This is a genomic window from Kribbella kalugense (assembly GCF_004365875.1).
GTDB classification, from domain to species: Bacteria; Actinomycetota; Actinomycetes; order Propionibacteriales; family Kribbellaceae; genus Kribbella; species Kribbella kalugense.
Map to the genome: position 1 here is coordinate 338,368 of NZ_SODF01000001.1, position 112,861 is coordinate 451,228.

Below are 112,861 nucleotides of genomic sequence, written 5' to 3' on the forward strand. Positions count from 1 at the left end.
GGGTACTTCGTCCCCGGTGGCGCCGGCACCCAGTTCACCGCCGCGCAGGCGAAGTGGAGCAACGACCAGCAGGCCGTCCTCTACCCGTCGGGCTCGTGGATCGAGAACGAGATGAAGAAGGCCACCAAGTCGGGCTTCGACATGAAGGGCGTCCCGGAGCCGACCCTGACCGAGAGCCCGAAGCTGCCGTACGAGTCGCTGCGGAGCGCGGCCGGTGAGCCGTTCATCGTCCCGGCCAAGGGCAAGAACGCTGCCGGCGGCAAGGAGCTGCTGCGGGCCATGCTGTCCAAGGACGCGGCGACCAACTTCGCCAAGACCCGGCTCGCGCCGACCATCGTCAAGGGCCTGGTGCCCGCGGACGGGTTCGGCTCGACCGCGCTGCAGTCGCAGACCGCGATGCTGGACGCGGCCGGTACGAACGTCTTCGACTACCAGGTGTTCGGCCTGTACGGCATGAACACCGACCAGCTCGTGGTCTGGAACTCGTTCCTGTCCGGCCAGCTCGACGCGGCCGGTCTGACCAAGGGCCTGCAGCAGATCACGGACAAGGTGCGGAACGACAGCTCCGTCAAGAAGATCCCGGTCACCAAGTGACCATGACGCAAGATGTCGTGCCGGACGGTGGACCCCAGCGGTCCGCCGTCCGGCGGCGCCGCCGGCCGCTGACCTTCGACCGGGTCAGCTTCATGGTCGTGTTCCTCGGCCTGCCGCTGGCGGTCTTCGTGATCTTCGTGGTCTCGCCGTTCGTGCAGGCGCTGTGGTACTCGCTGACCGACTGGTCCGGGTTCACCTCGGGGATGAACTTCGTCGGCTTCGACAACTACGTCAAGCTGTTCCACGACGACATCTTCCTGAAGGCCGTCCGCAACAACGTCGAGCTCGCGATCGTCGTGCCGCTCGTGACGATCGTGCTGGCGCTGACGCTGGCCACGCTGGTGACGATCGGCGGCTCGGGCACCGGGACTGTCCGCGGACTGAAGAACTCCAGCTTCTACCGGATCGTCTCGTTCTTCCCGTACGTGATCCCCGCGATCGTGATCGGCCTGATCTGGGCCCAGGTGTTCACGCCGAGCTCGGGCATCCTGGACGCGTTGCTGTCGAAGATCGGGCTGCACCAGTTCGAGAACTACGCCTGGCTCGGTGACGCCCGGACCGCGATGCCGGCCTCGATGTTCGTGATGATCTGGGGCTTCGTCGGCTTCTACATGGTGCTGTTCATCGCCGCCATCCGGGGCATCGACCCCGAGGTGTTCGAAGCGGCCCGGATCGACGGCGCCGGCCGGTTCCGTACGGCGGTGTTCCTGACCTTGCCGCTGATCCGGGACAACGTGCAGACGGCGTACATCTATCTGGGCATCGCCGCCCTCGACGCCTTCGTCTACATGCAGGCGCTGAACCCCGGCGGCGGCCCGCAGAACTCGACCCTCGTCATGCCCCAGCAACTGTTCACCACGGCCTTCACCAAGGGGCAGTTCGGTTACTCGACCGCGATGGGCGTGATCCTGGCCCTCGTGACGATGCTGTTCGCGCTTCTGGTCTTCGTAGTGAACGCACTGACCGGCGGACGCGACCGGAAGGTGAAGGTGGCCCGATGACAACCACTGTCGAACGGGCCGAACCGGCCGCCACGTCCCGCGCGCCCGGCAAGCCGTACCGGGAGGGCAAGCGCGTTGCCACCACCGCCCACATCGCGCTGATCCTGTGGTCGCTGCTGGTGATCCTGCCGCTGGTGTGGACCGTGCTGTCCTCGTTCAAGTCGACGCAGGAGGTCCTGGGCAACCCACTGGCGCTGCCGGGCAAGCTGCGATTCAGCAACTACGCCCACGCCTGGACCACGGCCGGTATCGGTCGCTACTTCCTGAACACGGTGGTCGTCGTCGGCTCCGCGCTGGTGCTGGTGATGATCCTGGGCGCCATGTGCGCCTACGTGCTGGCCAGGTTCACGTTCCCCGGCAACCGGCTGATCTACTACGCCATGCTGGGTGGGCTGACGTTCCCGGTCTTCCTGGCGATCGTGCCGCTGTTCTTCGTGCTCAAGAACCTGTCGCTGCTCAACACCCTGCCAGGGCTGATCATCACGTACGTCGCGTTCGCGCTGCCGTTCACCGTGTTCTTCCTGCACAGCTTCTTCAAGGCGCTGCCGGGTGAGATCTACGAGGCGGCGCAGATCGACGGGGCAGGGGAGTGGCGCTCGTTCTTCTCGGTGATGTTGCCGATGGCGCGGCCGGGGATGGCGTCGGTCGCCATCTTCAACTTCCTCGGGTTGTGGAACCAGTTCCTGCTACCCGTTGCCCTGAACACCGACTCGAAGAACTACGTGCTCTCACAGGGCATGGCGTCGTTCGCGTCGCAAGCCGGCTATGCGGTCGACTTCGGTGCGTTGTTCGCGGCCGTGGTGATCACGGTGGCGCCGGTTCTGGTCGTCTACATCATCTTCCAGCGCCAGCTGCAGGTCTCCGTCACCGCCGGAGGCGTGAAGTAGCCTGGACAGGTGACCAGCAACCTGCAGTCGGTGGACGAACGGACCGCCCGGGAACTGCGTGGCCTAGCCCGCGTCCTGGTCCGGTCCGGGTACGCCGACCACGCCGCGATCAGTGCGGCTCTGACCGAAGCAGTGGACGAGGACGCACCGTCGATGGACGCGGCGTCCCTCGTCCCACTGCTGATCGGCGAGGCGATCATGGACCTCGCCGAGGAGGTGAAGGGCTGGCCCGAGACCACGGACCCGGACCGGCTGGACGCCGTACTCGCAGAGCTCGAGCGGCTCGGTCTGGTGGTCGTCAGGTACACGTCGGACCATCACGCCGCCCGGCAGACGCTGGAGGCTGCTGACAGTCCGCAGGGACTGGTGTTCTTCAGCGACACCGACGTCTGGCACGCGGTCGACTTCGGCATGCTCGAGCTGAAGCTCTGGCACCCGGACACCGCCAACGTCGCGCCGGGTGAGCCGCTGCTGGAGGACGTGCTCGCCCTGCTCCGCCAGTACGACCTGCCCGCGGTCTTCGACGAAGGCCGCATCGAGGTCACCCTCAACTGGCAGCGAAGGGTCGCACTGTGACCGTTATCGGCGTGTTCGCGCTGCAAGGGAACGTGCGCGAGCACCTCGCGATGCTGGCCGAGGTCGGCGTCGAGGCACGCGCCGTACGACGGCCGTCAGAGCTGGAGCAGGTCGACGCGATGGTGCTGCCGGGTGGTGAGTCGACCACGATGGAGAAGCTGGCGCGGTCGTTCGAGCTGTTCGAGCCGTTGCAGAAGCGGATCGCGGACGGGATGCCGGCGTTCGGCACCTGTGCCGGGATGATCATGCTCGCGAACGAGATCACCGGCGGGATCGCCGGCCAGGAGACGCTCGGCGGGCTGGACGTGACGGTACGGCGGAACGCGTTCGGGCGGCAGGTCGATTCGTTCGAGGCGGATCTGGAGTTTGCTGCCTTCGACACGCCGTACCACGCTGTGTTCATCCGGGCACCGTGGGTGGAGCGGGTCGGCCGGGACGTCGAGGTACTGTCAACGGTGAGCTCGGGCCCGGCCGCGGGTAGGATCGTCGCGGTTCGCCATGATCGGTTGCTGGCCACGTCGTTCCATCCGGAGATGACCGGGGACGCCAGGCTGCACGGCTATTTCGCCGAACTGGTCCGCGGCCTCTGAGTCAGCTGCAAGCGGTAAGAAGGGTTGGGTTCGCCATGTCAGGCCACTCCAAGTGGGCCACCACGAAGCACAAGAAGGCCGTCATCGACGCGAGGCGCGGCAAGCTCTTCGCGAAGTTGATCAAGAACATCGAGGTGGCCGCCCGGATGGGCGGTGGTGACCCTGGCGGGAACCCGACGCTGTACGACGCCATCCAGAAGGCGAAGAAGACCTCGGTCCCGAACGACAACATCGACCGCGCGGTCAAGCGTGGATCCGGTGCCGAGGCGGGTGGCGCGGAGTACCAGACGATCATGTACGAGGGCTACGGCCCGAACGGCGTGGCGATGCTGGTCGAGTGTCTGACCGACAACCGGAACCGGGCCGCCGCGGACGTCCGTACGGCGATGACCCGGAACGGCGGCTCGCTCGCCGACCCGAACTCGGTCGCGTACCTGTTCAACCGCAAGGGCGTCATCGTCGTCGCGAAGGACCAGGACGGTAAGTCGCTGTCCGAGGACGACGTCATGGAGGCCGTGCTCGAGGCCGGTGCCGACGAGATCAACGACCTCGGCGAGTCCTGGGAGGTCGTCACCGAGGCCACCGACATGGTCGCGGCCCGGACCGCGCTGCAGGACGCGGGCATCGACTACGACTCCGCCGACGTCCAGTTCGTCCCGTCGATGACGGTCGATCTCGACGCCGACGGCGCCGCCAAGATCTTCCGCCTGATCGACGCCCTCGAAGACAGCGACGACGTACAGAACGTCTACGCCAACTTCGACGTCTCGGACGAAATCATGGCCGAGGTCGGCTGACTCAGCTCACATCCCGAGGGCCTTTCCGTCGATCACCTGATCCGCCGGAGGGGCCTTCGGCGTTGTGACCCGGTTGTACTCACTGAAGCTCAACGCATCAGCCCCTGACTCGAGCCGGTTTGCGGAGCATTTTTGCCAGCTGGCGCATATTTCTTTCCGCACAGCTGAGGGCTATTTGGTCTCGCCTGGTTTGCCGGTGTGGTCTTCTGAGTAGCCGGGGCGTTGGGTGTCGTCGGGTTTGGTGGACTGAGTGGTTGCGGGCGACTTGTCGTCGTGGTTGGTGGTGGCGAAGGCTTGTACGCCGATGGCTCCGGCGACGACTGCGATGGTGGCGATTGCGAACGTGATGATCTTCTTCATGGTGTTCTCCTCGAACGTGGTGGATTACCAGGCGTAGTCCTCGTAGTGGAAGTCCCGTGTCTCGACGCCGGCGCTGCGGGCGGAACGGCGTACTGCTCTGAGCCAGGGGACCGGGCCGCAGGCGAACACGTCCCGGCTGGCGATGTCGGGCACGTAGCGCGTCAGCGCCTCGGCGTCTGTGCCGGGTACGCCGGCCGGAAGCCAGGAGCCGTCGTCGCGTCGGCGGCCCGGGAGCAGGATGAGGTCGACGCCGCGCAGCTCGGTCAAGCGGGTCAGCTCGGCCAGGAAGATGGCGTCGTCGGTGTAGCGGTAGATGAGCGTCGCCTCACCCGGCTGGTACGGCGCGTCTTCGAGGAGGGCCCGGAGTGGCGTGACGCCGACCCCGGCCGCGATCATCACCATCTTCGAGTGGCGTCGCCGAAGACCGGTCATCGTTCCGTACGGACCCTCGATCAGGACCCGGCTGCCAGGTGTGAGGACGCGCGCCCGAGTCGCGCCGTCGCCGGCGGCCTCAAGGGTCACGCGTAGTCGGTCGCTCGTGGGCGCGGCCGAGATCGAGTACGGGTTGCCGCGAGTCCAGCCGGGGCTGCCGAGGAACCGGAAGATGAAGAACTGCCCCGACCTGGTCCGGAGGCGATCGAGCCGCCGGCCGCGGAGTTCTATGGAACAGGCGCTCGGCGTCTCGGCGACCACGCGATCGACGACGAGCTGGTGGCGCCACGACAACCACAGCGGCCGGATCACCCGCCAGAACAGGACCGCGCCCAGCGAACCGAAGTACATCGTCCACCAGAAGACCTGCGTCCACGTCTCGTGGAAGTGGGTGCCGTCGAAGATCTCGTGCGGCAGTACGAACGCCATGCCGAGATACGAGTACAGGTGCAGGAGATGCCACGACTCGTACCGCAGCCGGCGCCGGGCGATCTGGATCGAGGTGATCACCACCCCGATGATCAACAGCGTCCCGATGGTTGCCCAGAGCATCCATGAGTCCCGGACGAACAGCTGCCACAGCGCGGCGGCCCACTCCGACGGCTGGCGATCGATGCGGTCGAGCGCGAACAGCACGGTGTGCACGATCGCCAGCCAGAACGACGCGTACCCGAGCCACTTGTGCCGGCGCGCAAGTACGTCATGTCCCCACGACTGCTCGACCCATGGGATGCGCGCCATCAACAGCACCATCAGGATCATCAGGACCTGCGACAGCAGACCGGTGTAGAGCGCCTGCGACTCCAGCAGATACTCGGGGTACACGAACGTCTGGACAAGTCCACCACCACGCACCCAGATCCACGTGGTCAGCACGATCGCCAGCCCGCCAACGAGATTCACCATCAGCCGCGGTGCCCGTGCAGTCAGAGTCTCGGTCATGACTTCCACGGTGTCGGTCCAGCTTGTGACCTGACTAAGAGTTCAGCGGTACGGCGAGAATCGCGCGCAATCCTGTTCCCGGAGCATCTGTCAGGGTGAGCGTTCCCCGGTGCAGCTCGGCCTGCTGCTGGACCAACGCGAGCCCGAGACCGGATCCATGACTCCGCGGATTCGGACCACGGGCGAAGCGTTCCTTCATCGCGTCACGATCGGCAGCAGGGATACCCGGACCGTCATCCGTGACCGTGATGAACGCCCACTGGTCGTCGCAGTGCAGCCTGACCTCGACCCGGCCGTTCGGGTGACCGTGCAGCGCGGCGTTGTCGAGCAGATTGTCGACCGCGATCCGCAGCCCCACCTGCCAGCCATCCACGAGCGGCAGCGGCGTCTGGTCGAAGGTGTACGCCGTTTCTGGATGCCGAGCTTTGGCGTGCCGAACTGCGTCATCGACAAGGTCTGCCAGATCGAGGTCCGCCCGGGCGGGGAGTGCGCCCGCATCGCCGCGGGCCAGTGTTTGCAGGCCTTCGAGAAGCGCAGTGATGCGCTGGTGCTCCGCCAGCGAGGCCGCGACGATCTGTTGCTGCTGATCCTTCGGGAGCGCGGGATTCCTCTGCAGTGTCTCGAGATTCACGCCGAGGCTCGTCAGTGGCGTGCGGAGTTCGTGACCGGCGTCGGCTGTGAAGCGGCGCGTCGACTGCGTGCTGGTCTGTAGCTGCTGGAGCATCGCGTTCAGCGCCGCTGACAAGTCGGCAACCTCTTGCGGTCTTTGCTCGCTCGGAAGCTGCTGGTTGCCGTCGGAGATCCGGGCCGCGCCGGCTCGCAGGCGCTGCAGCGGCTGCAGGATCAGCCGCGTGACCAGCCAAACGCCGGCGCCGGTCACGAGCATCGCGGCGATCGCGGTCACACTGACCAGCCGGATGTTGTCGGTACGTCGTTGCTCGACGGGGGAGAGGTCTTGCAGGACTTGGATGCGTTCGGCCGATCCCGCGGACAGGGGCTCGGTCAGCGATCGCCAGGTCTCGCTACCAACCCTCAGTGTCGTGTAGCCGTCCTGAGTCGCCACCGGAAGGGGCTGGGTCGGCTGGTCTCCTCGCTCCGCGACGATCTGCCCGTCGACAACCAGCCGTACCAACGACTGGCTGCCCGCGAGCAATCCGCCGTACTCGTCGTTCGGGCGGTTGCCCTGGTTCGTCAGTTTGGCGGCGTCCTGGCGGACCTTGTCGGCGCGTGAGGTCAACTGTTGATCGACGTCCGCGCGATCTCGGTGGTCGATGCGAACGACGATCACCAGCCCGGCAAGAGCCACCACGATCATGACCACCAGGGCAACGCTGGCAGTGATCTGGGCGCGCAGACTCTGCGGGACGATGCTCATGGCCGTAGGACGAAGCCGACGCCACGGATGGTGTGCAGGAGGCGAGGTTCGTCAGCGGCCTCGAGCTTGCGGCGCAGGTAGCCGATGAAGACATCGACGACGTTGGTGTCGACGTCCCAGGTGTAACCCCAGACCTGATCCAGCAACTGGGCGCGACTGAGGACCTGGCCGGGATGCCGTGCGAAGACTGCCAGCAGGTCGAACTCCCGGGTCGTCAGCTCGAGATCGCGGGCGTGCCTGCTGGCGACGCGGCGGCTTGGTTCGATCGTCAGGTCACCAAGGACTATTGGGCGTTCGTCGCTGCTCTGGTGCAGCCTGACGAGGGCGTGGAGGCGAGCAGAGAGCTCGCCGATCGAGAACGGTTTGACCACGTAGTCGTCGGCGCCGGCGGCCAGTCCGGCCACTCGATCGTCGACCTCGTCGCGCGCGGACAACATGCAGACCGGGATGGTCCGGCCGTCTGCTCGCAGTCGCCGTACCACCTCGACGCCGTTGATCCCGGGCATGACTACGTCGAGCAGGAGGACGGAGGGCAGTTGGGCCTGGATCGCACTCAACGCCTCCTCGCCGGTGGAGGCCTCGCGCACCTCGAAGCCCTCGGCCCCGAGACCGAACCGCAGCGACAGGCGAACGCCTTGGTCATCGTCTACCACCAGGACGTTCGGCGACTGGTCAGCGATGACAGCACCTCCTCGTCCTCGTCCGATAACCGGTCCGAACCGCCAGTGTCCCAGCCATTCCTCAAGGGAGATTAAGAATCCGCGCCGGTTGCCTTCGCTCGGGCAGGGAGACTAACCTGTTCATTGACCGACCGGTCGGTCAATGAGTGGAGGAATTCGCGATGCCTTTCGTCCAGACCAGAGCGGGGCAGGTGTTCTACGCCGAGCAGGGGAGCGGCCTGCCGGTCGTCCTGCTGCACGCCACCCTGCACGACCACACCGACTTCGACGCCGTCGCCGGCCCGCTCGCGGCCGCCGGCCATCGCGTACTAGCAGTGGACTGGCCAGCCCACGGCCGCTCCACGCTGCAGGCCGGATCAGGGCCGGCCGGATCAGCGCCGGACGGGCCGGGGCAGGCTGCGTCCGACGGCCCGGTGACTGCGCCGTTGCTGGCGGACGTTCTTGCCGATTTCGTGGCCGCGCTCGATCTGGCGCCGGCTGTCTTCATCGGCAATTCGGTTGGTGGGTACGCCGCGGCCAGGCTCGCGCTGGACTATCCGGACCGCGTCGCCGGGCTAGTGCTGGTCAACACCGGCGGGTTCGTCAAGGTCCCACCCCTCGCGCCGCGCCTCCTGGGCATACCGGCCGTCAGCCGCGTCGTGTTCCCCCGACTCGTTCCCCGCTACATGAAGCCGACCAACGACCAAAGCCGCGCCATCACCCGCCGAGTCCAGGACCGCGCGCGCAGCAAGGCAGGCGCTGCAGTCGCCGCCGCGCTGTGGCGGAGCTTCGCCGATCCGGCGTATGACCTGCGCGCCGACGGATCGCGGCTCGGCGTACCCGTCCTGCTGGCGTGGGGCGCACGCGACATCGTCCTGCCCAAGTCCGCCGCACGCCAGACACAGAAGGCGATACCAGGCGCGGACCTCCAGTTCCTGCAGACTGGGCACGTGGCCTTCGCCTCCGATCCGGACGGGTTCCTCGGCCTGGTGCTGCCCTTCCTTGAATCGGTGGCGATCAAGCAGTGAACACCGGCGTACGGCAGCGGCGTGCCGCCGCCACCCGCACAAAACTCATCGCCGCAGGCCTGGCTCTGGCGGAGCGGACCGGCCTCGCCGACATGAGCGTCAACCTCATCGTCGCCGAGGCGGGCGTTGCCAAGGGCACCTTCTTCCACCACTTCGGCGACCGGTCGGAGTTCCTGCTGGCGCTACACACCGAGTTCCACGACCGCGTATTCGCGGTGATCGAGCAGTCGATCGCGGGGATGGCGCCGGGTCGGGACAGGCTGCTCGCGACTGCGAACGCCTACCTCGACGAGTGTCTGCGCCATCGCGGCGTACGGGCTTTGCTGCTGGAGGCCCGGGTCGATCCCACGATCATCGGAGCGATCGCGTCCCGGAACAAGGTGGTCATCGAGCGGACCAGCCCGGACTTCGCGGCCATGGGCTGGGTGCACCCGGAGCCGAGCGCGGCCATGTGGAACAGCGCCGTCGTCGAATCGGCCCTCCTCGAGCTGGACGCCGGCGGCCACCGGCCGGAGGTCCGGGCCGCTTTGGCACAGTTCATAGCCAGCCAAGTGACTCACGGGTAACCTGCGGCTATGGCGAGTCAGGTGTTGGGGTTGTGGGAGCGGTTGCGGCCGTTGCCAGGTGGGGAGCGGGTGTTCTCCTGGGGGTTCACCTGGAAGGCGCCGTACTTTCGGTCGGTGCGTCCACGGTTCGTGCAGGTGAGTCCGAACTACGCGGCGTTGACGCTGCCCAAGCGGCGGGCGGTGCTGAACCACATCGGGACCGTGCATGCGATTGCCGTATGCAACGGTCTGGAGGCGGCGATGGGTGCGCTGGCCGAGGCGACGATCCCCTCGGGCAAGCGGTGGCTGCCGAAGGGGATGGAGGTCGCGTACCTCGCGAAGGCGACGTCCGATCTGACCTGCTCGGCCGAGACCGATCCGGATACCTGGACGGCGGGTCCCGACGTACCGGTCCGCGTGAAGGCGACCCGCGACGACGGCACGGTGGTCGTCGAGGGCACGATCCATCTCTGGGTAACTGAGAGGAAATAGCCCCGCTGTACGACGTAGGGTCGCCGGGTGACTGAGCTGCGGGTGGTGGACGTCACCGAGGACCAGCTGGACTCGGTGTGGCAGGTAAGAATCCGGTCCTTCGGTCCGGCCAATGATCGGGAGGGGTGGACCAAGCACGCCCGCACCTTCATCGAGGACGGGCGGTTCATCGGTGTCCTCGACGGGGACGACCTGGTCGCGGCGGCGCGGATGTGGCCGTTCGAGCAGTGGTGGAGCGGACGGCGGGTGCCGATGGGTGGTGTGGCCGGGGTTGTGGTCGCACCGGACTACCGCGGGCGTGGCGTCGGGAGCTTGCTGATGCGGGCCGTGCTGCAGCGGTGCGTGGACAAGGGGTATCCGCTGACGGGCCTCTATCCGGCGACGACTGTTCTCTACCGGCATCTGGGCTACGAGTTCGGCGGCAATCGGTACAAGTTCTCCTTCCAGGCCGCTGATCTGCGGACGCTGGGCGGCAAGGGTACGGCGGTGCGGAAGGCCGGGCGTGGTGATGCGGAGCTGTTCCTCGAGCTGGCAGGCAAGGCGCATGAGTCCCGGCGGTCGAGCGGTCCGCTGATCTGGCCGGTCAGTCACGTCGAGGCTTGGCTGGAGGACGAGAACAACTTCGCGTACGTCGCGGACGACGGGTTCGTCGTCTACAGCTGGTCCGACGGCAATCTGGCCGTCGACGAGCTGATCGCCGGATCCGAGGAGACCGCGCGGGCGTTGTGGGCGACCGTCGGCTCGGGTTCGTCCATCGCGACGACAGTGCACGCGTATTGCTCGCCCTTCGACCCGATCCACCTGCTCGCCGAGCACGAGGCGGCGGCCGATACGCGGATCAACCGCTGGATGCTCCGGCTCGTCGACGCCCCGGCGGCCATTGAGGCGCGCGGCTTCCCGGCTGGCGTCGTACTCGAGACCGACCTGCGGATCGACGACCCTGAGCTGCCCGCGAACACCGGCGACTGGCACCTGTCCGTCGCGGACGGATCCGGCCGGCTCACGCCCGCCGAGCCGTCGAGTGACGCGCTGCGGCTCGGCCCGCGTGGATTGGCCGCGCTGTACGCCGGTACGCCGGTTGCTGCCCTCCGCGGCGCCGGACTGATCACCGGGGGAGCGGACTCGGGGCTCGACGCTGCCTTCAGCGGACCAACGCCGTACATGCTCGACTACTTCTGAGTCGGCGCGTCGATTTCAGGAGTCGCGAGGCCGCCGACTAGGGTTGTCGAACAAACGTTCGGAGGTGTCCATGCGGGTGCTCGGCGTCGACCCGGGACTGACTCGGTGCGGCCTCGGCGTCGTCGAAGGTACGCCGGGGAAGCCGCCGGTGCTTGTCGCCGTCGGGGTGATCCGGACGCCCGCCGACCTGGACGTGTCCAAGCGACTGGTCCGGATCGAGGCCGAGCTGGAGGAGTGGATCGACCTGCACCGGCCGGACGCAGTCGCGGTCGAGCGCGTGTTCGCCCAGCACAACGTCCGTACCGTGATGGGGACGGCGCAGGCCTCCGGGGTTGCGATGGTCGTCGCGGCTCGTCGTGGGCTGCCGGTCGCGCTGCACACGCCGAGTGAGGTGAAGGCCGCGGTCACTGGATTCGGCCGGGCGGACAAGGAGCAGGTGACCACGATGGTCACCCGGATCCTCAAGCTGAGTGAGCGTCCGACGCCCGCCGACGCGGCGGACGCGCTGGCGCTGGCGATCTGCCAGGTCTGGCGCGGTGGCGTGACGAGCAAGTTGCAACAGGCTGCCACGAGCCGAGGCAACCTCGAAGCGGCTGCGCAGGCGCAGTCCCGCCTGCAGGTGGCGAGGCTGCGGGCTGCCGTGGCGGCACAGCAGGACAAGCGGTGAGCATGGAAATGAACGGGCATGGAGGTTGGCGATGATCGCCTTTGTACGTGGGCCTGTCGCGGCCATCGGGGTGGACAGTGCAGTCGTCGAGGTCGGAGGAATAGGCCTGCAGGTGTACTGCGATCCCGGCACGCTGGCCGGGTTGCGTCCGGGTCAGGAAGCCCGGATCTCGACGTCGATGGTGGTCCGCGAGGACTCGCTGACGCTGTACGGATTCGCCGACGACGACTCGAAGAATCTGTTCGAGCTGCTGCAGACCGCGTCCGGTGTAGGGCCGAGGCTGGCCCAGGCCGCGCTCGCCGTGCTGAGCCCGGACCAGTTGCGGCAGGCGGTCGCGACCGAGGATCTCGTCGTACTCGTGAAGGTGCCTGGCATCGGTAAGAAGGGCGCGCAGCGGATCGTGCTGGAGCTGAAGGACAAGATCGGTGCGCCGTCGAAGACGGTGACCGGGCGTCCGCTGCAGACGCACGAGGCGTGGCGGGAGCAGGTGCAGGCCGGTCTGGTCGGCCTGGGGTACTCCGCCCGCGACGCCGAGGACGCGGTCACGGCTGTGTCGCCGCTTGCCGCCGACATGCCGACTCCGGCTGTCCCCGACCTACTGCGTGCCGCGTTGCGCGTGCTTTCCAAGGCGTAGCCGATGGAAGACAACGTTCGGCCCTTGGTGTCCGGGGACGCGGTGGATCTCGAGGAGCGCAAGATCGAGTCCGCGCTCCGGCCGCGCACGCTGGCCGAGTTCGGCGGTCAGCGCCGGGTCAGCGAGCAGCTCGAGCTGGTGCTGCACGCGGCTCGTGGACGCAACCGCGCGCCGGATCACGTGCTGCTGTCGGGTCCGCCCGGTCTCGGCAAGACCACGCTGGCGATGATCATCGCCAGCGAGATGGCTGCACCGCTGCGGATCACCAGCGGTCCGGCGATCCAGCACGCCGGCGACCTGGCCGCGATCCTGTCCGGGCTGAGCGAGGGCGAGGTTCTGTTCCTCGACGAGATCCACCGGATGTCCCGGCCGGCCGAAGAGCTGCTGTACATGGCGATGGAGGACTTCCGGGTCGATGTGATCGTCGGCAAGGGGCCGGGCGCGACCGCGATCCCGCTCGAGATCCCGCCGTTCACGCTGGTCGGAGCGACCACCCGGGCCGGGCTGCTGCCGGGTCCGCTGCGGGACCGGTTCGGGTTCACCGGCCACCTGGAGTTCTACGAGTCGGACGAGCTGGAGAAGATCGTCAACCGGTCGGCCGCCCTGCTCGAGGTCGACATCACCGCGGAAGGCGCGGCGGAGATCGCCTCCAGATCCCGCGGTACGCCGCGGATCGCGAACCGGTTGCTCCGCCGGGTCCGTGACTTCGCGGAGGTGCGGGCGGACGGCATCATCACCATCGCGCTGGCCAAGTCGGCCCTCGAGCTGTACGAGGTGGACAAGATGGGCCTGGACCGGTTGGACCGGTCCGTTCTGGACGCCTTGTGCCGCCGTTTCGGCGGTGGACCGGTAGGTCTTTCCACGCTCGCGGTTGCGGTCGGCGAAGAACGTGAGACCGTGGAGGAAGTGGCCGAACCGTTCCTGGTCCGGTCGGGTTATCTGGCCCGTACGCCGCGTGGTCGCGTCGCCACGCCCGCGGCCTGGCGGCACATCGGGCTGAAAGTCCCGAAGAGCGCTACCTTCGCGGACACCCTGTTCGACACCGACGAAGACTAAGGAGCCTGACCCGAACTGAAGAGTGGACGTCGGGGAACGTCCACCGGTGCCGGAACGTAGACACTGTGTAGTGAGTGACTCAAACGTGACCCGGTGTCATGAGGCACTTGTTGCCGCTCAGGGTTAGACTCCCCGGTGGCCTGACCTCCAGGTCATTCCGCTGCGACCTGCACGCTTCGAGCAGAGCGTGCCGGATGCCCGCATTTCCGATCGACAAAGGATTTTGAGACCCGATGCAACTCCTCGCCGTACCGATGGCCTCCTCCGGGGGTGGCGGCATCACGCTGCTGCTGCCGCTGATCCTGATCGTCGGAATGATCTGGTTCATGAGCCGCACGCAGAAGAAGCAGCGCCAGCGCCAGGCGGACACGGTCGCCGCGCTCGCCCCGGGCAGCAAGGTGGTCACCACCAGCGGCCTGGTCGGCATCGTCGAAGAGACCGACGACGAGTACGTGACGCTGGAGATCTCCGAAGGCGTGCTGGTTCAGGTCGTCAAGGCCGCGATCGGCCGGGTGATCCCGGAAGAGACCGCCGCCGACGAGGACAGCGCTGCCGACGAGGCCACCGATGAGGCCACCGAAGACGCCGCCGACGACGCCACCAAGGTGGACGTTCCGGACACCGGCAAGGCCGACGGCAAGGTCCAGGACGCGCCGAAACTGCCGCCGACGCACACCGAGAACTGATTTCCGTCCCAACGGCCTGCGGCACGGCGTTCGGCGTCGAACTCTGACGTTGCGGCGCGCCCAGAAGTACAAAGGTTGAAACTGACGTGGCAACGACTTCGACATCCCGCCCCGGGCGGAGCCTGATCGCCTTGCTGGTGGTCGTGGTTCTGCTGTTCGGGATCATGGCGCTGACCAAGACCTGGAAGCCCAAGCTCGGCCTGGACCTGCGTGGTGGCACCACCATCACGCTGACCGCCAGCACGTTCGACGGCAAGGGCAAGGTGACCGCCGACCAGCTGAACGAGGCGAAGAACATCATCGGCCAGCGCGTCAACGGCGCCGGTGTCGCGGAGTCCGACATCACCACCTCCGGGCAGAACATCATCAACGTCGCCGTACCGGGCGCCACCAAGGAATCCCTGGTGTCGCAGGTCGGTCAGACCGCGCTGCTGTACTTCCGGATCGTGCTGGGTTCGGACTCGAACGCGCCCGCTCCGACGCCGACCCCGACGGCGAAGCCGAGCACCACGCCAAAGCCGAGTACGACGCCGACGCCCAGCAACAAGGTGACGCCGAGCGCCACGATCAAGCCGACCAGTACGCCGAAGGGCCGGGCCTGGACCAGCGCTCTCGGCGAGGCGACGCCGACCCCGACGCCGAAGGCCAGCACGACGCCGACCGCCAAGCCGAGCACGCCGGCCGCGACGCCGTCGACGCCGGCCGCCAGCACCGACCCGCTGCAGTACACGCCGGACGCGGCCACCCAGGCGGCGTTCGCGACGTTCAAGTGCGGCGACAAGGTGGTCGACGACCCGACGAAGGCGCTCTTCTCCTGCGACCAGACCGGGCAGAACAAGTTCCTGCTCGGGCCGGCAATCCTCGCGGGTACGGATCTCTCGGACGCCAGCGCGGGCATTCCGCAGAACGGCCTGCAGTGGCAGGTCAACCTGAAATTCACCGGTGCCGGCGGGGACAAGTTCCTGAAGGCCACCACGGCCATCTCGCAGCGCGGCCAGGGCCAGAACCTGTTCGCGATCGTGCTCGACGGCAAGACCATCTCCACCCCGAGCGTCGACAACCCGATCCCGGGCGGTCAGGCGCAGATCACCGGTACCTTCACCGAGGCCGAGGCCCGCGACCTGGCGAACGTGCTGAAGTACGGCTCGCTGCCGGTCAAGTTCGTCATCTCCTCGGTCGAGACGGTGTCGCCGCAGCTCGGTGGCGACCAGCTCTCGGCCGGTATCTGGGCCGGCGTCATCGGCCTCGCGCTGGTCGTGCTCTTCTGCTTCCTGTACTACCGCGGTCTCGGCTTCGTCGTGGTGCTGTCACTCGTGGCCGCCGGCCTGCTGACCGGGAGCCTGGTGATCCTGCTCGGCAAGGGGATCGGCTTCACCCTGTCGCTGGCCGGCATCGCCGGTCTGATCGTGGCCGTCGGTATCACCGCGGACTCGTTCATCATCTACTTCGAACGACTACGCGACGAAGTGCGTGAGGGGCGAAGTCTGCGCTCCTCGGTGGAGACCGGCTGGGCCCGCGCCAAGCACACGATCATCGCCGCCGACTCGATCTCGCTGCTGGCCGCGGTGGTCCTGTACGTCCTGGCGATCGGTAGCGTGAAGGGCTTCGCGTTCACGCTCGGCCTGACCACGCTGATCGACCTGGTCGTGGTCTTCCTGTTCACCAAGCCGGTGCTCACCCTGCTGGCCCGGACCGACTTCTTCGGCCACGGGCACAAGCTGTCCGGCCTGGATCCGGAGCATCTCGGCGTCGAACGGCTACCCGGGCAGACGAAACCGAACGTCCGGCCGCGGAAGACTCCGTCGACGCGCAAGCCGCTGGGAGGGGAGGTCTGATGTCGAAGCTCGGACAGATCGGTGCCAAGCTGCACCGCGGTGAGGTCTCCTACGACTTCATCGGCCACCGCAAGTTCTGGTTCAGCCTCTCGATCGCCCTCGTCGTCATCTCGCTGGGCGGCCTGTTCGTCCGCGGCCTCGCCCTCGGCGTCGAGTTCAAGGGCGGCGTCGAGTACGACGCCGCCGTGAAGGTCACCAGCAGCACGGTGGACGACTTCTCCAACGCGGTGAAGGCGACCAACGCCAAGGGTCTCGGCGACCCGGTCGTCACCACGATCAACAACACGAAGGTCCGGGTCCAGACCAAGCCGCTCAGCCAGGACGACGTCGGCCGGGTACGCGCGGCGATCGCCAAGGAGGCGGGCATCCCCGCCGAGCAGGTGACGTCGCAGCAGATCGGTGCGTCCTGGGGCCAGCAGATCGCCGACAAGGCGATCCTCGCGCTGATCGTGTTCCTGGTGCTGGTGTTCGCGGTGATCTGGCTCTACTTCCGAGAAGCCAAGGCCTCGATGGCCGCAATCATCGCTCTGATCCACGACGTCACGATCACGGTCGGCGTGTATGCCCTGGTCGGCTTCGACGTCACACCGGCGACGGTGATCGGCGTACTGACGATCCTCGGATACTCGCTGTACGACACCGTCGTGGTGTTCGACAAGGTCCGGGAGAACACCCGGGGGATCACCGGGTCGAACCGGTTCACCTACTCGGACGCGACCAACCTCGCGGTCAACCAGACCGTGGTCCGGTCGATCAACACCACGGTCACCGCACTGCTCCCGGTCGGCTCGATCCTGGTCGTCGGCACCGTCGTACTCGGGACCGGCCCGCTGAAGGACCTGTCGCTGGCGCTGTTCGTCGGTATCGCGGTCGGTGCGTACTCGTCGATCTTCATCGCTCCGTCGCTGCTCGCGGTCTTCAAGGAGCGTGAGCCGGGGATGCAGGCGCTGAACAAGCGGGTGTCGGCGAAGAAGGCCCAGACCGCCTCGGCGGCCGCGGCCCCCGTTGCTGTCGCGACCGCGGGCGCTGCCCCGCGTTCCGCAGTACCGAGCTCCGGCGTACAGGACACGACGCGGGCGGACACGTCGCGGAAGGCGGATCGGGCCACCGGCTCGGCGCCGGCTCCGTCGTCCCGCCCGATGAAGGCGACGGCGGCCGGGCGTCCGCAGCCGACGCGCAAGCCGCGGTCGAAGCGCGGTAAGTGATGCGGTCGCTGGAGCAGGTTCTCGCCGACGGCATCCGCGACATCCAGGACTACCCGCAGCCGGGGGTGGTGTTCAAGGACATCACCCCGCTGCTGGCGGACCACAACGGCTTCGCCCAGGTGGTGGAGGCGCTGGCCGCGTCCGGGACTGACGACGACGGCAACCCGGTGGTCGACAAGGTGGTCGGGATCGAGGCGCGCGGGTTCATCCTCGCCGCCCCGGTCGCGCTCGCCCTCGGCGCCGGCTTCGTGCCGGTGCGGAAGAAGGGCAAGTTGCCGGCGGCGACGTACGAGGAGTCGTACTCGCTGGAGTACGGCGAGGCGACCATCGAAGTACACCAGGACGCGTTCGCTCCCGGTGACCGGGTGCTGGTGATCGACGACGTACTCGCCACCGGCGGGACGGTCGAGGCCTGCCTGCGGCTGATCCGGCGCTGCGGCGCCGAGGTGGTCGGTACGACGGTGTTGCTGGAGCTCTCGTTCCTGCCTGGGCGTAAGCGGCTCGCCGACGAACAGTTGACGGCGCTGCTCACTGTCTGAACACAGGCTGACTCAGGTCTGAATTCGGGCAAACTCTCCGCGATCGTCAGCTGACCCGGCGTGTTGTCCACAGGCGGTTCTGCCTGGTTGGACGCGGGCCTCTAGACTGGTGGTCTGTCGGCGGAGGGACACAACGTGGGCGAAGACCCGGCGATGACATCTGCGGTGCCGGACGCCGTACCGCAGGAGCCCCCGCGCGTGCCGGCGACGGTGCGCCCGGCTCCCGTGTCGCCGACGCCTGCGACTCAACCGCCGCGGATCGCCCCCGCCCGGGTTCGTGCCCGTCTCGCCCGCCTCGGTGGCACCCGCCATCCGAACCGGGCGCCGATGCTCGAGCCGCTGTTCCGGGTGGTCCGTGCGACCCACCCCAAGGCCGACCTCGCGCTGATCGAGCGCGCCTACCGGACCGCGGAGAAGTACCACACCGGCCAGCTCCGGAAGAGCGGCGACGCGTACATCACGCACCCGCTCGCCGTCGCCACGATCCTGGCCGAGCTCGGTATGACCGCGCCGACGCTCTGCGCCGCCGTCCTGCACGACACGGTTGAGGACACGCCGTACACGGTGGACGAGCTGACCCGCGACTTCGGCGAAGAGATCGCCATGCTGGTCGACGGCGTCACCAAGCTGGACAAGGTCAAGTACGGCGAGTCCGCGCAGGCCGAGACCATCCGCAAGATGGTGGTCGCGATGTCCAAGGACATCCGGGTGCTGGTGATCAAGCTCGCCGACCGGCTGCACAACATGCGCACGCTCGGGTTCCTCCGCCAGGAGAAGCAGGAGCGGATCGCCCGCGAGACGCTGGAGATCTACGCCCCGCTGGCGCACCGGCTGGGTATGAACACGATCAAGTGGGAGCTCGAGGACCTGGCGTTCTCGACCCTGCACCCGAAGGTGTACGACGAGATCGTCCGGCTGGTCGCCGAGCGCGCGCCGTCCCGCGACGAGTATCTGGCCTCGGTCATCGACCAGGTCCACGAGGACCTGCGCGCCGCGAAGGTGAAGGCCACCGTCACCGGCCGGCCGAAGCACTACTACTCGATCTACCAGAAGATGATCGTCCGCGGCCGCGAGTTCGGCGATATCTACGACCTGGTCGGCATTCGCGTGCTGGTCGAGTCGGTCCGGGACTGCTACGCCGCGCTCGGCATACTGCACGCGCGGTGGAATCCGGTGCCCGGCCGGTTCAAGGACTACATCGCGATGCCGAAGTTCAACATGTACCAGTCGCTGCACACCACCGTGATCGGCCCGCAGGGCAAGCCGGTGGAGCTGCAGATCCGGTCGTTCTCGATGCACCGCCGTGCGGAGTACGGCATCGCCGCGCACTGGAAGTACAAGGAAGACCCGGGCTCGGTCGCGCCGGCCACGCCCACCACTGACGTCGGCGGTCCGAACGACATGCCCTGGGTGCGGCAGCTCGTCGACTGGCAGCGGGAGACCTCCGACCCGTCGGAGTTCCTCGACTCGCTGCGGTTCGAGATCAACAACTCCGAGGTCTACGTCTTCACCCCGCGCGGCGATGTGATGTCGCTGCCGACCGGCTCGTCGCCGGTCGACTTCGCGTACGCGATCCACACCGAGGTCGGGCACCGCTGCATCGGCGCCCGGGTCAACGGCCGCCTCGTGCCGCTGGAGAGCACCCTCGAGAACGGTGACGTCGTCGAGGTCTTCACCTCGAAGGCGCAGGGCGCGGGTCCGTCGCGCGACTGGCTCACGTTCGTCAAGAGCCCGCGTGCGCGCAACAAGATCAAGCACTGGTTCTCCAAGGAGCGCCGCGACGAGGCGATCGAGCACGGCAAGGACGCCATCGCGAAGCAGCTCCGCAAGGAGGGTCTGCCGCTGCAACGTCTCCTGTCACACGAGACGCTGACCGCGGTCGCCAACTCGCTGCGGTACCCCGACGTCACCGGTCTGTACGCCGCTGTGGGCGAGCAGCACGTCAGCGCGCAGGCCGTCGTACGCCGACTCATCGAGACGTATGGCGGTGAGGAGGGCGCGGCCGAGGACCTCTCCGAGGGAGTTCGGCTGCCGGCCAGTCGTGAGCGCCGGAAGCGGACGGCTCGCGGCGATGCCGGTGTCATCGTCAAGGGCACGACGGATGTGCTGTCGAAGCTGGCGCGGTGCTGTACGCCGGTTCCGGGCGACGAGATCATCGGCTGGATCACCCGCGGCGCGGGCGTCTCGGTCCACCGGGCCGACTGCGCCAACGTGGAGAACCTGAAGACCCAGCCGGAGCGCATCGTCGAGGTCGAGTGGGCGCCGACCGCCCAGTCCGTCTTCCTGGTCGCCATCCAGGTCGAGGCACTGGACCGGGCTCGCCTGCTGTCGGACATCACCCGGGTGCTGTCCGACTACCACGTGAACATCCTGTCCGCGGCCCTGACTACGACCCGCGACCGGATTGCCAAGTCCCGGTTCACCTTCGAAATGGGCGATCCGACTCACCTCGGCCATGTGTTGAAGGCAGTCCGTTCGGTCGAGGGCGTCTTCGACGTGTACCGCGTGACCCAGTAGGTGGGCGACTGGTTCCGCGGTTCGCCGGACGGGCCGGGGCTGAAGCTGTCCAACGGAGCGACCTCGGTCTTCCTGGATGTGCTTGCGCTGCCTGCGTGTGAGCTGGCGGAGACAGAGTTCGAGCGTGGGTTCGCGTTGCTCCTGTGCGACTCCCGGATCGGGCTGGGGAACGACGGGTTCGATCTGGACGAGCTGCCGTGGCCGGCTGACGGATGGGAGGCGGAGCGGGACTACTTGCTGCGCGTGGTTCGGCTGGCGCAGGAACGGTTCAGGTGGGAGTTGCTGAGCTACGAGCCGACGTACGTCGAGGTCTATCTGGCGGAGTACGAGCGGATGGTGCTGGAGTATCGGCCGCCGACGCAGCCGGTTGAGCTACCGCGGCTTTGGGATCTGGAGCCGGTGGAGGCTGCGTTCTCCCGTTGCCCGAAGCATGGGTTGTATTTCGGCGACTACACGGACTGCCGGCTGTGTTTGTGAGGGTGGGGACACTGCGGGTATGAGTCGTGTCGGGCGTCGGGTGTTTCTGGTCGCGGGTGTCGGGGCGCTGGCGGGGTGCAGTGATTCTTCGGCTCAGAAGCAGCCGGGCTCGACTCCCACGACGTCGGCCCCGTCGGCGTCTGCTCCGTCGACCTCAGCTCCGTCGTCTCCTGTTCCATCTGGGACGTCCAGTGCGCCGGCGGCTTCGGCGACACCGTCGCCTACACCCACGCCCACCGTTGCTCTGCCGTCGGTGCGCGCTTGGGTGCCGGGGGCGGGGGAGATTCAGCCGGAGGTGAAGCGGCTTGCGGTGGCGGCGGTGGTGAAGCTGTTGAAGCCGACTGACACACCGGCCGCGATCGAGGTGATCGACGCGCAGTACGGCGGGATCCTGAGCTCCTCGGCCAGCGTGCTGGTGCCGTGCCGGGTGTACTCGATCAGAGCGAACCGTCTGATCAGCGGCGGTACGACGGTCGACGTACGACTGAGCAAGTCATCGCAGGGAACCTGGCGGGTGACCGCGACCCACCCAGCTCAACCAGGAGCGCCGGTTGCGAGCCTGTCGTCCGCCGCCCGGCAGGTGCTGGCGAGCGAACAGATCACGTTGCCCCCGGCATCGGCCGCCGACATCCGCTCGGGCCAGGTGCATGACAGCGTGCTGACCACGATGCTCGAGCTCGCCAAGACCTACCGAATCGGCATCAGCGTCATCCGCTCCGGCCACCCACTCGACGTTTTCGGCACCGATCGCCCCAGCGACCACCCCCGCGGCCGAGCCTTCGACACCTGGCAAATCAACGGCCACGCAGTCGTTTCCCCAACCACCTCACGCTCCCTCATCACGTCCTACATGCACGCCGCCGAATCCGCCGGCTCCTACAACGTCGGCGGCCCCTACCAACTCTCCGGCGCGGCGTACTTCTCGGACGCAACCCACCACGACCACGTCCACGCCGGCTTCCGCACTTAGCCCCCACCCGCCCCACCCGGCGGCTACCGCTGGGTGCGCATTTGGTGGGCTGACCCATCAATTGGCGGGTTCTCCACTCTGAACCACGGTCCAGAACCCTGCAAGTCATGGGTTGACCCACCAAATTCGTCGGTCAGCCGACTCTCGTGCCGCACGGATCGGTGTCATGCCGTGGAAGGGTGGGGGATGCGGCTGGCGGGTTCTGTGACCGGTGGCGGGTTGTGTCTCTCCAGCGGTGAAACAACCCGCCAGCGGCTCGGCTCCCCACGCTCCGATGGCTGGCTGCGCACGTCCAGGCCATCACAATGTAGTGCTCGGGAGCCGGCCAGACGGGACCGTCGCTTGCCGGACGCGGTTGTGGTGGCGTGGCGGTCCGCCGCGAGGGTCCAGCGGCTCGGCGGCACCAGCGCCGGAACCCCGGTTGCGAGGCGTGCTTGCGGGCCAGCCTCCAGCGCATCCAGGAGGGCCGCGACCGACACATCGAGCATGAGAGCCGGTCAGCCCACGGGTTTGGTGGGCTGACCCATCAATTGCTGGGTTCTCCACCCTGAACCAGGGTCCAGAACCCAGCACGTGATGGGTCTACCCATCAAATTCGTGGGGCGGCCCATGAAATGTGGCGGGGGAGGGGCTAGTCCCACTCCCAGGCGATGCCGACTGTGCCGGGGTCGGCGGAGGGTTCGGTGACGTGGACTCGGGCGTCGGGGGTGAGCATTAGTTCGCGGTGGACCAGGTTGGGGCCGGAGGTGTGGCGGCGGCGCAGTTCGTAGACGCGGACCGGGAGGGCAGCGCGGTCGAACTGGACCTCCAGCACGTAGTGCATCCCGCCCCACTCGCTGAACCGCTGGTAGTCCGTCGTCGGCGATCCGCTCGGGTCCACGATCTCGTAGCGGACGACGGCCGTCTCCCCGACGGCGAGCACCCGGTCGAGCAGCAACTCCCCGAGCAGCGCCCCGGCCTCGGGGGAGCGGGCGATCCGGCCGGTCCGGCAGCCGCTCAACGCATGGAGCTCGAGCTGCTCCGCGTCGCAGCCCGACTCGCCCTGGTGCGCGATGATCAACCGGTCGACGGGCTGTACGGCGACCACACTCTGGATCACGCTCCGCAGCTGAGCGCTCCGATCGGCGCCGATCCGGACCTCCTCGAGCACGGTCACATTGCGCAGCCGGCCGTGGGCGTCCCGGCGGAGGCGATCGAGCAGCCGGCTGAGCGCCTCGGCGTAGTCGACAACGGCGTACGGCTGGGGCGAGGTGCCCGGCGCACGCGGCGGTGGGATCCGGACGGTCAACCACCCGGTCGGCACCTCCAGGAGCTCCTCGAGCGCGGTGACGACGGCCAGCGAGTCCTCGCGCGGGACCCGTCGCCCGCTCTGCCACGTGCTGAGCGTCGCCACGCCGACGTGCAGCCCGCGGTCGGCGAGGTGCGTCCGGATCCGGTTGAGGGCGAGGCCGCGGCGCGAGATCGCGTGCCGCAGGGCGTCCGCGAACGACGCCTCCGGAGTTACCGCAGGGATCGACGCTTCGACCGATTTGACCATGGGCCCACGCTCCTTTGGGGCAGTGTAAACATTCACAGCACGGTCTGACACCGGCTCATCACCCGCTGTTCACGGCGCGTTGCCGTTCACAACCCGTCGTACGGCGGGATCCGAGTGCTTGTCGCGCGGTACCGGCGTCCCGACGATGGTCTCCGCCCCATCTCCTTCGAAGGAGGACCTATGCGCAGGCTCCGTCCCAGCCGCTCCTGGTCGTTGCTGTTGGCCACGATCCTCGGGCTCGCGACGCTGGCTCCGCTCGCGCCGCCCGCCTCGGCCGCGCCCGCCAGCTATTACCTGAACGTCAGCGGTCAGGCCCAGCAGAAGTCGAACTGGTGCTGGGCCGCGAGCGGCAACAGCATCGCCACGTTCTACGGCCGCTCGTACTCGCAGAACCAGTTCTGCAACATGGCCTTCGGCAACAATGCGAACGCGACCTGTCCGAACAACCAAGCCAGCCTGGCCAACGACCAGCAGGCGTTCCGGACGATCGGGATCAGCGCCGGCAGCTACATCTCCGGCACGGTCAGCTTCAGCACGGTCGTCAGCGAGATCGCGGCCGGCCGCCCGGTGATGACGCGGATCGGCTGGACCTCGGGCGGCGGTCACATGATGGACATCATCGGGTACGACTCGTCCGACTCGACGATCGAGTACTACAACCCGTGGCCGGACGACCCGCGCTACAACTACTCGACGTACAACTGGTACCGGTCCAACTCCCAGTTCACCTGGACCCACTCCCTGTACCGGATCGGAGCCTGACATGCGCCGCCCGAAGAACATCCTGTTCCGCTGCGCCGCCGTACTCGCTGCGGGACTCGGTCTCGGACTCGCCTTCGCTGCCCCGGCCGGTGCCGCCGTACCCCAGCCTGTCGCGCCGGGTGAGTTGTCCAAGGCAACCAATGCGGCGCATTCGCCGGCCGCACTCGGCTTGCTCGGAAAGGCCGGCGGTACGGCGAAGGCCGCAGGTGCGGTGTCCGTCGCGGCGGATACGCACCCGATCTACGCGCTCAACCCGGCGTTCGTTCGCGACGCGTCGGCGCCGGTCGCGGCCTTCTGGTACGCCGCAACCACCGCAAGTAAAGGTGGTTCGGCGATGACCGTCTTCACCACGCCCGATGCCGGGGGCAACTGGCAGCCCGTCAATGTGGCCTCCGGCAACACCGAGGCGCGGATGACGACCGCGGCCAAGGGTGCGCTGGTCTTCACCGAGCCGCAGGTGGGCGCGTGGTACGCGCTCACGGCTACGCAGGTCCGGCCCTTGAACCCGTCCGCCGTCAAGTCGATCGGAGCCAAGCCCATTTCGGTCACTGCCTACCAAGAACTCGTCTCCCACCGCTACTCCGACAAGCTCCCCGGCACCACGTACAACGACCAGGGTCTGGCCGGCGGCTACGACACAGCGGCCGCTGCCGCCTCGACCGCCGCGACCTCTCGCAACAACATCATTCCGATTACCGCGGGGGCGGGTGCGGTTGCCCTCGCACTCCTGCTGATTGTGAGGCGCAAGATGTCCTACAACGACTGACCCCCGGTCGCCCCGGTTCGCCGTACCCGCCTCTCCGTGCGGCGAACCGGGCGCTTGCGATGATGGCCCAATGCCCTTTCCCGATGAGCTGGGTCCCGCCGTCAACGTCGCCGACTACAACCCCGACTGGCCGGCCGAATTCACCCACCTCGCCGCCAGATTGCAGGCGGTGTTGGGAGATCGAGCCGTAGCCATTGATCACGTCGGCTCGACCTCGGTCCCCGGGCTGGCGGCGAAGAACTGCATCGACGCTCAGGTCTGAGTGACCGCACTCTCCACCGATTTGGTCGAGCTGCTCGAGAACGCCAGCTTCCGCTGCCGCCCGGAGCCGTGGAACCGCGTCGAGATCTCAAGCGGCCAACGCTGCGACAAACTCGTGTTCGCGCCACCCGTCGGCGAACGCGCCACGAACGTGCACATTCGTCTCGCCACCGGTCCTAATGCCCGTTATGCCTTGCTCTTCCGCGACTATCTGCGAGCCGATGAGACTGCCCGCCGGGCCTGGGGCGCGTTCAAACAACGCCTGGCCCAATCCGTCCCCGACATTTTCGACTACGGCCAGATCAAGGCCCCTGCGACCGAAGTCCTCATAACAGCTGCAGAACGCTGGGCCGACCAAACCGGGTGGACCATTCCGTAGCTACCAGCGGCGAGGCAATCTCGGCTCTTGGCAGAGGAATGCGCCGACGGCGAGTTCCAATGCTGGGTACGAGCCCCACAGGTCAGTTCGTCGTACCGAAATGACGTGCCAGCTCAGCGCGTCCAGTTCCGTACGACGGGTTTCGTCTTTCAACTGTTGCTTCTTCGACGAATGCCACTGGTCGCTGTCGTACTCCAACCCAAGCCGCCGCCCGTCGACCGGGCGAGTGGGAAAGCCAAGGTCAAGGCGGTAGGTGCGGGTCGGCCCCCTGACCGGCACCTGCAGCTCTGGCCGTCCGAAGCCGCCGTCGATCAGGCGGAGTCGTAGCCACTCGCCGGGCGAGGCCGCGCGGTCGTCGGCCCAGCGGAGGATGTCCTGCGCTTGCCGGTAGCCGGGGCGGCCTTCGTACGCCGCACATGCGGCTTGGAGAGTAGCCCGGTCGGCTTTGGCTGAACGCAGGAACGCGTCGACGGAGGACAACGCGAACGGTCGCGGCAGCCGCATGGCGAGTTCGACTGCGGTGGCGGTCGGACTCGTGACACGCACGCCGAGGACGTCGACCTCGTCGCTGGGCTGCCGAGTCCAGTGAGCCTGGACCAACTCGGCGGGCCCGAGCGCGGTGGTGTCGAGCCCGTGCAACCAGGCGGCGGTCGGCCCACATGCGATTGCGTCTGGCGGTATCAGCAGGCGCGCCGAGTCGGCGCGCAATTCGGGGGAGTCAGGAACGCGTACGTCGACATACACGCCCTTCATCACTGGGCGAATGTCGCCGTGAGCGAGAAGCCACTTGAGCTTTCGCCCCACCTGATAAGGCCGAAACGGAATACCACAAAAGTAATACGGAAAGTCAGCAGGAAGCATCCCGACAGCATCCCCGAAGACACGATCCGATGCTCAAAGTTGTCCACAGGCCCACCCGGGGGCCCCGATGTCATGCGTTCCCGCCAAGAAGTTTTCCACAACCTGCAGCCAGGGGATGAGCGACCGGAGAGCGAGTCGGCACGAGCGCTCGCCTGTGGTTCGCGCGGCCCCGGCAGCACCGGTCCGTTCACCCGCCACGGTTGGGCGTGGGGCGGCTAACCCGCGGTTAGCTGAAGTCGGAGAGGGCGTTTTGGGCTTGGGTCAGCCATTCTCGGCGGGCGGCTATGGCTTCTCTCGCCTCAGTGGCCTTGCGGCTGTTGCCTTGCGACTCCGCCTTGGCAGCCTGCTTCTCCAAATCGGAGATGAGCGACTGGAGCTGCTTGACCGTGGCTTCCGCGCGAGCCCGCGCCTCCGGGTTGCTGCGGTTCCAGACCTCGTCCTCTGCGGACTTCACAGCCTGCTCAACAGCCCGCAACCGCCCGTCGACCGCGCGCATCGAGTCGCGCGGGATCTTCCCGATTTGATCCCACCGGTCCAGGTACTCACGCAACTGCTCCCGCGCCGCTTTCGCATCCGAGACCGGCAGCATGCCCTCGATCTCCACCAGCAGCGCTTCCTTGGCCGCCAGGTTGTCCACCTGCTCAGCGTTCTCCTCGGCCTGTACTGCGTCCCGCGCGCCGAAGAACAGGTCCTGCGCAGCACGGAAGCGAGCCCACAGCTTGTCGTCCACCTCACGCGGCGCCGGCCCAGCGGCCTTCCACTGCCGCATGAGATCCCGGAACCGGCCGGAAGTCGGCCCCCACTCGTTCGACGACGCCAACGTCTCCGCCTCGGCCGCGAGCCGCTCCTTCACGACCGCGGCCTCTTCACGCTTCGAGGACAGCTCAGCGAAGTGCTGCTTGCGATGCCGGGTGTACGTCGTACGCGCAGAAGAGAACCGGTGCCACAGCTCGTCGTCGCTGGACTTGTCGAGCCGGGGGAGTGCCTTCCACTCGTCGAGGAGTTCGCGCAGTCGGGTTACGCCGTGCCGCCAGTCGGTGCCGCCGGCGATGGTCTCGGCCTCGGTGGCGATCTTGGTCTTGGCGGACCGCGCCTCCTCGACCTTCGCAGCACGCTCGGCCTTGCGCCGTTCGCGTTGCTCGGCGACCAGAGGGGTGAGCGCGTCGAGCCGGGCGCGTAGGCCGTCGAGGTCGCCGACTGCCTGGGCCTCCTCGAGTGAGCCGGTGACCTTCTTGACCGCGGCTCGGGCGTCGTCCGGGGACACGGTGCCCGCCTGGACGCGCTGCTCGAGCAGCTCCACCTCGAACGCCAGAGCGTCGTACCGGCGGGTGTAGAAGGCGAGCGCCTCGTCGGGGTTCGCGTCCGGCCACTGGCCGACCGCCCGTTCGCCGTCCTTGGTGCGTACGAAGACCGTTCCGTCCTCCGCTACCCGGCCCCAGCTCTCTCCGGCCACAACTCGCCCCTTCCGGCGGTATGTACTGCGCTCATGCCCATTCTGGTCAGTCCCCGGTCCAACCGTGCGAACAAGGGCCTGGCGGGCGCGTCGAGCTGCCTTCTCGACGCTTATCCCTGAACAATCACAAACTCCCAGCTCAGGCGCAACGGTGTTGCGTCACAATCCGGCTCGAACTCAGCTCACAGTGACCGGTAGCCTTGGGTGGTCCAGCCCCTGTCCAGAACCGTTTCAGGAAGGTTTGTCGTGCTCATCGCCGGGTTCCCCGCGGGATCGTGGGGTACGAATTGCTACGTCGTCGCCACCGGCCAGGGCGCGGAGTGCATCGTCGTCGACCCCGGTCAGGACGCGACCAGCGGTATCGAGCAGGTCGTCCGGGAGAACAAGCTCAAACCCGTCGCCGTGCTGCTTACACACGGTCACATCGACCACATGTTCTCAGTCCTCCCGGTCTGCGGGACGTACGACGCGACTGCCTGGATCCACCCCGATGACCGGCACCTGCTCGCGGACCCGATGGCCGGCATCAGCCCGGAGACCGCGCGAATGCTCCTGGGCGGTAACCACGAGTTCGCCGAGCCGGACGATGTCGCGGAGCTCAAGGACGGTCTGAGCCTGGAGTTGGCCGGCCTGAAGTTCACCGTCGACCACACCCCGGGCCACACGAAGGGGTCGGTCACGTTCACGACGCCGTACGACGGGCCGGAAGAAGTACCCGCGGTTCTTTTCTCCGGTGACGTGTTGTTCGCCGGGTCGATCGGCCGGACGGATCTGCCTGGCGGCGATCATCCGGCCATGCTGCATACGTTGGCCACCAAGATCCTGCCGATGCGCGACGAGATCGTCGTCCTGCCGGGTCATGGCGGCCAGACCACGATCGGCCGGGAGAAGGCGACCAACCCCTACTTGCAGGACCTGGAGATTCCACAACTATGAGCAAGGTGACCCCTCTTAGCGGGTTCCCCGAATTCCTTCCGCAAGACCGCATTGTCGAACTGCAGTTCCTCGACACGATCCGGGAGACGTTCGAGCTGCACGGTTTCGCGTCGATCGAGACCCGTGCGGTCGAGCCGGTCGAGCGCCTGTCCAACCAGGGCGAGGACGCCGACAAGGAGATCTACGGCGTACGACGGCTTGCCGCGAACGCTGACGAAGACGCGGCGCTCGGGCTGCACTTCGACCTGACCGTGCCGTTCGCCCGCTACGTGCTCGAGCACAGCGGCAAGCTGACGTTCCCGTTCCGGCGCTACCAGATCCAGAAGGTATGGCGCGGCGAACGCCCGCAGGAGGGCCGCTACCGCGAGTTCACCCAGGCGGACATCGACATCATCGACAGCGGCGAGCTGCCGTTCCACTACGAGGTCGAGCTGCCGCTGGTGATCGCGGACGCGTTCCGCAAGCTGCCGATCCCGCCGTTCCGGATCCAGGTGAACACCCGGCAGATCCCGGAGGGCTTCTACCGCGGCCTCGGCATCGAGGACATCACCGGTGCGCTCCGGATCGTCGACAAGCTGGACAAGATCGGCCCGGACAAGGTGACCGACCTGCTGACCGCCGCCGGCCTGTCCGCGGAGACGGCCAAGCAGGTACTGCGACTTGCCGAGATCTCGAGTACTGACGCGTCGTTCGCCGACCAGGTCCGGGCGCTCGGCGTCCAGAACGAGATCCTCGACGAGGGCCTCGAGCGGCTGTCCCAGATCATGACGGCCGCGAACGAGCACGCTCCCGGCCTGCTGGTGGCCGACCTGAAGATCGCCCGCGGCCTCGACTACTACACCGGCACGGTCTACGAGACCCAGCTGATCGGCGACGAGGGCTACGGATCGATCTGCTCCGGCGGCCGGTACGACTCGCTGGCGTCCGACGGCAAGACGACGTACCCCGGGGTTGGCATCTCGATCGGGGTGTCGCGGTTGGTGCACCGGCTGATCAGCAAGGGGTTGCTGAAGGCGAGCCGGAGTACGCCGACTGCTGTGCTGATTGCCCTCAACTCCGAAGAAGACCGGACCGAGGCCATGCGGACCGCAATCCAGCTGCGCGGGCGGGGGATTCCGGTGGAGGTGGCGCCGGCGGCCGCGAAGTTCGGGAAGCAGATCCGGTTCGCGGACCGGCGGGGGATCCCGTTCGTGTTGTTCAGCACCGAGAACGGGCCCGAGCTGAAAGACATCCGTAGCGGTGAGCAGGTGCCGGTCGATCCGGCGACCTGGGCGCCGCCGGCGACCGACCTAACCCCTCAGATCGAAACGCAAGAGGAGAACTCGTGATCCGTACCCATTCCGCAGGCTCGTTGCGCGCGGAGAACGCCGGCCAAACCGTGATCCTGGCGGGCTGGGTGGCGCGGCGGCGCGATCACGGCGGCGTGGCGTTCCTGGACCTGCGCGACTCGTCCGGCACCGTCCAGGTCGTCATCCGGGACGAGGAGGCCGCGCACGGGCTGCGTTCGGAGTACTGCCTGAAGGTCGTCGGCGAGGTCTCGCCGCGCCCCGAGGGCAACGCGAACCCGAACCTGCCGACCGGCGAGATCGAGGTGATCGCGACCGAGGTCGAGGTGCTGAACGAGGCCGCGCCGCTGCCGTTCCCGGTCGAGGAGCACCACGCGACGCCGGTGAACGAGGAGATCCGGCTCAAGTACCGGTACCTCGACCTGCGCCGCCAGGGCCCTGGTACGGCGATTCGCCTGCGCAGCGAGGTCAACAAGGCCGCCCGCGAGGTCCTCGCGCAGCACGATTTTGTCGAGATCGAGACGCCGACGCTGACCAAGTCCACGCCGGAAGGCGCGCGTGACTTCCTGGTGCCGGCTCGTCTGCAGCCGGGCAGCTGGTACGCGCTGCCGCAGTCGCCGCAGCTGTTCAAGCAGCTGCTGATGGTGGCCGGGATGGAGCGGTACTACCAGATCGCGCGCTGCTACCGCGACGAGGACTTCCGCGCCGACCGGCAGCCCGAGTTCACCCAGCTCGACGTCGAGATGAGCTTCGTCGACCAGGACGACGTGATCGCGCTGTCCGAGGAGATCCTGACCGCGCTGTGGAAGCTCGTCGGGTACGACGTACAGACGCCGATCCCGCGGATGACGTACGGCGAGGCGATGGCGCGGTTCGGGTCCGACAAGCCGGACCTGCGGATGGGCCTCGAGCTGGTCGAGTGCACGGAGTACTTCAAGAACACGCCGTTCCGGGTGTTCCAGGCGCCGTACGTCGGTGCCGTGGTCATGCCGGGTGGCGCGGACCAGCCGCGGAAGCAGCTGGACGCATGGCAGGACTGGGCCAAGCAGCGCGGCGCCAAGGGTCTCGCCTATGTGCTGGTCGGTCAGGACGGCGAGCTCGGTGGGCCGGTTGCGAAGAACCTGTCCGACGAGGAGCGCGCTGGTATTGCCGACCACGTCGGTGCGAAGCCGGGTGACTGCATCTTCTTCGCTGCCGGCCCGGTCAAGTCGTCGCGGGCGCTGCTCGGTGCGGCTCGCCTGGAGATCGGCCGTCGTGGCGGGCTGATCGACGAGTCGGCGTGGTCGTTCCTGTGGGTCGTGGACGCGCCGCTGTTCGAGCCGGCCGACGAGGCGACCGCCGCCGGCGATGTCGCGGTCGGGTCCGGTGCGTGGACCGCCGTACACCACGCCTTCACGTCGCCGAAGCCAGACTCGATGGAGACGTTCGACACCGATCCGGGGTCGGCGCTGGCGTACGCGTACGACATCGTCTGCAACGGCAACGAGATCGGCGGCGGGTCGATCCGTATCCACCGCGAGGACGTGCAGAAGCGGGTCTTCAAGGTGATGGGACTGACCGACGAGGAGGCCACGGAGAAGTTCGGCTTCCTGCTCGACGCGTTCAAGTTCGGCGCGCCGCCGCACGGCGGGATCGCGTTCGGCTGGGACCGGATCACCGCGCTGCTCGCCGGGACCGAGTCGATCCGGGACGTGATCGCGTTCCCGAAGTCAGGCGGTGGGTTCGACCCGCTGACCGCCGCGCCGGCGCCGATCACGCCGGAGCAGCGCAAGGAGGCCGGCGTCGACGCCAAGCCGGAGTCCAAGGAGAAGTAGGGGTTGAGCTCTCCCGGGTTTGGGAGGAAACTGGCGGTGTCGTGAAGATGCTTAGTTAGCTTTTCACGACGCCGCCCTCTCCTACCGCCCCAGGAGTGCTCATGCGTCGTCTCCTCATTGCCCTTGTTGCCGGTCTAGGCCTCGCGTTCGCCGCAGTGGTCCCGGCATACGCGACCGTCTTCCAGACCTACGGCAGCGGCGTGAACGTCCGCGCCGACGCCTACCTGTCGTCCGCCATCGTCGGCACGCTGAGCGGCCCGACGTCCATCGATGTCGACTGCCAGAAGCAGGGCGACGTCGTCAGCAACTCCGACGGGACCAGTTCGTGGTGGGCGCATGTGCCCGCGCTCGGTGGTTACGTGACCGTCGTGTACGTCGCGATCCCCGAGGACCAGTTGCCCGGCGTACCGGTGTGTGGTGACGACAACCCACCGCCGACCGGTGACATCACGCTGGCCGACGTAGAGGCGATGTTCGGCACCCGGATCGCGAACCCGTCGATCGTCGAGACCGGCCTGCCGTCGCTCAACCAGGCGATGCGGGATGCGAATATCAACACGCCGTACCGGAAGGCCGCATTCCTGGCCACGCTGGTGCACGAGTCGCGGCTGGAGTACAACATCCGCGAGATCGGCGACACCCGGCTGTACGGCGGCCGCGGGTACATCCAGCTCACCGGCGACTTCAACTACGGCCCGGCCGGCCAGTACCTCGGCATCGACCTGCTCGGCAACCCGGACCTGGCGCTGTCGCTGCAGTGGAGCGCGCCGATCGCGCGCTGGTACTGGACCGTTGCCCGCGACATCAATCCGTACGCCGACAACCTCGACATGGGCCGCGTCAACGCCGCCATCGGCTACCCGGCCGGCGCCGAGGACCAACGCCGCTGCGACTCCTTCAAGAGCGCCCTGAACTACCTGACCGGCTCGATCCCGGCCGGCGTCATCTGCACGCGCCCAGCCAAACTCAAGGGCGACACCACCCACCTAACCCGCACCCAATTCGCCACCCTCGCCAAGAACGGCGGCGGTTTGGGCTGACCGGGCGTCGGCCGGACCCCGCTGCGGGTCCGGCCGATATGCCTAGTTGTCGTTGAAGGTCTCGGAGTAGACGACGTTGCCTGCCTTGTCGAGTGCGCGGACGTCCGCCTGCACCGGGCCGTGCTGAGACGCCGGACTGGGCAGAGCGGCCGCCACGTAGCCGGCACCATCGACGATCTTCGCGACCGACCAGGGCGTGGTCCCCCTGGCGCCACGGAGCCGTATTTCGACCTGCGCCACCGAGGGGCGGCTGGTGAGGGAGAAGAACGCCCGCAGGGTGGTCGTCGAGGCGTCTGGGAGACCGGACCACTGCAGGCTCGAGCTGTAGATCCCGTCGCTGGGGTTGCCTTGGTCGTCGCCGGCCTGCACGTAGCTCTGCCACTTGCCGTCGACGCAGAAGACCCACAAACCGTTCGCGGTGCTGAACGTCTGCACCAGCTGTCGGGTCTGACCAGGGAGCCCGAGCGCCTTGATCCAGTGCGCGGACCGAAGCTTGATGGTCTTCGGGTCGAGCGACTTCGCCGGGATCGGGTCGGTCCGGTGACCGATGGACAGGCTGGCCAGGCAGGACCGTGCGGACGCCTGGGCTTGGGTGCTGGTGGCCGCGCCGAGGTCGAGCGACTGGTCGGTCAACTCGGCCGTCGGTTGTCCGGCCGGACCCGCATGTCCGCCGGGCCGCGCGATGAGGATGCCGCAGGCAACGACGATCGCGATACCGCAGGCGGCTGCGAGTACGGGGATCCAGAAAGGAAGGTGGTGCTTCTTACGGACTCGGCGTACGAGGTGGTGGCGTAGGTCGGTGCTGAACTCGGGGTCGAGGGGCTCGACCGGCGGGGGTGTGGTGAGGTTCATCGGTTCTCCTCCAGCAAGGCCGGCAGCCGGCGACGGGCGCGGGACAGGCGGGCCTTGACGGTGCCTTCGGCGACACCGAGCACGGCGGCGGCCTCGGCGATCGAGAGTTCTGCCCAATAGACCAGCTCGATCGTTTCGCGTTCGTGCTGGGGAAGCGCAGCGAGCGCTCTCCGAACGTCGTCGAGATGCGCCTCCGAGTCGACCCTGGCCGCAACGGTCTCAGCGTGGTCGGGGTGGTGCAGGGGCGCGGGTTGCCGCAGCAGGAACTGGGTCAGCCGGCGCCGGGCGCGAGTGGTGTTGCGCAGCTCGTTACGTGCGATCGCGAGCAGCCACGGCTTCGCGGTCTCGTACTTCAGCGGGCCGGGATCCGAGCGCGCGAAGTACCGCCAGGCGGTCATGAAGGTCGCCTGGACGGCATCGTCGGCGTACGCATAGGAGCCGGTGTGCCGTACGGCGTACGCATGCACAGCGGCGGCGTACCGGCCGAAAAGCTCGCCGAGCGCCTCCGGTTCCTGCCGACGCAAGGCGTCCCACAAGTCCCCGTCGCGCACGGGCGGAGGCTTTTCCGGCCGGCTCGAAGTCATCGTCATACTTTGCAGGGTCCGTAGGTCCCTGCGAGGTTGCCGCGCTTCAGTTCAGTTGTGCGCGGACCCAGGTTTTGTCGGGGGTGAGGTAGCCGGTGCGCTGCAGACCGGCCTCGGCCAGTTGGGCGGCCAGCTGGTCCTCGGAGAGGTTCTGGGTGAGGATCCGCTGCGACCACGTCTTGCCGTCAATGGTGTAGGTGAGCGTCGCCGCCTGGCGGTTACCGGGGAGTTCCTCGACGTCGGAGATTTCCATCCGGCGCTGCTCGTTCACCATCACGGCCGGACCGCGCAGCATGCCCGGGGTCTGCTGCTGGAGGATCACGGAGCCGCCGGGGCGGACGTGGTGCGCGCAGGTTCGGAGGAGGCGCAGGCGTTCCGCGTCGTCGGCGACGTTGATCAGGTACGACATCATCAGGACGAGGTCGAACTGCCGATCCAGCCGGAGGTCGCCGATCGTCGAGCAGATCGTCTCGGTTTCGCTGACTCGGGCGATCATGTCCGGTGACTCGTCGACGGCGACCACGTGGTGCCCTCGCGCGAGGAGCGGCCGAGTGACGCGGCCGGTCCCGCAGCCGAGCTCGAGAATGTTGCTGCCCGGCTCGATCGCGGCGCTGATCAGCTCGTCCTCGCCGTGTATCTGCGTGATTTCGTAGAGTTCGACCGCGCTGCCGTCCGGTGTGAGCGGTCCCGGCCCGTTACCACCTTGTCCGACTCTCATACGTTCAGTGTTCTGCCGGGGTGGGGCGGCTGCGAGTCTTTCGGTAGCGGCCGAAAGTCTCTAGGGTCGTTGAGGTGACAGTCGTACCGGTCGAGCTGCTGCCGCACCTGCGGCGGGCACGAGATGTTGCCGACCGCAACTACGCCGACCCGCTCGACCTGACCGGTCTCGCGGCCGCGGCCGGAGTCTCGAAGTACCACTTCCTGCGGTGCTTCGCAGCGGCGTACGGCGAGACGCCGATGCAGTACGTGACCCGTCGCCGGATCGAGCGCGCGACGGACCTGCTGCGGGCGACCAACCTGACGGTCACCGAGGTCTGCGCGATGGTCGGGTACAGCAGCCTGGGGTCGTTCTCGCAGCGGTTCACCGAGCTGGTGGGGATGACGCCGACGCAGTACCAGCGGACCCAGACGGGCGCGCGGATCCCGGGGTGCTTCGTGTTCATGCTCGGGCTGAACTCCGCAATTCCGGAGAAGCCGGCGGGGGAGTCGGAGGCTTAGCGTCGTACCCACGGACTCTGAAGGAGGAACTGTGATCACCAACGTCAGCCTGGTGACGGTCTACGTGAACGACGTCGACGAATCGAAGGCGTTCTACACCGAGAAGCTCGGGTTCGAGCTGGGCGAGGACATCACCCTCAGCGAGGACTTCCGCTGGTGCACGGTGCATCAGGCCGACCATCCTGAGCTCGAGCTGGCGCTGATGCTGCCCGGGCCGCCGATGGACGAGGAGTCGGCCGGGTGGATTCGGCGGATCATGGCGAAGGGGTCGATGCACGGGGTCGGACTGGCGACCGATGACTGCCGGAAGACGTTCGTTGAGCTGACCGGTCGGGGGGTCGAGTACATCCAGGAACCGGCGGATCGGCCGTACGGCGTGGAGGCGGTACTGCGGGACAACTCCGGCAACTGGCTCGTCCTGGTCGAGCAGAAGGCCTACACCGCCGAGGACTTCACCTGACGATTGCGGCATGCTGACCGGATGGACATCACAGTCGATCCGGTCGGCATCACGCCGCCGTACGAGCAGGTGCGCTCGCAGATCGAGGCGTTGATCCGCGCCGGCGAGCTGGCTCAGGGCACTCGGCTGCCGACCGTGCGTCAGTTGGCCGGCGATCTGGGGCTGGCGGTCAACACGGTTGCCCGTGCGTACAAAGAGCTGGAAGCGGATCGCCTGGTGGAGACCCGGGGCCGCAACGGCACCTTCGTCCTCGCCTCCCGCAGCCAGGTGGACGACGAACAAACCCGAGCCGCCGCGACTGCCTTCGCCCGAACCGCCCGCCGAGCCGGCATCAGCCTCGCCGAAGCCACCGAAATCCTCCACCGCGCCTGGTGACTAGCAGCAGATGAGGTCGCCCTGGTGCGGGCCTTCCTGAGCGATGACGCGGAAGCCGGCAGTCTCCAGCTCGGCTCGCAAAGCCGCAGGTCGTAGGTGGCGGCGGTGGGGCTTGCCATCGGACTGGGAGCAGATTCCGGTGGTGGCGTCGTAGCGGAAGTTGTCTTCGTAGACGCGGTCTGGTTCATACATCGCTGTGGAGAGGATGTAGTAGCCGCTGGGCTTCAGCCGGGCGCGTACGGCGGCCAGCACGCTGACCCGGTCGGGGTCGGTAACGATCGACTGCAGGCAGTAGCTGTCCAGGATGACGTCGTACTGCTTGCTGCCGGCTCCCATCGCGCAGACGTCCTGGACGCTGAAGTTGATGTCGAGGCCGCGTTCGCGGGCGAACCGGCGGGCCAGCGTGATCGCCTCCGGGATGAGGTCGATCGCGTCGACCTGGAAGCCTCGTGCGGCGAGGAAGCACGCCGCCGGACCGGTCCCACACCCGTACTCCAGTACGTCGGCCCCAGCCGGCAACTCCAGTCGAGTCAGGGCGTCTTCGAGGAACGGGCGGTTTGGGAAGGCGTCGAACGACTCGGTCTCGCCGAAGAGGGCGCTCCATTGGGTTAGGCCCTGTTGCTTGAGCCGTTGGTACGCCGCCTCGTGTTCGGCGTGGTAGTAGCTCACGAACGCTTACTATGTCTGGCCGTAGTCCGGCTGACCACTCGAATTCGGACGACAAGCGGCGATCGAGCGAGGATGGGCAGATGGACGACCAGACGCAGCAGTCACACCGCAGGGAAGCTGAGGCGGAGGCCGAGCGCATTCAGCAGGAGGTCGAGCAGGCCACCTCGGACCCGGCGGCCCAGGAAGAGTGGATCCGGCAGTCGAACCTGATCTACGGCGGGCTGGGCGCTGCCGGCCTGGTCGTCGTACAGCCGTTCCTGTCGACCTCATCGCTCGACCTGGCGGCGACCGTGTGCGTCATCGCGTTCGCCGTCTCGATCCCGTTGCTCGCGGCGCTCCTGGTCCTCAACCGCCAGGAGGCATACCGCCAGCGGGTGACCAAGTCACGACTCGTCGCCGTCGCCAAGGCAGTCGCCCAAGGCACCGCGTTCGTCGGCCTCACCGCAGCCTTCTGGCACATCTCCATGGCCGCGGGGATCGTGTTCCTGCTGGTCGGATTCGTTGCGGTGGGAGTGCATTCCTCGGGCTACATCCACCTCGAGTACGACGGCAAGTTCCGCTCCCGCTTTCCCCGCCGCAAACCGCCGGCCGCCTGACCGCCTGTATCACCGCGCGCCGACCTGACCTCCGCTTTGGTAGGGGTGTTCGTAGGGGACACCGCTGTCTGAGGGGGAGCAATGGCTGACAGCATGACTGTGCTGCGAAAGGCAGGGCCACCTGGGGTGAAACGGAACATCGCGGTGCTGGGGGACGGGTTCACCGCGGTTGATCAGGTCGCGTTCAACAGCTGGGTGCAGACGACGCTCATCGATGGCGTCTTCGGGCACGACTACTTCAGTGAGGACGCGTCGGCGTACAACATCTACCGGGTGAATCTGGACTCCGTCGACTCCGGAGTCAGCACCCGGACGTACGACGAGCACGGCACACCGACCGACCCGTCGGACGACACCATCGCGTCGGAGACGGTCCACGACACCGCGCTCGGGATGATCTTCAGCGGGTCGTGGGCGCACTGCTGGCTCGAGTACGGGACGGACACCGAGGCCCGGATCCAGGCCGCGCTGAACAAGTGGGTGCCGGACTGGAACGAGCTGCTCGTCGTACTCAACAACCCCAACTACGGCGGCTGCGGAGGCGGCGGCCGGGCGCACGTGCCGATGGGCGTCAACTGGACCGTGATCGCGCACGAGTTCGGCCACGGGATCGGCGGTTTCGCCGACGAGTACTCCGCCGGCGGCGCGTACTCCGGTGGCGAGCAAGGCTGGATCAACCTGACCACGATCACCGACCGGGCGACCACCAAGTGGGCCAACCTGATCGCGCCGACCACACCGCTCCCGACCGGCATCGGCGCGGGCGCGAACTACAACAACGGCCCACGACCGTCCACCTGGAACAGCAACACCGACGTCGGCCTGTTCGAGGGCGGCGGTACGTCGAACACCGGCATCTACCGGCCCGTCGAGAACTGCCGGATGGACGGCAACACACCGCCGTACTGCCCGGTCTGCTACACGTCGATCAAGACCGCTCGCGACCACGAGACCGAGCACACGTTCCGCAACGCCTACGCCGGCCGCTTCTACGGCACCAGCCGCAGCGACCTGCTGCTGCACCACGGCACGTCGATCCAGCTGTTCCGCGCCGACGGTACGGCGCTCGAGCACAGCTTCAGCGCCGTCGAACGGGTCCCGGGCTCGTGGCAGTTCATGCCGAACGACCAGGTGTACGTCGGCGATTTCGACGGCGACGGCACCGACGAGGTGGCGATCTTCAACGGCGTCGACTGGGTGATGCCGTACCTCGGCCTGCTGAAGTCCGACGGCGCCGGCGGCCTCCGGCTGGTGGCGCGGTACGACGGCGACATCCCCGGCTGGGGTGGGTTCGCGGCCCACGACCGGTTCCTGGTGGCCGATCTGAACGGCGACGGGAGCGACGACCTGGTCGTGGTGAACACCGACGACTGGTCGATGCCGTACGTCGGCCTGCTGCGCTCGACCGGCACCGGGTTCTGGGTCAGCCAGCGCTACGACGGCGACATCCCCGGTTGGGGCGGACTGGCCAGGCACGACGAGTTCTTCGTCGGCGACCTGACCGGGAACGGCACCGACGACCTCGCGATCTTCAACGGCGACGACTGGTCGATGGCGTACGTCGGCCTGTTCGACGCGAGCGCCAACGGGTACTCGATGATCCAGCGGTACGACGGCGACATCCCGGGGTGGGGCGGTCTGGCGCAGCACGACCGGCTGATCCTCGGCGACTTCGACGGCGACGGCAAGAGCGACGTGTTCGTGTTCAACGGGGACGACTGGGCGATGGCTTACCTCGGCATGTTCCGGTCGACCGGGTCCGGACTGGCGTACGTCCACCGGTACGACGGCGACGTACCGGGCTGGGACGGTCTGGGGCGGCATGACGAGTTCTTCGCGGCCGACATCGACGGATCGGGTCAATGCGACCTGTGGGTGTGGAACGACCAGGACTGGTCGACGGAGTACCTCGGGCGGATGCTGAGCTCGGGGATCGAGCTGAAGGCCGACTACGTCGGTGACTGGGTCGGGGAGTGGAACCTGGGCTCGGCGGACCGGTTCGAGCCGGCCCGGATGACCGGACGCGGCGGACGGCCGCAGCTGTACGTGCACAACACCGACTGGTTCGGTGTCATCGACGGGCGTCGTGGCATCACGCTGGATCGCATCTACTACCGCTGGATCCACAACTACCGCTACGGCCGGAACTGGTAAGGAGCCCGACGATGAAGCATCCCAAAGGCACAGAGCGTTCTTCCAAGCGCGACCGTAGGCCGATGAAGGCGCCGGCCGGAGAGGTCCGCCGGCAGCATGCCGCAGTACCGCCGTACGCCGGTCCAGTGAAAGGCGACCCGGTCCGTCCGGACCCGACGAGGTCCGCGAAGGCCGCCTACGACCGGACTGCTGCGGTGCCGGCGCAACAGGTCGACAGTTGGCCGGATCAGCAGGCTGCGCAGACCGGCGGGCGTCGCGAGCAGTACGTACGTCTGCGGATGAGGGTGCGCGGCGATCGGCTCACGGTTGTCGACAGCCACCTGGTCGACGGACCGCTTGCGCAGTCGACGACGTTCCACGGCGCCGACGCCTACGAGGTCACGTACCACGACCGGCTGCTGCACGCCGGGACCGTCGCGGACCCGAACACCCAACGCTCCTTCCCGAGTCCAGAAGGCCCGGAGGAGCTGCGCGGCCACAACGTGACGCCACGCGAGATCTACGAGTTCACCGCTCGCGTTCCTGCCAGCGACGTCACCGAACAGACCCGCGGCGGCATCCACGTCCGCCTGCACCGCATCGACGAGCCGACCGCGTCCGACCACCTCGGAGCGGCACCCCTGGGAACCCAGTTCGAAGGCCGCCTGACCCAGGTCGCCGAACTAGTCGGCTTGCCCGAATCCACCCTGCCCGAGTCGATCGAGTCTCGCGGCGGCCGCACCGGCACCGGCCGCTGACCACACCCAACGGGGTCGGTGAACAAGCAATAGCTTGTTCACCGACCCCGTTGCGTGTCGCCAGTCGCGCGGAAACGATTCCAGATTTATCGGCCAACGTTGTAACGAGATCTGTACACACCGTCTCGGCGTTGTTACTGTCCGGCCAGATTTGACATCGATGTCAACCTCAGGGAGTGGTCACGATGGTTTCGAGACGAGCGTTCCTGGCGGGCAGCGGTGCGGTGACGGTGGGGGGTCTGGGGTTCATCCCGGGCTTCGCAACTACTGCACAGGCTGCAGTTTCATCGACGTCCGGCAGCCCCGCTCGGCTGCTGCCGGTGTTCAACCGCCCGAAACACCTGGATTACGGCGACGTCAGCAAAATCGGTGGGGCAGATCAGACCCTGCTGACAACGTTGCAAGGCGTCGTCAACCGTACCGAGCCCGAGTTGTACTTCATCTACGACACCGGGACCCAAAGCATCCCGGACGCCAAGTGGCTGACCGACATGCGGCTGCCGACCAAGCTCTACAAGAACCCGCTGGATCTGGTCGCGAAGTACCGCAACCGGATCCGGGGCGCGATCGTGCACGACCCCGCCGTACCGGACTCGCTGAACGTCGCCACCACGCTGGCAGGTCTCGAGAACGCGGTCGTCGCCGACGCGGATCAGGCCAAGGCGCACGGTCTGCGGATCGTGAAGGACCTGCGCGGGATGTTCGACGACGACCGGGTGAAGACCTACCGGTGGCAGCTGGACAACCTGTTCCCGCGGGTCACCAAGAAGCTGCTGGCCGGCCTGCCGCCGACCCAGGTGGTCGACGTCGAGGGTGTGGTCTGGCAGGAGATCGCCCGCGAGACCCAGCAGATCCGCGACTCGTCGAACCGCGGCACCTACAACCTCGACGTTTCGGCCAAGCTCGGCAAGGAGGCCGTGTACGTCCGGTTCGCGGACTCGTTCACCGACGACGGCTGGGGTGCGTCGGTGCGTCACGTGGTGGTGACGGCGAACGGCGCCGAGTTCGCCCGCTTCGAGCCGGGTGCCCCCGAGGAGGCGCCGTACCTGTTCGACGGCTCGCACTCGTCGATCGGTGGTGAGGCCAACCGATTCGCCGACGGCGGCAACTACTGGATCTACCGCTTCGAACCACCGGCGGGTACGACGTCCCTCGTCGTCACCGTGGAGATGTGGAACCAGTACCTGGTCAGTGCCACGGACACATCGCCCACCCGCGTCGAACCGTTCGCGTACTTCCGTGACTACGTGGTGGCCACCAAAGCCCTGGTGAGCTGGCTACCGCCGGGCGGTGCGACGGGCGACCTGCTGATCGAGCACTACGCCAAGTGGCCCACGCTCGCTCCGTACATGGGCTGGTTCGCGAACGACGTGTCTGGTGAGTGGGACGGAGTCGATCTGGCGTCCAAGGGCGGCTCGCCCGTGATCGCGGCCGACTTCTACATGAACGGCACCGTCCACGCCGGCTTCACCGCGCCGATCTCGGAGAAGCCCCGGCCTGTCCGCCGGATCAGCAAGCCGAAGAACAAGGTCTACCTGACGCTGACCTTCGGCGAGGGCGACAACATCCAGTACTGCCAGCGGCACCTGCGCGACCTGTGGGACGACCCGAAGCGTGGCGACGCGCCGGCCAACTGGACCATCAGTCCGCTGCTGCTGGAGACCGGTCCGGGATTGTTCAGTCACTACCAGCGGACTGCGACGGCCAACGACCTGCTGGTCTGCGGTCCGTCGGGTGCGGGCTACACGTACCCGGGTTCGTGGGTCCCCGACGAGTTCACGCAGTACCTGAAGCTGACCGGCTCTGTACTGCGCCGGACCGGGATGGACCTGGTCTACTCGTACAGCAGCCGCGAGAACGACAAGTGGGTGCTGCTGTCGGAGGAGATCGCCCATGGGTTCGCGACGTACACGCCGCTGAAGGGGATCATGCAGACCTGGGACGGCGATCTGCTGGCCGTCCGCCAGGGCGGTCTGCCGATCGTCGGGCAGTGGGGCGCACCCGGTAATGCCACCGAGTACAAGGCGGCGCTGGACGCCCGGGTCGCGCAGTGGGACGGTGCGAGCCCGTTGTTCATCTCCGGCGGCGTCAATGCGTGGGGTTGGACTCCGTCGGACGTCGCGGAGTTGGCCGGCCTGCTCGGCGACCCGTACGAACTGCTGCTCGGGAACACCTTCTTCGACCTGCTCAATCGCGTGCTGTAGAAGGCGCGGTCCTGATTGTAGGAAGGCGGTCGCCCGGCGGGGGAAACCGGGCGACCGCGGGGTGGGGGCTTACCAGTGGTGCGCGACGTCGATCACCAAGCGGGTGTTCGATCCCGGCCCCGCCAGCGTGTAGACCCGGAACGGAAGCCTGGCGCGGACGCCGAGCCCGATCGTCGTCTGCCCCTCGAAGGTGCCGGCGAAGGCGACCTGGCGGAACGTGCTGTACCCAGCGACACTGGTCAGCTCCCTGCCGTTCTTCGGTGAGTACGTCGCCTTGCCGGCCGAGTTGTACGCCGGCGCGCGGACGACGATCTGCAGTTTCGCGCCACCGCGGAGCGGGACGAGGTGGCCGGCGCCGTCGGTGTAGACGGCATTGACGTAACGGACGTCGTACCCGGGTGCGCGACCGCGGATGTCGACGACGAGCCGGTCGTAGCAGGCGTGCCGGCCGGTGCGGACGTTCGTGACCGGCGCCTGCGTCATCCGTTTGTTTGCCTCGGGCAATGATCCCCAACCGCTCGGGCAGGAAGCGGCGGCGACCGTAGCGGTGCGGGGGGCGGTGGACGATCCGCTCAGTGCCGGTGCGGCGAAGGCGGCCGCGGGGACAGCCATCACCGCGAGTGCGGCGAAGATCGTCTTGGGTGTGATGTGGTGGATGTTCATGAGGTGTTCCCCCCTCTGTGAGGACACTTACTTGGACGACACCAGTTGCCAACTGGTTTACTTTTTATCCCGGTGATTTCAGGTAGTCGATCGGGCACGATGTGCGGATGACCCCTGATGAGCTGCTCGAGGTGTTCCACCGCCGGATCCGGTTGCCGGACGCGGATGCCATTCCTGGTTGGAAGCAGGAACATGACGGCCTGGTGCACCGCTCGTACGTCGAGGGGCCGGAGGGAGCCGGGTTCGTCGAGACGCCGCGTGGGCTGGGCGATGACCCGGACGCGGTGATCGCGGCGGAGTTGGCGTTCTTCCGGGAGCGGGGGCTGCCGTTCGAGTGGAAGACGTACGCGTACGACGAGCCGGCGGATCTCGGTGACCGGCTGGTCCGGGCCGGGTTCACGAAGGAGGAGCGGGAGACGCTGATCCTCGGCGAGGTGGACCGGATCCTGGAGCGGCCGTCGGCGTTGCCGTCGAAGGTGCGGCTGCGGGAGGCCGACGGACCAGCAGACTTCCACCGGATCGCCGTACTGACCGACACGCTCTGGGACAGCGGGTTGGCGCGGATCGTCGAGCAGTTGCAGGGGGAGGCGCGGATGTTCCCGGACCGGTTGTCTGTGTTCCTGGTCGAGGATGCGCTGAAGGGGCCGGACGGGCCGGCGGTGTCGGCTGCCTGGATCCGGTTCCATCCGGGGACCGGGTTCGCCAGTCTCTGGGGCGGCGGGACGCTGCCGGAGTGGCGGCGGCAGGGGCTGTACAGCACGCTGCTCGTCCACCGCGCCCGGCTGGCGAAGGACCGCGGCTACGAGTTCCTCCGGGTGGACGCCTCCGAGGACTCCCGCCCGATCCTGCAGAAGCTCGGTCTCCACGCGGTCACAACCACGACACCGTACGAATGGACACCTGACCTGACGAGCGGAACGACCAGCTGAGGCTGTACGTTTCCGGATCATGGCCCTGAAAATCGCTTCCCGCTTCCGCCGGCTGCTGCAGCGCCCCGGCTCGATCGATCTCGGCCCGTACGAACGGCTCACCCAGCTGGTCGGCGAGGCGGAGGAATCTGTCCAGCCCCTGACCGACGAGGAGCTCACCGAGTCGGTCGAGGAGCTGCGCACGACCGGTGGTCTGCACGAGGACGAGCAGATCGAGTTCCTCGCGCTGGCCCGGGAAGCGGCCAACCGGGCGATCGGCGAACGGGCGTTCGACGGCCAGGTCGTCGGTGCGCTGGCGATGCTGCAGGGCCGGATCGTCGAGATGGCGACCGGTGAGGGCAAGACGCTGGCCGGTGCGATCGCCGCCGCCGGGTACGCGATCGGCGGCCGCAAGGTGCACGTGCTGGCGGTGAACGACTACCTGGCCAAGCGCGACGCCGAGTGGATGGGCCCGGTGTACGAGCTGCTCGGCGTCACCGTGTCGCACGTCGGCCAGGTGTCGACGCCCGAGGAGCGGCGGGAGGCGTACCAGGCCGAGGTCTGCTACGTCCCGGTCAACGAGATCGGTTTCGACGTACTGCGGGATCGGCTGGTGACCGACGTGGCCGACCGGGTCACGGTCGAGGCGGACGTGGCGCTGGTGGACGAGGCGGACTCGGTGCTGATCGACGAGGCCCGGGTGCCGATGGTGCTGGCCGGCGCGACCCGGACCGAGGCGCTGGACGACGACGTCGTACAGATCGTCCGCACCCTGCGGGCCGGGGTCGATTACGAGATCGACGGCGACGGGCGGACGGTCGCGCTGACGGACCGTGGTACCGACAAGGTCGAGCAGGCCCTCGGCGCCAGGGCCCAGGAGGCAGCAAGCGAGGCGGCAGCAAGCGAGGCGGCGGCGGCCGATGACCTGGAGACCGGCAGCTCGGAGACTGATGAGTCGGCGACTCAGGACGCGGTGACCGAGGACGCGACTGAGGACGCGACCGAGGACGCGGTGACCGAGGACGCGACTGAGGATGCGGCGGGCGGTGACTCGGAGACGGATTCGGTGACCGCGGACGTGGTGGCCGAGCCGGAGTTCAACCTCTACGCGGACGAGAACGTGGACCGGTTGACCCAGATCAATGTCGCCCTGCATGCCGAAGTACTGCTGCGTCGCGACGTCGACTACCTGGTCCGGGACGGCAAGGTCAGCCTGATCAACAACAACCGCGGCCGCGTCGCGAAGCTGCAGCGTTGGCCCGACGGTCTGCAGGCTGCCGTCGAGGCGAAGGAAGCCGTGCCGGTCAGCGACTCCGGTGAGGTGCTGGACAGCATCACCGTGCAGGCGCTGGTCAAGCGGTACAAGACGCTCTGCGGCATGACCGGTACGGCGGTTGTCGTCGGGGAGTCGCTGCAGGAGTTCTACGAGGTCGACGTGGCCGTCGTACCGCCGAACAAGCCGAACGTCCGCAAGGACGACCAGGACCGGCTGTACCTGACCGTCGAGCAGAAGAACGAGGCGCTGGTCAAGCACATCGGCGTCGTGCACGAGTCCGGGCGGCCGATCCTGATCGGCACCCACAGCGTCGAGGAGTCCGAACAGCTCAGCGACAAGCTCGAGGCCGCGGAGATCACCCACGTCGTACTGAACGCGAAGAACGACGCCGAGGAAGCCGCGATCATCGCCGAAGCCGGCGTACCGGGGACCGTGACGGTGTCGACGCAGATGGCCGGCCGCGGTACCGACATCCGGCTCGGCGGCCGGGACGAGTCCAAGGACAAGGAGAAGGCCATCGAGCTCGGTGGCCTCTACGTGATCGGCACCGGTCTGCACGCGTCGCGGCGGTTGGACGACCAGCTCCGTGGTCGCGCCGGACGGCAGGGCGACCCGGGCGGCACGCTCTTCTTCGCCTCGCTCGCCGACGAGCTGGTCACGCGGTACTCCGTTTCGTCCGGTCTGCGGCCGCACCCGGACGACACCGGGCGGCTGACCGACCGCAAGTCGGTCGCGATGCTCGAGCACGCGCAGCGGGTCGCCGACGGCGCGAACGCCGAGCTGCACCGGACCACCTGGCAGTACAACCGGCTGACCGGTCAGCAGCGGGCGATCTTGCTCGAGACCCGCGAGAAGGTTCTGACCGAGGACCTGGCCGCGACCGAGCTCGCCGAGCGCGCCAAGGAGCGGTACGACGAACTGGTCGACGAGATCGGCGAGGACGTCGTGAAGGACGCCGCCCGCCGGATCGCGCTCGGGCACCTGGACCGGCGGTGGACCGACCACCTCGCCTACCTGGCGGATCTGCGCGAGGGCATCCACCTGCGGTCGCTGGCCGGCGGAATCGTGCACCTGAAGCCGATCGACGAGTTCAACAAGTCCGCGATCGCGTCGTTCGACTCGCTGATCGAGGACTCCTGGAAGGACGCGGCGGAGACGTTCGGTACGGCGGAGATCACGGCCGACGGACTGGACGAGGAGGCCAGCGGGATTCCGCGGCCGACCGCGACCTGGACGTACCTGATCAACGACAACCCGTTCGGCACCGAGGCGGACCGGATCCTCGGCCGGCTGCGGAACGCGATCAAGCCGGAGTCGGTGTCCGAGCCGGAGGAGATCCTCGACGAGGAGTTCGACGAGGACGACCTCCCGGAGGAACTCCGCGACGCCGACGACTCGGATGACTCTGAAGACGCTGACGAAGCCGAAGCCGGCGATGACGACGAGAAGTCCAAGAAGAAGGACTGAGACTTTGGTCTAGGGGTGCACAGCCGTCGGCTCGATGCGGACCGGCGGCTTGGTGGGCGACGCTCTGGACATGCCCACGCACAAAGGCCCCTGGCTCCTCGTCGTCGACATCGGCCTGCCCCTCGCGCTCTTCTACGGACTGAAGGCGCTCGGTGCGAGCAACTTGACCGCTCTGCTCGCCGGCGTCGTACCCGGACTGATCAGCTCCGCGGTCTCGCTGGTGCGCGAACGTCGTACCGACCTGGTCGGCATGGCGGTCGTCCTGAGCATGGTCGGGAGCGCGGTCGTCGCGGTCCTCGGCGGTGACGCGCGGCTGCTGCTCGTCCGCAACGCCTGGATCAGCCTGCCGTTCGCCGGCATCACGCTGTGGTCGCTCCGCCATCCGCGGCCCCTCACCTACACCGTCACCCGGGCGATGTTCGCCCGCCGCGCCGCCGTGATGGACGAACTGTGGGACACCAACGAGGCCTTCCGGACGGCCTGGAAGTGGATCACGGTGTGCTGGGGGATCGCCGCGATCCTCGACGCGGTCATCCGGATCGTCCTCGCCTACACACTGCCGATCTCCGTCGTACCCGCGACCGACCCGGTCATCACAGTGCTGACCATCGTCGTACTGCAGATCCCGACGCACGTGCTGCTCCGTCGCACCGGCACATGGCACCGCGTGTTCGCCCCCGGGCGTCCTACAGTCGTTGGATGACGGACGGACACCTTTCGGCAGACGTCGTACGTGAACTGATTCGGACCGGCGAGGCGAAGCCGCTGCTCGCCGGGACCGAGGTGGGACCGACCTGGTACGCCGACCACTGGTGGTACGTGCCGGTCGGGGCCGCGGACGGCGCGGACTATCAGCCGGCCGACAGGGAACTGTCCGCGGAATTCGACCGGTTGCGGGTCCGGGCGCAGGCGATCGAGGACGTCCAGGCCGAGCTGGACGGCAGGCAATGACGCGCTGGGGTTTCGGCCGGCGCGAGCCCGTCAGCGAGCCCGGTCGGGACGAACTCGCGGCGGCACAGCAGGTGGTGGACATGTTCGCCACCGAGGCCTTACTGGCCCTCGACCGGTACGAGCAGTCCTTCCCGGCAGGGGATACCGATCGGGCTCGGCGGACCGCGGACAGGCTTATGGACTGGTGGCGCAAGCTCAAGCTGGACGACGTACGCCTGGATCCGGAGGGATCGGACGCCGAACAAATCCTGGTGACGGCGGCCGAGCTGTGCTTCGACCCCAAGAACGAGTGGGGCGTCAGCCTCGAGGAGGCCTCCGCCCAGGCGGTCAGCCGGGCCGCGTTGGAGGGCCGGACGATGCCGACGACGACCGTCGCGGACCTCCGTGAGGACTTCGAGGACGCGTACGGCGGGCGCGCGGTCCTGCCGGAGCGCGACAACGACTGGCTCGGGCAGTCCCTGACCCGGCTGGCCCGCGCGAGTCTCCTGCGGGACGTGATCGCGGAGGGTGCGCAGGTCCGGGTGAGTGCGCCGCTGCGCGAGGCGGGCGACGAGCTGGTTCGCCAGGGTCAGCGGTTGATGGACGACCGCCGCGACCTGGCCCGGAGACAGGAGGCGCCGATCAGCCGGCGCGCGGCGTTCGCGCAGCAGGTGCGGCTCACCTCGACGTACACCGCGTACAGCCTGGGCGTGGACCTCACCGGGGCACCGCACTGGGCCGACCTCGCGCTCAAGGCACCTGCCTTCGCGCTGTACATGAAGGAGACCATGGCCAACTGGCGGGACCACAGCGATACCGTCGCGTCCCGGCTCGATCCGGCCCAGGCACAGCTCCGGTCGGTCCGCAACGACCTGATCGGCACCCTTGGTACCGGCCCGCCTGTCACGCGCCGCGACAACCGCGCCCTTCGGAACGCCGCCGACCGGCGTCCGGGACCGGACCGCTAGCGCCGGCCGAGCAGGCGTCCTCGACCGGATGTCGGTGCGGCTGGTTAGGCTGCTGGGGTGAGTGACGGGTTGTTTGATCTTCCGGGTGTGCCGGCTCCGGCTCGTGGGGGCGGGAGTTTGGCGGACGCGGACCATACGGCGGCTCCGTTGGCGGTGCGGATGCGGCCTCGGAGTCTGGACGAGTTGGTGGGGCAGCAGCATCTGCTGGCGCCCGGCTCGCCGTTGCGGCGGCTGGTGGAGGGTGACCAGCCGATGTCGCTGCTGCTGTGGGGTCCTCCGGGGACCGGGAAGACGACGATCGCGGCGGTGGTGTCGCATCAGACCAACCGGAAGTTCGTCGAACTGTCGGCGGTCACGGCCGGCGTGAAGGACGTACGCCAGGTGATCGACGGGGCGCGGCGAGACCTGTCCCGCGGGACCGGCACGGTCGAGACCGTCCTCTTTATCGACGAGGTTCACCGGTTCACCAAGGCTCAGCAGGACGCGCTGCTGCCTGGTGTGGAGAACCGCTGGGTCACGTTGGTCGCAGCCACCACGGAAAACCCGTTCTTCTCGGTGATCTCTCCGCTGTTGTCGCGCAGTCTGCTGCTGACGCTCGAGTCGCTGACGGACGACGACATCGCCGTACTGCTGGACCGGGCGCTCGCCGACGAGCGAGGGCTGAACGGCGAGTTCGAGCTGGCGGAGGACGCTCGGGACCACCTGCTCCGGATGGCCGGGGGAGACGCGCGCCGGGCGCTCACCTATCTGGAAGCCGCGGCCGGCGGAGCCCGCGCCAAGCACACTGGGCAACAAGACGATGCCGAGCCGGCGTTGATTGATCTGGAGACGTTGGAGACGGCTGTTGATCGTGCCGCGGTGCGGTACGACCGGGCCGGGGATCAGCACTACGACGTTGCGTCCGCGTTGATCAAGTCGATCCGGGGATCGGATGTCGACGCGGCGATGCACTACCTGGCCCGGATGATCGAGGCGGGGGAGGACCCGCGGTTCATCGCCCGGCGGCTGGTGATCTCGGCCAGTGAGGACATCGGTATGGGCGATCCGACCGCGCTCGGGGTCGCGGTCGCGGCGGCCGAGGCGGTGCAGTTCATCGGTATGCCGGAGGGCCGGATCAACCTCGCGCAGGCAGTCGTCGCGCTCGCCCTCGCCCCGAAGTCCAACGCGGTGATCATGGCCGTCGACGCGGCCATCGCGGACGTGAAGGCCGGCAAGGTCGGCCCGGTCCCGCCGGCTCTGCGGGACGCTCACTACGCCGGCGCCAAGAAGCTCGGCCACGGCTCGGCGTACCAGTACTCGCACAACGACCCGCGCGGCGTCGTACCGCAGCAGTACGCCCCGGACGTGATCGACGGCACCGACTACTACAACCCGACTCGTCGCGGCGGCGAAGCGGCGTACGCCGACCGCGTCGCGGCCATCCGCAAGATCCTCAGAGACCGCAAATGACCCGGGCCGCCGATCATGTTGCCGCCTTCAATCAGGCGGTTAGGACCGGCGACTGGGACACGTTCGCCGGGCGGTTCGCCCCGGACGCGACGATGCGATTCGTCGCCATTCCGGTCGGCCCGTTCGAAGGTCGGACGGCGATCGCCGCGGCGTACCGGGAAAATCCGCCGGCCGAGACGATGACGCTGGTCGAGGACGGCGACGAACTGGCACGTTTCCGCTGGTCGGGCGGTGGCACCGGCTCGATGGAGCTGCGATGGGCACCCGATGGCGCCGTTCAGGCACTCACGGTGAGCTTCGATTGAAGCGTTCGACTCGGTAGGCTCCTTCTCGGCCTGGGGGCGAAAGGTTTTTGCGTTGTGAGGCAGTTCCATCTAGGTCGGCATGCACGGAAGTTCGGAGCGCGGCACAGTCGCCGGCGCCCACTGGTCCTGAAGCTGGGGGCGGTCGCGGCGGTTGCGATCGCGATCCTCGGGGCGTGGTACTTCGTCCCGTCCGGATCGCGTGACACCTCGAGCACACAGGTCCCGGAGTCCAACTCGTCCGTTCCGACGGTCGAGCGAACGCAAGGTACGTCGAGGTCGGGCACGAGACCGTCCCTCCCGGTGGGTAAGCCGTTGGTGCCGATCCCGAGCGGGTCGCCGGCCGTCACATCGAGTACGCCGGCGCCGCCGTGGGCAGCCCCATCAACGAGTAAGAGCAGCCCGATACCAAGCCCGACCCCCAGCCGGCCAAGCGCATCACCGACCGAACCCAGCACCACAACTCCCACACCGACCGCACCGACAACGCCGGCACCAAGCACACCCGCACCAAGCCAGACACCAAGCACGACAGCACCAACCACGCCAGCACCGAGCACGACGCCGTCCCAGACCCCGTCGACCCCCGCGACCACGCCGCCGCAGACCCCCAGCCCGTCGCCCAGCCCGACGCCAACTCCCGCACAACCCACTGCGACGGACACGTCACCGACCGGTTGACCCGGTTTGGTGAGCGACTGTGATGTGAGGGATGGTGTCCTGGAGCGGAGTGCGGTAATGCCGCGCGATAAGGTCGGTCGGTCCAGAACGTCACAAACGGGGTCGCTACGGGAAGGCGGATCGTTTCCATGAGCGTCGGTGAAGTCGCGGGGCTGATAGCTGCCTGCGCGCTGCTCATCCTGGTAGGTCTGCTGGCCTATCCGATCCTCAAGCTCGGCAAGGTGTTCGACGAGACCCGGATCATGGTGAAGGGCGTCTCCGACTCCAGCGTTCCGCTGCTCGGCGAGGTGACCACCACGGTGGCGACCACGAACGCCCAGCTGGCGAAGGTGGACACGATCACCGACAACGCGACGACGGTGACCACCAACGCGGCCGCGCTGATGTCGCTGTTCTCCGCGACCGCCGGCGGCCCGCTGGTGAAGGCCGCCGCGTTCACGTACGGCGTGCGCCGCGCGCTCGGTGAGCAGCAGCGCAAGGACGTGTCCCGGCGGGTCAAGGAAGAGATGAAGGCCGAGCGGAAGGCGCGGAAACGGTGAAGCGGATCATCTGGCTGATCATCGGGATCGCCGTCGGCGTGTACGCCGTCACCAGGCTGAAGAAGCGCGCGAAGGTGCTCGCCCCGGAGGGTATGCAGGAGTCCGCGGCCAAGCTGGCCGCCGCGGTCCGGCACTTCGGCGACCAGGTCCGCGAGGGCATGGCCGAGCGGGAGACCGAGCTGAGGGATGCTCTGGGCATCGAGGCAAACGATCGTGAGGACTACCGGTAACACCCATGGAAACCAGTGAGATCAGGCGGCGGTTCCTGCAGTACTTCGAGGACCGGGGCCACACCGTGGTGCCGAGCGCGCCGCTGCCGTCGCCGGACCCGAACCTGCTCTTCAACGTCGCCGGCATGGCCCAGTTCGTGCCGTACTTCGTCGGCCAGCAAACGCCGCCGTACGCCCGGGCGACCAGCGTGCAGAAGTGCGTGCGGACGCTCGACATCGAAGAGGTCGGCAAGACCACCCGGCACGGCACGTTCTTCCAGATGAACGGCAACTTCTCCTTCGGCGACTACTTCAAGGAGAAGGCCATCGAGTACGCCTGGGAGCTGGTCACCAAACCCCAGAACGAAGGCGGCTACGGCTTCGACGAGTCCGTCCTCTACGCGTCGGTGTACTACGACGACGACGAGGCGATCGAGCTGTGGAAGCGGATCGCCGGCCTGCCGGACGACCGGATCGTCCGCCTCGGCATGAAGGACAACTTCTGGTCGATGGGCATCCCGGGTCCGTGCGGCCCGTGTTCGGAGATCCTGATCGACCGCGGTCCGGAGTTCGGCGCGGACCGGGACTGGGAGGCGGGCGACCGCTACCTGGAGTTCTGGAATCTGGTCTTCATGCAGAACATCCGCGGTGAGGGTGGCGGCAAGGAGGGCTACCCGATCCTCGGCGAGCTGCCGAAGAAGAACATCGACACCGGCCTCGGCCTCGAGCGGGTCGCGTACCTGCTGCAGGGCGTCGACAACATGTACGAGATCGACGAGATCTTCCCGGTGATCGAGAAGGCGTCCGAGCTGAGCGGTCGCAAGTACGGCGTCGAGCACGTCGACGACGTCCGGTTCCGCGTCGTCGCGGACCACGTCCGCAGTGCGCTGATGCTGATCGGTGACGGGGTCACCCCGGGCAACGAGCAGGGCGGTTATGTACTGCGTCGCCTGCTCCGCCGCGCGATCCGCTCGATGCGGCTGCTCGGTTACGAGGACCCGAGCCTGGTCGAGCTGCTGCCGACGAGCCTCGAGCAGATGAAGAAGTCCTACCCCGAGCTGGAAGCCGACTTCGGCCGGATCAGCCAGGTCGCGTACGCCGAGGAGGAGGCGTTCCGCCGTACTCTCACGGCCGGGACCAGCATCTTCGACGTCGCGGTCAAGGAGACCAAGGCCGGCGGTGCGCACCAGCTCGAGGGCGCGAAGGCGTTCCAGCTGCACGACACCTACGGCTTCCCGATCGACCTGACCATCGAGATGGCGGCCGAGCAGGGCCTCAACGTGGACACCGAGGGCTTCCGCTCGCTGATGAAGGAGCAACGCGAGCGGGCCAAGGCGGACGCGCGGGCGAAGAAGGCCGGTCACGCGGACACCTCGGGGTACCGGGAGCTGCGCGAGAAGGGCGTCACCGAGTTCACCGGGTACTCCGAGCTCGACACCGACTCGCAGGTCCGCGGATTGCTCCGTGAGGGCGCGGTCGCGTCGTTCGCCGAGCAGGGCGAGACGGTCGAGGTCGTGCTGGAGAAGACCCCGTTCTACGCCGAGTCCGGCGGTCAGATCGCCGACGAGGGCGTGATCGTCGCCGACGGCGTGAAGCTGAAGGTGCTCGACGTCCAGCGGCCGGTCAAGGGCCTGATCGTGCACAAGGTCGACATCCTCGAGGGCGTACTGCGTCCGGGCCTCGACGTACACGCCGCCGTCGACCGCGAGTGGCGGGTCTCGGCCTGCCAGGCGCACTCCGGTACGCACGTGGTCCACGCTGCATTGCGTCAGGTGCTCGGCCCGAACGCGTTGCAGAGCGGTTCGTACAACAAACCCGGCTACCTGCGGCTCGACTTCGCCTGGTCGTCGGCGCTGGACCCGGCGACCCGTTCGGAGATCGAGGAGGTCGCGAACCTCGCCGTACGGAAGGACCTCCCGGTGTCGGCGCAGTACATGACGCTGCCGGAGGCCCGCGAGTGGGGCGCGCTGGCCCTGTTCGGTGAGACGTACGACGAGCAGGTCCGCGTGGTCGAGATCGGCGGCCCCTGGTCCCGCGAACTCTGCGGTGGCACGCACGTGAAGCACTCGTCGCAGGTCGGCGCGCTCACCGTCACCGGTGAGTCGTCGGTCGGCGCCGGCGTACGGCGGATCGAGGCGTTCGTCGGCATGGAGGCACTGCACTACCTCGGCCGCGAGCGAGCGCTGGTCCGGCTGCTCAGCGAGAACCTGAAGACCCGCCCGGAGGAGCTGCCGGCGAAGGTCGCGGACCTGTCCGAGCGGCTGCGGGTGGCCGAGAAGGAGCTCGAGCGGATGCGCGCCGCCCAGGTGCTGGAGGCCGCGGCCGAGCTGGCGAAGAGCCCGAAGGACGTCTTCGGCGTCCAGTACGTCGGCCACCGCGCACCCGACGGCGTGAACGGCGGGGACCTGCGGAAGCTGGCCCTGGACGTCCGTGGCCGGATGTCGAACGACAAGCCGGCCGTGGTCGCCATGCTGAGCGTGAACGACGGCAAGCCCGGCCTGGTGATCGCGCTCAACGACACCGCCCGCGAATGGCGGCTGAAGGCCGGTGACCTGGTCCGGGTCGCGGCCGAGAAGCTCGGTGGCCGGGGCGGTGGCAAGGACGACGTCGCGCAGGGCGGCGGAACGGACCCGGCCGGTGCCGACGAGGCGCTGGCGGCGATCGAGCACACCGTCGGCCACCTCGTCACGGGCTGACCCGGGAGCACCACAGATGAGACCGGGTAGATGAGACAGGGCGTGCGGATCGCGCTGGACATCGGTGACGCCCGGATCGGCGTCGCCAGCAGCGATCCGCACGGCATCCTGGCCACCCCTGTGTGTACGATCCCCCGAGGTCGTGGTGATCTCGACAAGATCGCCGCACTCGCCGCCGAACTGGAGGCGTTCGAGCTCGTGGTCGGGCTACCGCGTTCCCTGTCCGGGGGCGAGGGACCGGCCGCGGTGAAGATCCGGGAGACGGCAGGGCAGGTGCTGGACAAGGTGCGCGAGGGCAACTCGGAGACGACGCTGCGGCTGGTGGACGAGCGGTTCACCACGGTCACCGCCGAGCGGATGCTGCGGGAACGGGGAAAGAAGGGCTCCAAGCGACGGGCCGTGGTCGACCAGGCAGCGGCGGTCGTGATTCTGCAACACGCGCTCGACTTCGAGCGCGAGACCGGCAACCCGCCCGGGAGGCCCCTGTGAACGGACCATCGGTGGAAGAAGAAGTGAACGAGGGTGAGGGCCAGAGCGACGATCTGGGCAGCGGCCTCGGACTGCGCCCCGAGACCCGCGTGGAGCGCCGCGCCAACCGGCGCCGGGCCCGCGGTCGCCGCGCCTTCGGCTGCTTCGCCGGCCTGATCTCGCTGGTCGTCGTCGGTGCACTGGTCGCCGGTGCGGCGCTCGGCTTCGGCAAGGCCAAGGACGCGATCGAGGGCGTCTTCTCCGCCCCCGACTACACCGGTGAGGGCACCGGCGTCGTGCAGGTGGAGATCACCAAGGGCCAGGCCACCGCGTCGATCGCGGACACCCTGGAGAAGAAGGAAGTCGTGAAGAGCGCCCGCGCGTTCGAGCGGGTGGCCCGCGACGACCCGCGGTCACTGCAGATCCAGGCCGCGACGTACACGCTGCGCAAGCACATGTCCGCCAAGGCCGCGCTGGCGCTGATGCTGAACACGAACGAGTCGGTCAAGGTGATGCGGGTCAGCGTCCCGTCCGGGAAGACCAAGGCCGAGGTCTCGGTGATCCTGCAGACGAAGCTCAAGCTGCCGTCCGGCCAGGCCGCGAACGCGATCGCGCACCCGGCGACGCTGGGGCTGCCGGCCTACGCCAACGGCAACCCCGAGGGCTTCCTGTACCCGGCGACCTACGACGTGCCGAAGAACGCGAACGCGACCACGATGCTCAAGCTGATGACCGCGAAGTACGCGAGCATCGCGGCACAGCTCAACCTGGTGAAGACCGCGCAGAACAAGAAGCTGGACCCGTACCAGGCGGTGATCGTGGCCAGCATCATCGCCGGTGAGACGAACCGCAAGCAGGACTACGCGAAGGTCGCGCGGGTGATCTACAACCGGCTCGAGCGCGGGATGCGGCTGCAGATGGACTCGACCATCCACTACGTGGTCGGCAAGGACGGCGGGGTGTTCACCACGCCCGAGCAGCGGCAGATGGTCTCGCCGTACAACACGTACAAGAACAAGGGCCTGCCGCCGACGCCGATCAACTCGCCGAACGTCGACACGTTGCGGGCGGCGATCAACCCGGCAGCGGGACCCTGGCTGTACTTCACGCTGGTCAACCTGGACACCGGTGAGACCGCGTTCGCCAGCACGCCCGACGAGCACCAGGCGAACGTCAACAAGCTCCAGGCCTGGTGCCAGGCCCACAAGAACCGGTGCTGATCGATGCGTTGTGCGGTCCTCGGTTCGCCGATTGCGCATTCGTTGTCGCCCGCCATGCACCGGGCCGCCTACGCCGCGCTCGGGCTGGACTGGGGGTACGACGCGTACGAGGTCGAGGAGAACGAACTCCGCGGGTTCGTCTCCTCGCTCGGTGACGATGTCCGCGGGCTGTCGCTGACGATGCCGCTGAAGCGGGTCGCGCTCGACCTGGTCGACACCGTCGATCCGGTCGCTCAGCTGATCGGTGCCGCGAACACGATGCTGTTCGAGCCGGACGGATCGCGGTCCGCGCACAACACCGACGTACCTGGGCTGGTGAACGCGTTCGCCGAGCATGGGATCACTGCGGCTGATACGGCCGTCGTACTTGGCGGGGGCGCGACTGCGGCGTCGACATTGGCGGCGTTGCGCGGACTGAAAGTCACTGAGGTGACTGTCGTCGTGCGGGATCTCTCGAAGGCCGAGCGGTTGCTTGATTTGGCTGCGGAGCTGGGACTCCGGACGTCGGTCGCGGACTTCTCGCAGGTCGAGCAGATCGGCGGTTTCGACCTGTGTGTGTCGACGCTGCCCGGTGGTGCGGTCGATCCGTGGGCCGAGCATTTCGCCGCTGTGGCGCCGGTGGTGTTCGACGTCGCGTACCACCCATGGCCGACCCGGCTCGCGATCGCGGCGCACCGGATCGGTACAGAGCTGTTGAACGGACTTGACCTGCTCGTGCATCAGGCGACCCTCCAGGTGGAGATGATGACGGGTAGGTCGCCGGCTCCTCTGGCGGCCATGAGGACGGCCGCCCGTGAGGAGTTGGGAGATCGTGAGCCTGCTTGATCGTCGTGCGGTACTAATCGCCGGAGGCGCTGCGGCCGCGGCCGCGCTGACCGGGTGTGGGGACTCGAAGGACAACGCCGGCGGGACCACCAGCCCGTCCCAGACGCCGACCACGTCCGCCCCGACGACCACTGCTCCCAGCACCACCGCGGCGCCGAGCAGCACTGCCGTCCCGAGCTCGACGGCTCCCAGCACCCCGAACACCTCGGCGCCGACGCTCACCTCGACTCCGCCGAACTGGAACTCCTTCTCCCGTTCGCTGACGGGCAAGCTCTACATGCCGTCGACCTCCGGGTACGCCGCCGCGCACCAGCTCTTCAACCCGCGCTGGGACAGCGTCCGCCCGACCGCCGTGGTCAAGGCCGCGAACCCGGCCGACGTACAGAAGGCGATCAACTTCGCCCGTACCAACAAGCTGGTGCTGGTCCCGAAGAGCGGTGGCCACTCGTACGTCGGCGCGTCCACGATCAGCAACGGCATGCAGGTCGACGTCGGCGCGATCCGCGGCATGAGCTACTCGAACGGCGTCCTGACCGTCGGCGCCGGCGCTCGCTTGTACGACGTACACGCGTTCCTCGACCGGTATGGTCGCTCACTGCCGACCGGGACCTGCCCGACCGTCGGTGTTGCCGGTCTCACCCTCGGCGGCGGGATGGGGATCCACACGCGGACGTACGGGCTGACGTGTGACCGCGTCGTGTCGATGGGCGTGATCACCGCGGACGGGAAGTCGCACAACGTCAGCGCGACCGTCGAACCGGACCTGTTCGCGGCGTTGCGCGGGAGCGGCGGCGGCAACCTCGGCGTGGTCACGTCCTTCCGGTTCGCCACCATCCCGGCGACGAAGCTCGGCTTCTTCCGGCTCACCTGGCCGGAGTCGCAGGCGGCGGCTGTGGTCCGTGGTTGGCAGAAGTTCGCCCAGACCGCGCCGACCACGTCCTGGGGCAACCTGCACATCGATGCCAACAGCAACGGAACGTTGTCGATCCACGTTCTCGGCGTGTCCACCACCGGCAACGCGAATGCAGCGGCCGCCCAACTGGAGTCCTTCGTCGGCGCGAAGGCTTCGGCGCGGTCGATCACGGTCAAGTCGCACATGGAAGCGGTCAAATACCTCGGCGGCGGTACGACGAGTCCGCGGCAGGGCTTCCTCGCCGGTTCCGACGTACTCAAGGGTGCGATGGACGCGGCGACGATCACGGCGCTGATCGGTGCGGTGAAGGCGGCCGCGCGGGCGAAGACGCCGGCGTCGGCGATCCTCGACCCGCTCGGCGGACAGGCCGCGAAGCAGCCGGCCGGTGGGGCATCGTGGCCGTGGCGCAGCGCGCTCGGCGTGGTCCAGTGGTACTCGTCCGCGCAGGGCACGAACGCGAAGACCTTCATCGCGAACGGTCACCGCGCCGTCCGGGCGGCCTCAGCCGGTGCCTACGTCAACTACCTCGAGGCCGGCCGGGTAACCAGTTCGTACTACGGCGGCAGCTCGGCCAAACTGCAGGCCGCGAAGAAGAAGTACGACCCGACCAACTTCTTCCACGCGCCGTACACCCTTGCGTAGCTAGTGTTCCGCCAGTGAAGCTTTGGCGGGTAGTCGCAGGTGTCCTGGCGGTTGGGTTCATTGCGGCCGGGGTGACGCCTGCTTGGGCGTGCGCGTGCGGCGGCTACCTGCCGGACGCGCAGTCGCGAGCCCGTGCGTACGGCGAGAACGCGCTGGTCCAGTACGCCGGTGGCACCGAGAAGATCACGCTCTCGATGGCGATCAACGGCACGTCGAAGAAGGCGGCCTGGATCATGCCGGTCCCGTCCGCGGCCAAGGTCGAGCTCAGCGACGACGAGTTGTTCTACCGACTCGATCAGCTGACACGACCGAAGACCGTGTACCGGAAGACCTACTGGCCGTTCCGCGGCCTGGGCCTCAGGCGCAACTCCGGCGACTCGGCCGGGGCGCCGGCACCGGGATCCGCGGTGAACGTCCGCCAGCAGATGGTGCTCGGGCCGTTCGCGGTCACCCGGCTGACCGGGTCCAGCGGGACCGCGGTGACGGACTGGCTGCGGACGAACGGGTACGTCGTACCGGCGACGCTGGCCGCGAACCTCACGCCGTACCTGACCGAGAAGTGGGAGATCGTCGCGGTGAAGCTCGCGCCGAAGCGCGACGGCGAGAGCCTGACCGGGGCAACACCGCCGCTGCGACTGACCTTCGCCTCCGAGCGGATCGTGTACCCGATGCGGCTGAGCAAGGGCGCGACCACCTCCCAGACAGTGACGGTGTACGTCGCTGCCGAGCACCGGGTCGACGCCACCAAGCTGCCGGACGCCGCTGTGAAACCTGAGCTGCTGTTCGCCGGCCGCGTCGAGGACACCGCGCTGGCCAAGCCGACCGACTACCTGACCGCCTACACGGCGACGTACAGCGAACCGGGCCGGATCACCGACGACTTCACCTTCGCCCCAGCCGCGAACGACGACGGCTACCAGCGGGTCAAATACGTCACCGAAAACGACGGCGTCTGGAGCACAATCGCCGTGATCTTCGCCGGCCTACTCCTGATCGGCGCCGGCGCCGCGCTGATCGCCCGGATAGTTGTCCACAGGTCGCGCGGAACGGCAGCTTGAAATCGTCTAGGCTCCTGGATCGTGCCGGCTGACAATGCGTTGCTCGCTGCGGGGATCGGGGTAGTCCTCTGCGGCTCCGCTGCGTCCGTTGTCGGCCCCTGGCTGATGCGCCGCATCCCCGAGCCAGTGTTGGAGGACGGCGAGACCAAGGTCGTCTACGCGACGCTTGCTGGTCGGCGGGCGGCGTACTGGTGTGGCGGGCTCGCGGCGGTGGCCGGGGGACTGCTGGGCTGGATGCTCGGACTGGACGCAGTCCTGCCTACATGGTTGGTGCTGGCGGTGGCCGGGGCGGTGCTCGGGTACATCGACGCGCGGACGCGGTTCCTGCCGTCGGTGATCATCTGGCCGACGTACGGCCTGGTCGGCATCGGGCTGCTGGCCGCGGCGGTGGCGACGGGGGAGTGGGGATCGTTGCGGCGGGCAGCGATCGCCGGGGCGATCGGGTTCGCGGTGTTCTACGTGCTGTGGTTCGCGTTCCCGCGCGGCGTCGGGTTCGGTGACGTGCGGCTGTCGGGGCTGCTCGGGCTCGCGCTCGGCTGGCTCGGCTGGGGGCAGTTCGCCTCCGGTTTGTACGGCGGGTTCTTCCTCGGCGCGGTCGTCGGGATCGTACTGATCGCGACCCGGGTGATGACGCGCAAGCAGATGGTCCCGTTCGGGCCATTCATGCTGATCGGTGCGCTGGCCGGTGTCCTGCTCGGCGCCCCGCTGGAGCGGTTGTACGCCGGATAGGGGAGCCACCCACTCCACCAAATGGTTGATGTGCACGCATCGACTGCCTTCCTAGGGTCGAAGTAGTCGAACTCTCGGGAGGGAAGTCAATGCCAGTCAGTCGTCGTGGTCTTCTGGCCGGGACCGCCGTCGCCGGTGCTGCACTCGCAGTACCAGGTACGGCGAGTGCAGCCGCCGCCACCACCGCCCTTAGCGACAAGATCGGACCAAACGACGCGCGGTACCAGGACCTGGTCCAGCGTGGACAGAACCGGCGCTTCGTCGGCAAGCCGGAGTACGCGCGAGTGATCCGGTCGACCGAGGACGCCGTCGCGGCCGTGCAGGAGGCCGTCCGTAGCGGTAAGCGGATCGCGGTCCGCGGCGGCGGGCACTGCTTCGAGGACTTCGTGGACAGCAGCGACATCCAGGTCCTGCTCGACATGTCGACGTACGACGCGGTGACGTGGGACCCGCAGTACAAGGCGTTCTCGATCGGCGCGGGTGCGACCCTCGAGACCGTCTACAAGGAGCTGTTCTACGGCTGGGGTCTGACCGTCCCTGCTGGCGGCTGTCTCGGGGTCGGGGTGGGCGGTCACTTCAGCGGTGGTGGGTACGGGCCGCTGTCCCGCAAGTACGGGTCGGTCGTCGATCACCTGTACGGCGTGGAGATCGTGGTCGTCGACGCCCGTGGGCGAGCGCGATCGGTGGTGGCGACCCGCGACAACGCGCACAGCGACCTGTGGTGGGCGCACACGGGTGGCGGCGGCGGGAACTTCGGTGTGGTCACGCGGTACCTGATGCGGTCCGCCGGCGCCGGCCGGTCGCCGGGCGAGTCGTTGCCCAAGGCACCGGCCGCGTTGCGGTCGACCATCCTGCTGTACGACTGGTCCAAGACCACGCAGGCCGACTTTACGCGGACGATGCGGAACTGGTTCGACTTCTTCGAACAGCACAACACCGCGGACTCGCCGTACGCGACGCTCTACGCGCCGTTCATCCTGTCGCACCAGTCGGCGGGGCAATTCCTGCTCTCGACCCAGATCGACGCGGCCGTGCCGAACTCGGCCGAGCTGATGAACGCTTTCAACGCTGCCATGGTCGCCGGCGTGGCGGTGAAGCCGCAGGTGATCGACCTGGGCGTGGGACCGTTCCTGCACCTGACGATGCAGCGGTCGATCGCAGACGATCCGGCGGCGGGGCGCGGGAAGTACAAGGCGGCGTACCTGAAGAAGGGCTACAGCGACGAGCAGATCCTGACCTGCTACCGCGGGCTGACGGACACGACGTACAAGGGTCCGCAGTCGTCGCTGCTGCTCGTGCCGTACGGCGGCAAGGTGAACACCGTGCCGTCGAACGCCACCGCCTCCGCGCAGCGCGACGTCATCGGCAAGATCGTGCTCGCAGCCGAGTGGGACGACGCGAGCGACGACGCCATGCACCTGGCCTGGCTGCGGAAGGTGTACGGCGAGATCTACCAGGACACAGGCGGCGCGCCGGTGCCGAACGCAACCAACGCCGGGTCGTACATCAACTACCCGGACACGGATCTGGCGGATCCGGCGTACAACAAGTCGGGCGTGCCGTGGCACGACCTGTACTACCTGGGCAACTACCCGCGGCTACAGCAGGTCAAGTCCAAGTGGGACCCGTGCAACGTGTTCCGCCACAAGTTGTCGATCGAGTAGTCACCAGCCGGGGTAGCGGGCGGTCCAGGATGTGTGTGGACCGTAGTCGCCGTGCAGCCGATTGCTCTGGGTGAACTCCAGCGCGAAGTCGTCGGCGAGCTGAAGGATGACGGGACGACCCTCGACGGTAAAGACGAGCTCCGCGGGCAGAGCCGTCTCACCGTGGAGGGCGCCGAGGATGTTCCCGCAGATCGCGCCGGTGGAGTCGCTGTCGCCGGAGTGCGTGACGGCCAGCGCGAGCGCGTCGAGGACCTGGTCGGGCTTCGGGTACGCAAGGGCCGCGAAGACCGCGATCGCGAGCGCCTCTTCGGCCACCCAGCCGCCGCCGAGACGCTCGACCGTGACCGGGTTGGCGGGCGCTGTCGCAGCCAGGTGCCGTGCGAACGAGAGCGCCGTACTGGTCTCCTCGTGGCCCTCGTGTTGGGTGAGGAGATCGGTCGCTCGGGAGATCGCGTCGTCGAGGTCGGCGCCCTTGCACAGCTCGTGGATGATGGCGGCCAGAGCACCGGAGGCGAGCTTGCCGGTCGGATGGCCGTGCGTGTAGCCGGCTGCGGTCGCGGCCGAGTCGAAGATCCACTCGGTCGGGAAGTACTCCGGTAGCAACCCGAACGGCGCGACCCGCATCACGCCGCCGCAACCCTTCGAGTCGTTCACCGCCTGCGCGCCGAACTGCGGGATCTTCGCCTCGCCCTTACGAGCCTCGGTCAGCGCGGACAGACAGGTGTTGCCCGGCGCGCGGCGTACGTACAACCACTGCTCGCCTTGCAGCCAACCGTCCCGCTCGCCGCTCGGTCCAGGCAGCGTCTGCGTGTCCAGCCAGCGGTCATACCCATGCTGTACGACGGCCACCGTGAAACCGAGCCCGCGGTCGGTCCGCACGTTCGCCCGGATCAGTCCCTCGACCGTGAACAGGGTCATCTGGGTGTCGTCGGTGATCGTCCCCGCCGGCCAGCCGTCGCCGCCCGGGACGAAGGTCCGCACCAGCTCCGGGTACTTCGCGATGATCGACGTACCGCTCTCGAACTCCACCGGTCCGCCCAGCGCGTCCCCGACCGCCCCGCCCAACAGGCAGCCGCGTACTCGCGCCCGCCACCTCTCCTCAGCCTGCCCACTCATGCCAGGACCCTATCCGGGGTGGTGCCAGCGCTACCCCCAACACGGGTTCCAAGGCCAGTTCGTCCAGCTCTTCCGCCTTCTACGGTCGTTGGTATAAGACAAGCCTTCGAAGAAGGAGCGCATGATGACCCCCGCATTCCGTCGTACCGCCGGGCGCTTGGCAGTGGCGGCGCTCGCCACCACGGCCCTCACCGGTGCCGCGATCGCCGGCGGTCAGGCAGCGAGCGCCAGCACCAGCTGCGACCAGTCCGCGATCATCAAGACCTTCGACGTCGTCCTGTCCGTCCGCGACGGCCTGACCCAGGACTCCCAGACCTGCCGCTGATGAGACCGCCGTCCGGGGACCGGGAGCAGCGTGAAAGAATCCGGGCATGCTGCGCTGGCTTACCGCCGGCGAGTCGCACGGACAAGCGCTCGTCGCCGTACTCGAAGGTCTTCCCGCCGGGGTTGAGGTCACCACTGACGACGTGGCCGACGCCCTGGCCCGTCGGCGGCTCGGCTACGGCCGCGGCGCCCGGATGAAGTTCGAGCGGGACGAGGTGACGTTCCTCGGCGGCTTCCGGCACGGACTGACGCTCGGGAGCCCGTGCGCGATCCAGGTCGGCAACACCGAGTGGCCGAAGTGGGAGCAGGTGATGAGCGCCGATCCGGTCGACGAGGAGACCCTCGCCGGCCTGGCCCGGAACGCTCCGCTGACCCGCCCGCGGCCCGGTCACGCCGACCTGGCCGGCATGCAGAAGTACGGGTTCGACGAGGCCCGCCCGGTGCTCGAACGCGCCAGTGCCCGCGAGACCGCCGCCCGGGTCGCCCTCGGCGAGGTCGCGGCCCGCTTCCTGCGCCAGGCGTACGGCGTGACGATCGTCAGCCACGTCGTCGAGCTCGGCACCGTCAAGGCGCCGTACGGCGTCATTCCGTCGTACGCCGATGTCGCGAAGCTGGACGCGGATCCGGTCCGCTGCCTGGACCCGGACGCGAGCAAGCAGATGGTTGCCGAGATCGACGCCGCGCAGAAGGCCGGCGACACCCTCGGTGGCGTGGTCGAGGTCGTGGTGGACGGTCTTCCGCCGGGGCTCGGCAGCTACGTGCACTGGGATCGGCGGCTGGATTCGAAGCTGGCCGGTGCGTTGATGGGGATCCAGGCGATCAAGGGTGTCGAGCTCGGGGACGGGTTCGAGCTGGCCCGGACGCCGGGTTCGAAGGCGCATGACGAGATCGTGGCCGAGGACGGCGCGGTCCGGCGTACCAGTGGGCGCTCGGGCGGTACCGAGGGCGGCATGAGTACGGGCGAGACCCTGCGGGTCCGCGCCGCGATGAAGCCGATCGCGACGGTGCCGCGGGCGTTGCGGACGATCGACACGTCGACCGGGGAGGCGGCGTCCGCGCACCACCAGCGCTCGGACGTGTGCGCCGTACCGGCTGCGGGGATTGTCGCCGAGGCGATGGTCGCGCTGGTGCTGGCCGATGTCGCGCTGGAGAAGTTCGGCGGCGACTCGGTGAAGGAGTCCGCGCGCAACCACCAGTCCTACCTGGCGAATCTGCCGACCACGATTGCTCCGCGGGAGTGGGAGTGAGCCCGGTCGTCGTCCTGGTCGGGCCGCCGGGATCGGGCAAGTCTACGATCGCAGGCCTGCTGGCCGAGCGGTTGAAGGCCACGCACCGCGACACCGACACCGACATCGAGGCCGTCGCCGGCAAGCCGATCTCCGAGATCTTCGTCGACGAGGGTGAACCGCATTTCCGCGCGCTGGAGCGGGCCGCGATCGTCGCCGCGCTGAAGGACGACGGCGAGGTGCTGTCGCTCGGTGGCGGCGCGATCCTGGACCCCGCGACGCGGGCTGATTTGGCCGGCCACACGGTCGTCTACCTCGAGGTCAGCCTCGGCGAGGCGTCCAAGCGCGTCGGCATGAGCGTCGCCCGACCGCTCCTGCTCGGCAACGTCCGCACCCAGCTCCGCAACCTGATGGAAGCCCGCCGCCCCCTGTACGCCGAGGTCGCCAAGCTCACCGTCGCCACAGACAACAAAACCCCAGACGAGATCACCGAAGAAATCCTGGAGCATCTGGGATGACCAGGATCCGGGTTGCTGCTGCTGCGCCGTACGACGTTGTCATTGGCAACAATCTGCTGGGGGAGCTGCCGGCGCTGCTGGGCGAGGGCGTGCAGAGGGTCGCTGTTATTCACCCCCGCGCGCTCCGCTCGACCGGTGACGCGATCCGCGACGATCTGACCGGGTCGGGGTTCACCGCGCACGCGGTCGAGATCCCCGACGCGGAGGAGGCCAAGACCGCGGAGGTGCTGGCGTACTGCTGGTCCGTGCTCGGACAGGCCGGCTTCACTCGGTCGGACGCGATCGTCAGCGTCGGCGGAGGTACGACGACCGACCTGGCCGGCTTCGTCGCGGCGACCTGGTTGCGCGGCGTGAAGGTCGTCCACATCCCGACGACGCTGCTCGGTATGGTCGACGCGGCCGTCGGCGGCAAGACCGGGATCAACACCGCCGAGGGCAAGAACCTGGTCGGCGCGTTCTGGGAGCCGGCCGGCGTACTCTGCGACCTTGCCGCCCTCGAGACCCTCCCGTTGAACGACTACGTGAGCGGCCTGGCCGAGGTCGTGAAGTGCGGATTCATTGCCGACCCGACGATCCTCGATTTGGTCGAGAAGGACCCGGCCGGCGCTACAAGTCCGTCGTACGGCGCGACTGAAGAACTGATCGCCCGATCGATCCAGGTGAAGGCCGACACGGTCGGCGCGGACCTCCGCGAGCGGACCACCGCGGTCGGCGGCCGGATCGGTCGCGAGGCGCTGAACTACGGACACACCCTCGGCCACGCGATCGAACGCGTCGAGCGGTACAAGTGGCGCCACGGAGCCGCGATCAGCATCGGCATGGTCTTCGTCGCCGAACTGGCCCGCGCGGCCGGCCGCCTCGACGACACGACCGCCGACCGCCACCGCGCCGTACTCGAATCCCTCGGCCTCCCCGTCACCTACCGCGCCGATGCCTGGCCGCACCTCCAGGACGCAATGAAGCTCGACAAGAAAACCCGAGCCGACCGCCTCCGCTTCGTCATCCTCGACGCCCTGGCCAAACCCACCATCCTCGAAGGCCCCGACCCCAGCCTCCTGATAGCCGCGTACGGCGAGATCAGCTGACCGGATCCGGTCACATGGTGGGCAGTGCCTTGTAGTTCGGGTGGAGCCCGCAGAGGATGCTGGTGACCCCTCGGAAAGGGCTTTCCAGTATGAGTAAGCAGAGGATTGCGATCGTTGGTACCGGCGGGATCGCCCGTTCGCACGCTCGGGCTGTCACCGCACTCGCCGATCGGGCCGAGTTGGTGGCGGCTGTCGATGTCGACCTGGACCGGGCGAAGGAGTTCGCCGCCCAGTGGAACATCCCGGCGACGTACCCGAGTCTGACCGACCTGCTCGCGGCCGATCGCGTCGACCTGATTCACCTGTGTACGCCGCCCAACTCGCACGTACCGCTGGCCACCGAGTGCCTGGCCGCGGACGTCGACGTGTACATGGAGAAGCCGCCGACGCTCTCGCTGGACGAGTTCGACACCCTGCTGGCGGCGGAGGAGAAATCGTCGGCGCAGGTGGCGTGCGTGTTCCAGCACCGGTTCGGATCGGGTGCGGTCCGGCTGCGGCAGTTGCTCGGTGACGGCGTACTCGGGCGACCGTTGGTTGCCCTGTGCAACACCGTTTGGTACCGCGACGACGAGTACTTCGCGGTGCCGTGGCGCGGGACGTTCGACGTCGAGGGCGGCGGGCCGACGATGGGTCATGGGATCCATCAGTACGACCTGCTGCTGTCCGTCCTCGGCCCGTGGGAGAAGGTCACCGCGCTCGCGGCCCGGCAGGCGCGGCCGACCCAGACTGAGGATGTCTCGATGGCCCTGGTGACCTTCGAGAACGGCGCGGTCGCCTCGGTGGTGAACTCGCTGGTGTCGGCCCGCCAGACGTCCCAGCTCCGGTTCGACTGCGAGAACGCGACCGTGGAGCTGGAACACCTGTACGGCTACAAGAACCCCGATTGGACCGTCACGCCGGCCCCCGGCCACGAGGAGATCGCCGAGGCCTGGTCGACCGACCTCCCGGATGTGGCCAGCGGCCACACGGCCCAGCTCGCCGCGATCCTGGACGCCAAGGCCGCGGGCACACCGACCCCGGTCACCCTGACCGAGGCCCGCAATACGATCGAGCTGGCCGCCGCCATCTACGCCTCCGCCTTCACCGACAAGCCCGTCCGCCGCGGCGAACTCACCCACGGCACGCCGTACGCCGAACGCATGGGCGGCCCCGGCGCACCGTGGGGTGCCTAGCTCCGCTGCAGCTCGACAGGAGGTATACGTCCACTGCGTTCGGCCGCACGCCTGGCGCTCGCCTCGCGACCCGGCTGCGCGAGTTCATGGACGACGACGAACGTGCCCTGGCCGAGGCGATCGGTGGTGACCTGGCCGCCGAGCTCATGTCCGCCCAGCTTCTCTCGACCCAGCGGATCCTCGCCTACCGCAACTGGCTCGCCATCTCCGGCCGACAGTCCGCCGCCGACCGCTACCCGACCGCCCTGGCCGAGGCGAGGACAGCGTTCGCGAGGGCACTAGGGTGAGTGCTGTGACGGATGTGAGCAGGCGGGTGCTGGTGCTGAATGGGCCGAACCTCGGACGACTGGGGTCCCGCGAGCCGGAGAAATACGGTACGACGACGTTCGCCGAGCTGGTCGGGGTCTGCGAGAAGACCGGCGCCGAGCTCGGGCTCGACGTCGAGATCCGGCAGACCGACGACGAGGCGGAGCTGGTCGGCTGGCTGCACGAGGCGGCCGACGGCCGGATCCCCGTCGTACTGAACCCGGCCGCGTTCACGCACTACTCGTACTCGCTCCGCGACGCGATCGCGCAGCGGACCGCGCCGTTGATCGAGATCCACCTCACCAACCCGGCGACCCGCGAAGAGTTCCGGCACACCAGCGTCGTCGCGGGCGTGGCGACCGGAACCATCGCCGGCTTCGGGCTCGACTCCTACCGCCTCGCGCTCCGAGCGCTCACCTCGCTTGAGTCGTAACCTACTTACGCTCGCCGCATTCAACGCGTAATCTGTTGGCGGCTATCGGCTCGCAACCAACCTGCCCCTTCGGGCATCTGGTGGGTATGGGCAGATCTGGGGCACCTGTGCGGGCACGTTTCCGGAGCCGACGGCCAAGAAGTCGGGGTGAGACGCCGGTGAAACGCCGGTACCTCACCCTAGGCGTTGGGTCGTGACACCGACCGTGACCGGTCCGAAAGGACGGCGGTTCGGGCGCACGATCGGGAGGAAATCGACGACATGGGGGTTCGTGTGACTACGGATTCGATCCGTTCCGTTCAAAAACGCTCTGGGGGAGTGACAGGTATGACCAATGGGCAACCGAATGTGCAACACCGTATTCCGGTTTGGGTGAAGGCGCTGGACCCGTTGTCGCAGTTCGGGCTCGTGCACGCGCTTCGGCAGCGGCCGGAGATCAGCCTGATCAGCGACACCGACCTGGCCGCACTGCTGCCCGGGCTTTCGACAGACCAGCGCACCGCCCCGCCAGTGGTTGCGTTGATCGCCGTCGACTCGCTCGACACCGGTGCGGTCCAGGTGCTCCGGAACGCAACGCAGCGGGGTTGCCGCCGGACCGTGCTGATCGGCGGCACGATCGACGACGACGCACTGATGACCGCGGTCGAGCTGGGCGTGTCCGGCGTACTGCGCCGTACCGAGGCGACCGCTGACCGGATCGTGCACCTGGTGCAGGCCGCCGCCGCGGGTGACGGCAGCCTGCCTCCGGACCTGCTGGGCAGGCTGCTCGGCCAGGTGTCGCGGATGCAGCGGCACGTGCTCGCACCACGCGGGCTGTCCCACACCGGCCTGTCCGACCGCGAGACGCAGGTACTGCGGTTGGTCGCGGACGGCAAGGACACGCAAGAGATCGCTCGCGAGCTGTCCTACTCGGAGCGGACGGTCAAGAACGTCCTCCACGACGTGACCAGCCGGCTCCAGCTGAAGAACCGCTCACATGCCGTCGCGTACGCACTGCGCGAAGGCCTTATCTGAAATACCAACCCAGCCGGCCCCTGCAGACAGCAGGGGCCGGCTGTTCGTTAGTAGCCGACGGTGAACCGTTGCCGGACGTGCTCAGCTCGCTCCGCCTCGTCGACCAGCGCGACAGCGAAGTCCTCCATCGAGATCGCCGAACTGCCATCCACACCGGTGACCAGATGGTCGTAGCCCTTCCGGTAGCTACCGGTCCGCGTGCCGGGCTCGAGCAGCGCCGGCGGGCTCGCATACGTCCAGTCCACATCATTCGCTGCCCGCACGACGTCGTACTGCGCGTTGCAGGCCAAGGCGATCGATCGGAGGTCCCCTGGGAAGTCAGGCGCGTCGACCAGCAACACCTCAGGCCCGGGGACGATCAGACTCGCCGCGCCGCCGACCAGGATCAGTCGTACGCCGCTCCCGCGCAGGCCGATCAGTAGACCCTTGGCCGCGTCGACGAGCTCACCTTCGTGCCCGGGACGCGGTCGGGTCGCGCTGATGAGCACATCGTGCCCAGTACTCAAGCGGGCCACGTCGTTCGGGTCTGCGGCGTCACCGCGGACCGGACCGGAGCGGCCGACCGCGGTGACGTTGTGGCCGCGTTCTAGTGCTTCTTGGGTGACTCGACTGCCGACGGCGCCGGCTGCGCCCCAGACCAGGATTCGCATGTCACCGCTCCCCGGCTGCAGCGAGGGCTGGGGCTTCGACAGCTGGAGTTGGCCGGACCTTCCGGCGTACCTGGGCGGACACGAGCGCGGCCAGCACGATCAGGCCGCCGAGGGCCTGCCAAACCGTCAGGTGCTGGTCCAGCACGAGCCAGCCGAGTGTTGTGGCCATGACTGGGCTGAGCAAGCCGAGGAACGTGACATCGGTAGGCGTCAGCTCTCGGAGGCCACGGAACCAGAGTGCATAGGCGACGGCCGACCCGATGATCGTCAGGTATGCGTAGCCGACCAGGTTTCGCGCAGTGAAGGCAGGCGGTGCACCTTCGACCAGGAACGCCACTGGCAGCAGTACGAGTCCACCGGCGACCAGTTGCCATCCGGTAGTGGCCAGTAGGGGAGCCGGTGAGGTCCAGCGCTTGCTGAGTACGACGCCGAACGCCATGACGACTGCTCCGCCGAGTGCCGCGAGTACACCCCAGGTGTCGAGGTGGGCCGTGGCTCGCAGTACCAGCAGGCCGACGCCGAACACGCCGGCCAGCGCAGTGAGCACAGTGCGCAGAGAGATGCGCTGCCGCAGCAGACCGGCCGACAGCAGTGCGACCAAGAGCGGCTGGATCGCGCCAACCGTCGCGGCCACGCCGCCCGGCAGGCGGTAGGCGCCGACGAACAGCAGTGCGTTGAAGGCTCCGATGTTGAGAGTGCCGAGCACCAGTGCGCGCCACCACCAACTGCCGCGCGGCAGGACGCGGGTCAGCGCGACCAGCAGCAGGCCGGCCGGCAGCGACCGAAGCAATGCGGCCAGCAGTGGGCGGTGGGGAGGCAGGAACTCGGTAGTGACCAGGTACGTCGTGCCCCAGAGCATCGGCGTGATCGCCGTGACCAGGAGGACGGAAAGTCGTCGATTGCTTAGCACTAAGACAAAGTAGCTTAGTGCTAAGCAACTTTTCAATACCCCAAGATCGCTGAGCGCTAAGCAATCTCGCGCTAGGGTGGGGAGATGGCAGATCATGTCGACCTGGTGCTCGAGCAGTGGCGCGAGCGGCGGCCCGACCTGGACGCGTCGCCGATGGGGATCATCGGGCGGCTGAGCCGGCTCAGTGTCCTGTTTGATGCCGAGCTGCGGAGGAACTTCGCCAAGTACGACCTGGATCGCGCGTCGTTCGACGTACTGGCGACGTTGCGGCGGAGCAACCCGGAGCACAGCCTGACGCCGGCCGGGCTGATGCGCTCGTCGATGGTGACCTCGGGAGCGATCAGTCAGCGGCTGGATCGATTGGAGGGCCGCGGTCTGGTGACTCGCGCGCCCAGCGAGACCGACGGTCGCGGCGTACAGGTGACGCTGACGGCCAAGGGCCTCGAGCTGATCGACAAGGTGCTACCGACCCACGTCGACACCGAGGCAGAGCTCCTGTCGGGGCTGTCGGCTGGTGAACGCGACCAGTTGGCCGGTCTGCTGCGGTCGCTGCTGGAATCGCTCGGGGACAAGCGAGACTGACTGCCATGGCAGAGGTGGACTCGCTGCGTACCTCGCTCGTTCGGCATCTGGTGACCGAAGGCACCATCCATGACCGGCGGGTGGCGGCCGCATTCGAGGCGGTCCCTCGGCACCTGTTCGTCCCGGACGCTCCGCTCGACATCGCGTACGCCGACGACGTCGTTCCGATGAAGCGGAACCGGGCCGGCGTGGTGGTGAGTTCGGTGTCGCAGCCGAGCATCATCGCGCTGATGCTCGAGCAGGCCGCGATCCGGCCGGGGGATCGGGTGCTCGAGATCGGCTCGGGTGGCTACAACGCCGCCCTGATGCGGGAGCTGGCCGGATCGGGCGGTGCGGTGACCACGGTCGACATCGACCCGGAGGTGACCGACCGGGCGCGGACGCTGCTCGACGAGGCCGGGTACGACGATGTTGCCGTCGTACGGGCCGATGGAACGTTCGGTGATCCGGACGGAGCGCCGTACGACCGGATCGTCGTGACGGTCACCGCATGGGACATCGCGACTGCTTGGCTGCGTCAACTGCGGCCGCTGGGGCGGATCGTCGTACCGCTGCGGGTGCGCGGGCAGACGCGGTCGATTGCGTTCGACCGGGTCGGTGACCACCTGGAGAGCCGGTCCACGACGATCTGCGGGTTCGTCAGCATGCAAGGCGCCGGGGCGAACTACGAGCGCCTGATCCCGCTCGATGACGCCGGTCTGTCCTTCGACGAGGACCAGGAGGACGAGCCGCATCCCAGTGACGACGTACTGACGCTGCCGGTCGAGCAGACCTGGTCAGGCGTAGAGGTGCATCGCCAAGATCCTGTGCTGCTCGACCTCTACCTCTGGCTGGCGACCACGCTGCCCGGGTACTGCGTCCTGTCCGGAGACGGGCTGAAGTGGGTCGGGGCCGTGGCGACCGCGGACAGCCTGGCGTATGTCGTCCTGCGTCCGGGCCGGTCTGATGGCCAGGTCGAATTGGGGTGCAGTGGCCATGGTCCGGACGCAGCTGAGCTGATCGATCGCGTGCTGGAGCAGGTGCACGTTTGGGACCGGACTCTGCGACACGGGCCCGGACCGACGTTCGAGGTGCATGCGGCGGGCGACGTACTGTCGCCGGGCTTCCACATCGCCCGGCGACACAGCTACATCACTGTCAACTGGGAGGTGTAGTTCCCGGCCGCAGCGGCTTGCTGACCGTCTGCCAGAGCTCGTCGATGTCGGACCGGTCCTCTGGCTCGGGCTTGTCGACCCAGCCGCTGGCCCAGACGTTCTCGTCCGGGTCGTCGAGGTTGAAGATCGACTCCGCGAACGCGGCCGAACCGACCCACCGTCCCTCGTCGTCGTCCGGCTCGGACCCGGTTTCACTCGTTGACCCGGTGCGCTTCGACGTTGTCTTGGGGGCGATGAGTGAGCGGGCGTAGGCCTGCGCCTCGAGGATGCCCAGCTGGCGCTCCTCGCTCAGCAGGCGGATCGCGCCGACCTCGTTGTTCGCGTTCATCAGCTCGCGGACCTTCGCGTCCAGGTCCTGGTTCGGCGTCGGCAGGCGGTTCTGCTGCGGCCGATGCGCCGGCGGCTGGTAGGGGTTCGCGTTGTACTGCGGTTGCTGGAACTGGGCCGGCGGGTACTGGCCCGGCTGGTACTGGCCTGGCGGCTGGTACTGACCGGCCGGTGCGTACGGCGTCGGGTTGCCGGGCAACTGTGATGCCTGGCCCGGGGAGTTCCGCTCGCCCAGGTGACGCGGCTGCCGGCCGTTCTGCAGCAGCGTTTCCAGAACCGCCGCGACCTGCTGACTGCCTGGTGCGCTGCCGGTCTGGGTGGGCAAGGAGGTCTGCTGGGCCAGGGGCTTGCTCTGGGCCGGTGGCGGTCCGCCCTGGCCGGCCGCCTGGGTGAACTGACCCTGGAACTGGATCGGCTGGTTGCCACCCTGCTGGGCCTGGATCTTCTCGATCATCGCCTGCACGCGCGGACTCGGCGTACCGTTGCGCCGCTTGGATCCTTGCTTCGCCTTGTTGATCAGGCTCACCACGATCATCACCACGACGAAGATCACGAACCCCGTCATCGCAGGCCTCCCTAATGGGTCTGGACTGCCAGCGTATGCCGCGGCAAGGCCGACCGGGACCTGCGAATCGGAGGAAAGGGGGAGTGACCGCTACAATTTCGTGTTACCGCTGATCGAATTCGAAGGGCATACCCGCGTGGCATCGACGAACGACCTCAAGAACGGCATGGTGCTCGACCTGGACGGACAGCTGTGGTCCGTTGTCTGGTTCCAGCATCACAAGCCGGGCAAGGGCGGCGCCATCGTCCGGACCAAGCTCAAGAACGTGCTGTCCGGCAAGGTGGTGGACAAGACCTTCAACGCCGACGTCAAGGTCGACGTGGCCACGGTCGACAAGCGCGACATGACCTACCTGTACAACGACGGCACGGCGTACGTGTTCATGGACAAGTCGACGTACGAGCAGCTGCAGCTTCAGCCCGAGGTGGTCGGCGAGGCGGTGCACTTCCTGCTGGAGAACCAGGACGCCATCGTCGCGGTGCACGACGACCTCCCGCTGTACGTCGAGCTCCCGGCCTCGGTCGAGCTCACGGTCGAGTACACCGAGCCGGGTCTGCAGGGTGACCGCTCCAGCGGTGGCACCAAGCCGGCCAAGCTGGAGACCGGCTACGACATCCAGGTCCCGCTGTTCCTCACCACCGGCGAGAAGGTCAAGGTCGACACCCGCACGGGTGACTACCTCGGCCGCGTCACGTCCTGAGCTCTTAGACACCGTCTTACATCCAGAGGTCTTACACAGAGAGCTGACAACAGAACATGTCTGCCCGTAGCAAGGCCCGCAAGCGCGCACTGGACGTGCTGTTCGAGTCGGAGGTCAGGGGACTGCCGGTCGGCGGCACCCTGGCCGACCGGGTAGCCGACAACGACCCGCCGGTGAACGAGTTCACCGTGGCGCTGGTCGAAGGCGTCGCGAAGCACAGCGAGCAGATCGACGACCTGCTCGAGACGCACTCGGTGGGCTGGACGCTGGACCGGATGCCGGCCGTCGACCGGAACATCCTCCGGATCGGTACCTACGAGCTGCTGTTCGACGACCAGGTTCCGGACGTGGTCGCGGTGAGCGAGGCGGTCGCGCTGGCGCGGGACCTGTCGACCGACGAGTCGCCGACCTTCGTGAACGGGCTGCTGGCGAGACTGCTGCAGCTCAAGCCCACACTGGGCGTCTGAGGTCGAGGGGGGCGAGCCCTCTTTTTGTAATCTGGCCCGGTGACCGTCTCGTTACGGTCCCGGGCCGCCATTGCGTCCCCGTGCGCGGCCGGTGAAGTGGTACCCCGCCGCTTGTACTGCGTTGTGTTGCCGGTACTGCTCTGTTGGGTCAATGGTGAAGGCGGGCGGCCGCGGGCCAGCTGCTACAAGCCCCGACCGTCTAGTGCCTTCGGCTGGCGTTCAGCGCGTCAGGCGCCGGCTGCCTCGGACTCCTCGACGTCACCCTTCGCCTCCGGGTTCAGCACACCCCAGGAGATGAAACGCTCGGTCAGCGTCGTCGGCGACTCGTCGTAGATCACCGCGAGCGTGCGCATGTCGTCCTGACGGATCGACAGCACCTTGCCGTTGTAGTCCCCACGCTGAGCCTGAATCGTGGCCGCGTACCGCGTCAGCGGACCGGCCTCGCTCGCGTCGAGGTGTTGCAGGGCCTCCAGGTCGAGGATCAACCGGGGAGGAGCGGCAGCAGCCGCGGCCGCGCTGGCGTTTCCTGGCAGCAGCTCACGGATCGGAACGCCGTAGAAATCGGCGAGTTCCGCGAGCTTCTGGACCGTGACGGCCCGATCGCCGCGCTCGTAGGAGCCGACGACGACCGCCTTCCAGCGACCCTTGGACTTCTCTTCCACGCCATGCAGCGACAGCCCTTGCTGCTGGCGGATGGCACGTAGCTTGCCACCCAGTGTCTTCGCGTATTCGCTCGGCACGCTGGTCTTCCCTCCGACTAGTTTCGTCATGTCCGGCTCGCAGGGAACGAGCCGGTGTGGTGAAACCCCCTCGATTACACAGAGTAACAATATTCTGGGTCGGAGGCCAGCGTCAAGACGGCGTGTCACATCCGATACCATGTCAAGCGGTCCGAACGTCCTTTAAAGACCCGTCCAGAGAGGCGGGAAAGGAGGAACGGTAGCGATGAGCCCTGCCCAGAGCGCAGAGCAACCGGATGTCGTGCAGCCGTCTGAACGCGGTAGCCGCGAGGTCCTCGACGCTTCCGATATATCCCGGGCACTGACCCGGATCGCCCACGAGATTCTCGAGCGGAACCGCGGCGCCGACCCGGTCGTCCTGCTCGGCATCCCCACCCGCGGTGTCCCACTCGCGCAGCGCGTCTCGGCCCGGATCCAGGCCGTCGAGGGGCAGAGCGTACCGACGGGGTCACTCGACGTGACGATGTACCGCGACGACATCGGTCTCAAGCCACCGCGTGGCCTGGAACACACCGACATCCCGGGAGACGGGATCGACGGCAAGGTCGTCGTACTCGTCGACGACGTGCTGTTCTCCGGCCGAACCATCCGGGCGGCCCTCGACGCGCTCGGCGACATCGGCCGGCCGCGCGCGGTCCAGCTGGCCGTCCTGGTCGACCGCGGGCACCGCGAGCTGCCGATCCGCGCCGACTACGTGGGCAAGAACCTGCCGACCTCGCTGGTCGAGCGCGTCACCGTCCACCTGACCGAGTACGACGGCGAGGACGCGGTCCTGATCGCCGACAAGGGGGCGAAGTGAAGCATCTGCTGAGCGCGGCCGACCTGAGCCGGGACGAGGCGCACCTGATCCTCGACACCGCCGAGGAGATGCGGTCGCTGGCCGACCGCCCGATCAAGAAGCTGCCCGCATTGCGCGGGCGGACCGTGGTGAACCTGTTCTTCGAGGATTCGACCCGGACCCGGATCTCGTTCGAGGCGGCCGCCAAGCGACTGTCGGCGGACGTGATCAACTTCTCCGCCAAGGGCTCGAGCGTGAGCAAGGGCGAGAGCCTCAAGGACACCGCGCTGACGCTGCAGGCGATGGGCGCCGACGGCGTCGTCTGCCGGCACGGCTCCTCAGGCGCGCCGCACCTGCTGGCGACCTCGGGCTGGATGACCGGCTCGGTGGTGAACGCCGGTGACGGCACCCATGAGCACCCGACCCAGGCGCTGCTCGATGCGTTCACGATGCGACGCCACCTCGGCTCGCTGGAGGGTCGCCGGATCACGATCGTCGGCGACGTCCTGCACTCGCGGGTCGCGCGGTCCAACGTGCTGCTGCTGTCGACCCTCGGCGCCGACGTGACCGTGGTCGCTCCGCCGACGCTGCTGCCCGTCGACATGACCGCCTGGCCGTGCGCGACGTCGTACGACTTGGACAGCGTGCTCCCGAAGACCGACGCGGTGATGATGCTGCGGGTACAGCGGGAGCGGATGGGCGAGGCGTTCTTCCCGAGCGCCCGCGAGTACACCCGCCGGTACGGCCTCGACGTACACCGGATGGCGCAGCTGCCGGACGACACGATCGTCATGCACCCCGGCCCGATGAACCGCGGGATGGAGATCAGCGCCGAGGTCGCCGACTCGACCCGCTCGGTGATCGTCGAACAGGTCACCAACGGCGTGGCGATCCGCATGGCTGTCCTGTACCTGCTGCTATCTGGAAGTAACGAAGAGGAGCAAACCGCATGACCGCGTACTTGATCACCGGAGCGAGCATCGTCGGCGGTGAGGTCGCGGACCTGCTCCTCGACAACGGCGAGATCGTTGCTGTCGGCACTAACCTCTCGACGCCCGAGGGTACGACGGTCATCGACGGCGCCGGCCTGATCGCGCTGCCCGGGCTGGTCGACCTGCACACGCACCTGCGCGAGCCCGGCCGCGAGGACGCCGAGACCGTGCTGACCGGCACCCGGGCCGCGGCCAAGGGCGGGTTCACCGCGGTGTTCGCGATGGCCAACACCGACCCGGTCGCCGACACCGCCGGTGTGGTCGAGCAGGTCTGGCGCCTCGGCCGCGACGCCGGGTACGCCGACGTGTACCCGATCGGCGCGGTCACGGTCGGCCGGAAGGGGACCCAGCTCGCCGAGCTCGGCGCGATGGCGGACTCGGCGGCCCGGGTCCGGGTGTTCTCCGACGACGGCGACTGTGTCTGGGACGCCGCGCTGATGCGGCGCGCGCTCGAATACGTGAAGGCGTTCGACGGTGTGATCGCCCAGCACGCGCAGGAGCCGCGGCTGACCCAGGGCGCGCAGATGAACGAGGGAGCGCTCTCCGGCGTTCTCGGCCTGACCGGCTGGCCGAGCGTCGCCGAGGAGGCGATCATCGCCCGCGACATCCTGCTGAACGCGCACGTCGGCTCGAAGCTGCACATCTGCCACCTGTCCACCAAGGGCTCGGTGGAGATCGTCCGGGCCGCGAAGAAGCGCGGGCTCGAGGTCACGGCCGAGGTCACTCCGCACCACCTGCTGCTGACCGAGGATCTGCTGACCTCGTACAACCCGGTCTTCAAGGTGAACCCGCCGCTGCGGACCAAGGCGGACGTCGAGGCGGTCCGCGAGGGCCTGGCCGACGGCACGATCGACATCGTCGCCACCGACCACGCGCCCCACCCGGTCGAGGACAAGGACTGCGAGTGGAGCGCGGCCGCGTTCGGTATGACCGGGCTCGAGACGGCGCTGAGCGTCGTACAGCACGCAATGGTCGACACCAAGCTGATGACCTGGGCCGAGGTCGCCGACCGGATGAGCTACCGGCCGGCCGCGATCGGTCAGATCACCGAGCACGGTCGCCCGCTGGAGGCCGGCGTACCGGCGAACCTGGTGCTCCTCGACCCGACGGTCGAGCGGACGGTCGTCCCCGGTGACTCGGTCTCGCTGTCGCGGAACACGCCGTTCGACGGGATGACGCTGCCGGGCAAGGTGGTCGCGACGTTCCTCCGCGGTACGCCGACCGTGCTGGATGGTGACCTGACACGGTGAAGGCTTTCCTGGGCATTGTCGGCACGCTGCTGGTTCTTGCGGTGGCGTACTTCGGCATGTATCGGGGCTGGCGGAACCGCCAGTCCCGGCAGACCGACCTGGCACCGTTGCCACCGGCACCTGAAGACAAGATTCGCGGCATCGAAGGTGTGTACGTCGCGACGACGAGTGCCGGCGACTGGATGGACCGGATCGCCGTGTACGAACTGGGCGTCCGCAGTATCGCGGACCTGGCCGTCAGTGCGGACGGCCTGATCTTCCACCGGCAGGGCGCGACGGATGTGTTCATCCCCGTAGACCACCTGACCGGCGTCCGGACCGACCGCGGGATCGCCGGCAAGGTGACCGCGGAGAAGTCCGGCCTGGTCGTGGTCACCTGGACCCACGACGGCCGCGAGCTCGACACCGGGTTCCGCCCGCGTCGCAAGGCCGACACCGCCGCCCTGACCGAATCCATCGCAACACTGATCGGAGCCGAGCAAAGATGAGCCAGCCCGCACTCCTGGTCCTCGAGGACGGCCGGTCGTTCGCCGGCACGTCGTACGGGGCGACCGGCGAGACGTACGGCGAGGCGGTGTTCACCACCGGGATGACCGGCTACCAGGAGACGCTGACCGACCCGTCGTACCACCGGCAGATCGTCACCCAGACCGCGCCGCACATCGGCAACACCGGCGTGAACGACGAGGACGACGAGTCGCAGAAGATCTGGGTCGCCGGGTACGTCGTGCGTGACCCGGCCCGCGTTTCGTCGAACTGGCGTGCCACGCGATCGCTCGACGACCAACTGAAGTCGCAGGGGATCGTGGGGATCTCCGGGATCGACACCCGGGCTTTGACCCGCCACCTGCGCGAGCGCGGCGCGATGCGGGCCGGGATCTCCACCGAGCTCCTCGACCCGGCCGCCCTGCTGGAGAAGGTCCTGCAGCAGGCGCCGATGGTGGGTGCGGACCTCGCCGACGAGGTCACCACTGCCGAGACCTACGTCGTACCGGCGATCGGCGAACGCAAGTTCACCGTGGTCGCGCTCGACCTCGGGATCAAGTCGATGACGCCGAAGCGGATGGCCGAGCGCGGCATCGAGGTGCACGTGCTGCCGGCCACCGCTTCGTTGGAGGAAGTGCTGGCCGTCAACCCGGACGGCATCTTCATGAGCAACGGTCCGGGCGACCCGGAGACCACCGAGCACCCGACCACGCTGCTGAAGGAGCTGCTGCAGCGCGGCAAGCCGTACTTCGGGATCTGCTTCGGGAACCAGGTGTTCGGGCGGGCGCTCGGGCTGGGGACGTTCAAGCTGAAGTACGGGCATCGCGGGATCAACCAGCCGGTGCTCGACCGGGCCACCGGGAAGGTGGAGATCACCGCGCAGAACCATGGCTTCGCTGTGGACGCGCCGCTGGACGGTCCGGTTGAGACGCCGTACGGGACTGTCGAGGTGTCGCATGTCTCGCTGAACGACAACGTGGTCGAAGGGCTCCGGCTCACCAAGGACGGCAAGGTGCTGGCCTTCTCGGTGCAGTACCACCCCGAGGCGGCGGCCGGTCCGCACGACTCGGCGTACCTGTTCGATCGATTCGTCGAACTGATGGAGGGGAGGGCCTGATGCCACGCCGTACAGATATCGAATCGGTCCTGGTGATCGGCTCCGGCCCGATCGTGATCGGTCAGGCCTGCGAGTTCGACTACTCCGGTACCCAGGCCTGCCGGGTACTGCGTGAAGAGGGCTTCCGCGTCGTCCTGGTGAACTCCAACCCGGCCACGATCATGACCGACCCGGAGTTCGCCGACGCGACCTACGTCGAGCCGATCACCCCGGAGTACGTCGAGAAGGTGATCGAGAAGGAGCGCCCGAACGCGCTGCTCGCGACCCTGGGCGGCCAGACCGCTCTGAACGCGGCGATCGCCCTGCACGAGAACGGCGTACTGGAGAAGTACGGCGTCGAGCTGATCGGCGCGTCCGTCGATGCGATCCAGCGCGGTGAGAACCGGGAGTCGTTCAAGCACATCGTCGAGAAGCTCGGCGCGGAGACGGCGCGGTCGGTGATCTGCCACACGCTCGACGACGTGATGGGTGCGGCCGACCAGCTCGGCTACCCGCTGGTGGTGCGGCCGTCGTTCACGATGGGCGGCGTCGGCTCCGGGATGGCGTACGACGAGGCCGACCTGCGCCGGATCGCCGGCGCCGGACTGCACGCTTCGCCGACGACGGAGGTCCTGATCGAGGAGTCGATCCTCGGGTGGAAGGAGTACGAGCTGGAGGTGATGCGCGACAAGGCCGACAACGTCGTGATCATCTGCTCGATCGAGAACGTCGACCCGATGGGCGTGCACACCGGCGACTCGGTCACGGTCGCGCCCGCGATGACGCTGACCGACCGTGAGTACCAGGTCATGCGGGACCTTGCCATCGGCATCATTCGCGAGGTCGGCGTCGACACCGGCGGCTGCAACATCCAGTTCGCGGTGGACCCGGCCGACGGCCGGCTGATCGTGATCGAGATGAACCCGCGGGTGTCGCGTTCGTCCGCGCTGGCGTCGAAGGCGACCGGCTTCCCGATCGCGAAGATCGCCGCCAAGGTTGCCATCGGCTACACGCTGGACGAGATCCCGAACGACATCACCAAGCAGACCCCGGCCAGCTTCGAGCCGACGCTGGACTACGTGGTGGTGAAGGTGCCGCGGTTCGCGTTCGAGAAGTTCCCGGCCGCGGACGCGACGCTGACCACGCACATGAAGAGCGTCGGCGAGGCGATGGCGATCGGCCGCAACTACACCGAGGCGCTGCAGAAGGCGCTGCGTTCGCTGGAGAAGCCGGAAGCCCGGTTCTCCTGGAAGGGTTCGCCGGCCAGCGAGCTCGAGCCGTTGCTGGAGGCAATCAAGACGCCGCATGACGGGCGGCTGCGGACGATCATGGACGCGATCCGGGCCGGTGCGACACCGGAGCAGATCTTCGACGCGACCAAGATCGACCCGTGGTTCGTGGACCAGCTGTACCTGATCCACGAGACCGCTCTGCAGGTTTCCGCCGCACCTCGGCTGACGCCGGACATCATCAAGCTGGCGAAGCGGCACGGGTTCTCCGACCTGCAGCTGGCCGAGATCCGCGGGCTGACGGAGGACGTCGTACGCGGAGTTCGGCAGGCGCTCGGGATCCGGCCGGTCTACAAGACGGTCGACACCTGTGCGGCCGAGTTCAAGGCCGAGACGCCGTACCACTACTCGTCGTACGACGAGGAGACCGAGGTCGCGCCGCGGGAGACCCCGGCCGTGCTGATCCTGGGTTCGGGGCCGAACCGGATCGGCCAGGGGATCGAGTTCGACTACTCCTGCGTGCACGCGTCGATGGCGTTGCGCGAGGCCGGCTACTGCACCGTGATGGTGAACTGCAACCCGGAGACGGTCTCGACCGACTACGACACCTCGGATCGGCTGTACTTCGAGCCGCTCACCTGCGAGGACGTCCTCGAGATCGTGTACGCCGAGATGCAGGCCGGCCCGGTCGCCGGGGTCATCGTCCAGCTCGGCGGGCAGACGCCACTCGGCCTGGCGCAGCGGCTCGCGGATGCCGGCGTGCCGATCGTGGGAACGCCGCCGGAGGCTATCCACCTGGCGGAGGAGCGGGGCGCGTTCGGCAAGGTGCTCGCGGCCGCGCAGCTGCCGGCGCCGAAGCACGGTACGGCGTTGTCGGCCGAAGAAGCGCACGTGATCGCCGAGGAGATCGGGTTCCCGGTGCTGGTCCGGCCGTCGTACGTGCTCGGCGGTCGTGGGATGGAGATCGTCTACAGCACGGCTGAGCTTTCGGCTGCGCTGGAGCGGTTGGGTGGCGGCGAGGCGTTCGAGCACCCGGTGCTGATCGACCGGTTCCTCGACGACGCGGTCGAGATCGATGTGGACGGGTTGTACGACGGGAACGAGTTGTTCCTCGGCGGCGTGATGGAGCACATCGAGGAGGCCGGGGTGCATTCCGGTGACTCGTCGTGCGCGCTGCCGCCGATCACGCTCGGGAACGCGGACGTCGAGAACATCCGCAGGTCGACCGAGGCGATCGCTCGCGGTGTCGGCGTACGCGGCCTGCTGAACGTGCAGTACGCGCTCGCCGGGGACGTGCTCTACGTGCTCGAGGCGAACCCGCGGGCGTCGCGGACGGTGCCGTTCGTGTCGAAGGCGACCGCGACGCCGCTGGCCAAGGCGGCGGCCCGGGTGATGCTCGGGGCAACCATTTCCGAACTGCGGGCCGAGGGCATGCTTCCCGCCGTCGGTGATGGCGGGACGCTGCCGACCTCGACGCCGATCGCGGTGAAGGAAGCCGTGATGCCGTTCAACCGGTTCCGGACGATCGACGGCGCGTCCGTCGACACGGTGCTCGGGCCGGAGATGAAGTCGACCGGCGAGGTGATGGGCATCGACGACACCTTCGGTACGGCGTTCGCCAAGTCGCAGGCCGGGGCGTCACAGCCACTGCCGGGCTCAGGCAAGGTGTTCGTGTCGGTCGCGAACCGGGACAAGCGGCACATGATCTTCCCGGTCAAGCGGCTCGCGGATCTCGGCTTCCAGATCTACGCGACCGAAGGTACGGCGGACGTGCTGCGACGCAACGGGGTCGAAGCGGTCACGGTGCGGAAGAGCAGCCAGGGTCCGGGGCCGAACGGCGAGCCGACGATCGTCCAGATGGTCCAGGACGGCGAGCTGAACCTGATCGTCAACACGCCGATCGGGATCACCCAAGGCGGTTCGCCGCGACTGGACGGATACGAGATCCGCAGCGCGGCGGTGGCGCGGAACATCCCGTGCATCACCACAGTGCAGGGGCTCGCGGCCGCCGTACAGGGCATCGAGGCTCAGCGCGCCGGCGACATCGGCGTACGGTCCCTACAGGACTGGGTCCCGAGGATCCGCGGTGTCTGAGCGGGCGGGGAGCGTGCCGGCGCGGCGGTCCGGGCGGTCCGGGTACGAGCGCCTCGTCCGGCCCGTGCTCTACCGGCTGGGTCGTGGTGACGCCGAGGTCGCCCACGAGCAGACGCTCAACGGGATGCGCCTGCTCGGGCGCATCCCGGCCGTGCCTGCTCTTGGGTCCCGGGTGTTCGGCTCCGCCTCGGCACGGACCGTGTTCGGGGTGCGGTTTCCGTCGCCGGTTGGGCTGGCGGCAGGCATGGATAAGAACGGGATCGCGTTGCGCGCGTGGCCGGCGATCGGCTTCGGCTTCGTCGAGGTCGGCACGGTCACCGCACACCCGCAGCCCGGCAACGAGCGGCCGCGGTTGTTCCGACTGGTCGAGCACGAGGCAGTCATCAACCGGATGGGTTTCAACAACCTGGGCTCCTCGGCATTGGCTGAACGCCTCGCGGCCTACGGGGATCTGGGATATCCGCTCGGCATCTCGATCGGCAAGTCCAAAATCACCCCGCTGGAGGATGCAGTCGAGGACTACGTGACCTCACTGCGCCGCCTCTACCGGTACGGCGACTACTTCGCGGTCAACGTCTCCTCGCCGAACACCCCCGGACTGCGTTCACTCCAGGACGCAGGCCACCTCCGCGAACTGCTGACCGCCCTGCACACCGAGGCGGCCGGTTTGACCGCATCCGGGCTGACGCCGAAACCGATCCTGGTGAAGATCGCCCCGGACCTCACCACGTCCGCGATCGACGAACTGCTCCAGGTCTGCACCGAGGTCGGCGTCGCCGGCATCATCGCCACCAACACCACCATCACCCGTCCCGGCGTCTCGGACCACCCGCTCGCTGCGCAGACCGGCGGCCTCTCGGGCCGCCCGCTGGCGGAGATCGCGGCCAAGACCATCTCCCACATCCACAACGAGACCGGGGGAGCGCTGCCGATCATCGGAGTAGGAGGGATCGTCGACCCGTCCGACGCCACCCGCCTCTTCGATGCCGGCGCCAGCCTCGTCCAGGTGTACACCGGCCTGATCTACCGCGGACCCGGCCTGATCCGGAAGATCAACAGGAGCTTGCCATGAGCAACCAACCATTCGGGAGCGACATGCGTAACAAGCCTTTCGGTGCCCGCCTGCGCGCGGCCATGGACGCCCGCGGACCACTCTGCGTCGGTATCGACCCGCACCAGCACCTGCTGGACTCGTGGGGCCTGCCGGACACGGCCGAAGGTCTCGCGTCCTTCACGTTCGGCGTGGTCGACGCGCTCGCCGACCGGGTCGCGGTGTTCAAGCCGCAGTCCGCGTTCTTCGAACGGTTCGGCTCGGCCGGCATCGCCGTCCTCGAGCAGGCGACCATCCTGCTGCGGGAGGCCGGCGCCCTGGTGATCATCGACGCGAAGCGCGGCGACATCGGGACCACGATGGGCGGCTACGCGGCGGCGTACCTGGCCGAGAAGGCTCCGTTGGCATGCGACGCGCTGACAGTCAGCCCGTACCTCGGCTTCGGCTCGCTGCAGCCTGCGATCGACGAGGCACGCGAGTCCGGGGCGGGGCTGTTTGTCCTCGCCCTGACGTCGAATCCGGAAGGCCCGCAGTTCCAGTCGGCCCGCACAGCCGACGGCTCAACGGTCGCCGGCGCAGTCCTCGACGGACTGCGAGAGCTGAACGCCGGCACCGACGACCTCGGCTCCTTCGGCGCAGTCGTTGGCGCGACCATCAGTTCCACGACCGAGAACCTAGACATCAACGGCCCGCTACTAGCCCCCGGCCTAGGCGCCCAAGGCGGCACCGCCGAAAGCCTGACCCAGGTCTTCGGCCCAGCAGTTCGCAACGTCGTACCGTCAAGCTCCCGCGAAATCCTAGGCGCCGGCCCCACCCCCACCGCCCTCCAGTCTGCAGCCGACCGAGCCAACGACGCCTACCGCACGGTGCTCGGCTACTGAGAGATCTGCAGCTCGACAGGAGGTGTCCGGCTTCGCCGGGCGCGGTCACGCTCAGCTGCTCGGCCGATCGGGTGAGATAGGCCGACACATCCTGTCGTGCTGCAGATCATGCGATCCTGTGCGGCATGGGTTCGGGGTTGGGGATTTGCGAGCGGTTCTACAACGAGGTCGTCCGGCCGCAGGTGGACGTGCCCCACAGTGCGGCGTTGTTGGGGCGGGGCTCCGAGGTGCTCGGGTTTGACGACGAGATGTCGACGGATCACAACTGTGAGGCTCGTGCGCTGGTGTTCGTCCCTGACGGGGTCGAACTGCGGCTCGAGGTGCCGGAGACGTTTGAGGGACGGCAGGCGCTGGTTGAGGTGCACAGCCTCCGCGCGTACTTTCTTGAGCATTTGGGCTTCGACATCGACGCCGAACTGGCCCCGGGGGACTGGCTCACGTTTCCCGAGTCCATTCTGCGGCAGTTCACCGCCGGCGGCGTGTTCCACGACGACCTCGGTCTCGAGGCCGTGCGTGATCGGCTCGCGTACTACCCGGACGACGTCTGGCGGTATCTGATGATCACCGCGTGGTGGCGCGTGCATCCGGAGATGAACCTGGTCGGGCGGGCCGGGTACGTCGGGGATGAGCTTGGGTCGGCGTTGATCGGGGCGCGGATGGTCGAGGACCTGATGCGGTTGTGTTTCCTGATCGAGCGGCAGTACGCGCCGTACTCGAAGTGGTTCGGGACCGCCTTCGGCCAGCTGTCCTGCGGTCCGTCGATCGGGCCGTTGTGCCGCGAGGTGCTGCGGGCGGAGAGCTGGCAGGAACGCGAGGAGGCGCTCTCTCACGCGTACCGGGCGGTGGAGGAGTTGCACAACCGGCTCGCGATCACGTCGCCGGTCGACCTCGACGTCGTTCGGCTGGTCGACCGGCCGTTCAAGGTCGTCTGGGGTGACTTCATCGGCGCGCTCACCGCCGACATCCAGGATCCGGAGGTACGACGCCTCTTGGAGCGCTGGCCGGTCGGTGGGATCGAGCAGGTGCGCAACGTGTTGTGGCGGGTGCCGGACCGTCGTCAGTTGGTTGGGTTGCTCGACTCGCGGTAGAGCTTGGTCAGCAAACCGACAGCCGCCTGGGTGGCTGGGTGGGGGTCCTCGCGGTGCCAGATCAGATGTACGTCGACCGGCGGTGCGTCACGCAGCGGGCGGTAGACGACACCGTCGCGGCGGTACTGCGTTGTTGTCGCCTGCGGGGTGATGCCGACGCAGCGGCCCGACGAGATCGCGGCCAGCCAGTCGTCGACGTCCTGGGTGTACTCGATCGCGGGGCGCGCGTCCTCCGGCCAGAGGTCGGCCGTCGTGCTGCCGGTGCGCCGATCGATGATGAGCGTCCGTTGGCGAACCTGATCCAGTGTGATGGCCCGTTTGCGCGTCAGCGGGTCGTCGGCCGGCAAGGCGCAGTACCGCTGCTCCTGGGTGAGCAAGAGGTGGGCGAACCGTCGGAGGTCCAGGTGACTGCGTACGACCGCGAGGTCACACAGGCCCTCAGCGAGGCCGCCGGTCGTTGTGTTGGTGCGGATCAGCTGGAGCTCGATGCCGGGGTGCTCGGCCGCCCACCGGCGTTGGAACTCGCGCGTGTGACTGCCGAACGCCGACCATGCGTGCCCGACGCGAAGCCGGGTGTGACCGCTCGTCGCCTCGCTGACCAGTTCGTCGAGTTCGGCCAGGATGTGTCGTGCTCGGGCTAGTACCCGGACGCCGGCGGCGGTCGGGGTGAGTGAACGGCTGGTCCGGTGCAGCAGGCGGACGCCGAGTTCGCGTTCCAGTGCGAGGAGATTGCGGGAGACCGCGGCCTGGGAGATGCCGAGCTCGATTGCGGCATCGGTGAACGTCCCGGAGTCCACGATCTCCACGAGGCATCGCAGCTGCCGGATATCCATGACTCCAGCGTATAGATCAGCGACGGCCTGCATTTTGCGGTGGGCGTCGCCGGACCGACTCTCGTGACTGTGAGGCGAGAACGGTTGGTCGGTGTGGTGATGATGCTCGGGAGCGGGCTCTCGACGCAGGTTGGTGCGTCCGTGGCGGCGCTCGCGTTCCCGGTGATCGGTCCGGCGGGCGTGGTGGCGATCCGGCAGTGGGTCGCGGCGATCGTGCTGCTCGCGGTCGGCAGGCCGCGGCTCCGGACGATCACGCGCCGGCAATGGCGGCCGGTGGTGGGACTGGCGGCGGTGTTCGCGGTGATGAACCTGTCGTTGTACACGGCAATCGATCGGGTCGGGCTCGGACTTGCGGTGACGCTGGAGTTCCTCGGCCCGCTGGCCGTTGCCCTGCTGGGATCGCGGCGAGTGCTCGATCTGCTGTGCGGGTTGGCGGTGGCGCCGGCGGTGGTGCTGTTGACCCGTCCGCAGGCGACAACGGACTACCTGGGCGTCGGGCTCGGCTTGGTCGCGGCGATGTGCTGGGCGTTCTACATCCTGCTCAACCGGAAGGTCGGTCGAGAGTTGCCGGGCGTCACCGGTTCGGCCGCCGCAGCCGGGCTGTCCGGACTCGCCTACGTGCCGGTGGGAGTAGTCGTTCTGCTGCATCATCCCGCGACGCTCGCCACGGCGTCGTACGCGTTGGTGGCCGGGGTGCTGTCGTCGGCGGTGCCGTTCCTCGTTGATCTGTTGACGTTGCGGCGGGTGCCGGCGCAGTTCTTCGGGGTGTTCATGAGCGTGAACCCGGTACTCGCGGCAGTCGTCGGACTGGTGGTTCTGCAGCAGGACCTGGCGATCGTCGACTGGGTGGCGATCCTGGTGATCGTGTCGGCGAACGCGGTCGCGATCTCCTTCGGCGGCCGGGGCGACGTGGCACAACGCGACGCGGGACATCACAGCCCGGTTCCAGTCGAGCGGTGCGATGTTCTTCACGGCGTGCCGGAGCTTGCGGTGACCCCGGCGTTCGGAAAGGTGTCGGCGGACGGGGAGCCACGGTCTTCCCGCACGACTCAGTAAGGAACACGATGCGGAAGCTGGCAGCCCTCGCGGCGGTTGTGACGATGAGTGTTGGCACCCTGACGGCATGCTCGGGTGGCAACTACTGCGACAACCTCAAGGGCTACGTCGACTCGGCGAAGGATCTCGACATCAAGAACTCCGATGCCGTCGGCAAGATGCTCGACCAGGCCAAGAAGGTGTCGAAGTCGGCGCCGGACGACCTGAAGGACGACTGGAAGGTCGTCATCGACTACGCCGAGAAGGCGCAGGACGCGAAGGGCGACACGAACAAGCTGCTCGAGCTGGCCAAGTCCGACGGCGACAAGATCACCCCCGCCATGCAGGCGATCACCAAGCAGGCCAAGGACAGCTGCAAGATCGACCTCCCGGGCGCCGGCAACTGACGCCCGCGGTGCCGGCAGGGCGGCGTCGCATCGCCGTCCCGCCGGCGCCACGGCGGTAACACCCGAGCGGCAGAGCACGACAGCGGAACGTATTCCTTTCGGATGGTTTGGTGACTCCCGGTAGCGTCAGTGGCACACGACCTCCCGACCCCCGAGGATGAAGCCGTGAAACGTACTCTCGCCATCATCGCCACCGTGACCGCCACCGCCGGTGCGCTGACCGCCTGCACCGACGCGCAGGCGTACTGCGTGGACCTCGGCAAGTACGCCGCCAAGGCCGTCAACGTCGATCCGCAGAAGCCGGTCGACTACGTCAAGATCCTGGACGACGCGAAGAAGCTCCAGGAGTCCGCGCCCAAGGACGTGAAGGACGACTGGGGAGTCGTCGTGACGTTCGCCGAGCAGGCCAAGAAGGCCGGTTCGGACCGGGTCGAGCTGGCCAAGCTGAGCAAGCAGACCGGCACCGTCATGACGGCGTACAAGAACATCAGCAGCCAGGCCAAGGACAGCTGCAAGGTCGACCTGCCGGCATTGAACTGATCACCTGATCGTTCCAATCCACGCGCCGTCCGGCGACTCTGCTCAACCACCACCGGACCTCGGGCTGCACCCGTGTTAGGTTCCCTTGCGAAGCCATACAACGGGACAGGTGAAACGGTGCCACTTCCTTCTTTGACCCCGGAGCAGCGTGCGGCGGCTCTGGACAAGGCCGCGGCTGCGCGGCGTGAACGAGCCGAGATCAAGAACCGGATCCGGCACTCGGGAGCGTCTCCGACGGAGGTGCTCCACGAGGGGCAGACCAACGAGGTCATCGGCAAGATGCGGGTCAGCCAGTTGCTGCAGTGCATCCCAGGCGTCGGCAAGGTCCGTGCCCAGCAGATCATGCAGCGGGCCGGGATCTCGGACACGCGGCGGGTCCGCGGCCTCGGTTCGAACCAGATCGCCGCGCTCGAGCGCGAATTCGCCGGGTGAGCCGAACCGAAACCCTGCCCGGCTCGTTGGACACTGGTGTGACGATGACCACGCACTCGCAGAACGTTTCGAACGAGCCGGGTCCGGGCGATCACGGCCCGGCGCGGCTGACCGTGCTGGCCGGACCGACCGCGGTCGGGAAGGGGACGGTGGCGGCGGAGATCCGCGAGCGGTTCCCGGACATCTGGATCTCGGTCTCGGCGACCACCCGCAAGCCGCGGCCGAACGAGGTGCACGGTGTGCACTACCTGTTCGTCTCCGACGCCGAGTTCGACCGGATGATCGCTGACGGTGAGCTGCTCGAGTGGGCGGTCGTGCACAAGGCGGCCCGCTACGGCACCCCGAAGCAGCCGGTGCTCGACAAACTGGCCGCAGGTCGGCCGGCTCTGCTGGAGATCGACCTGCAGGGCGCCCGTCAGGTCCGCGAGACGATGCCGGAGGCACAGTTCGTGTTCCTGGCCCCGCCGACCTGGGACGAGCTGGTACGCCGGCTGGTCGGCCGCGGCACCGAGACCCAGGAGGAGCGCGAGCGCCGCCTGGAGACCGCCGTACTGGAACTGGCGGCCGAGAAGGAGTTCGACGTGACGATCGTGAACGCGTCGGTTCGGGAAGCCGCTGATCAGTTGGTAAAGTTGATTCGATCACCCTCCATCTCTGGAAAGAGCTGACCTTGTCTGGCAACCAGCCCGTCGCCATCGGCATCACCTCGCCGCCGATCGACGACCTGCTCACCCGCACCGACTCCAAGTACAAGCTCGTGCTCTACTCGGCCAAGCGGGCGCGGCAGATCAACGCCTACTACTCGCAGCTCGGCGAGGGCCTGCTGGAGTACGTCGGACCGCTGGTCGAGACGCACGTCCAGGAGAAGCCGCTGTCGATCGCTATGCGCGAGATCAACGAGGGCGTGCTGACCTGCACCGACATCGACCCCGAGGCCGAGGCGGAAGCCGCCGCTGCCGCGGAGAAGTCCGAGTAGCTGACTCAACCGGGAACGGAGTCGCGTGATGTCCGCAACCGGTGAGATCGAGACCCCTGGGACCTCAGCGGCCCCGGGGGGTTCTGGCACGCCCAAACACCGACCGAACGTCGTGCTCGGAGTCGGCGGCGGTATCGCGGCGTACAAGGTCTGTGACCTGCTGCGACGGCTGACCGAGTCGGGCCACAGCGTGCGGGTGGTGCCGACAGCGGCCGCGCTGGAGTTCGTCGGTGCGGCGACCTGGGCGGCGCTGTCCGGGCAGCCGGTGACCGCCGACCCGTTCGATCACGTCGAAGAAGTCCCGCACGTCCGGATCGGCAAGGCGGCGGAGCTGGTCGTCGTCGCGCCCGCGACTGCGAACCTGATCGCCAAGGCCGCCCACGGGCTGGCCGACGACCTGCTGACGAACACCCTGCTGACCGCGCGCTGCCCGATCCTGTTCGCGGCCGCGATGCACACCGAGATGTGGGAGCACCCGGCCACTCAGGCGAACGTCGCGACGCTGCGTTCCCGCGGGATCACGGTCCTCGAGCCCGCGGTCGGCCGGCTGACCGGCGCCGACACCGGTCGCGGCCGGTTGCCGGAGCCGTCGGAGATCTTCGCAATCAGCCAGTTGATGCTCGCCGACGAAGCGGCCCGCGCGGCCGGTCAATCGGTTGCCGACCTCACCGGCAAGCACGTGCTCGTCAGTGCGGGCGGCACCCGTGAGCACCTCGATCCGGTCCGGTACCTCGGCAACTCGTCATCGGGCAAGCAGGGCTACGCACTGGCCCGGATCGCCGCCGCCCGCGGTGCCAAGGTCACACTGGTCGCGGCCAATTCCGAGCTGCCCGACCCGGCCGGCGTCCAGGTGGTGCCGGTCGTCTCGGCCCGCGACCTGTACGACGAGATCACCGGGCGCGCCGGTGACGCCGACGCGATCGTGATGGCGGCGGCGCCCGCGGACTTCCGGCCGGTCGAATTCGTGGAGCACAAGATCAAGAAGACCGCGGACGGCGCCGTACCGGCGGTCAACCTGGTTCAGAATCCCGACATCCTGCAGACGATCTCGCATGATCGGTCCCGGGCCGGTCAGGTGATCGTCGGCTTCGCCGCGGAGACCGGCGACGCCGAGCACACCGTCCTCGACCTCGGCCGCGCCAAGCTCGAGCGCAAGGGCTGCGACCTCCTCGTCGTCAACGACGTCTCCGGCGGCAAGGTCTTCGGCAGCGACCTCAACGAGGCCGTCATCCTGGACCGCGCCGGCAGCGCGCTCCACGTCCCATCGGGCAGCAAGGACGCGCTGGCCGGCGTCATCTGGAACCTAGTCGCCACTCACTGGCGCTAAGCCAGTCAGCGGCAGCGGCGCGCGCATGCTGAGGCTCACGATGCCGTAGGTGAAGCCGAGGTGTTCGTTCAGGCGGCGCATCGAGTCGTTGCCGCGCTGCGTCCAGGTGTAGATCTCGGTGATTCCGTGCTCGGCGGCCCACGCCATGCTGGTGCGTTTGAGGGTCGACGCGACCGATTTGCCTCGCCACTCCCGGCGTACGGCGGTGTAGGCGACCTCCGCACGTTCCGGGCGATCGGAGTCGAGCATCAATCCAGCCACGCCGATCACCTCGTCACCGGCGACGGCCACGAACATCGCGGCTGGGTCGTTGATCCACTCCTTCTCCCAGTCGTCTTCGGAGACCTTCAGCGCGACCGGGTGATCCATGTCCGGGAGGGTCGGCAGCGCGACCTGGTGATAGGCCGCCGCCCACAGCTCCGGGCGTTCGGCAACCGACACGATCTCGTAATCCGTCGGTGCCGGAGGCCGTGGCTCGTCGCCGATCTGCCGTACTTGTTCGACCTCCCGATTCCTTTCCACGAAGCCGAACCGCTCGGCGAAGAGCCGGGACTCGTCGTCGTCGACGCTGCATCCTGCCATGTCGTAGCCCTGGGCAACGGCATGCTCGGCGAGCACCCGGAGTACCTCGGTCCCGACGCCGCGCCGCCGGAAGTCCGGGTGCACCCGCGGGATCAGGCCCGCCCGCTCGCCGTCGCCCGAGCGATCCGTCAGTCCACTGCCGACGACCTCGCCGTCGAGCTCCGCGAGCACCATCAGCCGGCCGGGGCGGTCGAGGTCGCGGAGTTCGGCGACGGTCGGGCAGCGCTCGTACGGCAGTACGGCGATCCGCACCGCGCGCCAGGCCTCGTAGTCGGCGTCGGTGACAGCCGTCCGGATAGTCGTGGTCATGTCCCTCAGCCTGCCGCAACCCGCGCCGAACCGCCCAACCATTTCCTCGCCCGGCGCGACACCTGGTCAGCCCCGCGCGGCAACCTCGCGGATCAGGGCGTCGGTTTCGGCGTCGGGCATGAGCTCCCGCACCTCTTGCGCGCAGCGGCAGGCGACGGCGATCTTGGCAGCCCACGCCAGCGCCTCCTCGCGGGTGGCCACGTCGATGACCGAGAATCCGCCGATGACCTCCTTGGTCTCCGGGTAAGGCCCGTCGGTGACCAACCCGTCGGTGCCTACGACGCTCGCCCGCTGCCTCTCGAGGCCGCCGCCGTACACCCACACGCCGGCGTAGACGGCCTCCCGGACCACCTCTTTCGAGGCCTTGCCCACGTCGGGCCAGTCCTCGGCGGGGATGTGGTCCATCGAGCCGTCGTTGAACGAGATCAAGTACTCCGGCATCCCATGACTCCTTTGTTCCGGCGGCCGCTCCGACCGCCCCTTGCCTGTGCAACGAACGACTCGTCCCGGATCCGACAGGCCAGAAGAAATTCTCAACGGGCCGATGGACAGAGGCCAGGAGTTGTCCGCTTTGGTACATAGGGTCGTCGGAATGGAGATCATCTGGGAGGCCGTGGTGGCGCGGCGGATGCGGCGTCACGGTCTGACCGAACCGTTCGACGCGCCGGTTGACGCCGTACGGGCGATGTGTGGGACGCACGCGCAGATCGCGGCCGCGGGGGAGGCCTCGGTGGCGCTCCGGGTTGCTGGGGCGACGCGGGCGAGCGTGCAGCAGGACGAGGGGCTGGTGAAGACCTTCGGGCCTCGCGGGACCGTGCACCTGTTGCCGCTCGAGGACCTGCCGATGTGGACCGGCGCGTTGTCGGCGCTGCCGTCCGTCGGCAGTCAGCCGGACCCGATCCGAATGAGCGCGGACGAGATCGACCAGGTGATCGTCGCGATCGGCGAGGCGCTGGCGGAGGACGACCTGACCGTCGACGAGCTGACCGAAGAGGTGGTACGGCGTACCGGCGCGTGGGCCCGGGAACCGACGATCCCGGCCTTCCAGGGCGCGTGGGCCCGGTGGCGGCAAGCGACCTCCCTCGCCGCGCACGCGGGCGTGCTCTGTCACGGACCGATGCGCGGTCGGCTCGTGACGTACGCGAACCCGCATCGCCTCCGCCCGTTCGACCCGATGCTGGCGGACAAGGCGCTGACCGAGCTCCTGCATCGGTACCTGTACTCCTACGGTCCCGCGACGCCGCAGCAGTTCGCCCGCTGGCTGAAGACCACGCCGACCACGGTCAAGCCGTACTTCGACGACCTTCCGCAGGGCGAGCTGGCAGACCAAACCGTTTGGTACGCCCCCGGCGACGGCGACTTCCCCGACGAGCGGGTGGACGGTGTGCGGTTGCTGCCGTACTTCGATGCGTACGGCGTCGGCAGCTTCCCGCGAGAACTGCTCTTCCCTGGCAAGGCGTTCGCCCGGGCGACGGCCCGCGGTCAGGCCGGCAACTACCCGCTGCTCCTCGTCGACGGCATCGTCGCGGGTGTCTGGCATCAGAAGAAGTCCGGCCGGACACTGCACGTCACCGTCGAAGCCCTCACCCCGCTGAACCGTCGCCGCCGCAAGCAACTGGACGCCGAGGTGGACCGTCTGGCTGCGATCCTTGGTGGTGTCCCGTCGCTCACACTCGGCGACGTAGCGGTCGGCCCACACGCGTGAAACCGGAGCCGAAGTCCAAGATGTGGTTGCATATCTCGCATTCTGGATGAATTCGGAGCGTCACCGGGACTCGGGCGGAAACTGCTGGCATACTTCCCAAGATGCATCGCCAACCGCCGGTGCATGGGGGGATCGCGCGGCTGTGACTCGTCGTGGTCGTGCGGCACAAGAGCAATCCGAGGAGAACTTGTGGCGAGGCGCCTTTTCACGTCCGAGTCCGTGACCGAGGGTCACCCGGACAAGATCGCTGACCAGATCAGCGACTCCATCCTCGACGCGTTGCTGGCCGAGGATCCGAAGAGCCGCGTGGCGGTCGAGACCCTGATCACCACGGGTCTGGTCGTCGTCGCGGGCGAGGTCACCACGACGGCGTACGTCGACATTCCGGGGATCGTGCGGTCGCGCATCCTCGAGATCGGCTACGACTCGTCGCTGAAGGGTTTCGATGGTGCGTCCTGTGGGGTGCAGGTCGCCATCGGGAGCCAGTCGCCCGACATCGCGCAGGGTGTCGACACGGCGTACGAGTCGCGCTCGGACGCGTCGGAGGACGCTCTGGACCTGCAGGGGGCAGGCGACCAGGGACTGATGTTCGGTTACGCGTCCAACGAGACGCCGGAGCTGATGCCGCTGCCGATCACGATCGCGCACCGGCTGTCCGAGCGGCTGTCCGAGGTCCGCAAGAACGGCACGCTGGCGTACCTGCGGCCGGACGGCAAGACCCAGGTCACGGTCGAGTACGACGGTGACAAGGCGGTCCGGATCGACACGGTCGTCGTGTCGAGCCAGCACGCCGCCGACATCAGCCTGGACTCGATGCTGACGCCGGACATCAAGAAGCACGTCGTCGACCCGGTGCTCGAGCAGTTCGACATCGACTCGGCCGACTACAAGTTGCTGGTCAACCCGACCGGCCGGTTCGAGATCGGCGGCCCGATGGGTGACGCCGGCCTGACCGGGCGGAAGATCATCATCGACACCTACGGCGGGATGGCGCGGCACGGTGGTGGCGCGTTCTCCGGCAAGGACCCGTCGAAGGTGGACCGGTCGGCCGCGTACGCGATGCGCTGGGTGGCGAAGAACATCGTCGCCGCGGGGCTCGCGGACCGGGTCGAGTGCCAGGTCGCGTACGCGATCGGCAAGGCCGCGCCGGTCGGCTTCTACGTCGACACGTTCGGCACCGAGAAGGTCCCGGTGAGCCAGATCGCCGACGCGGTCCGCGAGGTGTTCGACCTCCGGCCGGCCGCGATCATCCGCGACCTGGACCTGCTCCGGCCGATCTACGCCCAGACCGCCCGGAACGGCCACTTCGGCCGGACCGGTGAGGACTTCACCTGGGAGCGCACCGACCGGGTCGAGGCGCTCAAGGCCGCGGTCAACAAGTAGTAGTTGTCCACAGGGGACGGCAGTGCGTCCGCGCACTGTCGTCCCCGCGGACTAGCATTCCCCGGTGACATCGGACTCGCCGGAGCAACTGACGCTGCTGCGGGACACCGTGCGCAAATCCCGGACCAAAGAGCCGGCCGAGATCACCGAGACGTTGCCGGTGGCCCGGATCGCGGTCGATGTTTCCCTCCCGCACCTGGACCGGCCGTTCGACTACGTCGTACCGGAGGACATGGCCGAGGCGGCTCAGCCGGGTGCTCGGGTGAAGGTACGGTTCGCCGGTAAGGACCTCGACGGGTTCGTGCTGGAGCGGCTCGCGGAGTCGGATCACGACGGCAAGCTGACCCGGATCCGCAAGGTGGTCTCGCCCGAGCAGGTGCTCAAACCGGAGATCGCCGACCTCTGCCGGGCGGTCGCGGACCGGTACGCCGGAGTGCTCGCGGACGTCACCCGCTTGGCGGTGCCGCCGCGGCACGCGAAGGTCGAGGGCGAGTCGCTCCGCTGCGATCAGCCGCCGCGCCCGCCGGTGTCCACGTCCCGCTCGGAGTGGTCGCCGTACCCGGCTGGATTCCTCGACGCGATCTCGCGCGCGGAGTCGCCGCGGGCCGTGTGGACCGCCGTACCAGGGGCTGATTGGGCCGTGGCGTTCGCGCAGGCCGCGGCGGTGTGTGCGGCGTCTGGTCGCGGGGCGTTGTTGCTGGCGCCGGATGCTCGGGATCTGGAGCGGCTGGCGGCGGCGTGTACTGCGGTGCTGGGGGAGTCTGGCTTCGTCACGCTCTCGGCCGATCTCGGCCCGACGGCCCGCTATCGCGCCTTCCTCGCGGCGGTGCGCGGGTGCGCGCGGGTGGTGATCGGGACGCGTGCAGCCGCATTCGCGCCGGTCGCGGAGCTCGGGCTGGTGGCGATGTGGGACGACGGCGACGACTCGTACGCCGAGCCGCGGGCGCCGTACCCGCATGCCCGGGAAGTCCTGCTGCTGCGGGCTTTTCGGCAGCAGTGCGCGGCGCTGCTCGGTGGGTACGCGCGGTCCGCCGAGGCGGCGGCGTTGGTCGAGACCGGGTTCGCCCATGAGCTGATCGCGGACCGGGCGGTGATCCGGGCGGCGGCGCCGTCGGTGCATATCGCGGGGGAGTCGGATATCGAGCTGGCGCGCGATCCGCAGGCGCGGGCGGCGCGGCTGCCGCACCGGGTGTTCGAGATCGCGCGGGACGGGTTGCGGTCGGGGCCGGTGCTGGTCCAGGTTCCGCGGGCCGGTTACCTGCCGAGCCTGGTGTGCCAGACGTGCCGGGCGCCGTCTCGATGCGCGACGTGCGGCGGGACATTGCGGCGTACCGGGGGATCGGGGCCGGCGAGCTGCAGTGTGTGCGGGCGGCCGGCGGCCGATCATCGATGCCCGGAGTGCGGTGACACCCGGATGAGGGCGGCGATCGTCGGTGCGCGTCGTACTGCGGAAGAGCTGGGGCGGGCGTTTCCCGGAGTCGTGGTGCGTACGTCGGGAGGCGACAACATGCTCGACGTCGTACCGGATGCGCCGGCGCTCATCGTCTGCACACCTGGAGCCGAGCCCGTTGCCGAAGGCGGTTACAGCGCGGCTCTCCTGCTCGACACTTGGCTGATGCTCGCCCGCCCCGATCTCCGAGCACCGGAAGAAGCGGTACGCCGGTGGTTCAACGCGGCCGCCCTGGTCCGGCCGGCCCGCGACGGCGGGACCGTGATCCTCGTCGGCGACCCGTCCGCCCTTCCACTGCAGGCGATCGTCCGCTGGAGCCCCGAGGGTTACTCGACCCGCGAGATCGAAGAGCGCCGTACCGCCCGCCTGGCCCCCGCCGCCAAACTCGTCGAACTCACCGGCCCCACCGAATCCGTCGCAGACCTCATCACCCGCCTCCGCGACCTCGTTCCCCCGTCCGCCGGCCTCGAAGTCCTAGGCCCGGTAGACATCGACGACGAAACCGTCCGAGCGGTCGTCCGCACCCCCCGCGCCCACGGCACCACCCTCGTCCGCTCCCTCAAAGAAGCCCAATCAGCCCGAACCACCAAGAAAAACCCCGGCACAGTCCGAATCCAAGTAGACCCACCCAGCTTCGGATAGCAGATGGATGTCGTGGTGTTCCATTCGATGTGGGGGTTGCGGCCGGTGGAGGTGGCCGCGGCGGATCGGCTGCGCTCGCTGGGTTACCAGGTCTCGCTGCCCGACCTGTTCGGCGGTCGGACCGCGCCGGGCGAGCTCGAGGCGGGCTTCGCGTTGATGGCGGAGATTGGCTGGTCGACCATCACGGGACGGGCGTACGACGCGTTGTCCCGGGTGTCCGACGATGCCGCGATGATCGGGTTCTCGATGGGCGTCGGCGTGATCAGTCAGGTCTGGTCCGACCGGCTCGGCGCGGCGGCAGTCGCCTGCCTGCACGCCCCAGCCTCGGTTCCAGCTGGCGTATGGCCTGGTACGCCTGTGCAGCTGCACTATGCCGCAGGCGATCGTTTCGCCCCGCCGGAGCAGGTGGCGGAGTTCCGCCGGAGCGCGGCGGCCGCAGGTGCGGTCGCGCTGGTTCGTGAGTATGAAGAGGCGGGTCATTACTTCACCGATGAATCGCATCCTGACTACGCCCCCGCCGCGGCCGTCGCTGCCTGGACCGACCTTCTGAACATGCTCCAGTCAGTGCGCTGATCAGACGGCGCAGGCGGTCAGGCGGAGGTTGCCAGCGGGGTTGCGGCGGTGAGTAGTTGGTGGCCTAGGGGAGTGCGGTGGTAGAGGACGGCTCGGCCGTCTCGGCGGGAGTCGACTACGCCGGCGTTGCGCAGGATGCCTAGGTGGACGCTGAGGGTTGGGGCGGAGACGCCTAGCTGGTTGGCGAGGTGGGTGGTGGACATCGGGAGGTCCAGGTGGCTGACGATCGCGGCGCGGGTGCGGCCGACCAGGTCCGCGAGGGGTGAGTCCGTGGTGTCCTGGCGGTCCTCCCACAGCCGGCCGAGGCCGCGTGGTGGGTAGGTGACCGTCGGCACGTGCGGCGCACCCGTCACTGCCAGCCCGGCCGGCCACGTGAACACACACGGCACCAGCAGCAAGCCCTGCCCGGCCATTGGTTCGCCGTCGCAGCGGTACGGGCGGTCGATCTCGACGCGATCGCCGCGATAGCTGATCGACGGGTGCAGGTTGCGGAACAGCCGCTCGATCCCACCGCTCGCCAGCTCGTCCAGCCGGAACGCGAGGTCCTCCTGCAGCAGCGACCGCATCCGCCGCCACTCCGGCTCGATCGCCCGGCGCCAGTACGTGTCCAGCGCCGACGTGATCAGGTCGAGCGCCTTCGCCGGATGCGCGATCAGCTCCGGCAGCAGTGGATGTGGAGTGTCGTGGTGCAGCTTGCCGATCTCGTCCGCCACCATCTCGTGCGGCGTGGCGGCGATCGCGGCCAGACCGGACTCGAAACTCGTCGACCGCCGCGGCGGCGCGGGCGTCATGAAGTCAGGGATATAGCCGTACGGCGGAATGAGTGCCCTGAGCAACGTCAGGTCGTCGCCCTCGATCGTCGGCCGGACCTTCTGCAGCCACGGACCGTGCACGCTCTGCGCGGTGTTGTTGCTCAACGCCCGCACACTCGTCATCGTCTCCCACACCGGCGACAGCGCGAACCGGATCCGCCCGACGTCCCCGGCGTTCAGCCTGATCGTGATCACCCGGCCAAGATTAGTCCTCACCCTAATCATCGACAACACCTCGCGCGGCCCCGAGAGTTGATCTCATGAGCGCAGTCGCCATCGAAACCGCCACCCCCACCGCTCTGCCGCGGGCGTTCTGGGCGCTATGGGTGTGCCAGCTGGTCAACCGGCTCGGCAGCTTCGTGCAACCGTTCCTCGTCCTGTACCTGACCCACGACCGGCACCTTTCCGCGGGTACGGCGGGAGCCGTCGCGGCCGCGGTCGGCGCCGGGACCGTGTGTGCACAACTCGTCGGCGGCTGGCTCGCGGACCGGGTCGGCCGACGGCTCACGATGCTGATTTGCTTCTTCGGCACTGCCGCTGCGCTGATCCTCCTCGGTTCCGCGCGCGAGATGGTGATGATCTGGGTGGCGGCCTTCCTGGTCGGCCTGCTCGGTGACTTGTTCCGCCCGGCCGTGCAGGCGACGATCGCCGATCTACTGCAGCCGACCGAACGAGTCCGCGCGTACGGCCTGCTGTTCTGGGCGATCAACCTCGGTTTCTCGGTCTCGACCGTGAGTGCCGGCGTACTGGCGTCGGTCGGGTACGGCCTGCTGTTCTGGCTGAACGCCGGTACGTCGGTGATCGCCGGCGTGGTGATCTGGGCGATGGTCCCGGAGAGCCGCCCGGTCCTCGACGAGAGTGCTCCGCGGCGCCCGCTGCTCGGGGTCGCGCTGCGGGACACCGTGTTCCTGTTGATGATCCTGATCCAGATCGGCTACGCGACGATCTACATGCAGGGCTACTCGACCCTGCCGCTGGCGATGTCGGGGGACGGCCTGTCGTCCCGGACGTACGGCTTGGTGATCGCGCTCAACGGTGTCGTGATCGTGCTGATCCAGCCGTTCCTCGGCAAGTGGATGGTGAAGCTCGACCGGACGAAGCTGCTCGCGACCTCGATGCTGGTGGTCGGGCTCGGCTTCGGGCTGGGCGCGGTCGTGCACAGCTGGTGGGGGTACGGACTGTCGGTCGTGGTGTGGACGATCGGGGAGATCGGGTTCGCCGCGGTGATCGGTGCGGTATTCGCCGACCTCGCGCCGATCGACCTGCGCGGCCGCTACATGGGCCTGTCCGGGATGGCGTTCGGCGTCGGCACGGTGATCGGGCCGCTGGCCGGCACCAACGCGCTCGAGCACTTCGGCCCGACGGCAACCTGGACCGGCTGCGCAGTACTCGGCGTGGTGATCTTCATCGGGCAGTACTCACTGGCTCCGGCACTACACGCCCGCGCCGAGGCGAACGCATGAGGTGAGCGGTCGCGACCGTCACCACGACGACCGCGGCCGCAATCCAGAGCGCGCGTTCCGGCGTCTGAGCGTGATGCAAGAACACCGACCCGAACGCCGCAACGCCGAGCGTCCCGCCGAACTGCTGCACCGCGTTGAGCAACCCGGCAGCAGACCCGGTCTCGTGCGGCTCCACTCGGTGCAACGCCTCCGTGAAGAACGCTGTGGTGAACAGTCCGACCCCGACCCCACCGACGGCCAACGCAGGCAGCAGTGCGTACGGCGCAACCACCAGGCCGACGAGCAGTACGCCGAGGCCGACGTACATCAACCGTGATCCGAATCGGGCGACCAGCCACTGGCCCGCAATCAGCGAGGCGGCTCCGGATGCGGCTGACCACGGCAGCAACGCGAGGCTGGAGCGCATCACGCCGTGGTGCAGCGTGAGTTGCTGATGCAGTACGACGACCAGAGTCACCCCGCTCATCACCGCGAAGAACAACGCCGACGTACCGAGGGCCCACGCGAACCCGCGATGAGCAAACAGACTCAACTCGATCAACCGCCCGTTGGTCCGCCGTCGCTGCAGCAGCACACACAGACCAAGCAGCAGAACCCCTCCGGCCAGCAGCACCCAGTCCCGCGACTGCAGGATCGGGTAGACCACTAGCGCAGTGCCCGCGGTGAGCAAGACCGTCCCGAGCACGTCGATCCTCGGCCGCTGCGGAGCCGCCGACTCGGGCAGCAGGTGGGAGAGGGCGAGTACGGCGATGCCGAGCGGCACGTTGACCAGGAAGACCGCTCTCCAGGAGCTCACCTCGGTGATGAAACCGCCGAGCAGGGGCCCGGAGATCCCGGCCAGACCCATCACCGGGCCGATCGTGCCGAGGGCCTTGGAGAGCGATCGGCCGGTGAAGCCCGACTTGATCAGTCCGATCGTCTGCGGGATCACCAACGCGGCCGTCGCGCCCTGGATCGCCCGAGCTCCGATCAGCAGGCCGGGCTCAGTGGCCAGCGCGCACGTGGCCGAGGTCAGTACGAAACCGGTCACACCGATCCGGAAGATCCGGCGTCGGCCGAAGCGGTCGCCCAGCCGGCCGCCGGTGATCAGCAAGGCCGCGAACGGCAAGGTGTACGCCGCGCTGAACCACTGGATGTCCGCGGTCCGGCCGCCGAGGTCGCCGTGGATCACCGGCGCCGCGACCTGGACGATCGTCGCGTCGAGCAGGTTCATGGCTTCGGCCACGAGTAGGGCGATCAGCCCGATCCATCGCTTGTTGTTCATGCCACCACGATCGGATCGAGCCGCATTCTCATCCATCTGGTGGGCGAGGTTTGCAGGAAACTTCCAAGAGAACGGTCTCTAGGTCATGATCTTCACATGATGGATGCGATCGACCGCGCCCTGATCCACGCGCTGCAGCTCGACGGCCGGGCGCCGTACAGCAGGATCGGGGAAGTGCTCGGCGTCTCGACGCAGACGGTTGCTCGTCGCTTCAACCGGCTCCGGGCTGAGGCCGGTCTGCGGGTGGTCGGTCTGCCGGATCCGCAGGCGGCCGGGCGGTCGCTGTGGCTGGTTCGCCTGACCGCGGCGCCGCAGGTGGCGCAGGATCTTGCCGCAGCGCTGTCTCGCCGTTCCGATACGAGCTGGATCAAGCTCGCGTCGGGCGGGACCGAGATCGAGGCGATCGTCACCAGCACCCCGACCGACGGAAGCGCACTCCTGCTGAACGACATCCCTCGTACGACCGGCATCACCTCTGTCTCTGCGCACTACCTCCTGCACATGTACGTCGGTGGGCCGACAGCCTGGCGTGGTCGCGCGAAGAGTCTGACCCCAGCCCAGGCAGCTGTCTTCAGGGCGACCGCAACTGATCGAGGACCCGTCAAACCACTCGGCGCGAGCGACGGGAAGCTGCTGGCCGCGCTCGCTGAGGACGGGCGAGCAACCCATGCGGAGCTTGCCGGGCGGACGGGCTGGGCTCCGGCGACAGTCGCTCGACGGATGGAGGAGCTGCAGCAGAGTGGAGCGGTGTACTTCGATGTCGACGTCGATCCGGTGGCGCTCGGCTTCACCACCAGCGCGATGCTGTGGCTGTCCGTCCCACCGGCGCATCTGGACGCGGTCGGGCGGGCGCTGGCCGAGCATGACGAACTCGGCTTCGTCGCCGCAACCACCGGCCGGACGAACCTCGTCACGCAGGCACTCTGCGCCAGCCCCGACGCACTGCACACCTACCTGACCCAACGCATCGGCGCCATCGAGCACATCACCGCCATCGAGACCGTCCCCATCCTCCGTACCGTGAAAGCCGCCGCCCCGTTCGCGCCGGGCGCATTAGGGTTGCGGTTATGACTGCAAACTTGACGGGGCGGACGATCGACGCAGTTGTGTTCGACATCGGTGGAGTCCTGCTGGACTGGAGCCCCACCTACCTCTACGCCGAACTGATTCCGGACGAGGAGCAGCGGTCGCACTTCCTGACCAACGTGGTCTCGCCGGCCTGGAACCACAAGCAGGACGAGGGCCGGCCGTGGGCCGAGGCGATCGAGGAGCTGTCGAGTCTGCACCCGGAGCACGCCGAGTGGATCGCGGCGTACGACAGCGGCTGGCTGAAGATGATCAAGGGTGTGTTCGCGGACACGGCCGAGGTGCTGACGGAGGTCCAGGCGCTCGGGCTGCCGACGTACGCATTGACGAACTTCTCCGGTGACAAGTGGGAGGTGGCGAAGGAGGCGTTCCCGATCCTCACCCGGTTCGACGGGGAGATCGTCTCCGGGGTCGAGCAGACGGCGAAGCCGGGCGAGAAGATCTACCGCATCCTGATCGACCGCTTCGGCCTCGACCCGGCGCGGACGTTCTACACCGACGACATGCAGTACAACGTCGACGGCGCCCGCACGGTCGGTCTCGACGCCGAGCTCTTCACCGGCGCGGCCGACCTTCGCACTGAGCTCCGCGCACGCGGTCTGGCCGTCTAGCGGTACTAAAGTGTGACGGTGACGTCTGTGCCGGAAGAGCGCCCGCCCGCGGTCGGGAACGTTGATCGCGATGCCGCTGTCGAGCGTGTTCAGGAGGCCTTCACCGGAGGGTTCCTGACGCACGAGGAGATGGACGATCGCCTCCACCAGGTGCTGTCCGCGAGGACTCGCCAGGACCTCGAAGTCGCTGTCGCCGCGCTACCGGCCGAGGACCCGGGCCGGTCGGTGACCGTCGGCGCCTCCGCCGGCCGGATCGTCCGGCGCGGAGTCTGGCGGGTGCCGCGAACGCTCAAGGTCGAGTCCATGCACGGGCGGGCGCGGCTGGACCTGTCGCAAGCGATCTTCGAGCACGCGGCTGTCGACATCGTCCTCAACGTCGTACACGGCGGTGTCAAGATCAAGCTGCCCCGCGACGCGGTCGTCGAGTTCGACGGAGTGCACACCGAGTGGAAGGACACCCGCTACCGGCCGGCGCGGAACTCTACCGGCCAAGGTCCACGGATCCGAATCACCGGCGTCATGGGCTTCGGCCGGCTGAAGATCCGGCACGCGAAGCGCTAGACCGCGGCTGAGATCGTTTCTGTGTACGTCGGGGTGCTCGCGAGGTAGGCCGCTTCGACGTACACCGTGTTGTCCTGGCACGTCATCGGAGTCAGGGCGACTCCGGGCTTGGCGGCGTACATCCGTTGTGGGGTGGGGATTCCCGGACGCCAGCGGATGATCTGGTAGGTCTCCTCGCCAGTAGCGCTGACGGTGCGGGTCTCCCAGAGGATCCAGTTGCCGCAGGCAAGAATGGTGTCGGTGACGACCGGGCCGAGCGGACGGGCGGGGGAGTCGCCGGACTCGCGGACGTACGCCTTGCTCTGGTACTGGTCGGGATCGGACGCGCCGACTTCGGACCACACTGTTGCGCCACGCAACGAGGCGCCGCTCCACTGGATGCAATTGGTTGCTGCTGGCACCGGAGTCGCCGCACCACCGGACAGGGGAGCGGCGAGGACGCGCTTGCACCGGCGTGCGGTCTCGGGCGCGACGATCTCGCTGAACGTGACGGTGTCGGCCGACACGACCGGGTCGGCGATGTAGCCGGGGGCGGCGACGCAGGTGACGGGCCGGAACTTGAGGGTCGCCAGGTCGGCCACGATCAGGCAGGAGCGGTTCTTCGCGTCGGTGGAGCTGTAGGCGAAGGTTCCGTCGTACGCGCCGATCTCGGGCTCGGAGACCGACGGGAGTGAAGTGAGGGCCGCGGCCTTGCCGGTGGTCAGGTCGTAGCGGAGCACCTTGATCTGTGGGTCCGGGCCGTCGGAGCGGATGTCCTCGATCAGGGCCCAGTGGTCGTCGATGACGACGGGGGACTGGGCGACGAACCCGGCTGCGGGGACGTGCCGGATCGCGACCTTCTTGCTGGTGCGGTCGGTGATCGTCGTCGTACCGGCCTCGTCGCTACCGCGGGTCACGACGTACTTGCGTTGCTGGGTGACGAGATGTTGGCCGTCGACCGGTTGCCGCAGCACGTTCGCCCAGACCGGGATCGCCGTACCGTCGTCCGTCGGCCGGCCCGGGGAAGTTGGGCTGACCGACGGCTTCGGTGTTGGCGTGGGGCTCGGGGTCGGGCCGGCGTCCTTCGAGGTGGACGAGCAGCCGGCCAGGAGCAGGACGAGAAGGGTGCCTGCGGCAACCGTACGACGACGCATTTACAACCCGATGTTCTGGAAGGAGTTGGCCAGGGTCGCGTTGAACAGAGCGCTGGCCGGGATGTTCCGCGGACCGTCGGTGACGTTGCCGCGGCTGTTGAACCGGCGCTCGTTGAACACCTCGAAGATCGCGATCGTCCCGTTCGCCTTGTCGTAGCCGCGGCCGACCTGGTAGTGGCCGCTGTGGTTGAAGGCGAGGTACGGGAAGTACCGCTTGAGCAGCTGCACGTGCTCGATCACCGGGGCCTTGTAGACGCCGAGGTGCTTCTGGTGGACGGTGAAGAACGTCTGCGCGTTCCAGTCCGAGACGTTCTGTACGACGTACGTGCCGGCGGACTTCGGCCAGGCGGTCTTCACGTTGGTCTGCTTCACCATCGCCGAGATCGCCGTACCGCCGGTCGTCGAGCCGAGGTCCTTCGCCCACGACGCCTGGGTGTCCTTCTGGTTGTCGTCGGCCCAGTCGATCGACTGGAACGTCGCCGGACCACACCAGTACCCCTTCTCCTGCGAGGTCTGGAACCCCTTCATGATGTACGCCGAAGCCGGCGTCTTCACCGGCGCCGCCGGAGTAGCCGGCACCGGCACGGAGGGCCCAACGGTCGGCACAGTCCGAGTTGGCATCACAGTCGGCGTCGCCGTCGCGGTAGGTGTCGGCGCAGCGCTCGCCGCAGGCGCGCTGCCAGGCTCTGCCGGGTTCACCGGAGGTGTGTTGGCTGCAACTAGCTCGCGCAACTCCCGAGCTTTCTCGCGGCCGTTCCAGGCGGCCTGCATCTCGTCGAGTTCGGCGTTGACGCGGGTGCTCTTCGGCATCGCGGCGCGCTGGGCGACGAACGCGGCCGGCGTCAGATCACCGGTCGGAATGTCCTGCTCGACCCCGACGTCGCCCGCCGCACGCTGGCTCGGCGGGCTCACCAGCTCCTGCAGCTGAGCCCCCGTCGGAACCCGGTCGACGAACCCGAGCCCGAGGCAGTAGTTCTCCGTGTCGAGCTTGAAGCACCTGAGCATGGACTCGGCCTGCTCGGATTGGTCCGCGGACCGCACCTGCAGGTCACCAGGCGACGTATCAGTCACCTGCTTCACCACCTCACTCCACGACCGCGCCGTCGGCTCAGCAACCGGCGTACTCGCGCTCGGCGTGCTCGTCGGCGTCGGCGTCGCAGAGGGCTCCGCAGTAGGAGCTGACGTGGGTGCAACGGTCGGTGTCGTGGAAGCGGTCGTGCTGGGCGGCCCGGAGTACTCGGGCTCGCGTGGTTGGTAGGCCTGGGCAGTGAGGGGTGCCTGCGCAAGCAGTGCACCCAGGAGGATCAGAGTTGCCCCCCGTGCTGCAGTGAGCATTGGGTCTCCCGAGCGGCGTGTGACGGCAGTGACTGAGGGTACGCCTGAGACCACAGTACGTGCTTGGGGCAACAATGTGGAGGGGCCTCCCGCCGGAATCCTGCCGACGAGCCAACTAGACTTGCGCGGTCGGTGCCCGTGAAACGCTGTGGAGTGTCTGTGTCGGTCCAACCCATCCGCCTGTTCGGCGACCCCGTGCTGATCACGAAGGCCGAGCTGGTCGTCGACTTCGACGCCGAGCTCCGCCGCCTGGTCGCCGACCTCACCGACACCATGCAGGACGCGCCCGGATCCGGCCTGGCCGCGCCGCAGATCGGGGTCGGCCTGCGCGTGTTCACGTACCACGTCGAGGGCGAGCTCGGGCACCTGATCAACCCCGAACTGTCGCTGTCGGTCGACGAGCAGCTCGGTCCCGAGGGCTGCCTCTCGATCCCCGGCCTGACGTTCGACTGCCGCCGGGCCCAGTCCGTGATCGCCAAGGGCTTCAACATGTACGGCGACCCGGTGGTGATCGAGGGCTCGGACCTGCTCGCCCGCTGCATCCAGCACGAGACCGACCACCTCGACGGCGTCCTGTTCGTCGACCGGCTCGACCGCGAGACCCGCAAAGAGGCGATGAAGGCGATCCGCGAGGCCGAATGGTCCGGTCTGACCGGCTCACCACAGATCAAGGTCTCGCCCCACCCCACGAACGGATTCGGTCTGTGAGAGTCGTCTTCGCCGGTACGCCGGAACCCGCAGTCACCGCGCTCGAGGCGATCGTTGCCAGCCGCCACGAACTCGTCGGCGTCGTCACCCGGCCGGACGCGCCGGCCGGACGCGGCCGCAAGCTGGTCGCCTCGCCGGTCGCGCAGTACGCCGAGGAGCTCGGCGGGATCGAGATCCTGAAGCCGGTGAAGCCGAGCGATCCCGAGTTCCTGGCCCGGATGCGGGAGATCGCGCCGGACTGCTGCCCGGTCGTCGCGTACGGCGGGTTGCTGCCGCAGGCCGCGCTCGACATCCCGCAGTACGGCTGGATCAACCTGCACTTCTCGGTGCTGCCCGCGTGGCGTGGGGCCGCTCCGGTGCAGCACTCGATCATCGCGGGCGACGACGTCACCGGCGCGAGCACGTTCCGGATCGTGAAGGCGCTCGACGCCGGCCCGGTGTTCGGCATACTGACCGAGCCGATCGGGCCGACCGACACGGCGGGCGACCTGCTGCACCGGCTGGCGGTGTCGGGTTCGAAGCTTCTCGTCGACACGTTGGACGGGGTCGAGGCCGGCGTACTGGAAGCGCGGGAGCAGCCGGACGACGGCGTGTCGCTGGCGCCGAAGCTCACCGTCGAGGACGCCGAGCTGGATCTGACCGCGCCTGCGCAGCGGGTGGATCGGCTGGTTCGTGGCTGCAACCCGGCGCCGGGGGCGTGGACCACGTTCCGTGGCGAGCGGTTGAAGGTGCTTGCCGTCCGGCTGACCGACGAGGACCTGAAGCCAGGCGAGCTGCAGGCAACGAAGTCGAGCGTCAAGGTCGGGACCGGCAGCAAGGCGCTCGAGTTGGTCACAGTGCAGCCGCAAGGCAAGAAGCCGATGGCTGCGGCCGACTGGGCCCGCGGTATCCGCCTCATCGACGAGGACCGGCTGGGACCGTCGAGTGAGCGAGCGTAGCGAGTGAACCAAAAGCACAGCAGTGTTGTCGCTCACGCCGGAACCGAGCGTAGCGAGGTGGAGGCGTGAGTGACCGGTCGCCGCGTAATCGCGCGCCGCAGCTCAAGGCGGACCCAGTCCGGCGGGTTGCATACAAGGTCATCCGTCAGGTCACAGCCGAGGGCGGGTACGCGAACCTCGTGCTCAACAAGGCACTCCGCGACGCCCGCCTGTCTGGTCGCGACGCCGCCTTCTGCACCGAACTCGTCCACGGCACACTCCGCTGGCAAGGCACGTACGACGCGTTCCTCGCGCGCAGCGTCTCCCGTCCGCTCGCTGATCTCGACCCGGAGCTGCTCGACCTGCTCCGGCTCGGCGCGCATCAGCTGCTCAACATGCGAGTCGACTCGTACGCTGCCGTGAACGAGATGGTCACCCTGACCCGATCCGAACTCGGTCAGAAACGCACCGGCCTGGTCAACGCCGTACTCCGGAAGATCAGCCAACGCACATTGGATCAATGGATCTCCACGGTGGCGCCCACACCGGAGGAAGACCTGCTTGGCTTCCTGGCGGTCGCGGACGCGCATCCACGCTGGGTCATCGATGCTTTCGACCGCGCTCTCACCGATGGACCTGGTGCTGCCCCGCCGGGTGAGGCAGTGCGCGAGCTCGAGCGGTTGCTTGCCGCTGACAACGATCCTCCCCGGGTGACGCTTGCCGCCCGGCCCGGTCTGGCTGACTTGGACGAGTTGGTCGCGGCCGGTGCGACGCCTGCTCGATGGTCGCCGTACGGCGCTGTGCTCGAGGGCGGCGGCGATCCCGGACGGATCGAGGCGGTTGCCACCGGGCGAGCCGGCGTACAGGACGAGGGGTCGCAGCTCGTCGCGATCGCGCTCGCGTCCGCGAAGGTGGACGGAGACGACACGCAGTGGCTCGATCTGTGTGCCGGGCCAGGCGGGAAGTCGGCGCTGCTTGCGGCGCTCGTTCAGCAGCGTGACGGACAGCTGACCGCTGTCGAGCCGCTCAAGCATCGGGCGGAGCTGGTGCGCTCCAACCTGCGGGCGATCCCCGGCGACCACAAGGTGCTGGTGGGGGACGGGACCAAGCCGACCTGGCCGGCCGGTTCGTTCGACCGGGTGCTGGCCGACGTGCCCTGCAGCGGACTCGGTGCGCTCCGGCGCCGTCCGGAAGCCCGCTGGCGTCGTACGCCGGAAGACGTCGTGGAACTGCGGCCGCTCCAAGAGGCCCTGCTCGACTCCGCGATCACGTCGGTCCGGCCGGGCGGAGTGGTCGCGTACGTCACGTGCTCGCCCCATCCCGACGAGACCCGCGCCGTGGTCGACGCCGTCCTGAGCCGCCGCGACGACGCGTCGCTCGAGGACGCGCGGCCGCTGTTCCCCGACGTACCGGATCTGGGCGAGGGTCCTGATGTCCAGCTGTGGCCGCATGTGCACGGCACCGACGCGATGTATCTGGCGCTGGTACGACGGTCATAATCCGGACCTGCTGTCAGGTGCTATGGGTCGAACGGTCATGATGGTGAGGTGACAACGACCGCCATCCGTCCCGCCGCCTCGACCCGACAGCATCACGTCGTCGGTCTCGTATCGGCCTTCGGGATCGGCATGCTGGTCGCGGTCCAGTCGCGGCTGAACGGCGAGCTCGGCGGCATCCTGGGTGATGGCATCCCGGCCGCGCTGATCTCATTCGGCACCGGACTGCTGATCCTGCTGGTCGCGACGGCATTGGTACCGCCGGTCCGGCGCGCGCTCGGCAGGGTCTGGCGCACCATCAGGACGCCGATGCGTGGGTACGGCGGTCTGCGCTGGTGGCAGTGTCTCGGCGGACTCGCGGGCGCCTTCCTCGTCGCAACTCAGTCGATCACGGTCTCGGTGATCGGCGTCGCGGTGTTCCTGGTCGCAGGTGTGGCCGGGCAGGCGATCAGCAGCCTGGTGGTGGACCGGCTCGGGTTCGGTCCGGCCGGCCCGCAGCCGCTCACCGCGATACGCGTCGTCGGTGCACTGATCGCGCTGGGCGCGGTCGCGTTGGCGGTGTCGGGGCAGTTGAGTCACCCGAACGGTCTGCTGCTGGCGGTCCTGCCCGCGATCGGTGGTGTCGGCACCGCGGTGCAGCAGGCCATCAACGGGCGGGTCGCACGGACCGCGTCCCCCGACGCGTACGGCGCGGTCGCGGCCGGGGTGGTCAACTTCCTGGTCGGATTCGCCGCGCTGCTCGTCGTCTTCCTGATCGATCTCGCGTTTCGCGGCGCGCCCCGGCATCTGCCGAGCGAGCCTTGGCTGTACTTCGGTGGCGCGTGCGGCGTGATCTTCATCAGCGCCGCGGCCGCCGTGGTCCGAGTGGTCGGCGTCTTCGTGCTCGGCCTCGGTACGATCGCCGGCCAACTGATCGCGAGCCTGTTCATCGACATCTTCCTGCCGGTCGCAGACAAGCCAATCACCACGCCGGTCGTCGCCGGCACCCTCCTCGCCCTCGTCGCCGTGGCGGTCGCCGCCGTCCCCAACCTCCGTCGCAGCTGATCCGATGGCTGGGCGGACCTCCGCCACTCATCAACCGCGCGCCGTCGACGCGGCTCACGCTCAGCAAGCGGCGGATGCCGCCCATCGGCGGGGGTTGGTGAGTGACGCAGGTCCGCAGGTCAGGTGACCGCCGGTGCCTCGGCTGGGACGACTGGCTTGCGGCGGAGTGGGCGGAGGACGCCCTGGGAGACGGCTACGCCGAGTAGGACGATCAGGCCGCCGACCGGTTGGTACCAGGTGAGGTGTTCGTGCAGGACGATGACGCCGACCAGGATCGAGAAGACCGGCATCAGGTACGTCACCATCGACGAGCGGCTGGCGCCGATCAGCCGGATGTTGCGCATGTTCAGGACGAACGCGAGACCGCTTCCGAGCGCACCCAGCGCGAGAACGCTCAGCACCACCTCGATCGACAGCGACCACGGCGCGGGCGGCGCCTGGCCGGTGACGATCGGCGCGACGACGGCCAGCTGAACAGTTGCGCACAGCAACAAGGTCGCGGACAGTGCCGTGCCGGACAACGTCGTACCGGCCAGGAATCGTTTCTGGTAAGGGATCGCGAGCCCGTAGAACATTGCCGCGAGCATGCACAGCGCCTGCCCGGTCAGGTCGGCACCGGCCTGCACCTGCCAGGCTCCGAGTACGACGAGCATGCCGGCGAACCCGATCAGCAGTCCGAGCCCGCGCTGCGCGGAGAACTTCTCGGTCCGGAAGATCAGCACCGCGATCGGCAGCACGATCAGCGGAGTGATCCCGTTCCAGATGCCGGCCAGCAGGGACGGGATGTGCTCCTCGCCGTACCCGAACAGCGTCCACGGGATCGCCGACCCGATCGCTCCGGCGACGAACGAGTGCGCCCAGATCCGCGGATCGCGCGGCAGCGCCTCGCGCTTCGCGACCAGGATCGCGAGCAGTACGACGGACCCCGCGATCACCCGCCCGAGGGCCAGGTAGAGCGGCGGCAGTTCGCGGACGCCGATCGAGATGAAGAGGAAGCTGCAGCCCCAGATGGCGGCCAGGGCCAGCATCACCGGAAGCCAGGCCCGCACCGGGGCCTTGTCAGGAGTCGTAACCGTGCTCACTCCTGACATCCTGCACTACCTCACCGACAACCTGGAGATTTTTGTCTGCATTCGGGCAAGAGGCGGTGAGTAATGGACAGCACATAGCGGTGGGTGTCAGGAGCGAGAGAGGATGACGCTCATGGGTGCCTTCGAGGTGGTGGCGGTTCGGAAGCAGTTCCCGGCGCTGGACGAGGGGGCGGCGCACTTCGACGGGCCGGGTGGTTCGCAGACCCCGCAGGTGGTCGCCGACGCGGTGGCGAGGACGATGACCTCGGCGCTGGCCAACCGCGGTCAGCTGACCGCCGCTGAGCGCCGTGCGGACGAGATCGTCGTCGGCGCCCGCGA

Annotated in this window: 116 protein-coding genes and 1 pseudogene (2 of these 117 running past the window's edge); 92 read left to right on the top strand and 25 right to left on the bottom strand. The window is 68.1% G+C overall.

Features of this window, described 5'->3' with window-relative positions:
* The 6 genes in view from ngcE to EV650_RS01655 are tightly spaced (at most 35 nt apart) and all read left to right on the top strand, a layout consistent with a single transcriptional unit that may run on beyond the window.
* Window positions 1–594: the end of an N-acetylglucosamine/diacetylchitobiose ABC transporter substrate-binding protein gene (ngcE, locus tag EV650_RS01630; protein WP_134114606.1), read on the top strand. Its footprint begins 819 nt before the window's first position; the window shows 594 of its 1,413 coding nt (coding positions 820–1,413); the start codon falls outside the window, past its left edge; it ends in the stop codon at window positions 592–594.
* A gap of 2 nt (window positions 595–596) precedes the next feature.
* A complete protein-coding gene (locus EV650_RS01635; protein WP_134114608.1) occupies window positions 597–1,595 on the top strand; it encodes a carbohydrate ABC transporter permease in 999 nt (332 codons plus the stop codon).
* The gene (locus EV650_RS01640) at window positions 1,592–2,482 is read left to right on the top strand and encodes a carbohydrate ABC transporter permease (RefSeq protein WP_134114610.1); all 891 of its coding nucleotides are present in this window, start codon (window positions 1,592–1,594) and stop codon (window positions 2,480–2,482) included. Before EV650_RS01635 ends, EV650_RS01640 begins: the two co-directional genes overlap by 4 nt.
* 9 nt (window positions 2,483–2,491) lie before the next feature.
* Complete coding sequence (locus tag EV650_RS01645) at window positions 2,492–3,058, top strand: DUF6891 domain-containing protein (protein ID WP_238173963.1); 567 nt, start codon at window positions 2,492–2,494, stop codon at window positions 3,056–3,058.
* Window positions 3,055–3,648: a pyridoxal 5'-phosphate synthase glutaminase subunit PdxT gene (gene pdxT, locus EV650_RS01650; protein WP_134114613.1), complete on the top strand. Its 594-nt coding sequence runs from the start codon at window positions 3,055–3,057 to the stop codon at window positions 3,646–3,648. Before EV650_RS01645 ends, pdxT begins: the two co-directional genes overlap by 4 nt.
* A gap of 35 nt (window positions 3,649–3,683) precedes the next feature.
* Window positions 3,684–4,445 (top strand): YebC/PmpR family DNA-binding transcriptional regulator, encoded by a 762-nt coding sequence (locus tag EV650_RS01655; RefSeq protein ID WP_134114615.1) that lies wholly within the window; start codon window positions 3,684–3,686, stop codon window positions 4,443–4,445.
* A 171-nt stretch (window positions 4,446–4,616) separates the two neighbouring features.
* On the opposite strand, the gene EV650_RS01660 is transcribed toward EV650_RS01655, so the two are convergent.
* The 4 genes from EV650_RS01660 to EV650_RS01675 are packed head-to-tail and all read right to left on the bottom strand — an operon-like array spanning window position 4,617 to window position 8,207.
* Window positions 4,617–4,805, bottom strand: coding sequence for a hypothetical protein (locus EV650_RS01660; RefSeq protein WP_134114617.1), 189 nt, complete (start codon window positions 4,803–4,805; stop codon window positions 4,617–4,619).
* 24 nt (window positions 4,806–4,829) lie between these two features.
* Window positions 4,830–6,179 carry a ferredoxin reductase family protein gene (locus EV650_RS01665; protein WP_134114619.1) on the bottom strand — a complete coding sequence of 450 codons (1,350 nt, stop codon included), beginning with the start codon at window positions 6,177–6,179 and terminating at the stop codon, window positions 4,830–4,832.
* A 34-nt stretch (window positions 6,180–6,213) separates the two neighbouring features.
* On the bottom strand, window positions 6,214–7,554 hold the full coding sequence (locus tag EV650_RS01670; RefSeq protein ID WP_134114621.1) for a HAMP domain-containing sensor histidine kinase: 1,341 nt from the start codon (window positions 7,552–7,554) through the stop codon (window positions 6,214–6,216).
* The gene (locus EV650_RS01675) at window positions 7,551–8,207 is read right to left on the bottom strand and encodes a response regulator transcription factor (protein WP_305000015.1); all 657 of its coding nucleotides are present in this window, start codon (window positions 8,205–8,207) and stop codon (window positions 7,551–7,553) included. The genes EV650_RS01670 and EV650_RS01675 overlap by 4 nt, the downstream gene beginning before the upstream one ends.
* A gap of 188 nt (window positions 8,208–8,395) precedes the next feature.
* Here EV650_RS01675 and EV650_RS01680 point away from each other — a divergent pair, with 188 nt between their 5' ends.
* The 14 genes from EV650_RS01680 to EV650_RS01745 all read left to right on the top strand — a co-directional run bounded on the left by EV650_RS01680 (window position 8,396) and on the right by EV650_RS01745 (window position 22,043).
* On the top strand, window positions 8,396–9,241 hold the full coding sequence (locus EV650_RS01680) for an alpha/beta fold hydrolase (RefSeq protein WP_134114625.1): 846 nt from the start codon (window positions 8,396–8,398) through the stop codon (window positions 9,239–9,241).
* Window positions 9,238–9,807 (top strand): TetR/AcrR family transcriptional regulator, encoded by a 570-nt coding sequence (locus tag EV650_RS01685; protein ID WP_202874301.1) that lies wholly within the window; start codon window positions 9,238–9,240, stop codon window positions 9,805–9,807. Before EV650_RS01680 ends, EV650_RS01685 begins: the two co-directional genes overlap by 4 nt.
* Before the next feature lie 9 nt (window positions 9,808–9,816).
* Complete coding sequence (locus tag EV650_RS01690) at window positions 9,817–10,278, top strand: hotdog fold domain-containing protein (protein WP_134114629.1); 462 nt, start codon at window positions 9,817–9,819, stop codon at window positions 10,276–10,278.
* 27 nt (window positions 10,279–10,305) lie between these two features.
* Window positions 10,306–11,457: a GNAT family N-acetyltransferase gene (locus EV650_RS01695; protein WP_134114631.1), complete on the top strand. Its 1,152-nt coding sequence runs from the start codon at window positions 10,306–10,308 to the stop codon at window positions 11,455–11,457.
* Window positions 11,458–11,527: 70 nt separating this feature from the next.
* Entirely contained in the window at window positions 11,528–12,124 is a 597-nt protein-coding gene (ruvC, locus tag EV650_RS01700) for a crossover junction endodeoxyribonuclease RuvC (protein ID WP_134119822.1), read from the top strand.
* A gap of 31 nt (window positions 12,125–12,155) precedes the next feature.
* Window positions 12,156–12,758, top strand: a complete 603-nt coding sequence (gene ruvA, locus EV650_RS01705; protein WP_134114633.1) for a Holliday junction branch migration protein RuvA — start codon at window positions 12,156–12,158, stop codon at window positions 12,756–12,758.
* 3 nt (window positions 12,759–12,761) lie between these two features.
* Window positions 12,762–13,814 carry a Holliday junction branch migration DNA helicase RuvB gene (gene ruvB / locus EV650_RS01710; RefSeq protein ID WP_134114635.1) on the top strand — a complete coding sequence of 351 codons (1,053 nt, stop codon included), beginning with the start codon at window positions 12,762–12,764 and terminating at the stop codon, window positions 13,812–13,814.
* A gap of 233 nt (window positions 13,815–14,047) precedes the next feature.
* Window positions 14,048–14,500 carry a preprotein translocase subunit YajC gene (yajC, locus tag EV650_RS01715; RefSeq protein ID WP_134114637.1) on the top strand — a complete coding sequence of 151 codons (453 nt, stop codon included), beginning with the start codon at window positions 14,048–14,050 and terminating at the stop codon, window positions 14,498–14,500.
* An 86-nt stretch (window positions 14,501–14,586) separates the two neighbouring features.
* Entirely contained in the window at window positions 14,587–16,335 is a 1,749-nt protein-coding gene (secD, locus tag EV650_RS01720) for a protein translocase subunit SecD (protein WP_238173964.1), read from the top strand.
* On the top strand, window positions 16,335–17,540 hold the full coding sequence (secF, locus tag EV650_RS01725; protein WP_134114639.1) for a protein translocase subunit SecF: 1,206 nt from the start codon (window positions 16,335–16,337) through the stop codon (window positions 17,538–17,540). Before secD ends, secF begins: the two co-directional genes overlap by 1 nt.
* Window positions 17,540–18,079, top strand: coding sequence for an adenine phosphoribosyltransferase (locus EV650_RS01730; RefSeq protein ID WP_134119824.1), 540 nt, complete (start codon window positions 17,540–17,542; stop codon window positions 18,077–18,079). Before secF ends, EV650_RS01730 begins: the two co-directional genes overlap by 1 nt.
* A gap of 153 nt (window positions 18,080–18,232) precedes the next feature.
* Window positions 18,233–20,596 carry a RelA/SpoT family protein gene (locus EV650_RS01735; RefSeq protein ID WP_238173965.1) on the top strand — a complete coding sequence of 788 codons (2,364 nt, stop codon included), beginning with the start codon at window positions 18,233–18,235 and terminating at the stop codon, window positions 20,594–20,596.
* Entirely contained in the window at window positions 20,597–21,073 is a 477-nt protein-coding gene (locus tag EV650_RS01740) for a hypothetical protein (protein ID WP_134114643.1), read from the top strand.
* A gap of 253 nt (window positions 21,074–21,326) precedes the next feature.
* Window positions 21,327–22,043 (top strand): hypothetical protein, encoded by a 717-nt coding sequence (locus EV650_RS01745; RefSeq protein ID WP_238173966.1) that lies wholly within the window; start codon window positions 21,327–21,329, stop codon window positions 22,041–22,043.
* 631 nt (window positions 22,044–22,674) lie between these two features.
* On the opposite strand, the gene EV650_RS01750 is transcribed toward EV650_RS01745, so the two are convergent.
* Entirely contained in the window at window positions 22,675–23,580 is a 906-nt protein-coding gene (locus tag EV650_RS01750; RefSeq protein ID WP_134114645.1) for a hypothetical protein, read from the bottom strand.
* 180 nt (window positions 23,581–23,760) lie between these two features.
* On the opposite strand from EV650_RS01750, the gene EV650_RS01755 reads away from it, so the two are divergent.
* From EV650_RS01755 to EV650_RS01765, 3 genes and pseudogenes are all read left to right on the top strand, one after another.
* Window positions 23,761–24,342 (top strand): papain-like cysteine protease family protein, encoded by a 582-nt coding sequence (locus EV650_RS01755; RefSeq protein WP_134114647.1) that lies wholly within the window; start codon window positions 23,761–23,763, stop codon window positions 24,340–24,342.
* A 1-nt stretch (window position 24,343) separates the two neighbouring features.
* Window positions 24,344–25,108 (top strand): hypothetical protein, encoded by a 765-nt coding sequence (locus EV650_RS01760; RefSeq protein WP_134114649.1) that lies wholly within the window; start codon window positions 24,344–24,346, stop codon window positions 25,106–25,108.
* 70 nt (window positions 25,109–25,178) lie between these two features.
* Window positions 25,179–25,748, top strand: a pseudogene (locus EV650_RS01765) (GrpB family protein).
* On the opposite strand, the gene EV650_RS01770 reads toward EV650_RS01765, so the two are convergent.
* Window positions 25,749–26,501 carry a type IV toxin-antitoxin system AbiEi family antitoxin gene (locus tag EV650_RS01770; protein ID WP_238174251.1) on the bottom strand — a complete coding sequence of 251 codons (753 nt, stop codon included), beginning with the start codon at window positions 26,499–26,501 and terminating at the stop codon, window positions 25,749–25,751.
* 334 nt (window positions 26,502–26,835) lie between these two features.
* Window positions 26,836–28,062 carry a DUF349 domain-containing protein gene (locus tag EV650_RS01775; RefSeq protein WP_134114653.1) on the bottom strand — a complete coding sequence of 409 codons (1,227 nt, stop codon included), beginning with the start codon at window positions 28,060–28,062 and terminating at the stop codon, window positions 26,836–26,838.
* 246 nt (window positions 28,063–28,308) lie between these two features.
* Here EV650_RS01775 and EV650_RS01780 point away from each other — a divergent pair, with 246 nt between their 5' ends.
* The 4 genes from EV650_RS01780 (at window position 28,309) to EV650_RS01795 (ending at window position 33,138) form a co-directional block, all read left to right on the top strand.
* Window positions 28,309–28,998, top strand: coding sequence for an MBL fold metallo-hydrolase (locus EV650_RS01780; protein ID WP_134114655.1), 690 nt, complete (start codon window positions 28,309–28,311; stop codon window positions 28,996–28,998).
* The gene (gene hisS / locus EV650_RS01785) at window positions 28,995–30,326 is read left to right on the top strand and encodes a histidine--tRNA ligase (RefSeq protein WP_134114657.1); all 1,332 of its coding nucleotides are present in this window, start codon (window positions 28,995–28,997) and stop codon (window positions 30,324–30,326) included. Before EV650_RS01780 ends, hisS begins: the two co-directional genes overlap by 4 nt.
* Window positions 30,323–32,098 carry an aspartate--tRNA ligase gene (gene aspS / locus EV650_RS01790; protein ID WP_134114659.1) on the top strand — a complete coding sequence of 592 codons (1,776 nt, stop codon included), beginning with the start codon at window positions 30,323–30,325 and terminating at the stop codon, window positions 32,096–32,098. Before hisS ends, aspS begins: the two co-directional genes overlap by 4 nt.
* A gap of 101 nt (window positions 32,099–32,199) precedes the next feature.
* Entirely contained in the window at window positions 32,200–33,138 is a 939-nt protein-coding gene (locus tag EV650_RS01795; protein ID WP_238173967.1) for a glycoside hydrolase family 19 protein, read from the top strand.
* A 42-nt stretch (window positions 33,139–33,180) separates the two neighbouring features.
* On the opposite strand, the gene EV650_RS01800 is transcribed toward EV650_RS01795, so the two are convergent.
* The 3 genes from EV650_RS01800 to EV650_RS01810 form a co-directional block, all read right to left on the bottom strand.
* A complete protein-coding gene (locus tag EV650_RS01800) occupies window positions 33,181–33,990 on the bottom strand; it encodes a hypothetical protein (RefSeq protein WP_134114662.1) in 810 nt (269 codons plus the stop codon).
* Entirely contained in the window at window positions 33,987–34,541 is a 555-nt protein-coding gene (locus EV650_RS01805) for an RNA polymerase sigma factor (RefSeq protein WP_238173968.1), read from the bottom strand. The genes EV650_RS01800 and EV650_RS01805 overlap by 4 nt, the downstream gene beginning before the upstream one ends.
* Before the next feature lie 79 nt (window positions 34,542–34,620).
* A complete protein-coding gene (locus EV650_RS01810; protein ID WP_134114664.1) occupies window positions 34,621–35,292 on the bottom strand; it encodes a class I SAM-dependent methyltransferase in 672 nt (223 codons plus the stop codon).
* A 74-nt stretch (window positions 35,293–35,366) separates the two neighbouring features.
* Between EV650_RS01810 and EV650_RS01815 the strand changes: the two genes are divergently transcribed.
* The 3 genes from EV650_RS01815 to EV650_RS01825 are packed head-to-tail and all read left to right on the top strand — an operon-like array spanning window position 35,367 to window position 36,627.
* Window positions 35,367–35,792: a helix-turn-helix transcriptional regulator gene (locus EV650_RS01815; RefSeq protein WP_134114666.1), complete on the top strand. Its 426-nt coding sequence runs from the start codon at window positions 35,367–35,369 to the stop codon at window positions 35,790–35,792.
* Between the two features lie 31 nt (window positions 35,793–35,823).
* Window positions 35,824–36,252 (top strand): VOC family protein, encoded by a 429-nt coding sequence (locus EV650_RS01820; RefSeq protein WP_134114668.1) that lies wholly within the window; start codon window positions 35,824–35,826, stop codon window positions 36,250–36,252.
* 21 nt (window positions 36,253–36,273) lie between these two features.
* Window positions 36,274–36,627, top strand: coding sequence for a GntR family transcriptional regulator (locus EV650_RS01825; RefSeq protein WP_134114670.1), 354 nt, complete (start codon window positions 36,274–36,276; stop codon window positions 36,625–36,627).
* Here the strand turns inward: EV650_RS01825 and EV650_RS01830 are convergent, their stop codons facing one another.
* Window positions 36,628–37,296, bottom strand: a complete 669-nt coding sequence (locus EV650_RS01830) for a class I SAM-dependent methyltransferase (RefSeq protein ID WP_134114672.1) — start codon at window positions 37,294–37,296, stop codon at window positions 36,628–36,630.
* Between the two features lie 80 nt (window positions 37,297–37,376).
* On the opposite strand from EV650_RS01830, the gene EV650_RS01835 reads away from it, so the two are divergent.
* The 4 genes from EV650_RS01835 to EV650_RS01850 all read left to right on the top strand — a co-directional run bounded on the left by EV650_RS01835 (window position 37,377) and on the right by EV650_RS01850 (window position 42,987).
* Window positions 37,377–37,892, top strand: coding sequence for a hypothetical protein (locus EV650_RS01835; RefSeq protein WP_134114674.1), 516 nt, complete (start codon window positions 37,377–37,379; stop codon window positions 37,890–37,892).
* 93 nt (window positions 37,893–37,985) lie between these two features.
* On the top strand, window positions 37,986–40,046 hold the full coding sequence (locus EV650_RS01840; RefSeq protein ID WP_166677991.1) for a M64 family metallopeptidase: 2,061 nt from the start codon (window positions 37,986–37,988) through the stop codon (window positions 40,044–40,046).
* Between the two features lie 11 nt (window positions 40,047–40,057).
* Window positions 40,058–40,783, top strand: a complete 726-nt coding sequence (locus EV650_RS01845) for a hypothetical protein (protein WP_134114678.1) — start codon at window positions 40,058–40,060, stop codon at window positions 40,781–40,783.
* A 185-nt stretch (window positions 40,784–40,968) separates the two neighbouring features.
* Entirely contained in the window at window positions 40,969–42,987 is a 2,019-nt protein-coding gene (locus EV650_RS01850; RefSeq protein WP_134114680.1) for a GxGYxYP domain-containing protein, read from the top strand.
* Window positions 42,988–43,056: 69 nt separating this feature from the next.
* On the opposite strand, the gene EV650_RS01855 is transcribed toward EV650_RS01850, so the two are convergent.
* Complete coding sequence (locus tag EV650_RS01855) at window positions 43,057–43,650, bottom strand: AMIN-like domain-containing (lipo)protein (RefSeq protein ID WP_202874303.1); 594 nt, start codon at window positions 43,648–43,650, stop codon at window positions 43,057–43,059.
* 107 nt (window positions 43,651–43,757) lie between these two features.
* Here EV650_RS01855 and EV650_RS01860 point away from each other — a divergent pair, with 107 nt between their 5' ends.
* The 17 genes from EV650_RS01860 to EV650_RS01940 all read left to right on the top strand — a co-directional run bounded on the left by EV650_RS01860 (window position 43,758) and on the right by EV650_RS01940 (window position 62,594).
* The gene (locus tag EV650_RS01860) at window positions 43,758–44,579 is read left to right on the top strand and encodes a GNAT family N-acetyltransferase (RefSeq protein ID WP_134114682.1); all 822 of its coding nucleotides are present in this window, start codon (window positions 43,758–43,760) and stop codon (window positions 44,577–44,579) included.
* 19 nt (window positions 44,580–44,598) lie between these two features.
* On the top strand, window positions 44,599–47,301 hold the full coding sequence (locus EV650_RS01865; RefSeq protein WP_134114684.1) for a preprotein translocase subunit SecA: 2,703 nt from the start codon (window positions 44,599–44,601) through the stop codon (window positions 47,299–47,301).
* Between the two features lie 70 nt (window positions 47,302–47,371).
* The gene (locus EV650_RS01870) at window positions 47,372–48,004 is read left to right on the top strand and encodes a VC0807 family protein (RefSeq protein WP_134114686.1); all 633 of its coding nucleotides are present in this window, start codon (window positions 47,372–47,374) and stop codon (window positions 48,002–48,004) included.
* A complete protein-coding gene (locus EV650_RS01875; protein ID WP_134114688.1) occupies window positions 48,001–48,252 on the top strand; it encodes a hypothetical protein in 252 nt (83 codons plus the stop codon). The genes EV650_RS01870 and EV650_RS01875 overlap by 4 nt, the downstream gene beginning before the upstream one ends.
* Entirely contained in the window at window positions 48,249–49,199 is a 951-nt protein-coding gene (locus tag EV650_RS01880) for a hypothetical protein (protein ID WP_134114690.1), read from the top strand. The genes EV650_RS01875 and EV650_RS01880 overlap by 4 nt, the downstream gene beginning before the upstream one ends.
* A 57-nt stretch (window positions 49,200–49,256) precedes the next feature.
* Entirely contained in the window at window positions 49,257–50,648 is a 1,392-nt protein-coding gene (locus EV650_RS01885) for a replication-associated recombination protein A (RefSeq protein ID WP_202874305.1), read from the top strand.
* On the top strand, window positions 50,645–50,953 hold the full coding sequence (locus EV650_RS01890) for a nuclear transport factor 2 family protein (RefSeq protein ID WP_134114692.1): 309 nt from the start codon (window positions 50,645–50,647) through the stop codon (window positions 50,951–50,953). The genes EV650_RS01885 and EV650_RS01890 overlap by 4 nt, the downstream gene beginning before the upstream one ends.
* Window positions 50,954–51,759: 806 nt before the next feature.
* Window positions 51,760–52,170, top strand: coding sequence for a DUF948 domain-containing protein (locus EV650_RS01895; RefSeq protein ID WP_130388436.1), 411 nt, complete (start codon window positions 51,760–51,762; stop codon window positions 52,168–52,170).
* Entirely contained in the window at window positions 52,167–52,400 is a 234-nt protein-coding gene (locus EV650_RS01900; protein ID WP_134114694.1) for a DUF6167 family protein, read from the top strand. The genes EV650_RS01895 and EV650_RS01900 overlap by 4 nt, the downstream gene beginning before the upstream one ends.
* Window positions 52,401–52,405: 5 nt before the next feature.
* Window positions 52,406–55,075 (top strand): alanine--tRNA ligase, encoded by a 2,670-nt coding sequence (gene alaS, locus EV650_RS01905; protein WP_134114696.1) that lies wholly within the window; start codon window positions 52,406–52,408, stop codon window positions 55,073–55,075.
* Between the two features lie 30 nt (window positions 55,076–55,105).
* Window positions 55,106–55,564, top strand: a complete 459-nt coding sequence (gene ruvX, locus EV650_RS01910; RefSeq protein WP_134114698.1) for a Holliday junction resolvase RuvX — start codon at window positions 55,106–55,108, stop codon at window positions 55,562–55,564.
* Window positions 55,565–55,575: 11 nt separating this feature from the next.
* Complete coding sequence (mltG, locus tag EV650_RS01915) at window positions 55,576–56,763, top strand: endolytic transglycosylase MltG (RefSeq protein ID WP_238173969.1); 1,188 nt, start codon at window positions 55,576–55,578, stop codon at window positions 56,761–56,763.
* A 3-nt stretch (window positions 56,764–56,766) separates the two neighbouring features.
* Window positions 56,767–57,588 (top strand): shikimate dehydrogenase, encoded by an 822-nt coding sequence (locus EV650_RS01920; protein WP_134114700.1) that lies wholly within the window; start codon window positions 56,767–56,769, stop codon window positions 57,586–57,588.
* Window positions 57,575–59,143, top strand: a complete 1,569-nt coding sequence (locus EV650_RS01925; protein ID WP_134114702.1) for an FAD-binding oxidoreductase — start codon at window positions 57,575–57,577, stop codon at window positions 59,141–59,143. Before EV650_RS01920 ends, EV650_RS01925 begins: the two co-directional genes overlap by 14 nt.
* Window positions 59,144–59,157: 14 nt before the next feature.
* On the top strand, window positions 59,158–60,201 hold the full coding sequence (locus EV650_RS01930) for a DUF2330 domain-containing protein (RefSeq protein ID WP_134114704.1): 1,044 nt from the start codon (window positions 59,158–59,160) through the stop codon (window positions 60,199–60,201).
* 21 nt (window positions 60,202–60,222) lie between these two features.
* Window positions 60,223–60,930: a prepilin peptidase gene (locus EV650_RS01935; protein ID WP_238173970.1), complete on the top strand. Its 708-nt coding sequence runs from the start codon at window positions 60,223–60,225 to the stop codon at window positions 60,928–60,930.
* A gap of 89 nt (window positions 60,931–61,019) precedes the next feature.
* A complete protein-coding gene (locus tag EV650_RS01940; RefSeq protein ID WP_134114708.1) occupies window positions 61,020–62,594 on the top strand; it encodes an FAD-binding oxidoreductase in 1,575 nt (524 codons plus the stop codon).
* Here the strand turns inward: EV650_RS01940 and EV650_RS01945 are convergent, their stop codons facing one another.
* Window positions 62,595–63,710 carry an ADP-ribosylglycohydrolase family protein gene (locus EV650_RS01945; RefSeq protein WP_134114710.1) on the bottom strand — a complete coding sequence of 372 codons (1,116 nt, stop codon included), beginning with the start codon at window positions 63,708–63,710 and terminating at the stop codon, window positions 62,595–62,597.
* Window positions 63,711–63,834: 124 nt separating this feature from the next.
* Between EV650_RS01945 and EV650_RS01950 the strand changes: the two genes are divergently transcribed.
* The 8 genes from EV650_RS01950 to EV650_RS01985 all read left to right on the top strand — a co-directional run bounded on the left by EV650_RS01950 (window position 63,835) and on the right by EV650_RS01985 (window position 69,788).
* Complete coding sequence (locus EV650_RS01950) at window positions 63,835–64,035, top strand: hypothetical protein (RefSeq protein ID WP_134114711.1); 201 nt, start codon at window positions 63,835–63,837, stop codon at window positions 64,033–64,035.
* 46 nt (window positions 64,036–64,081) lie between these two features.
* Window positions 64,082–65,281, top strand: a complete 1,200-nt coding sequence (gene aroC / locus EV650_RS01955) for a chorismate synthase (protein ID WP_134114713.1) — start codon at window positions 64,082–64,084, stop codon at window positions 65,279–65,281.
* Entirely contained in the window at window positions 65,278–65,778 is a 501-nt protein-coding gene (locus tag EV650_RS01960) for a shikimate kinase (RefSeq protein ID WP_134114715.1), read from the top strand. Before aroC ends, EV650_RS01960 begins: the two co-directional genes overlap by 4 nt.
* Window positions 65,775–66,863, top strand: coding sequence for a 3-dehydroquinate synthase (aroB, locus tag EV650_RS01965; protein ID WP_134114717.1), 1,089 nt, complete (start codon window positions 65,775–65,777; stop codon window positions 66,861–66,863). Before EV650_RS01960 ends, aroB begins: the two co-directional genes overlap by 4 nt.
* Before the next feature lie 89 nt (window positions 66,864–66,952).
* Complete coding sequence (locus EV650_RS01970; protein WP_134114719.1) at window positions 66,953–68,035, top strand: Gfo/Idh/MocA family protein; 1,083 nt, start codon at window positions 66,953–66,955, stop codon at window positions 68,033–68,035.
* An 86-nt stretch (window positions 68,036–68,121) separates the two neighbouring features.
* Window positions 68,122–68,322: a hypothetical protein gene (locus EV650_RS01975; protein ID WP_134114721.1), complete on the top strand. Its 201-nt coding sequence runs from the start codon at window positions 68,122–68,124 to the stop codon at window positions 68,320–68,322.
* 14 nt (window positions 68,323–68,336) lie between these two features.
* The gene (gene aroQ, locus EV650_RS01980) at window positions 68,337–68,774 is read left to right on the top strand and encodes a type II 3-dehydroquinate dehydratase (RefSeq protein ID WP_134119830.1); all 438 of its coding nucleotides are present in this window, start codon (window positions 68,337–68,339) and stop codon (window positions 68,772–68,774) included.
* A gap of 372 nt (window positions 68,775–69,146) precedes the next feature.
* Window positions 69,147–69,788 carry a response regulator transcription factor gene (locus EV650_RS01985; RefSeq protein ID WP_202874308.1) on the top strand — a complete coding sequence of 214 codons (642 nt, stop codon included), beginning with the start codon at window positions 69,147–69,149 and terminating at the stop codon, window positions 69,786–69,788.
* Between the two features lie 47 nt (window positions 69,789–69,835).
* On the opposite strand, the gene EV650_RS01990 is transcribed toward EV650_RS01985, so the two are convergent.
* Window positions 69,836–70,438: an NAD(P)-dependent oxidoreductase gene (locus tag EV650_RS01990; RefSeq protein WP_134114726.1), complete on the bottom strand. Its 603-nt coding sequence runs from the start codon at window positions 70,436–70,438 to the stop codon at window positions 69,836–69,838.
* Window position 70,439: 1 nt separating this feature from the next.
* Window positions 70,440–71,348, bottom strand: coding sequence for an EamA family transporter (locus EV650_RS01995; protein WP_202874313.1), 909 nt, complete (start codon window positions 71,346–71,348; stop codon window positions 70,440–70,442).
* 84 nt (window positions 71,349–71,432) lie between these two features.
* Between EV650_RS01995 and EV650_RS02000 the strand changes: the two genes are divergently transcribed.
* Entirely contained in the window at window positions 71,433–71,930 is a 498-nt protein-coding gene (locus tag EV650_RS02000) for a MarR family winged helix-turn-helix transcriptional regulator (RefSeq protein ID WP_134114730.1), read from the top strand.
* Between the two features lie 5 nt (window positions 71,931–71,935).
* Window positions 71,936–73,084 (top strand): methyltransferase, FxLD system, encoded by a 1,149-nt coding sequence (fxlM, locus tag EV650_RS02005; protein ID WP_134114732.1) that lies wholly within the window; start codon window positions 71,936–71,938, stop codon window positions 73,082–73,084.
* On the opposite strand, the gene EV650_RS02010 is transcribed toward fxlM, so the two are convergent.
* Window positions 73,068–73,976 carry a hypothetical protein gene (locus tag EV650_RS02010; protein ID WP_134114735.1) on the bottom strand — a complete coding sequence of 303 codons (909 nt, stop codon included), beginning with the start codon at window positions 73,974–73,976 and terminating at the stop codon, window positions 73,068–73,070. The two genes, fxlM and EV650_RS02010, sit on opposite strands and share 17 nt — an antisense overlap.
* 136 nt (window positions 73,977–74,112) lie before the next feature.
* Here EV650_RS02010 and efp point away from each other — a divergent pair, with 136 nt between their 5' ends.
* Together efp and nusB are read left to right on the top strand one after the other, a co-directional pair.
* Window positions 74,113–74,676, top strand: coding sequence for an elongation factor P (gene efp, locus EV650_RS02015; protein WP_134114737.1), 564 nt, complete (start codon window positions 74,113–74,115; stop codon window positions 74,674–74,676).
* A 56-nt stretch (window positions 74,677–74,732) separates the two neighbouring features.
* Window positions 74,733–75,143, top strand: coding sequence for a transcription antitermination factor NusB (gene nusB, locus EV650_RS02020; RefSeq protein ID WP_134005612.1), 411 nt, complete (start codon window positions 74,733–74,735; stop codon window positions 75,141–75,143).
* Between the two features lie 227 nt (window positions 75,144–75,370).
* Here nusB and bldD read toward each other — a convergent pair whose 3' ends face one another.
* Window positions 75,371–75,913, bottom strand: a complete 543-nt coding sequence (bldD, locus tag EV650_RS02025) for a transcriptional regulator BldD (RefSeq protein ID WP_439648751.1) — start codon at window positions 75,911–75,913, stop codon at window positions 75,371–75,373.
* 175 nt (window positions 75,914–76,088) lie between these two features.
* On the opposite strand from bldD, the gene pyrR reads away from it, so the two are divergent.
* The 9 genes from pyrR (at window position 76,089) to EV650_RS02070 (ending at window position 86,828) form a co-directional block, all read left to right on the top strand.
* The gene (gene pyrR / locus EV650_RS02030) at window positions 76,089–76,682 is read left to right on the top strand and encodes a bifunctional pyr operon transcriptional regulator/uracil phosphoribosyltransferase PyrR (RefSeq protein ID WP_134114739.1); all 594 of its coding nucleotides are present in this window, start codon (window positions 76,089–76,091) and stop codon (window positions 76,680–76,682) included.
* Window positions 76,679–77,614: an aspartate carbamoyltransferase catalytic subunit gene (locus EV650_RS02035; RefSeq protein ID WP_134114741.1), complete on the top strand. Its 936-nt coding sequence runs from the start codon at window positions 76,679–76,681 to the stop codon at window positions 77,612–77,614. The genes pyrR and EV650_RS02035 overlap by 4 nt, the downstream gene beginning before the upstream one ends.
* Window positions 77,611–78,903: a dihydroorotase gene (locus EV650_RS02040; RefSeq protein WP_134114743.1), complete on the top strand. Its 1,293-nt coding sequence runs from the start codon at window positions 77,611–77,613 to the stop codon at window positions 78,901–78,903. The genes EV650_RS02035 and EV650_RS02040 overlap by 4 nt, the downstream gene beginning before the upstream one ends.
* On the top strand, window positions 78,900–79,391 hold the full coding sequence (locus EV650_RS02045) for a PH-like domain-containing protein (RefSeq protein ID WP_134114745.1): 492 nt from the start codon (window positions 78,900–78,902) through the stop codon (window positions 79,389–79,391). The genes EV650_RS02040 and EV650_RS02045 overlap by 4 nt, the downstream gene beginning before the upstream one ends.
* Window positions 79,388–80,506 (top strand): glutamine-hydrolyzing carbamoyl-phosphate synthase small subunit, encoded by a 1,119-nt coding sequence (carA, locus tag EV650_RS02050; protein WP_134114747.1) that lies wholly within the window; start codon window positions 79,388–79,390, stop codon window positions 80,504–80,506. The genes EV650_RS02045 and carA overlap by 4 nt, the downstream gene beginning before the upstream one ends.
* The gene (gene carB, locus EV650_RS02055; protein ID WP_134114749.1) at window positions 80,506–83,808 is read left to right on the top strand and encodes a carbamoyl-phosphate synthase large subunit; all 3,303 of its coding nucleotides are present in this window, start codon (window positions 80,506–80,508) and stop codon (window positions 83,806–83,808) included. The genes carA and carB overlap by 1 nt, the downstream gene beginning before the upstream one ends.
* Window positions 83,801–84,880: a quinone-dependent dihydroorotate dehydrogenase gene (locus tag EV650_RS02060; protein WP_238173971.1), complete on the top strand. Its 1,080-nt coding sequence runs from the start codon at window positions 83,801–83,803 to the stop codon at window positions 84,878–84,880. The genes carB and EV650_RS02060 overlap by 8 nt, the downstream gene beginning before the upstream one ends.
* On the top strand, window positions 84,877–85,740 hold the full coding sequence (pyrF, locus tag EV650_RS02065; RefSeq protein ID WP_238173972.1) for an orotidine-5'-phosphate decarboxylase: 864 nt from the start codon (window positions 84,877–84,879) through the stop codon (window positions 85,738–85,740). The genes EV650_RS02060 and pyrF overlap by 4 nt, the downstream gene beginning before the upstream one ends.
* Window positions 85,741–85,865: 125 nt before the next feature.
* A complete protein-coding gene (locus EV650_RS02070; RefSeq protein WP_134114752.1) occupies window positions 85,866–86,828 on the top strand; it encodes a DUF4037 domain-containing protein in 963 nt (320 codons plus the stop codon).
* Here EV650_RS02070 and EV650_RS02075 read toward each other — a convergent pair.
* Complete coding sequence (locus tag EV650_RS02075) at window positions 86,798–87,661, bottom strand: LysR family transcriptional regulator (RefSeq protein WP_134114754.1); 864 nt, start codon at window positions 87,659–87,661, stop codon at window positions 86,798–86,800. The genes EV650_RS02070 and EV650_RS02075 overlap by 31 nt on opposite strands.
* Before the next feature lie 69 nt (window positions 87,662–87,730).
* Between EV650_RS02075 and EV650_RS02080 the strand changes: the two genes are divergently transcribed.
* From EV650_RS02080 to coaBC, 7 genes are all read left to right on the top strand, one after another.
* Window positions 87,731–88,717 (top strand): EamA family transporter, encoded by a 987-nt coding sequence (locus EV650_RS02080; protein ID WP_238173973.1) that lies wholly within the window; start codon window positions 87,731–87,733, stop codon window positions 88,715–88,717.
* Window positions 88,718–88,725: 8 nt separating this feature from the next.
* Window positions 88,726–89,103: a hypothetical protein gene (locus tag EV650_RS02085; RefSeq protein ID WP_238173974.1), complete on the top strand. Its 378-nt coding sequence runs from the start codon at window positions 88,726–88,728 to the stop codon at window positions 89,101–89,103.
* A gap of 165 nt (window positions 89,104–89,268) precedes the next feature.
* A complete protein-coding gene (locus EV650_RS02090; RefSeq protein WP_134114756.1) occupies window positions 89,269–89,643 on the top strand; it encodes a hypothetical protein in 375 nt (124 codons plus the stop codon).
* A gap of 117 nt (window positions 89,644–89,760) precedes the next feature.
* Complete coding sequence (mihF, locus tag EV650_RS02095) at window positions 89,761–90,075, top strand: integration host factor, actinobacterial type (protein WP_134114758.1); 315 nt, start codon at window positions 89,761–89,763, stop codon at window positions 90,073–90,075.
* Between the two features lie 44 nt (window positions 90,076–90,119).
* The gene (gene gmk / locus EV650_RS02100; protein WP_134119836.1) at window positions 90,120–90,743 is read left to right on the top strand and encodes a guanylate kinase; all 624 of its coding nucleotides are present in this window, start codon (window positions 90,120–90,122) and stop codon (window positions 90,741–90,743) included.
* A gap of 2 nt (window positions 90,744–90,745) precedes the next feature.
* Window positions 90,746–91,051 (top strand): DNA-directed RNA polymerase subunit omega, encoded by a 306-nt coding sequence (gene rpoZ, locus EV650_RS02105; RefSeq protein ID WP_112238107.1) that lies wholly within the window; start codon window positions 90,746–90,748, stop codon window positions 91,049–91,051.
* Between the two features lie 28 nt (window positions 91,052–91,079).
* The gene (gene coaBC / locus EV650_RS02110) at window positions 91,080–92,378 is read left to right on the top strand and encodes a bifunctional phosphopantothenoylcysteine decarboxylase/phosphopantothenate--cysteine ligase CoaBC (protein WP_238173975.1); all 1,299 of its coding nucleotides are present in this window, start codon (window positions 91,080–91,082) and stop codon (window positions 92,376–92,378) included.
* On the opposite strand, the gene EV650_RS02115 is transcribed toward coaBC, so the two are convergent.
* A complete protein-coding gene (locus EV650_RS02115) occupies window positions 92,355–93,269 on the bottom strand; it encodes a GNAT family N-acetyltransferase (protein WP_134114760.1) in 915 nt (304 codons plus the stop codon). The two genes, coaBC and EV650_RS02115, sit on opposite strands and share 24 nt — an antisense overlap.
* 66 nt (window positions 93,270–93,335) lie before the next feature.
* Window positions 93,336–93,710, bottom strand: a complete 375-nt coding sequence (locus tag EV650_RS02120) for a YciI family protein (protein ID WP_134114762.1) — start codon at window positions 93,708–93,710, stop codon at window positions 93,336–93,338.
* A 151-nt stretch (window positions 93,711–93,861) separates the two neighbouring features.
* Here EV650_RS02120 and EV650_RS02125 point away from each other — a divergent pair, with 151 nt between their 5' ends.
* The 4 genes from EV650_RS02125 (at window position 93,862) to EV650_RS02140 (ending at window position 99,022) form a co-directional block, all read left to right on the top strand.
* Window positions 93,862–94,974 carry a winged helix DNA-binding domain-containing protein gene (locus tag EV650_RS02125; RefSeq protein ID WP_238173976.1) on the top strand — a complete coding sequence of 371 codons (1,113 nt, stop codon included), beginning with the start codon at window positions 93,862–93,864 and terminating at the stop codon, window positions 94,972–94,974.
* Window positions 94,975–95,163: 189 nt separating this feature from the next.
* Window positions 95,164–96,357, top strand: a complete 1,194-nt coding sequence (gene metK / locus EV650_RS02130) for a methionine adenosyltransferase (RefSeq protein WP_134114767.1) — start codon at window positions 95,164–95,166, stop codon at window positions 96,355–96,357.
* A 64-nt stretch (window positions 96,358–96,421) separates the two neighbouring features.
* A complete protein-coding gene (locus EV650_RS02135) occupies window positions 96,422–98,449 on the top strand; it encodes a primosomal protein N' (RefSeq protein WP_134114769.1) in 2,028 nt (675 codons plus the stop codon).
* A 3-nt stretch (window positions 98,450–98,452) separates the two neighbouring features.
* Window positions 98,453–99,022, top strand: a complete 570-nt coding sequence (locus EV650_RS02140) for a dienelactone hydrolase family protein (protein WP_134114771.1) — start codon at window positions 98,453–98,455, stop codon at window positions 99,020–99,022.
* A 17-nt stretch (window positions 99,023–99,039) separates the two neighbouring features.
* Here EV650_RS02140 and EV650_RS02145 read toward each other — a convergent pair whose 3' ends face one another.
* On the bottom strand, window positions 99,040–100,029 hold the full coding sequence (locus EV650_RS02145) for an ArsR/SmtB family transcription factor (protein WP_134114773.1): 990 nt from the start codon (window positions 100,027–100,029) through the stop codon (window positions 99,040–99,042).
* Between the two features lie 65 nt (window positions 100,030–100,094).
* On the opposite strand from EV650_RS02145, the gene EV650_RS02150 reads away from it, so the two are divergent.
* Window positions 100,095–101,297: an MDR family MFS transporter gene (locus EV650_RS02150; RefSeq protein ID WP_134114775.1), complete on the top strand. Its 1,203-nt coding sequence runs from the start codon at window positions 100,095–100,097 to the stop codon at window positions 101,295–101,297.
* On the opposite strand, the gene EV650_RS02155 is transcribed toward EV650_RS02150, so the two are convergent.
* A complete protein-coding gene (locus EV650_RS02155) occupies window positions 101,239–102,561 on the bottom strand; it encodes an MFS transporter (RefSeq protein WP_134114777.1) in 1,323 nt (440 codons plus the stop codon). The two genes, EV650_RS02150 and EV650_RS02155, sit on opposite strands and share 59 nt — an antisense overlap.
* A gap of 96 nt (window positions 102,562–102,657) precedes the next feature.
* Between EV650_RS02155 and EV650_RS02160 the strand changes: the two genes are divergently transcribed.
* Genes EV650_RS02160 through EV650_RS02170 form a run of 3 tightly spaced genes read left to right on the top strand, consistent with a single transcriptional unit; the run spans window position 102,658 to window position 104,819 of the window.
* A complete protein-coding gene (locus EV650_RS02160) occupies window positions 102,658–103,632 on the top strand; it encodes an Lrp/AsnC family transcriptional regulator (protein ID WP_134114779.1) in 975 nt (324 codons plus the stop codon).
* On the top strand, window positions 103,629–104,258 hold the full coding sequence (locus tag EV650_RS02165; protein ID WP_238173977.1) for an HAD family hydrolase: 630 nt from the start codon (window positions 103,629–103,631) through the stop codon (window positions 104,256–104,258). Before EV650_RS02160 ends, EV650_RS02165 begins: the two co-directional genes overlap by 4 nt.
* Window positions 104,259–104,276: 18 nt before the next feature.
* Window positions 104,277–104,819 (top strand): DUF1707 SHOCT-like domain-containing protein, encoded by a 543-nt coding sequence (locus EV650_RS02170; protein ID WP_134114782.1) that lies wholly within the window; start codon window positions 104,277–104,279, stop codon window positions 104,817–104,819.
* Here the strand turns inward: EV650_RS02170 and EV650_RS02175 are convergent.
* On the bottom strand, window positions 104,816–105,952 hold the full coding sequence (locus EV650_RS02175; protein ID WP_238173978.1) for a hypothetical protein: 1,137 nt from the start codon (window positions 105,950–105,952) through the stop codon (window positions 104,816–104,818). The genes EV650_RS02170 and EV650_RS02175 overlap by 4 nt on opposite strands.
* Complete coding sequence (locus EV650_RS02180) at window positions 105,953–107,287, bottom strand: C39 family peptidase (protein WP_134114784.1); 1,335 nt, start codon at window positions 107,285–107,287, stop codon at window positions 105,953–105,955.
* Between the two features lie 159 nt (window positions 107,288–107,446).
* On the opposite strand from EV650_RS02180, the gene def reads away from it, so the two are divergent.
* The 4 genes from def to EV650_RS02200 all read left to right on the top strand — a co-directional run bounded on the left by def (window position 107,447) and on the right by EV650_RS02200 (window position 111,452).
* The gene (def, locus tag EV650_RS02185; protein ID WP_134114786.1) at window positions 107,447–107,995 is read left to right on the top strand and encodes a peptide deformylase; all 549 of its coding nucleotides are present in this window, start codon (window positions 107,447–107,449) and stop codon (window positions 107,993–107,995) included.
* A complete protein-coding gene (gene fmt / locus EV650_RS02190) occupies window positions 107,992–108,933 on the top strand; it encodes a methionyl-tRNA formyltransferase (protein WP_134114788.1) in 942 nt (313 codons plus the stop codon). The genes def and fmt overlap by 4 nt, the downstream gene beginning before the upstream one ends.
* Before the next feature lie 65 nt (window positions 108,934–108,998).
* Entirely contained in the window at window positions 108,999–110,411 is a 1,413-nt protein-coding gene (locus EV650_RS02195; protein ID WP_134114790.1) for an RsmB/NOP family class I SAM-dependent RNA methyltransferase, read from the top strand.
* Window positions 110,412–110,459: 48 nt separating this feature from the next.
* Entirely contained in the window at window positions 110,460–111,452 is a 993-nt protein-coding gene (locus tag EV650_RS02200) for a DMT family transporter (protein ID WP_134114792.1), read from the top strand.
* A 119-nt stretch (window positions 111,453–111,571) separates the two neighbouring features.
* On the opposite strand, the gene EV650_RS02205 is transcribed toward EV650_RS02200, so the two are convergent.
* The gene (locus EV650_RS02205) at window positions 111,572–112,534 is read right to left on the bottom strand and encodes a DMT family transporter (RefSeq protein ID WP_202874315.1); all 963 of its coding nucleotides are present in this window, start codon (window positions 112,532–112,534) and stop codon (window positions 111,572–111,574) included.
* A 121-nt stretch (window positions 112,535–112,655) separates the two neighbouring features.
* On the opposite strand from EV650_RS02205, the gene EV650_RS02210 reads away from it, so the two are divergent.
* Window positions 112,656–112,861, top strand: partial view of a cysteine desulfurase-like protein gene (locus tag EV650_RS02210; RefSeq protein WP_134114796.1) — the start only. The gene runs 1,000 nt beyond the window's last position; the window shows 206 of its 1,206 coding nt (coding positions 1–206); it begins with the start codon at window positions 112,656–112,658; the stop codon falls past the right edge of the window.

Excerpts from the sequence above, each read along its gene's own strand:
- EV650_RS01635 (WP_134114608.1), top strand. The coding sequence starts at position 597 with ATGACGCAAGATGTCGTGCCGGACGGTGGACCCCAGCGGTCCGCCGTC.
- EV650_RS01640 (WP_134114610.1), top strand. The coding sequence starts at position 1,592 with ATGACAACCACTGTCGAACGGGCCGAACCGGCCGCCACGTCCCGCGCG.
- EV650_RS01655 (WP_134114615.1), top strand. The coding sequence starts at position 3,684 with ATGTCAGGCCACTCCAAGTGGGCCACCACGAAGCACAAGAAGGCCGTC.
- EV650_RS01660 (WP_134114617.1), bottom strand. The coding sequence starts at position 4,805 with ATGAAGAAGATCATCACGTTCGCAATCGCCACCATCGCAGTCGTCGCC.
- EV650_RS01665 (WP_134114619.1), bottom strand. The coding sequence starts at position 6,179 with ATGACCGAGACTCTGACTGCACGGGCACCGCGGCTGATGGTGAATCTC.
- EV650_RS01670 (WP_134114621.1), bottom strand. The coding sequence starts at position 7,554 with ATGAGCATCGTCCCGCAGAGTCTGCGCGCCCAGATCACTGCCAGCGTT.
- EV650_RS01680 (WP_134114625.1), top strand. The coding sequence starts at position 8,396 with ATGCCTTTCGTCCAGACCAGAGCGGGGCAGGTGTTCTACGCCGAGCAG.
- EV650_RS01690 (WP_134114629.1), top strand. The coding sequence starts at position 9,817 with ATGGCGAGTCAGGTGTTGGGGTTGTGGGAGCGGTTGCGGCCGTTGCCA.
- ruvC (WP_134119822.1), top strand. The coding sequence starts at position 11,528 with ATGCGGGTGCTCGGCGTCGACCCGGGACTGACTCGGTGCGGCCTCGGC.
- ruvA (WP_134114633.1), top strand. The coding sequence starts at position 12,156 with ATGATCGCCTTTGTACGTGGGCCTGTCGCGGCCATCGGGGTGGACAGT.
- ruvB (WP_134114635.1), top strand. The coding sequence starts at position 12,762 with ATGGAAGACAACGTTCGGCCCTTGGTGTCCGGGGACGCGGTGGATCTC.
- yajC (WP_134114637.1), top strand. The coding sequence starts at position 14,048 with ATGCAACTCCTCGCCGTACCGATGGCCTCCTCCGGGGGTGGCGGCATC.
- secF (WP_134114639.1), top strand. The coding sequence starts at position 16,335 with ATGTCGAAGCTCGGACAGATCGGTGCCAAGCTGCACCGCGGTGAGGTC.
- EV650_RS01730 (WP_134119824.1), top strand. The coding sequence starts at position 17,540 with ATGCGGTCGCTGGAGCAGGTTCTCGCCGACGGCATCCGCGACATCCAG.
- EV650_RS01735 (WP_238173965.1), top strand. The coding sequence starts at position 18,233 with ATGACATCTGCGGTGCCGGACGCCGTACCGCAGGAGCCCCCGCGCGTG.
- EV650_RS01750 (WP_134114645.1), bottom strand. The coding sequence starts at position 23,580 with ATGGTCAAATCGGTCGAAGCGTCGATCCCTGCGGTAACTCCGGAGGCG.
- EV650_RS01755 (WP_134114647.1), top strand. The coding sequence starts at position 23,761 with ATGCGCAGGCTCCGTCCCAGCCGCTCCTGGTCGTTGCTGTTGGCCACG.
- EV650_RS01760 (WP_134114649.1), top strand. The coding sequence starts at position 24,344 with ATGCGCCGCCCGAAGAACATCCTGTTCCGCTGCGCCGCCGTACTCGCT.
- EV650_RS01770 (WP_238174251.1), bottom strand. The coding sequence starts at position 26,501 with ATGAAGGGCGTGTATGTCGACGTACGCGTTCCTGACTCCCCCGAATTG.
- hisS (WP_134114657.1), top strand. The coding sequence starts at position 28,995 with ATGAGCAAGGTGACCCCTCTTAGCGGGTTCCCCGAATTCCTTCCGCAA.
- EV650_RS01795 (WP_238173967.1), top strand. The coding sequence starts at position 32,200 with ATGCGTCGTCTCCTCATTGCCCTTGTTGCCGGTCTAGGCCTCGCGTTC.
- EV650_RS01800 (WP_134114662.1), bottom strand. The coding sequence starts at position 33,990 with ATGAACCTCACCACACCCCCGCCGGTCGAGCCCCTCGACCCCGAGTTC.
- EV650_RS01810 (WP_134114664.1), bottom strand. The coding sequence starts at position 35,292 with ATGAGAGTCGGACAAGGTGGTAACGGGCCGGGACCGCTCACACCGGAC.
- EV650_RS01825 (WP_134114670.1), top strand. The coding sequence starts at position 36,274 with ATGGACATCACAGTCGATCCGGTCGGCATCACGCCGCCGTACGAGCAG.
- EV650_RS01835 (WP_134114674.1), top strand. The coding sequence starts at position 37,377 with ATGGACGACCAGACGCAGCAGTCACACCGCAGGGAAGCTGAGGCGGAG.
- EV650_RS01840 (WP_166677991.1), top strand. The coding sequence starts at position 37,986 with ATGACTGTGCTGCGAAAGGCAGGGCCACCTGGGGTGAAACGGAACATC.
- EV650_RS01845 (WP_134114678.1), top strand. The coding sequence starts at position 40,058 with ATGAAGCATCCCAAAGGCACAGAGCGTTCTTCCAAGCGCGACCGTAGG.
- EV650_RS01850 (WP_134114680.1), top strand. The coding sequence starts at position 40,969 with ATGGTTTCGAGACGAGCGTTCCTGGCGGGCAGCGGTGCGGTGACGGTG.
- EV650_RS01855 (WP_202874303.1), bottom strand. The coding sequence starts at position 43,650 with ATGAACATCCACCACATCACACCCAAGACGATCTTCGCCGCACTCGCG.
- EV650_RS01860 (WP_134114682.1), top strand. The coding sequence starts at position 43,758 with ATGACCCCTGATGAGCTGCTCGAGGTGTTCCACCGCCGGATCCGGTTG.
- EV650_RS01865 (WP_134114684.1), top strand. The coding sequence starts at position 44,599 with ATGGCCCTGAAAATCGCTTCCCGCTTCCGCCGGCTGCTGCAGCGCCCC.
- EV650_RS01870 (WP_134114686.1), top strand. The coding sequence starts at position 47,372 with ATGCCCACGCACAAAGGCCCCTGGCTCCTCGTCGTCGACATCGGCCTG.
- EV650_RS01875 (WP_134114688.1), top strand. The coding sequence starts at position 48,001 with ATGACGGACGGACACCTTTCGGCAGACGTCGTACGTGAACTGATTCGG.
- EV650_RS01880 (WP_134114690.1), top strand. The coding sequence starts at position 48,249 with ATGACGCGCTGGGGTTTCGGCCGGCGCGAGCCCGTCAGCGAGCCCGGT.
- EV650_RS01890 (WP_134114692.1), top strand. The coding sequence starts at position 50,645 with ATGACCCGGGCCGCCGATCATGTTGCCGCCTTCAATCAGGCGGTTAGG.
- EV650_RS01895 (WP_130388436.1), top strand. The coding sequence starts at position 51,760 with ATGAGCGTCGGTGAAGTCGCGGGGCTGATAGCTGCCTGCGCGCTGCTC.
- alaS (WP_134114696.1), top strand. The coding sequence starts at position 52,406 with ATGGAAACCAGTGAGATCAGGCGGCGGTTCCTGCAGTACTTCGAGGAC.
- ruvX (WP_134114698.1), top strand. The coding sequence starts at position 55,106 with ATGAGACAGGGCGTGCGGATCGCGCTGGACATCGGTGACGCCCGGATC.
- EV650_RS01920 (WP_134114700.1), top strand. The coding sequence starts at position 56,767 with ATGCGTTGTGCGGTCCTCGGTTCGCCGATTGCGCATTCGTTGTCGCCC.
- EV650_RS01940 (WP_134114708.1), top strand. The coding sequence starts at position 61,020 with ATGCCAGTCAGTCGTCGTGGTCTTCTGGCCGGGACCGCCGTCGCCGGT.
- EV650_RS01945 (WP_134114710.1), bottom strand. The coding sequence starts at position 63,710 with ATGAGTGGGCAGGCTGAGGAGAGGTGGCGGGCGCGAGTACGCGGCTGC.
- EV650_RS01950 (WP_134114711.1), top strand. The coding sequence starts at position 63,835 with ATGACCCCCGCATTCCGTCGTACCGCCGGGCGCTTGGCAGTGGCGGCG.
- aroC (WP_134114713.1), top strand. The coding sequence starts at position 64,082 with ATGCTGCGCTGGCTTACCGCCGGCGAGTCGCACGGACAAGCGCTCGTC.
- aroB (WP_134114717.1), top strand. The coding sequence starts at position 65,775 with ATGACCAGGATCCGGGTTGCTGCTGCTGCGCCGTACGACGTTGTCATT.
- EV650_RS01970 (WP_134114719.1), top strand. The coding sequence starts at position 66,953 with ATGAGTAAGCAGAGGATTGCGATCGTTGGTACCGGCGGGATCGCCCGT.
- EV650_RS01975 (WP_134114721.1), top strand. The coding sequence starts at position 68,122 with ATGGACGACGACGAACGTGCCCTGGCCGAGGCGATCGGTGGTGACCTG.
- EV650_RS01990 (WP_134114726.1), bottom strand. The coding sequence starts at position 70,438 with ATGCGAATCCTGGTCTGGGGCGCAGCCGGCGCCGTCGGCAGTCGAGTC.
- EV650_RS02000 (WP_134114730.1), top strand. The coding sequence starts at position 71,433 with ATGGCAGATCATGTCGACCTGGTGCTCGAGCAGTGGCGCGAGCGGCGG.
- fxlM (WP_134114732.1), top strand. The coding sequence starts at position 71,936 with ATGGCAGAGGTGGACTCGCTGCGTACCTCGCTCGTTCGGCATCTGGTG.
- EV650_RS02010 (WP_134114735.1), bottom strand. The coding sequence starts at position 73,976 with ATGACGGGGTTCGTGATCTTCGTCGTGGTGATGATCGTGGTGAGCCTG.
- nusB (WP_134005612.1), top strand. The coding sequence starts at position 74,733 with ATGTCTGCCCGTAGCAAGGCCCGCAAGCGCGCACTGGACGTGCTGTTC.
- bldD (WP_439648751.1), bottom strand. The coding sequence starts at position 75,913 with ATGACGAAACTAGTCGGAGGGAAGACCAGCGTGCCGAGCGAATACGCG.
- pyrR (WP_134114739.1), top strand. The coding sequence starts at position 76,089 with ATGAGCCCTGCCCAGAGCGCAGAGCAACCGGATGTCGTGCAGCCGTCT.
- EV650_RS02040 (WP_134114743.1), top strand. The coding sequence starts at position 77,611 with ATGACCGCGTACTTGATCACCGGAGCGAGCATCGTCGGCGGTGAGGTC.
- carA (WP_134114747.1), top strand. The coding sequence starts at position 79,388 with ATGAGCCAGCCCGCACTCCTGGTCCTCGAGGACGGCCGGTCGTTCGCC.
- carB (WP_134114749.1), top strand. The coding sequence starts at position 80,506 with ATGCCACGCCGTACAGATATCGAATCGGTCCTGGTGATCGGCTCCGGC.
- pyrF (WP_238173972.1), top strand. The coding sequence starts at position 84,877 with ATGAGCAACCAACCATTCGGGAGCGACATGCGTAACAAGCCTTTCGGT.
- EV650_RS02070 (WP_134114752.1), top strand. The coding sequence starts at position 85,866 with ATGGGTTCGGGGTTGGGGATTTGCGAGCGGTTCTACAACGAGGTCGTC.
- EV650_RS02075 (WP_134114754.1), bottom strand. The coding sequence starts at position 87,661 with ATGGATATCCGGCAGCTGCGATGCCTCGTGGAGATCGTGGACTCCGGG.
- EV650_RS02085 (WP_238173974.1), top strand. The coding sequence starts at position 88,726 with ATGCGGAAGCTGGCAGCCCTCGCGGCGGTTGTGACGATGAGTGTTGGC.
- gmk (WP_134119836.1), top strand. The coding sequence starts at position 90,120 with ATGACCACGCACTCGCAGAACGTTTCGAACGAGCCGGGTCCGGGCGAT.
- coaBC (WP_238173975.1), top strand. The coding sequence starts at position 91,080 with ATGTCCGCAACCGGTGAGATCGAGACCCCTGGGACCTCAGCGGCCCCG.
- EV650_RS02115 (WP_134114760.1), bottom strand. The coding sequence starts at position 93,269 with ATGACCACGACTATCCGGACGGCTGTCACCGACGCCGACTACGAGGCC.
- EV650_RS02120 (WP_134114762.1), bottom strand. The coding sequence starts at position 93,710 with ATGCCGGAGTACTTGATCTCGTTCAACGACGGCTCGATGGACCACATC.
- EV650_RS02125 (WP_238173976.1), top strand. The coding sequence starts at position 93,862 with ATGGAGATCATCTGGGAGGCCGTGGTGGCGCGGCGGATGCGGCGTCAC.
- EV650_RS02140 (WP_134114771.1), top strand. The coding sequence starts at position 98,453 with ATGGATGTCGTGGTGTTCCATTCGATGTGGGGGTTGCGGCCGGTGGAG.
- EV650_RS02150 (WP_134114775.1), top strand. The coding sequence starts at position 100,095 with ATGAGCGCAGTCGCCATCGAAACCGCCACCCCCACCGCTCTGCCGCGG.
- EV650_RS02155 (WP_134114777.1), bottom strand. The coding sequence starts at position 102,561 with ATGAACAACAAGCGATGGATCGGGCTGATCGCCCTACTCGTGGCCGAA.
- EV650_RS02160 (WP_134114779.1), top strand. The coding sequence starts at position 102,658 with ATGATGGATGCGATCGACCGCGCCCTGATCCACGCGCTGCAGCTCGAC.
- EV650_RS02165 (WP_238173977.1), top strand. The coding sequence starts at position 103,629 with ATGACTGCAAACTTGACGGGGCGGACGATCGACGCAGTTGTGTTCGAC.
- EV650_RS02175 (WP_238173978.1), bottom strand. The coding sequence starts at position 105,952 with ATGCGTCGTCGTACGGTTGCCGCAGGCACCCTTCTCGTCCTGCTCCTG.
- EV650_RS02180 (WP_134114784.1), bottom strand. The coding sequence starts at position 107,287 with ATGCTCACTGCAGCACGGGGGGCAACTCTGATCCTCCTGGGTGCACTG.